The sequence below is a fragment of the Chryseobacterium mucoviscidosis genome (genome assembly GCF_002177115.1).
Classification (GTDB): domain Bacteria; phylum Bacteroidota; class Bacteroidia; order Flavobacteriales; family Weeksellaceae; genus Chryseobacterium; species Chryseobacterium mucoviscidosis.
This window is the reverse complement of the sequence record NZ_MVAG01000057.1, coordinates 1-115,343: the sequence shown is the minus strand read 5'-3', so window position 1 is coordinate 115,343 and position 115,343 is coordinate 1. Positions and strand designations below refer to the sequence as shown.

General features: G+C 36.7%; 97 protein-coding genes and 1 pseudogene. 30 read left to right on the top strand and 68 right to left on the bottom strand.

Annotated elements, in window-relative coordinates; genetic code table 11:
* Positions 1-4: 4 nt before the first annotated feature.
* The 10 genes from B0E34_RS01660 to B0E34_RS01615 form a co-directional block, all read right to left on the bottom strand.
* The gene (locus B0E34_RS01660) at positions 5-1,138 is read right to left on the bottom strand and encodes a glycoside hydrolase family 26 protein (protein ID WP_087706198.1); all 1,134 of its coding nucleotides are present in this window, start codon (positions 1,136-1,138) and stop codon (positions 5-7) included.
* Positions 1,139-1,408: 270 nt separating this feature from the next.
* Complete coding sequence (locus tag B0E34_RS01655; RefSeq protein WP_087706196.1) at positions 1,409-1,750, bottom strand: phosphomannose isomerase type II C-terminal cupin domain; 342 nt, start codon at positions 1,748-1,750, stop codon at positions 1,409-1,411.
* A gap of 26 nt (positions 1,751-1,776) precedes the next feature.
* Entirely contained in the window at positions 1,777-2,796 is a 1,020-nt protein-coding gene (locus tag B0E34_RS01650; protein ID WP_087706194.1) for a hypothetical protein, read from the bottom strand.
* Between the two features lie 17 nt (positions 2,797-2,813).
* Complete coding sequence (locus B0E34_RS01645; protein ID WP_087706193.1) at positions 2,814-4,019, bottom strand: glycoside hydrolase family 26 protein; 1,206 nt, start codon at positions 4,017-4,019, stop codon at positions 2,814-2,816.
* Positions 4,020-4,365: 346 nt separating this feature from the next.
* Positions 4,366-5,406 (bottom strand): T9SS type A sorting domain-containing protein, encoded by a 1,041-nt coding sequence (locus tag B0E34_RS01640; protein WP_087706191.1) that lies wholly within the window; start codon positions 5,404-5,406, stop codon positions 4,366-4,368.
* 20 nt (positions 5,407-5,426) lie between these two features.
* Positions 5,427-6,608: an AGE family epimerase/isomerase gene (locus B0E34_RS01635; protein ID WP_087706189.1), complete on the bottom strand. Its 1,182-nt coding sequence runs from the start codon at positions 6,606-6,608 to the stop codon at positions 5,427-5,429.
* 59 nt (positions 6,609-6,667) lie between these two features.
* A complete protein-coding gene (locus B0E34_RS01630; RefSeq protein ID WP_087706187.1) occupies positions 6,668-7,849 on the bottom strand; it encodes a glycoside hydrolase family 130 protein in 1,182 nt (393 codons plus the stop codon).
* A gap of 83 nt (positions 7,850-7,932) precedes the next feature.
* Positions 7,933-9,327, bottom strand: a complete 1,395-nt coding sequence (locus B0E34_RS01625) for an MFS transporter (protein ID WP_087706185.1) — start codon at positions 9,325-9,327, stop codon at positions 7,933-7,935.
* Between the two features lie 65 nt (positions 9,328-9,392).
* Positions 9,393-10,523, bottom strand: a complete 1,131-nt coding sequence (locus B0E34_RS01620; RefSeq protein ID WP_087706183.1) for a glycoside hydrolase family 26 protein — start codon at positions 10,521-10,523, stop codon at positions 9,393-9,395.
* 45 nt (positions 10,524-10,568) lie between these two features.
* Entirely contained in the window at positions 10,569-11,855 is a 1,287-nt protein-coding gene (locus tag B0E34_RS01615; RefSeq protein ID WP_087706181.1) for a glycoside hydrolase 5 family protein, read from the bottom strand.
* Positions 11,856-12,010: 155 nt separating this feature from the next.
* Between B0E34_RS01615 and B0E34_RS01610 the strand changes: the two genes are divergently transcribed.
* From B0E34_RS01610 to B0E34_RS01595, 4 genes are all read left to right on the top strand, one after another.
* Positions 12,011-12,889 (top strand): helix-turn-helix domain-containing protein, encoded by an 879-nt coding sequence (locus B0E34_RS01610; RefSeq protein ID WP_087706179.1) that lies wholly within the window; start codon positions 12,011-12,013, stop codon positions 12,887-12,889.
* Positions 12,890-13,261: 372 nt separating this feature from the next.
* A complete protein-coding gene (locus B0E34_RS01605) occupies positions 13,262-16,210 on the top strand; it encodes a SusC/RagA family TonB-linked outer membrane protein (protein WP_087706178.1) in 2,949 nt (982 codons plus the stop codon).
* A 10-nt stretch (positions 16,211-16,220) separates the two neighbouring features.
* Positions 16,221-17,822, top strand: coding sequence for a RagB/SusD family nutrient uptake outer membrane protein (locus B0E34_RS01600; RefSeq protein ID WP_087706176.1), 1,602 nt, complete (start codon positions 16,221-16,223; stop codon positions 17,820-17,822).
* A 12-nt stretch (positions 17,823-17,834) separates the two neighbouring features.
* On the top strand, positions 17,835-18,896 hold the full coding sequence (locus B0E34_RS01595) for an IPT/TIG domain-containing protein (protein ID WP_087706175.1): 1,062 nt from the start codon (positions 17,835-17,837) through the stop codon (positions 18,894-18,896).
* A gap of 101 nt (positions 18,897-18,997) precedes the next feature.
* On the opposite strand, the gene B0E34_RS01590 is transcribed toward B0E34_RS01595, so the two are convergent.
* The 4 genes from B0E34_RS01590 to B0E34_RS21205 form a co-directional block, all read right to left on the bottom strand.
* Positions 18,998-19,276 (bottom strand): 7(1) septoil knot domain-containing protein, encoded by a 279-nt coding sequence (locus B0E34_RS01590; protein ID WP_087706173.1) that lies wholly within the window; start codon positions 19,274-19,276, stop codon positions 18,998-19,000.
* 43 nt (positions 19,277-19,319) lie between these two features.
* Positions 19,320-19,937, bottom strand: a complete 618-nt coding sequence (locus B0E34_RS01585) for a flavin reductase family protein (protein ID WP_087706171.1) — start codon at positions 19,935-19,937, stop codon at positions 19,320-19,322.
* Positions 19,938-20,107: 170 nt separating this feature from the next.
* Positions 20,108-20,872: a TspO-related membrane protein gene (locus tag B0E34_RS01580; protein ID WP_087706169.1), complete on the bottom strand. Its 765-nt coding sequence runs from the start codon at positions 20,870-20,872 to the stop codon at positions 20,108-20,110.
* 230 nt (positions 20,873-21,102) lie between these two features.
* Positions 21,103-21,252, bottom strand: a complete 150-nt coding sequence (locus B0E34_RS21205; protein ID WP_165762933.1) for a hypothetical protein — start codon at positions 21,250-21,252, stop codon at positions 21,103-21,105.
* A gap of 138 nt (positions 21,253-21,390) precedes the next feature.
* Between B0E34_RS21205 and B0E34_RS01575 the strand changes: the two genes are divergently transcribed.
* Together B0E34_RS01575 and uraH are read left to right on the top strand one after the other, a co-directional pair.
* Positions 21,391-21,960, top strand: a complete 570-nt coding sequence (locus B0E34_RS01575) for a Crp/Fnr family transcriptional regulator (RefSeq protein ID WP_087706167.1) — start codon at positions 21,391-21,393, stop codon at positions 21,958-21,960.
* Positions 21,961-22,041: 81 nt separating this feature from the next.
* Positions 22,042-22,449, top strand: a complete 408-nt coding sequence (uraH, locus tag B0E34_RS01570) for a hydroxyisourate hydrolase (protein ID WP_087706165.1) — start codon at positions 22,042-22,044, stop codon at positions 22,447-22,449.
* 103 nt (positions 22,450-22,552) lie between these two features.
* Here the strand turns inward: uraH and B0E34_RS01565 are convergent, their stop codons facing one another.
* The 12 genes from B0E34_RS01565 to B0E34_RS01510 all read right to left on the bottom strand — a co-directional run bounded on the left by B0E34_RS01565 (position 22,553) and on the right by B0E34_RS01510 (position 42,759).
* Positions 22,553-24,562, bottom strand: a complete 2,010-nt coding sequence (locus B0E34_RS01565; RefSeq protein ID WP_087706163.1) for a hypothetical protein — start codon at positions 24,560-24,562, stop codon at positions 22,553-22,555.
* Position 24,563: 1 nt separating this feature from the next.
* Positions 24,564-27,308 carry a DUF6603 domain-containing protein gene (locus tag B0E34_RS01560; RefSeq protein ID WP_087706161.1) on the bottom strand — a complete coding sequence of 915 codons (2,745 nt, stop codon included), beginning with the start codon at positions 27,306-27,308 and terminating at the stop codon, positions 24,564-24,566.
* Between the two features lie 65 nt (positions 27,309-27,373).
* Positions 27,374-28,069 carry a phage tail protein gene (locus B0E34_RS01555; protein ID WP_087706160.1) on the bottom strand — a complete coding sequence of 232 codons (696 nt, stop codon included), beginning with the start codon at positions 28,067-28,069 and terminating at the stop codon, positions 27,374-27,376.
* A gap of 12 nt (positions 28,070-28,081) precedes the next feature.
* Positions 28,082-29,620: a hypothetical protein gene (locus B0E34_RS01550; RefSeq protein ID WP_087706158.1), complete on the bottom strand. Its 1,539-nt coding sequence runs from the start codon at positions 29,618-29,620 to the stop codon at positions 28,082-28,084.
* Between the two features lie 5 nt (positions 29,621-29,625).
* A complete protein-coding gene (locus B0E34_RS01545) occupies positions 29,626-33,975 on the bottom strand; it encodes a PAZ domain-containing protein (RefSeq protein WP_087706156.1) in 4,350 nt (1,449 codons plus the stop codon).
* Between the two features lie 2 nt (positions 33,976-33,977).
* On the bottom strand, positions 33,978-34,571 hold the full coding sequence (locus B0E34_RS01540; protein WP_087706154.1) for a hypothetical protein: 594 nt from the start codon (positions 34,569-34,571) through the stop codon (positions 33,978-33,980).
* Positions 34,572-34,991: 420 nt separating this feature from the next.
* On the bottom strand, positions 34,992-37,232 hold the full coding sequence (locus tag B0E34_RS01535; protein WP_087706478.1) for a xanthine dehydrogenase family protein molybdopterin-binding subunit: 2,241 nt from the start codon (positions 37,230-37,232) through the stop codon (positions 34,992-34,994).
* A 27-nt stretch (positions 37,233-37,259) separates the two neighbouring features.
* Positions 37,260-38,279, bottom strand: a complete 1,020-nt coding sequence (locus B0E34_RS01530) for an FAD binding domain-containing protein (protein WP_087706152.1) — start codon at positions 38,277-38,279, stop codon at positions 37,260-37,262.
* The gene (locus B0E34_RS01525) at positions 38,272-38,754 is read right to left on the bottom strand and encodes a (2Fe-2S)-binding protein (protein ID WP_087706150.1); all 483 of its coding nucleotides are present in this window, start codon (positions 38,752-38,754) and stop codon (positions 38,272-38,274) included. The genes B0E34_RS01530 and B0E34_RS01525 overlap by 8 nt, the downstream gene beginning before the upstream one ends.
* 180 nt (positions 38,755-38,934) lie before the next feature.
* A complete protein-coding gene (locus tag B0E34_RS01520; protein WP_087706148.1) occupies positions 38,935-41,163 on the bottom strand; it encodes a xanthine dehydrogenase family protein molybdopterin-binding subunit in 2,229 nt (742 codons plus the stop codon).
* A gap of 28 nt (positions 41,164-41,191) precedes the next feature.
* Positions 41,192-42,169, bottom strand: coding sequence for an FAD binding domain-containing protein (locus B0E34_RS01515; RefSeq protein WP_087706147.1), 978 nt, complete (start codon positions 42,167-42,169; stop codon positions 41,192-41,194).
* The gene (locus B0E34_RS01510) at positions 42,166-42,759 is read right to left on the bottom strand and encodes a (2Fe-2S)-binding protein (protein WP_050379753.1); all 594 of its coding nucleotides are present in this window, start codon (positions 42,757-42,759) and stop codon (positions 42,166-42,168) included. The genes B0E34_RS01515 and B0E34_RS01510 overlap by 4 nt, the downstream gene beginning before the upstream one ends.
* A 247-nt stretch (positions 42,760-43,006) precedes the next feature.
* On the opposite strand from B0E34_RS01510, the gene B0E34_RS01505 reads away from it, so the two are divergent.
* Genes B0E34_RS01505 through moaCB form a run of 10 tightly spaced genes read left to right on the top strand, consistent with a single transcriptional unit; the run spans position 43,007 to position 50,813 of the window.
* A complete protein-coding gene (locus B0E34_RS01505; protein WP_087706145.1) occupies positions 43,007-44,125 on the top strand; it encodes an XdhC family protein in 1,119 nt (372 codons plus the stop codon).
* Positions 44,126-44,132: 7 nt separating this feature from the next.
* Positions 44,133-45,113, top strand: a complete 981-nt coding sequence (gene moaA, locus B0E34_RS01500) for a GTP 3',8-cyclase MoaA (RefSeq protein WP_087706143.1) — start codon at positions 44,133-44,135, stop codon at positions 45,111-45,113.
* Positions 45,113-45,709: a nucleotidyltransferase family protein gene (locus B0E34_RS01495; RefSeq protein ID WP_087706141.1), complete on the top strand. Its 597-nt coding sequence runs from the start codon at positions 45,113-45,115 to the stop codon at positions 45,707-45,709. Before moaA ends, B0E34_RS01495 begins: the two co-directional genes overlap by 1 nt.
* A complete protein-coding gene (locus B0E34_RS01490) occupies positions 45,706-46,881 on the top strand; it encodes a molybdopterin molybdotransferase MoeA (protein WP_087706139.1) in 1,176 nt (391 codons plus the stop codon). Before B0E34_RS01495 ends, B0E34_RS01490 begins: the two co-directional genes overlap by 4 nt.
* Positions 46,882-46,891: 10 nt before the next feature.
* Entirely contained in the window at positions 46,892-47,626 is a 735-nt protein-coding gene (locus tag B0E34_RS01485) for a sulfite exporter TauE/SafE family protein (protein ID WP_087706137.1), read from the top strand.
* 10 nt (positions 47,627-47,636) lie between these two features.
* Complete coding sequence (locus B0E34_RS01480) at positions 47,637-48,128, top strand: molybdopterin-binding protein (protein ID WP_228422996.1); 492 nt, start codon at positions 47,637-47,639, stop codon at positions 48,126-48,128.
* The gene (locus B0E34_RS01475; RefSeq protein ID WP_087706135.1) at positions 48,125-48,355 is read left to right on the top strand and encodes a MoaD/ThiS family protein; all 231 of its coding nucleotides are present in this window, start codon (positions 48,125-48,127) and stop codon (positions 48,353-48,355) included. Before B0E34_RS01480 ends, B0E34_RS01475 begins: the two co-directional genes overlap by 4 nt.
* A 3-nt stretch (positions 48,356-48,358) precedes the next feature.
* On the top strand, positions 48,359-49,468 hold the full coding sequence (gene moeB, locus B0E34_RS01470) for a HesA/MoeB/ThiF family protein (RefSeq protein WP_228422995.1): 1,110 nt from the start codon (positions 48,359-48,361) through the stop codon (positions 49,466-49,468).
* Positions 49,461-49,898, top strand: a complete 438-nt coding sequence (locus tag B0E34_RS01465) for a molybdenum cofactor biosynthesis protein MoaE (protein WP_087706132.1) — start codon at positions 49,461-49,463, stop codon at positions 49,896-49,898. The genes moeB and B0E34_RS01465 overlap by 8 nt, the downstream gene beginning before the upstream one ends.
* A 3-nt stretch (positions 49,899-49,901) precedes the next feature.
* The gene (moaCB, locus tag B0E34_RS01460) at positions 49,902-50,813 is read left to right on the top strand and encodes a bifunctional molybdenum cofactor biosynthesis protein MoaC/MoaB (RefSeq protein WP_087706130.1); all 912 of its coding nucleotides are present in this window, start codon (positions 49,902-49,904) and stop codon (positions 50,811-50,813) included.
* Positions 50,814-51,559: 746 nt separating this feature from the next.
* Here the strand turns inward: moaCB and B0E34_RS01455 are convergent.
* A complete protein-coding gene (locus B0E34_RS01455; protein ID WP_087706128.1) occupies positions 51,560-52,702 on the bottom strand; it encodes a cysteine desulfurase family protein in 1,143 nt (380 codons plus the stop codon).
* 107 nt (positions 52,703-52,809) lie between these two features.
* On the opposite strand from B0E34_RS01455, the gene B0E34_RS01450 reads away from it, so the two are divergent.
* Positions 52,810-53,439 carry an NTP transferase domain-containing protein gene (locus B0E34_RS01450; RefSeq protein ID WP_228422994.1) on the top strand — a complete coding sequence of 210 codons (630 nt, stop codon included), beginning with the start codon at positions 52,810-52,812 and terminating at the stop codon, positions 53,437-53,439.
* Between the two features lie 18 nt (positions 53,440-53,457).
* On the opposite strand, the gene B0E34_RS01445 is transcribed toward B0E34_RS01450, so the two are convergent.
* From B0E34_RS01445 to B0E34_RS01410, 8 genes are all read right to left on the bottom strand, one after another.
* On the bottom strand, positions 53,458-55,854 hold the full coding sequence (locus B0E34_RS01445) for an FdhF/YdeP family oxidoreductase (RefSeq protein WP_087706124.1): 2,397 nt from the start codon (positions 55,852-55,854) through the stop codon (positions 53,458-53,460).
* Between the two features lie 27 nt (positions 55,855-55,881).
* Positions 55,882-56,232 (bottom strand): DUF7009 family protein, encoded by a 351-nt coding sequence (locus B0E34_RS01440; RefSeq protein WP_087706122.1) that lies wholly within the window; start codon positions 56,230-56,232, stop codon positions 55,882-55,884.
* A complete protein-coding gene (gene fdhD / locus B0E34_RS01435; RefSeq protein WP_087706120.1) occupies positions 56,229-57,104 on the bottom strand; it encodes a formate dehydrogenase accessory sulfurtransferase FdhD in 876 nt (291 codons plus the stop codon). Before fdhD ends, B0E34_RS01440 begins: the two co-directional genes overlap by 4 nt.
* Before the next feature lie 319 nt (positions 57,105-57,423).
* Complete coding sequence (locus B0E34_RS01430; protein ID WP_087706118.1) at positions 57,424-57,732, bottom strand: hypothetical protein; 309 nt, start codon at positions 57,730-57,732, stop codon at positions 57,424-57,426.
* Between the two features lie 154 nt (positions 57,733-57,886).
* The gene (locus B0E34_RS01425) at positions 57,887-58,153 is read right to left on the bottom strand and encodes a hypothetical protein (RefSeq protein ID WP_087706116.1); all 267 of its coding nucleotides are present in this window, start codon (positions 58,151-58,153) and stop codon (positions 57,887-57,889) included.
* A gap of 4 nt (positions 58,154-58,157) precedes the next feature.
* A complete protein-coding gene (locus B0E34_RS01420) occupies positions 58,158-58,649 on the bottom strand; it encodes a hypothetical protein (protein WP_087706114.1) in 492 nt (163 codons plus the stop codon).
* A 63-nt stretch (positions 58,650-58,712) separates the two neighbouring features.
* Entirely contained in the window at positions 58,713-59,450 is a 738-nt protein-coding gene (locus B0E34_RS01415; protein ID WP_087706112.1) for a hypothetical protein, read from the bottom strand.
* A gap of 168 nt (positions 59,451-59,618) precedes the next feature.
* Positions 59,619-60,374 (bottom strand): LytR/AlgR family response regulator transcription factor, encoded by a 756-nt coding sequence (locus B0E34_RS01410; protein ID WP_087706110.1) that lies wholly within the window; start codon positions 60,372-60,374, stop codon positions 59,619-59,621.
* A 126-nt stretch (positions 60,375-60,500) separates the two neighbouring features.
* Here B0E34_RS01410 and B0E34_RS01405 point away from each other — a divergent pair, with 126 nt between their 5' ends.
* Positions 60,501-60,950 carry a PA2169 family four-helix-bundle protein gene (locus tag B0E34_RS01405; protein WP_087706108.1) on the top strand — a complete coding sequence of 150 codons (450 nt, stop codon included), beginning with the start codon at positions 60,501-60,503 and terminating at the stop codon, positions 60,948-60,950.
* 74 nt (positions 60,951-61,024) lie between these two features.
* Complete coding sequence (locus tag B0E34_RS01400) at positions 61,025-62,728, top strand: FAD/NAD(P)-binding protein (RefSeq protein ID WP_087706106.1); 1,704 nt, start codon at positions 61,025-61,027, stop codon at positions 62,726-62,728.
* A 114-nt stretch (positions 62,729-62,842) separates the two neighbouring features.
* On the opposite strand, the gene B0E34_RS01395 is transcribed toward B0E34_RS01400, so the two are convergent.
* The 5 genes from B0E34_RS01395 to B0E34_RS01375 all read right to left on the bottom strand — a co-directional run bounded on the left by B0E34_RS01395 (position 62,843) and on the right by B0E34_RS01375 (position 70,893).
* Positions 62,843-64,855, bottom strand: coding sequence for an ATP-binding protein (locus B0E34_RS01395; protein WP_087706104.1), 2,013 nt, complete (start codon positions 64,853-64,855; stop codon positions 62,843-62,845).
* 330 nt (positions 64,856-65,185) lie between these two features.
* Complete coding sequence (locus tag B0E34_RS01390; RefSeq protein ID WP_087706102.1) at positions 65,186-66,589, bottom strand: MFS transporter; 1,404 nt, start codon at positions 66,587-66,589, stop codon at positions 65,186-65,188.
* Entirely contained in the window at positions 66,586-67,236 is a 651-nt protein-coding gene (locus B0E34_RS01385; protein WP_087706100.1) for a uridine kinase family protein, read from the bottom strand. The genes B0E34_RS01390 and B0E34_RS01385 overlap by 4 nt, the downstream gene beginning before the upstream one ends.
* 40 nt (positions 67,237-67,276) lie before the next feature.
* Complete coding sequence (locus tag B0E34_RS01380; RefSeq protein WP_165762932.1) at positions 67,277-68,404, bottom strand: glycoside hydrolase 100 family protein; 1,128 nt, start codon at positions 68,402-68,404, stop codon at positions 67,277-67,279.
* 65 nt (positions 68,405-68,469) lie between these two features.
* Entirely contained in the window at positions 68,470-70,893 is a 2,424-nt protein-coding gene (locus tag B0E34_RS01375) for a TonB-dependent siderophore receptor (protein WP_228422993.1), read from the bottom strand.
* Between the two features lie 243 nt (positions 70,894-71,136).
* Between B0E34_RS01375 and B0E34_RS01370 the strand changes: the two genes are divergently transcribed.
* The 3 genes from B0E34_RS01370 (at position 71,137) to B0E34_RS01360 (ending at position 73,870) form a co-directional block, all read left to right on the top strand.
* Positions 71,137-72,069 carry a LacI family DNA-binding transcriptional regulator gene (locus B0E34_RS01370; RefSeq protein ID WP_087706097.1) on the top strand — a complete coding sequence of 311 codons (933 nt, stop codon included), beginning with the start codon at positions 71,137-71,139 and terminating at the stop codon, positions 72,067-72,069.
* 457 nt (positions 72,070-72,526) lie between these two features.
* The gene (locus B0E34_RS01365) at positions 72,527-73,090 is read left to right on the top strand and encodes a hypothetical protein (protein ID WP_228422992.1); all 564 of its coding nucleotides are present in this window, start codon (positions 72,527-72,529) and stop codon (positions 73,088-73,090) included.
* An 84-nt stretch (positions 73,091-73,174) separates the two neighbouring features.
* Positions 73,175-73,870, top strand: a complete 696-nt coding sequence (locus tag B0E34_RS01360; protein WP_087706472.1) for an ABC transporter ATP-binding protein — start codon at positions 73,175-73,177, stop codon at positions 73,868-73,870.
* A 168-nt stretch (positions 73,871-74,038) separates the two neighbouring features.
* On the opposite strand, the gene B0E34_RS01355 is transcribed toward B0E34_RS01360, so the two are convergent.
* On the bottom strand, positions 74,039-75,976 hold the full coding sequence (locus tag B0E34_RS01355; RefSeq protein WP_087706095.1) for an SPFH domain-containing protein: 1,938 nt from the start codon (positions 75,974-75,976) through the stop codon (positions 74,039-74,041).
* A 451-nt stretch (positions 75,977-76,427) separates the two neighbouring features.
* Between B0E34_RS01355 and B0E34_RS01350 the strand changes: the two genes are divergently transcribed.
* Complete coding sequence (locus B0E34_RS01350) at positions 76,428-76,859, top strand: hypothetical protein (RefSeq protein ID WP_087706093.1); 432 nt, start codon at positions 76,428-76,430, stop codon at positions 76,857-76,859.
* Positions 76,860-77,415: 556 nt separating this feature from the next.
* Positions 77,416-79,044, top strand: coding sequence for an adenine deaminase (ade, locus tag B0E34_RS01345; RefSeq protein WP_087706091.1), 1,629 nt, complete (start codon positions 77,416-77,418; stop codon positions 79,042-79,044).
* Positions 79,045-79,126: 82 nt separating this feature from the next.
* On the opposite strand, the gene B0E34_RS01340 is transcribed toward ade, so the two are convergent.
* The 4 genes from B0E34_RS01340 to lpdA form a co-directional block, all read right to left on the bottom strand.
* Positions 79,127-79,933, bottom strand: a complete 807-nt coding sequence (locus B0E34_RS01340) for a patatin-like phospholipase family protein (protein WP_087706090.1) — start codon at positions 79,931-79,933, stop codon at positions 79,127-79,129.
* A 205-nt stretch (positions 79,934-80,138) separates the two neighbouring features.
* Entirely contained in the window at positions 80,139-80,729 is a 591-nt protein-coding gene (locus B0E34_RS01335; RefSeq protein WP_087706088.1) for a hypothetical protein, read from the bottom strand.
* A 56-nt stretch (positions 80,730-80,785) separates the two neighbouring features.
* The gene (locus tag B0E34_RS01330) at positions 80,786-81,400 is read right to left on the bottom strand and encodes a PH domain-containing protein (RefSeq protein WP_087706086.1); all 615 of its coding nucleotides are present in this window, start codon (positions 81,398-81,400) and stop codon (positions 80,786-80,788) included.
* Positions 81,401-81,814: 414 nt separating this feature from the next.
* A complete protein-coding gene (lpdA, locus tag B0E34_RS01325; protein ID WP_087706084.1) occupies positions 81,815-83,203 on the bottom strand; it encodes a dihydrolipoyl dehydrogenase in 1,389 nt (462 codons plus the stop codon).
* 288 nt (positions 83,204-83,491) lie between these two features.
* Between lpdA and B0E34_RS01320 the strand changes: the two genes are divergently transcribed.
* On the top strand, positions 83,492-84,376 hold the full coding sequence (locus B0E34_RS01320; protein ID WP_087706083.1) for a hypothetical protein: 885 nt from the start codon (positions 83,492-83,494) through the stop codon (positions 84,374-84,376).
* Between the two features lie 192 nt (positions 84,377-84,568).
* Here the strand turns inward: B0E34_RS01320 and B0E34_RS01315 are convergent, their stop codons facing one another.
* The 18 genes and pseudogenes from B0E34_RS01315 to B0E34_RS01235 all read right to left on the bottom strand — a co-directional run bounded on the left by B0E34_RS01315 (position 84,569) and on the right by B0E34_RS01235 (position 105,965).
* Positions 84,569-84,829, bottom strand: coding sequence for a hypothetical protein (locus tag B0E34_RS01315; RefSeq protein WP_076396587.1), 261 nt, complete (start codon positions 84,827-84,829; stop codon positions 84,569-84,571).
* A 93-nt stretch (positions 84,830-84,922) separates the two neighbouring features.
* Entirely contained in the window at positions 84,923-87,544 is a 2,622-nt protein-coding gene (locus tag B0E34_RS01310) for a beta-glucosidase (protein WP_228422991.1), read from the bottom strand.
* Positions 87,545-87,838: 294 nt separating this feature from the next.
* Positions 87,839-89,281 carry an alpha-L-fucosidase gene (locus B0E34_RS01305; RefSeq protein WP_087706081.1) on the bottom strand — a complete coding sequence of 481 codons (1,443 nt, stop codon included), beginning with the start codon at positions 89,279-89,281 and terminating at the stop codon, positions 87,839-87,841.
* Positions 89,282-89,455: 174 nt separating this feature from the next.
* Complete coding sequence (locus B0E34_RS01300; RefSeq protein WP_087706079.1) at positions 89,456-90,349, bottom strand: TIGR01777 family oxidoreductase; 894 nt, start codon at positions 90,347-90,349, stop codon at positions 89,456-89,458.
* A gap of 104 nt (positions 90,350-90,453) precedes the next feature.
* Positions 90,454-90,939: an SRPBCC family protein gene (locus B0E34_RS01295; RefSeq protein WP_087706077.1), complete on the bottom strand. Its 486-nt coding sequence runs from the start codon at positions 90,937-90,939 to the stop codon at positions 90,454-90,456.
* A gap of 21 nt (positions 90,940-90,960) precedes the next feature.
* The gene (locus B0E34_RS01290) at positions 90,961-91,773 is read right to left on the bottom strand and encodes a DCC1-like thiol-disulfide oxidoreductase family protein (protein WP_087706075.1); all 813 of its coding nucleotides are present in this window, start codon (positions 91,771-91,773) and stop codon (positions 90,961-90,963) included.
* Complete coding sequence (locus B0E34_RS01285) at positions 91,770-92,186, bottom strand: hypothetical protein (protein ID WP_087706073.1); 417 nt, start codon at positions 92,184-92,186, stop codon at positions 91,770-91,772. Before B0E34_RS01285 ends, B0E34_RS01290 begins: the two co-directional genes overlap by 4 nt.
* A gap of 12 nt (positions 92,187-92,198) precedes the next feature.
* Positions 92,199-92,567: a hypothetical protein gene (locus B0E34_RS01280; RefSeq protein ID WP_087706071.1), complete on the bottom strand. Its 369-nt coding sequence runs from the start codon at positions 92,565-92,567 to the stop codon at positions 92,199-92,201.
* 78 nt (positions 92,568-92,645) lie between these two features.
* Positions 92,646-93,047: a hypothetical protein gene (locus B0E34_RS01275; protein WP_076396570.1), complete on the bottom strand. Its 402-nt coding sequence runs from the start codon at positions 93,045-93,047 to the stop codon at positions 92,646-92,648.
* Positions 93,048-93,054: 7 nt separating this feature from the next.
* Positions 93,055-93,399, bottom strand: coding sequence for a hypothetical protein (locus B0E34_RS01270; RefSeq protein WP_076396568.1), 345 nt, complete (start codon positions 93,397-93,399; stop codon positions 93,055-93,057).
* Positions 93,400-93,449: 50 nt separating this feature from the next.
* On the bottom strand, positions 93,450-93,830 hold the full coding sequence (locus tag B0E34_RS01265) for a hypothetical protein (RefSeq protein WP_087706069.1): 381 nt from the start codon (positions 93,828-93,830) through the stop codon (positions 93,450-93,452).
* A 118-nt stretch (positions 93,831-93,948) separates the two neighbouring features.
* Positions 93,949-94,452 (bottom strand): GbsR/MarR family transcriptional regulator, encoded by a 504-nt coding sequence (locus B0E34_RS01260; protein ID WP_087706067.1) that lies wholly within the window; start codon positions 94,450-94,452, stop codon positions 93,949-93,951.
* Positions 94,453-94,572: 120 nt separating this feature from the next.
* Positions 94,573-96,021, bottom strand: coding sequence for a T9SS type A sorting domain-containing protein (locus tag B0E34_RS01255; RefSeq protein ID WP_371263833.1), 1,449 nt, complete (start codon positions 96,019-96,021; stop codon positions 94,573-94,575).
* Positions 96,016-96,387, bottom strand: a pseudogene (locus tag B0E34_RS21535) (thrombospondin type 3 repeat-containing protein); the annotation flags it as partial. The gene B0E34_RS01255 and the pseudogene B0E34_RS21535, both read right to left, overlap by 6 nt.
* Positions 96,388-96,886: 499 nt before the next feature.
* On the bottom strand, positions 96,887-101,434 hold the full coding sequence (locus tag B0E34_RS01250) for a TonB-dependent receptor plug domain-containing protein (RefSeq protein ID WP_087706062.1): 4,548 nt from the start codon (positions 101,432-101,434) through the stop codon (positions 96,887-96,889).
* 3 nt (positions 101,435-101,437) lie between these two features.
* Entirely contained in the window at positions 101,438-104,209 is a 2,772-nt protein-coding gene (locus tag B0E34_RS01245; protein ID WP_087706060.1) for a TonB-dependent receptor, read from the bottom strand.
* Positions 104,210-104,309: 100 nt separating this feature from the next.
* Entirely contained in the window at positions 104,310-105,434 is a 1,125-nt protein-coding gene (locus B0E34_RS01240) for a TonB-dependent receptor plug domain-containing protein (RefSeq protein WP_087706058.1), read from the bottom strand.
* A 12-nt stretch (positions 105,435-105,446) separates the two neighbouring features.
* Complete coding sequence (locus B0E34_RS01235; RefSeq protein WP_087706057.1) at positions 105,447-105,965, bottom strand: RNA polymerase sigma factor; 519 nt, start codon at positions 105,963-105,965, stop codon at positions 105,447-105,449.
* A 516-nt stretch (positions 105,966-106,481) separates the two neighbouring features.
* On the opposite strand from B0E34_RS01235, the gene B0E34_RS01230 reads away from it, so the two are divergent.
* Both B0E34_RS01230 and B0E34_RS21200 read left to right on the top strand, forming a co-directional pair.
* Positions 106,482-107,684, top strand: coding sequence for a C1 family peptidase (locus tag B0E34_RS01230; protein WP_087706055.1), 1,203 nt, complete (start codon positions 106,482-106,484; stop codon positions 107,682-107,684).
* 278 nt (positions 107,685-107,962) lie between these two features.
* Positions 107,963-108,124: a hypothetical protein gene (locus B0E34_RS21200; protein ID WP_165762931.1), complete on the top strand. Its 162-nt coding sequence runs from the start codon at positions 107,963-107,965 to the stop codon at positions 108,122-108,124.
* Between the two features lie 211 nt (positions 108,125-108,335).
* Here the strand turns inward: B0E34_RS21200 and B0E34_RS01225 are convergent, their stop codons facing one another.
* Positions 108,336-109,397, bottom strand: a complete 1,062-nt coding sequence (locus tag B0E34_RS01225) for an NADH:flavin oxidoreductase (protein ID WP_087706053.1) — start codon at positions 109,395-109,397, stop codon at positions 108,336-108,338.
* A gap of 304 nt (positions 109,398-109,701) precedes the next feature.
* On the opposite strand from B0E34_RS01225, the gene B0E34_RS01220 reads away from it, so the two are divergent.
* Positions 109,702-110,091: a winged helix-turn-helix transcriptional regulator gene (locus B0E34_RS01220; RefSeq protein ID WP_087706051.1), complete on the top strand. Its 390-nt coding sequence runs from the start codon at positions 109,702-109,704 to the stop codon at positions 110,089-110,091.
* 9 nt (positions 110,092-110,100) lie between these two features.
* Here the strand turns inward: B0E34_RS01220 and B0E34_RS01215 are convergent, their stop codons facing one another.
* From B0E34_RS01215 to B0E34_RS01205, 3 genes are all read right to left on the bottom strand, one after another.
* A complete protein-coding gene (locus B0E34_RS01215) occupies positions 110,101-110,448 on the bottom strand; it encodes a hypothetical protein (protein ID WP_087706049.1) in 348 nt (115 codons plus the stop codon).
* Positions 110,449-110,517: 69 nt separating this feature from the next.
* Positions 110,518-111,252, bottom strand: a complete 735-nt coding sequence (locus B0E34_RS01210; protein WP_087706047.1) for a class I SAM-dependent methyltransferase — start codon at positions 111,250-111,252, stop codon at positions 110,518-110,520.
* A gap of 89 nt (positions 111,253-111,341) precedes the next feature.
* Positions 111,342-113,774 carry an alpha-ketoacid dehydrogenase subunit alpha/beta gene (locus tag B0E34_RS01205; protein WP_087706045.1) on the bottom strand — a complete coding sequence of 811 codons (2,433 nt, stop codon included), beginning with the start codon at positions 113,772-113,774 and terminating at the stop codon, positions 111,342-111,344.
* A 137-nt stretch (positions 113,775-113,911) separates the two neighbouring features.
* Here B0E34_RS01205 and B0E34_RS01200 point away from each other — a divergent pair, with 137 nt between their 5' ends.
* Positions 113,912-114,205, top strand: a complete 294-nt coding sequence (locus B0E34_RS01200) for a hypothetical protein (RefSeq protein WP_087706468.1) — start codon at positions 113,912-113,914, stop codon at positions 114,203-114,205.
* A 186-nt stretch (positions 114,206-114,391) separates the two neighbouring features.
* A complete protein-coding gene (locus B0E34_RS01195; protein WP_123956498.1) occupies positions 114,392-114,985 on the top strand; it encodes a hypothetical protein in 594 nt (197 codons plus the stop codon).
* Positions 114,986-115,034: 49 nt separating this feature from the next.
* On the opposite strand, the gene B0E34_RS01190 is transcribed toward B0E34_RS01195, so the two are convergent.
* A partial coding sequence (locus B0E34_RS01190) for a transposase (RefSeq protein ID WP_306460653.1) occupies positions 115,035-115,343 on the bottom strand: 309 nt, incomplete at its 5' end.

Below are 115,343 nucleotides of genomic sequence, written 5' to 3'. Positions count from 1 at the left end.
ATTATTATTTGTACAGGTTCATTTTTCCTGCTTCTTTTTCAAATAGTGTTTTTTTATCTTTATAGAATTTAAAAAAATCTTTTTCCGAAGGATGTCCTTTGAAAGGCAGATAATATTCCACTTCATTATTTCCCGGTTTGAAACCTGCATTTCTCCAGAACAGGACGTATGAAAATGTGTGTTTATCAAAAACAGGTTTCAGCACTTTCGTAAACCACTCAGAATCCGGAATCTGGTTATATCCTATTTCGCCGATAGCTGAAATTTTATTATGTTTTTCTGCTGCCTGATTCATTGCTGAAATAAGAACATCCAGTTTTTCTGCAAATTTTTTCCCTTCATCCACAGAACCTCTCTGATAAGCGTCAAAAGACATCATATCTACATAGCTGTCTCCCGGATAACGTTTCAGGAATTCTTCGGGGGTGGTATATTCTACGCTGGTGTTGTAAACAGAGATAAGATTATGCAGTTTTTTTTCATTTTTCAAATAATCTAAAGAAAATCTGTACAATTCTTTATATTCTTCATCTGAAGCCGATTTCACACCCCACCAGAACCATGTTCCGGTGTGTTCATGAAAGGGTCTCCACAGAATAGGAATCGGTGTTCCTTTATCGTCTTTTAAATCCGCTAAAAAATCGGCAACTTTATCAAGATAAGATAGAAAAACGGAATGTTTATCTCCGCCTTTCAGAATACTTTTTATGGAGGTATTGGAAAAATCCCATGCATTTCCGCCTGTAATGGGATTGTTGGAGTGCCAACTTATGGTAATAATTCCGCCACGGCGATAGCCTTCTTTTATGAATTCTTTCATTTTACCGAATGGTACACCATCAAGATTCTCTGCTTTTCCCAGCTCCAGATCTCCAAGTTCCCAGCCGTACACAGCGGGATGATCTTTTACCACTTCTTTAACATCACTTCTTCCCTGTTGGTATTTCCAGTAAACACCATACGCCAAATCGTCCTGATGTCCTATGAAATAGCCTTTTTTCTGTGCTTTTGCCAGATTTTGATAGAGATTCTGTGTTTCCTGTGTGGCTTTCTCGTCAGATAGTCTGAACTGGGCATTTGCAAAAGATAAAGCCGAAAGAAAAGCTAACGAGAAAAATTTTGTAGGAAAAATTTTCATAGTAAAGAAATGTAAATAAAGATTAATGATAAAAATTAATTTTTGATCATCCTGTGTTTGAAGCTGTTTTGAAATGTATAGGTAATCACAAAAGAAATATTAAGATCCTGAAACAAAAAATCTATCAGGATTAAACAGCGAAATCATCTTTTAGGCTGCTGTAATTAATTTAAGAACAGCAAAATGGTTCTTTTCTTTTGTGATTACATTTTATTGACCTTTATAAGTATTGAAGCGTGTGTTCGATAATTATTTGTGGTCGTTTTGGTCTTATGCTCTGTTGTAATCGTCTTCGATTCTTACAATATCGTCTTCCCCAAAGTAGGTTCCGTACTGAACTTCAACAAAAACAACGGGCTCGGAAGTTTTATTTTCTATTCTGTGGTGTGCTCCAAGAGGAATCTGTGCAACCTGCCCTACTGTGTAATCTCTGATGTCTTCATCAATGGTAATGGTTCCGACTCCTGAAACTATAGTCCAGACTTCAGCTCTTTTATGATGATACTGCAAAGATAATCTTCCACCGGGATTCACCTGTATTCTTTTTACTTTATGAGTTTCTGAGTCATCCAGTACCCAATATTCTCCCCAAGGTCTTACGTCATGTTCCATACTAATGTTTATTTAATTTTAAATTTTTATTTGTTGAATTTTACCTGAATATCATCTACATACATAGTTCCTGTAGCTTCCGAAAGAGCCAGCATAATTCTGTATTTTCTAGAACCTGCGGGAACAGCAAGGGTTTTTGAAAACTTTTGCCAGTCTTTGGCGTCCGAAACAAAAAATACCGGCTGATCGTCTCCTGTTTTTGCAGTTCCGTCTTTGGTGAATTCTACGATCATTATTCCTTTATTCCAGTCGTTTTTTCCGGGTTTCAGGTCTTTTGTTTTTGCAAATGCAGAAATATCCAGTGTTTTGCTTCCATCGGGGATATCTGCAATCTGATCTATTCCGAACCAGACAGGATTTGAAGAAGACAGCTTTAAGCTTTTCTGTCCTTTTACTTTTTCTTCGGAGGTGGTTTCAGCGGTTCCCCTCCAGTTTTCGAGTCCGTTTTCAAAGTCCGTATTACTGAGGGTTACAATTTCCAGCGGAGTAGAATCGGTAATTACTTTCACTTCATATTTTTTGGTTTCCTGCTCCTGAATTTTATTAAGATCTTCCTGTGTAAGCGGTGTAATTTTAATATCATCAAAATAGAAACTTCCTGTACATTCGGATAAAGCAATCATAAGTCTTCCGGAACGGTCTTTATTTAGCGGAATTACTTTTTTATATTCCTTCCATGGAGTTGTTCCTTCCAAAGCGGCAATATTTTCTCCTTTACCGTTAATTTCGGCAATTACCACTGCTTTGTTCCAGTCACTTTTTCCTTTTTCCACGCCATCTGCTTTCAGCCATGCAGAAACTTCGATCGCTGCTGTATTTTTAGGAATACTGAAGGTCTGATCGATTCCTTTCCACTGCGGAGCGGTATATTCTGTAATTCCGCCTCCTTTACTTCCTGTATGTTTGGTGTACGGATTAATTGTAATCGCACTTTCATTGTTCCAGCTTTGGGCATCCATTTCAAAACCTCCGTTGCTGATGAGGTTTTTCTGACCGCTAAGTGCTAATGAAGCTAAAATAAAAATGCTTAAAATATTTTTTTTCATTCAGATTCTTTTTTCTGTTAATTATATAAAATTCCGGCTATGGTTGTCTGAAGAGCCATCTGCGGTTTAAGGGTAAAGTTTTTAAAATCTGTGGCATAAGGTGTTGCCGGAGTGGGAACGTAATATGTATTTCCCGCATTACTCCAGAAGCAAACATATGAAATTTTCACGTTATTGGATGTAATGGCAGGATGCACCAGTGTCGTAAAGTGGGTAGACGTTCTGGCTGTATTGTTCTGGCTGGAGTATCCGGTTTCGGTTAATGCCGCAATTTTATTTTTCTGGATGGCAAGATCAGATATTACTTTTAGTTTGCTGTTGGCGGTATTTGCTCCTGCTGTTGTCTGTGCTGTAAAGTCATAATAATTATCCATTCCTAAAACATCTACATACTGGTCTCCCGGATATCTCGAAAGGTAGGCTGAAGAAGTTGTGTAGGAAGCATCCGGTGCAAAAGCATACAGTACATTATGAACATTCATGGTGTTTCTGAGATAGTTTACAGTAAACTGCCAAAGCTGTTTATATTCTTCTGCCGTGCAGTAAGCTGCTCCCCACCAGAACCAGTCTCCGTCGAATTCATGAAAAGGCCTGAAGATCACAGGAATTTCTTCGCCGCCGCTTCCTTTAAGATTTTTAAATACAGAAGCCACTTTCTGGAGTTTGGTAAGATACCAGTTGTGGTTGGCTCCACCGGGAAGAATACTTTTAAAAGCGTTCTGCTTTTGAGAAGCCGTCATTTCCGAGGTATAGAAAGTAGTTTCGTTATAAGGTTCTCTCAAATGCCAGCAAAATGTTACCGCCATCCCTTTCTGGTAGGCTTCTTTTGCTGCTGCCACAATTTTCTGCTCCTGCTGATAATACCAATTGGAAGCATTTGCCTGATAATTTTTGTCGGTAATGAACATGAGATCCAAACCGATAAGTGCAGGATCGGATCCTGTAGCTTTTTTTACGTCAGACATGGAAGTATTATCCTGATAATAGGTGTAAAACGCATCCTGATGACCTACGAGAATTTTGGTTCCGGCATTATTTTTTAAATTATAAAATACCAACTGGGTCTTTTGGGTAGCACTTGCATCTGAGGTATTATTCACGAGTTTATTTATGGATTCTGAAGGCTGAGAGGTGCTATTCTCAACGGGATCGTTTTCTGAAGACTGACAGGAAAGAATTCCTACGAAGAAAGATATCAGAAAAAATTTACTTTGAATTTTCATTTTAAAATGTTTTTGAAAGTTAATATTATTGTGATTTGAATGTTTCTTTTTATTACTTCCTGAGTTTTTTCCTTCCCGTCATTACCTGTTAAAAAGAGAATAATTTATCTGCGATGCTTTTTGAATTATTTAAATATGCAGAAAATTAATTAAGACAAAATCAGCTTAATTTTCTACGCTAAAAAGACGTTTTTAAATTGAATCTTCATTTAACTTCGGAGTTAAAAGTTTATCAATATTTTAAAAACAAATCCATTTATTTTAGGTAATAAAATTATATCAAACAGCTTCGGATATTTTAAATTACTCTCTTTATTTCAGGCATTCTTCTTCTATGGTTTATATCTTACTCTTTAATGATTTTCTGAGAATCTGTTCCGTTTAAGGTAATAATATAGGTTCCTTTGGCAAATTCTGAAAAATCAACTCCTTTATCCAGATCTTTCGTACTTCTGAAAATTTCTTTTCCTGTAAGATCATTAATTTTCACAGATTTTATTTTTTCAGGATTACTGAAATACAGGGTATTCTTTACAGGATTAGGATAGATTTTAATTGGGTTTTTAGCCGCTTCAGAATCAGAAACAGATAATGTTGTATTGGCACTTGTTACAACTACATTCGTGTTGGTTCCGTTCATATAGCTCCATGATGTAGTAGCCATTGTGGCTTCCCAACCGTAATATTCTCCGTTTGAAAGATTAGCGGTAGATGTTGTTCCCGCAGGTATCGCAAGATTTGCAACTCCTGAAACAGGCGTTGTTGTTGTAGCCGATGCAGGATTAATAATTACTGATACAACATCACTGATCCAATTTCCGGAAGAGCTGTACTTTGAAAGTCCTACCTTCACGATACGGTCTGTAGTTGCAGTATATTTGTAAGGTATGCTTTGTGTGGAACCAGCCGATACAGAAGCCGGAAGTGCTCCGTTGAAGCTTACATTATCTATAACGGTATTGGATGATATAATATTGGTTTGCGGCTGACTTCCTGCGATCCATCCTCCGGAAGAATCCTGAAGGGTAAGTGCCCAAAGATAATTGATTCCTGAAGGTAAATCTGTGCTTATTGTCTGATTTGCAGGAACTGTAACTGTAATCGTCTTTGAAACAGGAGAAGAAGTAGCAGGAAGATTATCTAAAATAGTTCCTGTCTGCCAAGTATTCCAATCCGGAGTTACTCCGTCTGACTGGGATTTTATCAGGGATACTATAATTTTACACGGTGTGGCAGACGTGTAGTTTAAGGTAAAGGAAGGAGAACTTCCTACAGTAACGTTTACCGGTAAAGCCGATGTAAGATAGAGGGATTGCGCATTGGCAAAAACTCCAAAAGCGATCATCCCTAAAATTTTAAATTTCTGAGAAATAATTTTTGTATTCATTTTATTGTTTTAAAAATATATTACTTTACTCTTTTAATGATTTCTAAACAGGCTCTTCCGTTATGATAGGGACATTTCCAGAATCCTGCTTTATCTTTTTCTATGGGAAGATACTTTTCGTTGATTCCCCAAATCCATTCTCCGTTTTTTTTATCAATGATGTATCTTTCTGTGAATTCCACATTTTTTCTAAAAGCATCAAGGTATTTTTTGTTCTGGGTTAGCTGATAAGCATTCAGAAAACCAATCCACAATTCTGCCTGTGGCCACCAGTGTTTTTCTGAAATAAGATAATCGGATTCCGGTTCATATTCATACCATAATCCTCCGTCTTCATCCAGTCCCTCGAATGTTGCATCTGCCATTTTCACTGCATGATTTTTGTACAGGACAATCAGGTTTTCGTCTTCTATAGCTTCTGCACACCATTGCAGCAACCATGCTGCTTCGATATCGTGTCCATAGGAAATCACATCTTTTTTTTCGTTCCAATTTTCATCAAAAAACAGCCTGAGATGCCATGATTCTTTATTGATGAAATATTGGTCTATCGTTTCCAGCAACTGAATAATATTCTGCTTCAAATCTTCATCTTTCCATACCAGATAAAGGTTGGCAAATGCTTCTACGATATGAAGATGCGTATTCATGGTCTTTTTTTCGTTAGCATCTTTTTCGCTGAGACGCATATCTTCAATCTCTTTCCAGTCTTGGGTGTAGGCTTCGAAGTAGCCTTTATTCACTTTATCAAAAGAATGATTCTGAATACTGTGGTAAAGGGTTATTGCCAGATCCAGCGCCTCTTTATCATTTGAAACTTTATAAAATTCACTAAGACCATAGATAACAAATGAAATGGCATAGATCTGATTTTTGGAATCTTTTACTGTTCCATCTGCATTAATGCTCCAATAGATTCCTTTTTGCTCCGGATTGTAAAATTTGGTTTTAATCTCTTCAAAAGCTCTTTTTGCCATATTGAGATCTTCGGGATTCTGAGTAACAGAAAATGCTGCAGAAAAAGTCCAGAGAATTCTTCCGTACATTACGGAACCTTTTTCCGCAGCAGCATTTTTTTGTTCATTAAAATCAATCTCACCTATAAAACCTCCGTTTTTTTCGTCAATTGTATTCTTTCTCCAATAATTCAGAATATTATGGAGCTCACTTTGCATTGTATTCAATAAAAACTCTGTCTGCATTTTGAGATTAAATCTTATTATCTTTATTGTTGAGATTTTTTTACAGTACTGATGATCTGTTATTTGGAAACCAGATTATTATCTACGATCTCAATAATTGTTTTTACCGATTCTGATGAGATAAGTCTGTCTTCTGCCGTGTTCATGCAGTAATCTGTCAACTGTTCCACTGAAGAAACCGCTACGTGCATTCTGGTGTCTGAAGATGCATAATAGATGAAAACTTTACCATCTTCATCGGCAATCCATCCGTTGGAAAACAACACGTTGGAAACATCTCCTACTCTCTCCTCATTTTCAGGAGCCATAAAATATCCGGCAGGTTTATAGATTACTTTTCCAAGATCGTTTAGATCCGTCATAAACAGATATAAAACATAACGCAATCCGGCAGCCGTGTTGCGTACTCCGTGAGCAAGATGCAGCCAGCCTTTTTCTGTTTTAATAGGAGCCGGCCCCAAACCGTTTTTCAGCTCGTAAACTGTATGATAGGTTTTTCCGTAGATGATTTCTTCATTTTCCACCACAGGATTCGTCATATCTGCAACATAGCCAAGCCCGATTCCTCCTCCTGCTCCAACATCGATAAATCCGTCTTGGGGACGTGTGTAAAGAGCATATTTTCCGTTTACAAATTCAGGGTGCAATACTACATTTCTCTGCTGTCCTGTATTGGAAATTAAATCCGGAAGCCTTTCCCAGTCTACTAAATTTTTTGTTCTTACAATACCAGCATTTGCAATTGCCATAGAAGTATCTCCTTTCGGTGCGTTGGGATCTTTTCTTTCTGTACAGAAAATTCCGTAGATATATCCGTCTTCATGCTGAATTAAACGCATATCATAAACATTGGTATCGGGATTTCCTTCAATCTGAGGAATCACAACGGGTTTTTCCCAGAAACGGAAATTATCAATACCATTCGGAGATTCTGCAATTGCAAAGAAAGATTTTCTGTCGTAGCCTTCTACTCTTACAGAAAGAATATATTTATCGTTCCACTTCATTGCACCGGCGTTAAAAGCGGCATTGATCCCGAAACGTTCCATAAAAAATGGATTTCTTTCGGCATCCATATCAAAACGCCATTCTAACGGAGTATGAGCCGCTGTAACGACAGGATTTTTATATCTTGTAAAAATTCCGTTTCCGGCATGATCTTCCGGAGAATTTTTTTGAGTAACCAGCTTTTCAAATTCTTCTGACACTTCATTAAATCTTGTATTGAATAAATCACTCATCTTGCTATATTATTTTATATTTTGTTTGTAATAGAAATTATATTTCATCTGGTTTCAGATGTTCTTATATGATTTGTATGTATTTAGTTTTCTTTTCTTCTCTGCTCCAGTTCTTCTGTAATTGATGAAAGTTTTTCTTCCGTTAAAGGATACACAAAAATGAAAAGCATAGAAATGATGGCTCCTGCCGCCGGAAGAATGCTCAGCATCAATCTGATTCCGGTCTGTGCATTTTCTGTCTGTACAACGTTTGCCTGAAACCCAAAGTAAGCCAAAAGCCATCCTGTTGCTGCTCCACCGAATGCCCACCCTAATTTCTGGGACATTGATGATGCCGAGAATACAAGTCCTGTTGCTCTTCTTCCCTGTTTCCATTCCGAGTAGTCTGCGGTATCGGCATACATCGACCATAAAAGAGGGAAAATGCATCCTGCGCAAATGCTTATGAAAAATTGCAGCAGTAAAATCATCGTGATGTTATCTTTCGTAAGGAAATAAAACAGGATACTGAGAACCGCTGCTGATAACATTGCGGCAAAGAATGTTTCTTTCTTTCCGAATTTATTGGCTAAAGGGGTCGCCAAAACCACTCCCACAATGTTGGCTGCCTGTCCTAAAACCAGATAAATGGTGAGATAGGACATCCCTGTTCCCATACCGAAAATGGAAAATGTTTCATGATCTGTTTTTTCCAGATAATATTTGAAATAGTAAATTGCTCCGCCGTCTCGAATGGTATTGAAAAGCAATGTGGCAACTCCGGCTCCCAAAAGAATCCACCATGGTTTATTTTTCCAAAGATCATTAAGATCTTCTTTTAAGGTAGACTGGTCTTTTTTTATAGGTTTAATACGTTCTTTGGTTCCTGCAAAACATCCCCAAAACAACAGCGTCGTCATTACTCCGAATACAACAATGGTATAAAACCAACCCTGCGAAGAAGTTAAGGTTCCGTCTCCAAAATATTTTACCAGAGGTTCTATCATCCAAAGCGCAATAAGACTTCCTGCAAAAGCAAAAACCATTCTGTAAGAAGCCAGTGTAGTTCTTTCTTTACCGTCTGAAGACATCACGCCAAGTAATGATGCATAAGGGACGTTGATGAGTGAATACACCATCATCATTAAGGAATATGTGATATACGCATAGATCAATTTTCCGTTGTGTGCAAAATCTGGGGTATAAAAGGTTAATACACCGATAATGGCAAAAGGAATGGCAACCCATAATAAAAAAGGACGGAATTTTCCCCATTTTGTATCGATCCTGTCTGAATAAATTCCCACAAAAGGATCGAAAAAGGAATCCCATACTTTGGTTACCAGAAACATGGTTCCTACCGCCGCTGCCGCAAGACCAAACACATCGGTATAGAAAAAAAGCAGATACATGCTGAAGATTTTCCAGAACATAGAAGATGCAGCATCTCCAAATCCGTAAGCCACTTTTTCTTTTATATTTATCTTTTCGTTATTCATTAATTTTCTTTTAATGATTAAATTTTACAATTGATTTTAAAATAATTTACGATGGGTATCGTTTATTATTTATACACATTTGTTTTCTGTATATCTTTCAGGAACAATGTGTTGCCGAGATTGTAAAAATCTCTGAAATCCTGTTCATTCGGATGTCCTTTGTAAGGTACATAATAGTGCATTTTTTTCTCTTCCGTCAATCCGTGATTTCTCCATGCCAGAACGTAAGAAATTTTGTAGTTTCCGATGGCTTCCGTTAAAGTTTTTGTCCAGAAACGGTTGTACGGAATCTGCTCATATCCTGTTTCAGCAAGAGCCGGAATTTTATGATGTTCTTTCGCAATTTCGTCCATAATCGCAAACTGCTTTTGAGAACGTTCTACAAAACCTGTATTGTGTACCGGATTATCAAGTTCATAGATATCAAAGCTAATCATATCCACATATTCATCGCCGGGATAAAATTCCAGAAATTCTTCTTTGGTATTAAAGTCTGAAGTATTGTAGATCCAGATAAGATTATTTCTTCCTTTTGTTTTGGTAAGATAATCGTAGGTCATTTTCCAAAGCTGTTTGAATTCTTCAGAGGTACAGTTATTTTTCCCCCACCAGAACCAGCTTCCTGTAAGTTCATGATAAGGTCTCCAAAGTATAGGAACCTGTTTTTTATCTTTCCCCTTTACAGAAGCCAGATAATCTGAGATAAGATCCAGCCAGTTGAGAAACATCTGATGTTTTTCGCCTCCGGGTAAAATGGCCTTTACGCCTCCTTTTGTATTATCCCAGGCTGTTTTTCCGGTTAAAGGATTATTGGCGTGCCAACTCACGGTATTTATTCCGCCCATGTTGTAGACATCCTCCATCATCTTTTTCATCTGGGCAAAACTGAAAATATCAATAGGGCCTTTTCCGCCGGATTCTATATTCATAACGTCCCATCCGAAAACTGCGGGATAATCTCCTGCTGTTTCTTTTACATCACTTCTTCCATCCTGCATTCTCCAGTTTACTCCATACCCCAAATCATCCTGATGTCCGAACATCACTCCTTTATCCATAAGCTGCCAAAGATTTTTGTACAGGTTTTGGGTTTCCGCTGTGGCATTTTTGTTTGACAGTGAAGAAGTATCCTGCGCCGCAAAAAGACCGGCACAGAATACGTTAGAAACTATAATAAAATTTTTTAAGGAATTCATTTATTTAATTGTAGAGGAAATTTATCCTGCTATTTTAATTATCTTTTAAGGATTAGTATTGTATTTTCTTATGATGTTCCATGTGGATTGATCTGAGATGAAAACTCCATTCAGTCCCTGTTCTTCCATCGGTGGATCTCCCATGTAATCGTCGCCTTTTTTCCAGAAGGTCTGCCCGGAAATTGGTTTTGCAATTCCGTTGAACGCCCAGAAAGAGCATCCGGCAAAACTTCCTTTCAGATTTCTGTTCTCATTCCACAATTTCAGAACACTTTCGTAGTATTTGTCTCTTAAGTTTGTACTGCTGCTGATATCGAAAGAATGCCCGTCTCTCGGAAATCCGAATTCTTCAAGAACCAACGGTTTGCGGAGTTCGTCTGCAATTTTGAGATGAGATTTTATATAGTCTGAGGTTTTATGGTTCACTTCTTCGAAATCTTTTTCCATGGTCTCATTTGCAAACCAGCCCCAGTTTTTCGGCCAAATATGAATGGTGAGAAAATCTATGTTTTTATCTGCATGGTTTTCTTTATACAGATCCATATCTTCCGTTCCCTGTACTCCTTCACTTCCGGTAGTTACCAGATGATTTTTATCCAGCGTTTTAATGAACGAAGCACTTTCTGTAATAAATTTTTTATACTCTCCGTTAGCTGCGGGTCTCATCGGGCGTGGTTCATTGGCAATTTCCCAAGCCATTAATGTTTTATCTTTTGTATATTTTTTTCCATTCACAGAGTTTCTTCTTGTAACAATTTTTTTGACCTGTTCAAAATACTGATTTTTACATTCTTCGCAGCTATAAAACTTTGCGGTAAAGTCTCTCTGATCATCCCAGTTCAATTTTTCTGCTGTTTTTTGCTGATCAATTTTATTGTTCCAAAGTAAATATTGCAGCCATCCACCGCTCCATTCCCAGTTATTGGAAAGAAAAAGGATTACTTTCATGTTTCTTTTTCCTGCTTCATCCATAAGAATGTCGAGTCCTTTTAATTTGTCTTCATCAAATTTTCCGGCTTCATATTGATATGCGGGTTCTACTCTATTTGCTCCGTTTAATTTTCCGGAACCTTCCACTGCGGCAAGAACACGAATATTTTCAATATTTTGAGATTTTAAAAAATCCAGTTCTTTCTTTAATCTGCCGATACCCTTTTCTTCATTTTTTTCCAGCCCAAGATAAGAAGCATACCAAAAGTTGGTTCCTACAAAATAATATTCCTTTTTTTTAAGGATGAAATGACCTTCTTTTACGGTGACGAATTTTTGGGCATTCAGTTTCCCCAACACACAAAAAAGTAAGATCAATGGTATTTTGTATTGTAATTTCATAGTAAAGAAAATGCATCAGTCTGTTAACATTTGCTTAATGCCAAATTTATTTATGTATCTTGGCGGGATGTAATATTATTTTGTCATTTTTACATATAAATTACGCAAATAAACGGTAAAAAACTGAAAATCAATACTCATACAAAAGATACAAAATGAGCAAACACTCCGAAATTCTTAGAGAAATAGCAACTATTTCACCCGATGAAACCTTTTTGGTGTTCGACCGCATAAAAAATACATTCGATTTTCCTCTCCATTATCACCCGGAAATTGAGATCAACTTTATTCTTAAGGGAAAAGGCAATAAAAGAATAGTAGGCGATCATATTGGAGAAATAGATCATATCGAACTGGTGATGATTGGTCCTTACCTTCCTCATTACTGGGATAATTACAGATGCAAATCGAAAAAAATCCATGAAATAACGGTACAGTTTAATCAGGATTTCTTTGATGAATCTTTAATGAAAAGACGAATTATGAAACCAATTGACGATCTTATTAAAAATTCTATCCGGGGAATTCTTTTTTCTACAGAAACCGCTGAAAAGTTAAAAGATAATTTTCTGAACCTATCTAAACTAAAAGGTTTTGAAGCTTTTATGGAAATGATGCACATCCTGCATGAACTTGCTATCGCGGAGAATACAACCATTCTCTCATCTTACAGTATAGAACTGGAAACCTTTACCGATGACGACAGCATGAAGCTTGTCTACGATTATGTGCATAAAAATTTCGACAAGAAAATAACCCTTGAGGAAGTTGCTGCTATTTCTAATATGAGTATTGTAACCTTCAACAGGTTTATAAAGAAGAGAACAGGAAAAACATTCATCAATTACCTGAACGAAGTAAGAGTGGGCTACGCCGCAAGATGGCTGATAGAAAAAAAACTAACGGTATCCGAAGTTGCCTTTGAGTCGGGCTTTAACAATATTGCCAACTTCAATAAAATTTTTAAATCTATAAAAAAATGTACACCTTCGGAATTTAAAAATCAGTTTAACGGTATTAAAAGAGTTCAATAATTCGATAAAATGATTGATTTGTTCTTTTTTTAAGAGGTTGGTGATGTTTTCTGTTAATATTTTATTAAATCTTAATTACGAAAAAGACCATTTTAGACATATAATTCTAATTTATTTTTCAGATAATGTAGAAAAAACACCTAAATATGACTATAAACAACCATAACATGACGTTTATTAAAAACAAAATAAAAAACTGAAAATCAATTAATTAAAATAAACAAACAGGGCATTTAGTATAACAACAGGTAAAATAATACTGAATTATGACAAAATAACATTAATCGCAATTAGCTTCAAAATTTAGCTTTGTCATCAATGTGAACAAAATGTTAATTCAAACTAAACATTAATTTCTTTTCCGTAGCAATTATGAGAAAAATAAACACCCCCTTACTAAGCCCGGTTCTACAGAATAAAGCCGCCTTATTTTTTGCATTAGCCTTTCTTCCTGTAAGTTGGGTGCATGCTCAAAAAACAAAGAGCGATACTCTAAAAGAGACAAAAATTGATGAAGTTGTAATGATAGGTTATGGCGCTCAGAAAAAAACGGATATAAACTCTGCCGTATCTTCTATTAAATCTAAGGATATTCAGGATCTGAAGCAGGTTTCCGTAGACCAGATGCTTCAGGGAAAAGTTGCGGGAGTTTCCGTAACGAACGGTAACGGACAGCCGGGAGCGGCTGCTTCTGTACGAGTGCGCGGAACCACTTCCATCAGTTCCAGTAACGAACCATTGTATATTATTGATGGTGTCCCCATTTCCGGAGATGCAACCAACAGTTCTACTACAGGAAGACCGATTGCAGGTAACGATACTTCTGCTACGGGAGGTTCGGGAAACGCCGCAGTTTCTCCGCTTACCTTTCTTAACCCTAATGATATAGAATCGATAGATGTACTTAAAGATGCTTCTGCAACGGCAATCTATGGTTCGAGAGGAGCAAACGGTGTTATCATCATTACTACGAAATCGGGCAAAAAAGGAGCGGGAAAGATAAGTTATGAAGGGTATACATCGGTTTCCAGTATTTATAAATATCTGGATGTGATGAATCTTCAGCAGTACGCAAGATATCAGAATCAATTGTCTGATCTGTTTAATCTTCAGCCAAGGCCTGAGTTTGCCCATCCTGAATTGCTGGGTAACGGGACAAACTGGCAAAAAGCAATTTACAAGACTGCTTTTTCTCAAAGCCATCAGCTTTCATTTTCCGGCGGAAAAGATAATACCACATTTTATATTTCGGCAAACTATCTTAACCAGGAAGGTAATATTATCAATACCGGACTTAAAAGATATACGTTCCGTACGAATGTAGATTCTCAGGTAAATAACTGGCTGAAAGTGGGGACGAATATTACAGGCGGGGTAAGCAATGAAAACTTTACGGTAAACCAAAGTTATAACGGGCTTATCTCCAACACGCTTTTACAGGCTCCGGATATGCCAATTTATAATTTCGACGGAAGTTACGCTTCTCCTCCTGCAGGACAAAATGTTAATTATTTCAATCCTGTTGCCGAAGCTCTTACCAATACAAATAAATTAATCCGTAAAAATTTCCTTGGAAATCTGTATGCTGAAGCTAAAATTACGAAAGGACTGAAATACAGAATGGAACTTTCTGCGAATACGGAGTTTTCTGAAAACACAGAATTTCATCCTTCTTACGACAGAGGTTCTCAATTTAATCTGATCGCAGATTTGTATGTGAGAAATCAGGATTGGTATTCTGTAAACTTTAAAAATTTATTAACGTATGATTTTTCTTTAGGAAAGAATAAATTTACAATACTTGCCGGACAGGAAGCACAGGATGTTCATTATAAAGGATTCAGCTCCATAGGACAGGGATTTAAATCGAACGATGTTTACGGATTAAATCTTGCGGACGATGTTACAACAACTTCATTCCAAGGAAGCAATTCTCTTTCTTCACTTTTCGGAAGAATTATTTATGATTTCGACGGCAGATACAGCCTTACCGCTTCCATAAGAGCAGACCGTTCTTCGAAGTTTGATCCTGAAGCGGATAACGGCAAAAAACAGTTGGGATATTTTCCGGCAGTTTCTGCTTCTTGGAGAGTAACAAAAGAAAAATTCATGGAATGGATTCCTTCAAACATCATCAGTAACATCAGATTCCGTGGTGGTTACGGAGAAACAGGAAACCAGAATATTCCGAATAACAGATATACTTCCCTGCTTACTATTTACAACCTTGTAGGTAATCTTTCTAATAAAAACCTGAAGTGGGAATCTATGCAGCAGACGAACATCGGGGTAGATCTTACTTTACTGAAGAGACTTAATATAGCCTTAGACTGGTATAATAAAAAATCGAAAGATTTCCTTTTTCAGGCGCCACTTCCCAGTTATATAACCGGAGGAGCAAATTATTACGGAGGTATTGATGCCATGTACTCGAACATCGGCTCTATGATGAACAGAGGTATTGATCTTAATATTTCTTACGAAACAAAAGGGGAAAAATTCAACTGGACATCAAATCTTGTTGTTTCCAGATACAGAAACAAATTATTGAGTCTTGCGGACGGTTTGTCGGATATTAATACTCAGGTAAACCTGAACGGTTATCTGCCAATGGTGGCAACCAATACTTTAATCGGCGAACCGGTAGGCGTTTTCTGGGGATATAAAACCAATGATCTTTATCGTACGGCAGACCAGCTTAATAATGCACCGACTCAATTCGGAACTGCACCGAAACTGGGAGACGTTCGTTACGTGGATGTAAATGGAGATGGTAAAATCAACGAGTCTGATATGACGATTATCGGAAATCCGCACCCGGATTTCACATTCGGATTTACCAATACTTTCAGATATAAAAATGTGGATCTTTCTGTTTTTGTACAGGGTTCTGTAGGTAATGACATTCTGAATCTTACGAAAAGAAACGGTACAATGAATTCCCAGTTATATCAAAATCAACTGGTGGGTGCGCTTGATTACTGGACACCAGATAATCCAAATGCAAGTTTGCCAAGACCGGTTGCAGACAATAACAGTACGAATCTTCTTATTTCTGACCGTTTTGTGGAAAAAGGAGATTACCTGAGAATACAGAATGTAACTTTAGGATACACCGTTTCCCCTACTTTTGCTTCTCAGCTTAAACTTACAAGATTCAGAATCTACGTAAGCGCACAGAACCTGTTTACGATTACAAAATACAGCGGATACGATCCTGAAATAGGATCTTTCAACCAAAATGTCTTACTGACAGGAGTTGACAACGGAAGATATCCTTCTCCCCGAACATTTAATTTTGGAGTTAATTTAGATTTTTAATTAATTATTTATGAAAGCTTTACAATATTTTAAACATACAGGTTTAGCCGTTTCATTTTTGGGGCTTGGCCTTCTGTCTTCTTGCAGCAGAGAATTTACAGACCGTCCTTCCGAGGACTCCATCAGTCTGGAGAATTATTATCAGAACAACGAACAGGTACAGGGAGCAACAGACGGAATGTACTACAAAACATGGTTTCAGTTTAATAATAAATTTTTCTACGCCATTTCGGAAGTAGGTTCGGGAAATATGTATACCAATTCCTCGGATGTGAACGCCATGCGTAATTTTTCCATCAACTCTTCCGATGCGGAAATGTTCAATGGATGGCAGTCGTTATGGGCGAATGTAGCACAGGCTAATAATCTCATCAATAATTTACAGAAAAGAGCCGGTGCGGGAGTTTCTCAGGCGGTGATTAATCAGGCTTTAGGAGAAGCTTATTTTATCCGCGCCACAGCTTACTTTTATTTAGTGAGATTATGGGGACCCGTTCCTATAATTATTGATAATGAAGCTGTTGCAGCTAATCCTAAAGTAAATACCAATTTCACAGACGATGTTTACGAGCTGATTCGCAGAGATTATTCTAAAGCGATAGAATTATTGCCTGCCAAAATAAGAGGCGGAGACTATTCTTCGAATGCGAAGGTTTCTAAAGGTTCTGCGAAAGCTTTTCTTGCAAAAGTATATTTGTACAATAAAAATTATACAATGGCAAGACAACTTGCTGAAGAGGTGATTAACAGCGGAGAATTTAAATTATTAGGAGGAACATCGCAATATTCTATTACCAGTAAATCTTTTGGGGATCTGTTCACTTATCCTAATAACAACAATGAAGAATCTATATTCGCATTGCAGTGGAAAGGCGATATTAATTATGGATCTGCCAATAACTGCAACACACAATTTGGGATCAGCAACGGAACGTATTCTACCTCCAATGCGTCTTACGGCGGTGTTTTTGCACCTTCTCAGGATATTTTAACGTTATATGATACCAATGACGTAAGAAGGGCAAATACGATTATGTTTCCCGGATATACGTACACAGATATAAAAGTTAAAAACGGACAGAATTTTCAGACTGGTTTCACTGTTCCGCCAGCAGACCAGATCGGAGGTCAGGGTGCAGGTGCAGCCATTAAAAAATATTGCATCGGAATTGTAAATGGAAATTCCACAGGTCCTGTAGACAGTTGGGCAATGATGAACAACAATACGTACATTATGAGGTTTGCCGAACTTCTGCTGATTGATGCCGAAGCGATTTTAGCAGGTGGAAATTCTACTTCAGACGGCAATGCCTTAAAGGTTTACAATGCTGTAAGAAACAGAGCAGGTCTGTCGAATGTTACTTCCTTTACTTTTGATGATTTGTTTAAAGAACGAAGAAGAGAGCTTGCTTTCGAAGGCGATTATTGGTTTGATCTCGGAAGAATCGACCGCAGTAAAGCCATCGCCATCATGTCTGCTCAGAACCGTGGAAATATGTATACTGCTGAATATTTTACCCCTTCATCCAGCAGTTTCACTCTTCCTTATCCTGCAAATGATGTTGCTAAAAATCCGAAGCTTTTGGATAGCCCGGTACATTATCAATTTTAAAATTTACAGAAAATGAAAAATAAAATATTTTATACGAAATTATTGGCATGGCTCATTCCTATCATCGGTTTGCTTTCTGTACAGTCCTGTAACAACGAAGATGATGACATGAAGGGGATAACTCCTGTTATCGAACTGGTTTCTGCATCGGTAGATGCCAACAACAAGCCTGTAGATCCTTTGGTAAGCACCCATATCGGTTATCCGTCTAATACTTATGTTATTAAAGGTTCCGGTTTTGCCAGTCTCAGACATATCTATTTTAATGATTATGAGTCTACCTTTAATCCTAATCTGGTTACAGACAATGCGATCATTATTACCATCAATATCAATACTCCTTATGTTAACGGAAGTAATAAATTAAAATTAGTAACCGCAAACGGAACTGTTGAATATGATTTTGTCATTGCTCCACCGTCTCCGATTTTTAACGGATTCCAAAGCATCAACGCTGCCGACGGAACCAATATTACTCTTAAAGGGAACTATTTCGTTAATCCGACAGTGAAAGTAGGCAATATAGATGCAGCTATTGTTTCTTACGATCTTACCCATATTGTTGCAACTCTTCCCGCAGGATCGCAGGGTAAAAAAGTGTCTGTAACTACTTTATCAGGAACTGTTACGTACAACTCTCAGATAGGTACTTCTGTTTATGATGATGCTTTCTTTGGCGGTATTTCTAATGCTACATGGGCAGGAGATACTTATGATACGGCATACAATACAGATCCCGCAAACGTTAAACAGGGAGAAAAAGCAATAAAATGGGATGTAAAAGCATGGTCTGCATTCCAGATCGATAACAGTCCATCTATACCTTCCACTGCAAAAGGAATTCGGTTTTATATAAAATCTACCTCTGCAATAAATAGTGGATTACGTCTTATTTTAAATTACGGTTGGGGAACTACTCCATCTATAAGTGTAGGAACAGAATATCAATATTTTGAAATTCCGTGGGCGTCTTTCGGGTTATCTTCAGCACCTTCTACAATGAATGTTGTATTTAATAATAACACCGGAAATACAAATACGATATACATGGATGATATCGGTTATTACTACTAAACCAAGTTGTTATTGCTCTTGAGAGCATAGGATATTTTAACAATATTTTTTTTATACAGTTTATCTTTAGACGTACATGGTAAATCATGTACGTCTTTTTTTCAGCCAAATTTATTTTTATACCGACTTTCTTTCTGCCATCCAGCCTCACCATATGTGTCTACAAAGCATATTTTAACTTGTGCCATTCCTTCAGAAACTAAAGAAATAACACAGGTAGCATCCTGTTTGTTTCGTGTGATATACCAACGAGCATCACCATGAGCCAAACCCCATGAGGGAACTCTGCAAACTAATAAATCTGCCTCTTCTTTGCTGTTTACGACTGCAACCCTTACCTGTGCTTCTCCTAATGAAGCTGTCTGATATATCCTTGCCATATTTAACCGTTTTTTTATGTTTTATGTTATGTACGAAATAACCTTACGAAGGTTTCGCGTATTTCATTCTTTTAAGTAATTGGGTTGTGTGATAGCCGTCGAGAGAGGAACCGGCAACTGTTCCAGCCTTTTCAATATCCAAGATTCCTGTTTCTTCCCAGATTTCTTCAGGGAAATATAAGTCTGTAATTTCGCCGACAATTAAGTGTGTACCGTTGCTTTTTACAGAAACAATTTCTTTCAGGATTAATCCCATTTGTATATTCGACTCTTTCACAAAAGGTGCTGAAAAATTATTTCTGTATTCAGCAGTTAGTCCGGAAGCATCAAATTCTGACTGTTCGCGCTTATATCTTGCCGATGTCTGGTGTGCTTTTTCAAAAATCTCTTTATTCACATGATTAATGGTGTAATAACCTATCTGCTGTATATTTTCCAGCGTATGTCTCTCAACGGAATCAGGGCGGGAAATAAATCCCATTAAAGGAGGATTCGCGCCAATATGCATTACAGAATTAAAGACAGCAAGATTGGTTTGCCCATCTTTATTTGCGGTTCCAATTAAATTAAGACTTTTGAAGCCACTTAAAGAATTAACGAGTGCCGTCCTTTTCCTTTCTTCTGTTTCGGCTATCTGCTGATTGGTAAAGTGAATTAACATTAAGTATTTTGATTTAAATTTTTAATTAAAATGTATTTAAAACAGAATTTAATTCTGCTGAGGCTGAGTGATTTTTAGAGAAATGATATTACGCTTACTAAACTGTATGAGGAAATCTATCAATTACATTATCAATTTTAACCCTAAATTTCACAGACAATGATTCATTGTCACAGTGCAGTTCTCTTTTTAAACATTTGAAAAAAGACATTCACAAAAATAACGATCGCTGTGATGATTGCCGCAATATAAACGGTCTGGTTGGCATGCTGATTGGCTACCGCAATTGCAATTAATGCCCAAACTGCCACCAAAGCAAAAGCTCCCATCTTCTGTTTCCAAACCATATACAAATGAATAATGGCTGCAACGGCAAACATAATCACCGTCCACACAGTTTCTGAAATTCCAAAGCCGGACCATTGGATTTTTTTAAGATATGCTGCTACATCGGCAATTAAAGCTACAGAAATCCAGCCCGAATAAATATAAAAAGGCAGACGAAGGAAAATTGCTGTTTTAAGATCTTTAGACTCTAAAATGCTACGGTTATTTCCTATAATCTTAAGCAGAGATATGAATAAAACCACCATAATTGGAATCGTAAGAAAAGTATATTCATACAGCCACGTAAATATCCAAAGGCTGTTTGCAACACAGGAAACGGTAAACCACCAACCGACATTTAAAATAGTTTTTTCTTTGGTATCGGTATTTTTCGTAAACGGACCGTAATATATAACAAACCCTAAAAGCCCAAGATAGATCAGTCCCCAAATGGAAAAGGCATATCCTGCAGGAGTAAACAGGTTCTGATATCTGGCTGAAATGGTAGCCATCGTTTCATTATTAAAAATTCCGGTGTTGGAAAGATAGTTTACCACAATGGTTGCCACCAAAGCAACTGCATTTAAAATCTGAAATAGCTTTGCCATAATTTATTTTCAGTTAAATTAATCAAATTTACATCAAGCCGAGAAATTCTGCCAACAAAAAAAGTATGAATTTTAAACTCTGTGAAGATTTGAGCTGAATCTGTTTTAGCCTAGCTGAACTTTTACGAAAGAAAAGAAAAATAACACTCCCAGTTTGAAGTTTTACTTTTAAGTCTGTTTAAACTTTTATTTAACCGCAAAAATCACAAAAGATCTACCAAATTTTTTATTTAAAGTTGATCATTATCAATGAAAAAGAACTCAATAGTTTTTAAAAATCTTTGATTTTTATTCTTTTGAGCGCTTTGATTATCTTGGAAATTCGCTTTAACATCATCTTTTGTCCCTTTTGCGGTTAATTCTGAAATTAGCTTAAACAAGTTTTTTGTTTTATTTTGGGCTTAATTTTTGACATCAGTTCGAAAAGTGTATATGCAAGCAGACTTTTTTTGGTAGATTTAATTAAAATTTAGTTTGAACGTTCTTCGATCATATTCGTATCGTAAACATCATATTTCATGTATTCAGTTCTTGAAAAATTTATACGAAGTAAAGGCGAGATCTCTTCTGAAAAAATAGAGATCATTACTTCTTGTTTTCAGCCGGCGAACACAAAACGAAACGAAATACTTCTTCAATATGATGAGGTATGCAAATGGTATTACTTCATTAATAAAGGATGCATCCGTCTGTTTACCACCACCAAAGACGGAACAGACAGTTCAAGATATTTTGCTTTTGAAGGAAATTTTGCGACTGCTCTGCCTAGTTTTATCGATCAGAAACCGGCACAGGAATATCTTCAGACCATTGAAAAATCGGAGCTGCTCCGCATTTCGAGGAAAGATTTTTATCTTCTCGTAGAAACTGTACCCGAATTTGCCAAAATCTATACCGAAATTCTGGAACTCGGATTCATCATCGCCCAAAAGAGGATTTATGGATTTCAGGGTTTTGATGCTTTGGAAAGAGTAAAATGGCTGATCGAATATCAGCCGCAGCTTTTGCTTCGGGTATCGAACAGGATGGTTGCTTCTTATCTGGGAATATCGCCTTCCACATTAAGCAGAATAAAATCGAAACTATAAAAACGTTGACATAGAGCAACGTTTTTAATTTTTGGGGTGTCTAACTTTGCAAGACATCGAAGTAATTTAAAATATAGAAAAATGAAATCATTAATTTTTAGCGTTCTTTTCGCTCTTTTGTCGATAGGAACTTCTGCACAGAAAAATAATTTTCAGCTATCCACTCACATTCTGGATGTTTCCAAAGGGATTCCTGCTCCGGGAGTTAAAATTAAGCTGGAAAAATACAATGAGCAATCGAAAACATGGTCTTTTGTGGATGAGAAAAGTACAGATACAAACGGCAGAATTCCGGATTTTCTTCCGGCAGAAAAAGAAAATCTGGGCATTTTCAAATTAACCTACTACACGAAAGATTATTTCAAAAAAGACAATACCGAAAGCTTTTATCCTTTTGTTGAGGTCGTGTTTGAAATTAAGGATAAAAATCATTATCATGTTCCCATCACGCTTTCGCCTTATGGATATTCCACATACAGAGGAAGTTAAAAATAAAACAGTATTTTGAAAACAGGCTTTAGCATTAATCTTGACTAAAGCCTGTTTACTTCTATTAATTAAAATTGACGAATGCCCATTCCTGTTTATAATCCTACACTGAACTCACGTTAAGATGCATTCGTAATTTGGGCTGCCTGTACAAATATTCATTTGCCAGTTGTACGCCGCCATCTTTCAAACCAATGAACTGATTTTCTTCTGCGTTATATTCTTTTCCGAAATGAGCGTTTTCATGCTTAAGATAGAGATCAATATCAGAAAATTTCCGGTCGGTTATATACAGACGCAAAGTATCATTAATTGTTGTAATGTAATGAAAATCGCTGCTTTCATTTAGTTCGATCACCAGATGCGGCCAGTTTTTAATGGTCTGTGAATGCAGCAGAATTCCGTAATACGATGCATGATAATCAAATACATTTTTCAGGACGTTATTCTGCATAATGTATTCTTCAAAATCTGTCAGACGCAACTGAGGACCCGCACTGAAAATTCCGAATAAAAAAGCGGTAATCCACGAATTGTCAATTTTAAAATATTTAATGCTTTCCTCCGTACTCAGATCCGGATGAGGAAGAAGGTAATAAACAGGAAAATTTCTGAACTGTATTAATCCTGTAATATAATTCAGCAGCAAATCCGGAACAGCGGGAGGCTGCGTTACTAAAGCAGGCAGATAACTGTATTGGTTTTGTTCCTTTAGCAGATGATGTATTTCCAGATCGTTCTTCCATTTTTTCAATTCCTGAAGAACCTTATTGTCATTCATAATCATTAATCTGCCGAGTTGCCATGCTGCAGAATAGGTCATGTCGTACATCTTCGTATCTTCATTCAAAAAATTAAGATAATCCTGATGATCCGGAACATCCGTCCATCCTCTTTCCTGTATCCAACCATAAAGATCGAATGAATAATTCCAGTTGGTAAAAGGTCCCTGATACCATGAAACGATTTTTCCTCCTGCTTTCAACTGGTGTTCCAGCGGTATTTTTGCAAGATCAATTAATTTTCTTACCGCTTCATGCTCCACATTCATGGTCATTTTAAAAGGCTGAAGCTGTAATTCATACAGATAACCTTTTAGGTTTTTACCGTTGTATCTTAAATATTCAAGGATGTAATTATTCTGCTCTTTTTTCCCGTTTTCAGTTTCTTCAAAATCGCGGACGGATTTTGGTTCCGGCAGTTTTTCCCATTCTTGTTTACGAGCTTTTAAATAGGCTTCATTCTCGGATATTAACCGGGCAAGTTCAGGATTGGCTGCTTTTTTCAATTCTTCCAAAGTTAAAACTTCCGAGTCGGCTAAGCCTTTCTGAAACGTATTGAAATCAGGATGTTCTTTCAGCTTATTGATATTAATCTGATAAAGATCTGCACTGATGCTTTCAAAAGACCATTCTGCTAAAACAACGCAGGATTTTGTCTTTTCATATTCATTTGCTCCGCTGAAATTATTTAACTGATATTTTTCTTTTTCCTGATTGTTTACTTCAGCAGAATAATAACAAACGAATACTTTATATTTGGTATCCGGTTCTACCCTTCTGTGAGAGATTACAATGGAAGTTTCTTCAGGAAGATTCAGCTTTTTCAGTTCTTCATGTTCCTGAACTCTTACGTGCGCGAGCTGCGAAACAAAATCCACAGACGGAAAAATTTCGCTGTTCCCTTTTAAAAGATTAAGAATTTTTAGTGGTTTAGGTTCCGCAATGTCTTCCAGTGAATCATTAAGATGGTTGGTATCGCTTTCCAGTATTTCAAAATCTCCGGAAGCCAGTTCTTCTTCTTTCAGCAAAACCAAAAAAATGTAGGGAATTCTGTTTCCTTTATATTGACAGTCAAATTCCCAAGGCAGAGTACTTCTCCTGAACTGTATATGCGGAAAAGCTCCTGCAAAATCGCCTGTATGTTCATTGGGAGGATACATTGCCAGTATTTCATTCTGAGGAATAGCGGCGTTGTAACCTTCTACATAGAAAACAATCTCCTGTTGCTGAACTGTGGTGAGATTATTCTGAAGATCAGTCTTAATCTGGTATTTTCCTGATCCTACTGTGGGGATATGCGACGGAGCAATGCCTGTTTTTTCTTCTGCCATTTTAAGCGATTTGATAGGTTCCTAAAGATTTTCCTTTGTATTTGTAAACTTCCGTGGTATTTTCCAGATCGGAATAGTCGATTTCCTCTTCATTTAAAATTCCTAAAACAGTCATCATGCTTTTATCCGGCTGCGCAGAATTTTGATTGTATTTTGCTTCCGGTGCTGTAAAATCATCCCGATAGATTTTGGCACAGGTATCGTATAAAGATGTGGTAACAGGATTAATTCCGGATTCTGTTTTAGAAAACTCCAAACGGATGCCTTTGCATATTTCTTTCAGTAATTTTGAACCGGATAATATTTCTTCCTGATCCGGAATTGTATTTGTGTGATTCCAAATGGACTTGGGAAGCGATTTCAGCACCGGAGAAACCTGAAAGGAGGAAAAGTGCGAAACTGCCCCTGTAACCGATAACCCGAGTTTGCTGTCTAACGGAGCAGAATCTTTATAAACCGGATAGATATTCTCCTTTTTTATACTTTCGGCATTCAGTTGATCTCCATTGATTTCTGTAAGCGGAATTTCGGAAAAGATTTCTAACGCAAATGTTTTCGGATTAACCACAATAGATTCTGTTCCGTCCTTTCTCTTTATTTTTTTTATGATTCCTGATGCAATATTGCAGACCAGAATTTTTGCAGGTTCCGGTAAAAAGCCGGCAATGAATTCTTCTCTGGTTAATGCAGTATTAATAGACTTCTGATGGTTGCCGAATTTAACTTCCAGTTCATAACCCGCCACTTTAAAAGTCGCCAATCCTCTGAAATCCGGCCCTTCCAGTTGTAATCTGGCACTTAGATTAAATGTCTGATTGATGCTAAAAAGCCATACATCCACCACTATTTTAGCATAGATCTGAACATATACTTCTGCTTTGTAATAAAAAGGCTTCCATGAAATAATGAAATCTGCACTGAAGAGAAGTCCTATTTCTGCATAAACCACGCGACCGTTCAGGATAAGATTCAAACCTCCTGCAAGACCTGCCATAATGCAGCTTGGCGTTAAAGCAAAATAGGCTTTCCCGTAAAAATTAACAGGCCCCAGATTAAAGCTGAATCCTAAACGCGGTGTATTATTGGGATAGTGAACGGGAACTTTAAAATTGGGATGATACCCTCCCAGAGTAAATACGAAGTCTCCTGCAGCTTCTCCTTTCAGCCACATTCCTAAAGCAAAACCGCCTGTTAATTTCAGTTGAGGCAACAATATATAGTTGTTCTCCGTTAGTTGTCCCTGTGCGAAAAAGGTTCCTTCTTCCAGATCTGCGCGCATGGAAAATGCGAATTCAAAATAATAAACTCCCTCCAGCTTCATGGTAGATAAGCCCAAAAGATGTAAAGATGTTTTATTTCCGAAAGCTACTGCAAGTATTCCTGTAGTAAAAATCATTTTGTAGGAATCAAATTTAATTCCTGCAATAATTACATAACTGTTTTCGCGAACAGGCAAATAACGGTTTAAATCTCCAAAAATCTTTTTAATGGAATCTCCCTGTTTTAAACCTCCCTGATGAACGATTTTAATGAGGGGAAAATCCGGAATCTCGGTAATCTGAGGCATTACAAAGTCTCGGTTTAATCCAAATCCCAAAGCAAATCCGTGGATGTAAAAAGCAGGATCTAAAGGTATGGGAATGCCCAAATATCCGAATGCGAATAAGGAAGAATAGTTTGGCGTTTTGATGTAAGATCCAATGGCTATTATTTCAATTTTACCCAATCTGAAGGTTAATAAACCATTGTATTCTTCCGTTCCGTTGTGTATTTCTCTTAAAAATGCTCCTGCGATAGAAAGTGAAGGGGTATCATAGATTATGGCAAGTCCCTGCAAAGTAAACTGAAGCTCCTTCCATAATTTTTCCAGACTGAAGTTCTGAAAAACCGTAAAAGGAACTTTAATTCCCAAGCCGACCAACTGCAAACCAAATGGCCCGACATTGAAATCTGCAGATACCGCAATCTGTATGAGATTTTTTTCGATGGAGGGTTTTATCTCGTTAATTTTTACCAACGGATGCTGTTTCTCTTTTTCCTGCTGAGTATTTCCTGAAGTCCCGGAATTTTGTTTTTTTGCGGGATCTGAAGCCGGGAGTGAAGGAACTTTTATGCCTTTAAGATCAAAACCGGGAAAGGTAATTTTCTGTTCTTCGTTTCCTGTTTTTAAAATCAATCCTGCATTGAATCCGGCGTTGAGAAACAACTTATAATTGTTTATCCAGATTTTCTGACTGATGAAATTTTTCTTTGAAAGGCTGATTAATTTCTCCCGATCAGGCGTTAATGAATTTTCCTTCTGCGAAAGATACACGAGTTCAAGATCTGAAATTGTATATTCTTTAAGATACTCTCCCACCAAAGGCATTTTTGAAAAACTGATGGCTTGGTTAATGCCTACTGAAAACAGTTTAAACTCTTTAGAAAATACACCTTTAAGCTTTAAGTGTGAATATTTTGCTTCCAGTTGAAAAGCGGTAAGGCTTTCTGTATCGTCTGCGATTTTATAGATCCCGAAATTAAGTTTTTCCGGTACAAAAGGAATGATAATGTCTTTTACATCGCCTTCGTCTTCCAGAAGTCCGGAAATATTTTTTGAAACATCCGGCAACTGACCAACCAAAGAAGTTACGGAAACGTCATCATCCATTTTCGTTCTGTTTCCCGTAATTTTAAAGTCAATTTTTTTTATTGAGACATCAAGTTCAAGCTGAATATCAGCTTTTGATAATGACGGTTTTTCCATGATGTAAAGCTGTTTAATGGTTTTCGCGGATCATATTATAAAGATTCAGTTTTTTCTTAAAATCATTATCTTATTTTCATGATATAAGCTAATTTTACGTGCTGTGGATTCGGGACTTCCACCGGCGTTGGAGTTTCATGACCTATCGCAAATTCTGTGGCTATATTTTCGTCTGTACACCAACTGTTTTCTCTGTAAATAGTCTGATTTCTGGAAGTAGCTTTCGTTCCTAAAAAATCAAAATTATTTCCGCCTGTTCCGGCTTCTACTTTATAATATTTTGTGGTAACGGTACTCCAGACCCGCGGAATATTTTTTTCGCTTAGTGTAATGGTATTAGACCTGTTGTAAACCTGACTGTTTTTCTGGCCGATTCCGGAGTTCCCGAGAATAAAGCTTCCTCTAAGATCCGGAGTGTTATTAAAGCCGTCGCAAAAAGCCCAGCCTTCGGGAAGCGTGGTTCCGTAAAATGCAACGATGGATCCTACCGGTAAAGAAACCAGTTCGTTATTGGTATATAAAGAGTTGTTGACATCGGTTCTGCCGGAAGTGATCTTCACCAGTTCTTTTGATCCTTTCATAATTTTAAGCTCCTCATTAAGTAATTCTATCTGGTTTTTCAGCTTAATGAGATCTGCTGTTAAAGTACTGATGACTGTATTCTGAGAATCCAAAGCATTAATGGTTGCTTTTCCGGAAGTAAGCTTTTCAATGTCTGCTTCATTCGCTTTAAAGTCTTTGATGTTTAAATTTTCTGCCATGATTTTAATGCTTTAGAGTGAGTAAAAGATTTTGCCTGTTTTGATGTGGAATTTCATCTTTCCGTTTCTGTAGCCGGGAATATTTTTGTATTCGAGATAGAAAGGATATGCACCGGACGGATTTGCAGGGGCAGATTGTTTTGCTTTTAATCGCGATATTTCCATAATAATGGATGTTCCTTTTTTCAGCAGGTATTCTTTCTGAAAACACAGGAAGTCGTTGTCTGTAGATTTGGGTTTTGCAGGTATGGTCGTGAAGGTCTGGTGTTCCAGCAATTTGGTATTGTTGGTTTGTTTTGCATCATTTTCAAGGATGGTAAAAAAGTTGCCTGTAATCCTGAAACCACTGTTTTCCGATAGCTTAAGATCCAGCTCGGTGGTGTTGCTTATTGCCAGTCTTATGGTCTGTGCTTCGTTTGCTGTGCCATTGTACAACGTATCGTTGCCCAGAATAAATACTTCAAAAGGGCTTTCGTTTTCTCCTCTTATATCCATTATTTCAAAAACTTTATCGATGATGAGAGGCTGAGATTTTGTATAGGTTTTAGAGAATTCATCTTTCGTAAGTGTTATATTATACATTTCAAGCTGTACTAAAATTCTTTCCTGATCTAAGCGGTTCACGATGGAGAGATCATTCAATACTGCGGTTAAATTTGTATTTTCAGTGTTCTGATTTTTAAAGCCAAAGGAAATGTGCAGATCGTCTGATTCTTCGGTATTGTTTGCTTGTACAGCAGAATATTGAAAAAAGCCTTTTTTCACTTTAAGTTTTGCCGCGCTGTTATCCTGTCTTTCTATCGTCATCTCTCCCGGAAGAAGTTCGAAGGATAAAGGTTTCGGATCATTTTCTATAACGAGTTTATCAAAAACGGAATTGTTGCTGAGAGTAAAGCTTACAGTATCAATTAAAGTGGATTTTGAGAGTAAGGTAAGGTGTTTTCCGATAGATGTATTGACGAGGTTTTCTATTTCATCTTTGGAAACATCATTATATACCGACAGATCTGCAATGCGAAGCTGATCTCCGTCTTTATTGCCTCCTACAATGATGTTCTGATCTTCTGCATCATCGTTAAATGAAATTACAGCTTTTTTCAGCACTAAGAAATTATCGTCCGTAAGATAGAGCTCTATATTTCCGGAAGAATTATAATAAACGGAGGCATTAAACCAGTGGTTTTCCCGGATTCTGAAGTCTTCATCGTTTATTCTGATGTTATTTTTAAAAGAAACAGCGTTTCTGTTATTAGATTTGATGACGCTCAGTATTTTATCCCCGATGGTGATGAGATTAAGAGCCTCGCTGCTGTTTTTTTTATGATAGTTAAAAAAGAAATTAATTAAAGTTCCTTCTTTACCGATGCTTTTTTTAAAGGTTAATTCTAACTGGGTTTTATCTTTAAAATTGAGATAAGAACCTTTATACTCATCAAAATCAACATTTAAAGCACTATTTTGTAACCCGGACTGAACCTGGGTTTTGTAATTATTAACAATGTCATTATTCACTAAATTATCCAGTGGAAAGTAATATAACAGTTTTGCCATGATGTTTAGAATTTAGTAGATTTTATAGACAGCCATCCTTCTTTTAAAACAAGATGGGGAATGTTTCCGGAGTTGGTATTAAAGTCCCCGATCTCCAGAATGGCTTTGGAAGTATTCTCAATCAGCTTCAGCAATAATTTTTCATCGTCATCGGGATCTTCTTTTATTTTAATCTTTTCCCATTCTTCGCGGTTTACAAAGTGGATCTGGTCTTCCGGATAAAAGGGATATTCCTGAATGATTTTTTTATTAATGAGGCTTTGCTTAAAGCGTTCTCTGATGATCGCTGAAGCGTTTTCTTTGGTGAAAATGTACAGTCTGCCCAACAATTCTCTGAGTGTGATGATTTTATTGGAGGTTTTCATTGACAGAAGTTCAGCCAGTTCTTTTTCGGAATCGTTTAATTCAGAATTGTCTTTTTCTTTCAGTGTTTTTGTTTTTTCAGTGTTTAAATAATAAATTTCTTCGCCCAACAGATTGTTTTCCTGCTTCATCACATATTTTTCCCGAATGATAAATTCTTTGAGGGCTGTATATTTTTTATTTTTAAACTGATTAAAATCTAAAGCGATCTGCATGGATTTAACGTTTTCGCTTCTGCCGATTTTACCGGTTACCCCATCGTTAATAAATTCATTTCTTATGCTGTATTTTTCTGTATTATTTCGTATCTGAAATTCATTTTTATCGATAAAATAGATGTCTTCCTCCGGAAAAAACGGCTTCAATTCATTAATTAAAATATGTTCTTCTTTTAATTCTGAAAGCAGTGTCTGTAAGTAGGTTTCGGATTCAAAATTCTGAGAAAAATCGATGGCTAAATTTTGGGTCATCCGTTTTTTTAAGGGTGGATTTGAAGGAGATAGAGGTTCTTTTTTATTCTTTTTTTCCAGTTCAATCCACGACCACTGATAGCGATTATCTTTCGCAAGGGATAGCTGAAGGTTTTCTTTGGGCGTTATAACAGGCGCTGTTAATAATGTAAGTTCAATTCTTCTCAAAGCATTTTTAATGGCATTGTACGGCAGTCTTATGCGCTTTTCTGGTAAAATTCCTGTTTTAATGTTCAGGTTTCCTTTAGGATGAATCAGAAGATATCTTTGGCAGGCATTCAGCGTATCATTAAGTGCCAGAAAGCTTTCTTTGTCCTGATTTTTATAGCTTATTGAAGAGCTGTACATGGTTTTACCTTCAATTTCGTTCCATTTTTCTCTTCCGTCGATTGGGTTTTCTTTCAGAAAATCTTTCAGAGAATAGTAAAAACGGCTTATTTTCTTTTCTGCATCATTATTAAAATAAATTTTGCTTTCCAAAGCTTTCAAACCCAGTCTTTCGTTCTGTTCTTTATTTTCCAGATGGTAGTGCCAGTAAGCCAGAACGCCGTCGTTATACTGGTTTAAATCTCCAATGGACATCGGGATTTTCACTTTATCGTATTTTCTCTGGCTGTTGTAGGTATTGATGGTGATGTTTTCTGAATAACTGATGTCATGCAATGCTTCTCCTCTGGTGAATAAATTGATGTTCACTAAAGTAATCGCAACAGGTACGGAAGAGATGGTTTCCAACAGAGACGGATTGGCATAATCTTCGGGTGAAATATGCTCCATTGTTCTCTGCAGTTCTTTTATAAACTGATCTTTTTTGTTGGTTTTGCCAATTCTTTCGATAATCCAGTGTATAATTCTTCTGAGATGAGGATTTCTAACAACTGTTGTATAGTCTGTGTTTTCCTGAGCCAAACCGGCATCAAAAGGGGAAGATTCCCACGCTCCTTCTGTGTCTACTGCCCCTAAATGTTTTCCGTGTGCATCAAAAAATTCTATCCGCTGATTAAGATACACAGGAACCATCCATCCGAGTACAGGAGATTTTTTTCCTTCTGTTGCTGTTCTTGTAAATCTTGTGCTTACGGCAGAAGGCTGAAGATATCTTGGCGGCAGTGCAACCCAGTTATCTTTATTTTCGATTTTCTGCACATGGGTGGTAATTATTTTTTCCGGCTCGATGATTTTGTTTCTTCCGAAAGAATCTACAATTCTCAGTCTGTTCATTTTAAAGGCTCCGTTTCTGAACGGATTGAATATGGATAATCTGTTTGGCGTTAAAAGATCGAGACTGTTTCCATATTCTTTGCATAAATCTTCTATGCTTTTTGCCATCTCTTTATGATCTGTAAATCCGTTGGGAATGAGGGGTAAGACGGACAAGCCATTGCTTCTCTGAAGCATTAAATTATTGAAATCTGAAAGGGTAAGTTCAAACAAGGAAGTTTCTTCCAGTTTCTGAAGAAATATTTTTATTTTTTCTATTAATTCCGCGTTGTTTTTTTCATCAATACGAAGAAGATTTTTGCCTAATTTTTCTTTTACATATTCTTTAACCTCATCGCTTACAAAAGAATGCCCGTAGTAGATATTAGGATTCGGCATATACGCAATATCATGTAAAGGATAGGCTTTTATTAAGTCTGCATTAAGCTCATCCAAAATGTAGGAATCCTGTAAAAAATTTTCTGTAAAATTAGTATCGGAAGCCAGATAATGGCCTTCTTTTTTAGGCAGAAATAAACTTTCCCATTCTACTTTATAGGTATGCCACTGATTGGTCTTGATTTCCTGAGAATTGACCACATTCAGCACATTTTGACGGTTTTCTTTCTTTTCCGGCTTGAATAAAGGTACCGACTGTATTTCTTCCGGAGCAGACGGATTGCTGAAAAGATTGAAAATGCTGTTTTTTTTCGGAGACGAAATAATAACGCTTGGCGGCAGCGGTTCGTAATAATCGGTTCTGTTTTTTTTGGACAGAATCATTCTTGTTTTATACCGCTGATGCAGGAGGTTCCGGAGTTCTTTTTCATTTATGGTTTCTCCGGTCTGTTTTGCTTTCAGTAGAAATTTAATGAGGGCATAATCGCGGTATCTTGTGTAATGTTCTGATATTTTTCCGGAAAATAAATCTTTTGCATTCAGAGCTTTGTCTTTTGTATTTCCCAGCTTTTCTTTTAAGATGCTGATCTGTGAGATTAACAGTTTAAGATCTTCTTTAAGCTTATTGATGTTTTTATCTTTGCTTAAAAATAAAGCGTTTAAATACGTAGACCAGTGCAGGTACAGACTTTCAATTTTAGCCTGTAATCTGAAGGTATCCAGCTCATAGCTGTTTTGTATTTTGTTGAGATTTTCCAGCTCATCTTCCAAGACTTCGGTATAAGAAATATTGAAGAGATCCGGTAAAGAAACGCCTTCCCAAACCGCAAGAATTTCATCGGATTTTGCAGACTCCTGAAAGGTTTTAAGCTTATCTTTTATCTTTTCATACTGTAAAGCCACATTTCCGCTGAACTCAAAATCCAAAAGACTGCTGTCTACATCATATTCCTGAACAGCATCCTCCTGATCAGAAATAACAATATTCAGAACATATTTTGTTGTTCCGGATGTTTTATTAAACTGTTGCTCGTGCTGTTTATTCCTCAGTCTGGAAATCCAGTCCAGATTCAGCTCCTTCAGTTCATCAAAATTAATGATTGAAGCAATCTGTTCTTCCTGTTTCTGAAGATCCTGCCTGGAAAGATCCGGGTTGTTGGTATTGATGATTAATGCAGAAAGTGTCTCGGGCAAAGTATTGGCAACAGCAACATCAAAGGATTCTTCATTTTCTGTGGCCTCCCCGGATTTTAACTGAAAATTACCAGCAACGATATATTCATCGGCTGAGCTTTGTCCGTAATGATCTACCCATCCGATAACCTGATATATTTCGTTTTCTGTTCCGTCTTCATCATAAAATCCAAATACACTTCTGCAATTGGGATAATGAATATCGAATGAAAAACTTCCCCATCCCAAAGCACTGAGATTTTTTAAATAATTCGTCTGGGAATTGGTCTGATAGATCCAGTCGTTCAGTTTATATTTTCTTCCCACATATGCAAACTGAAAAGTATCTGTTGCTTCTTCCGCGTAGGTACAGGTATTGTTTTTATTCAGTTTAGGATCGTTAACGTTCCATATATAATCGCTTTCCACAATCCATTCCTCCCCATCACGCTGTCTTTTTATATACCAACGATTGGGAGCTTTTGGCAGATTTCCTTTATCATTAAATTTTTTAAAGAATGAAGGAAGAATAAAATGAAGATGAACTCCCTTATCCAGATAAATGGAATTATCCCATGAAAAAGGCCTTGGAATAATCGAGTTTGTTTCGAGGGGAACATTGGGATTTTCAAAGACATGACGCTCTGTATTCATCCACGGAACATTTTCAAAACGGATATCCTGACCAATTACCTGTTCAGGCGAATTGAGATACAAAGCATTTATCCGGAAAGGAAGTATATTGGGCATAATTATTTTACAGAGTCTTCTAACTGTTTAAAGATATCATCCGTAGATCCCAAAGTCATCATTTTCTTCACCACGTTGCGGTCTGTATTCCAGATAGAAAAATTAACTGAATTGATGGACATTGTATTAAATTCTGAGAAGAACGCCTTACTGTCTATACTTATGGACAGTGCATATTCCCATTTTGCTTTTTTGTCATCCTTCAGCTTGGTTCCCCTTTCATCGCATTCTTCCATTACAGGTGGTTTGCTTGAATCTGCTTCTGTATTAATATAATATGCCTTTTTATATAAATAAGCAGTTTTCAGATAAAAATGAATCTTATTGATGTCGAATTTATTATCCGAGCTATTCTGTTTTAGCTGATCTGTAACCTGTTTTGTAGGTTCTTCAGAATCACTCCCAAATATTTTCTTAAAATCACTTTTTAAATCATTGAAAGTTACAAAATCATCCGATGAAACTTTTGTAGGAACAAGCAGATATTCTTTCGTTGTAACTTTTTTTGTATCAAAATCTTGTTCCGTACTTTGAACAACTAAGGCTAAATCTCTTTTTAAAAAAGTCAGGGATATTCCCAATTGAAATTGACTCATGATATAATTTTTTTAAAATTCCTACTCGTGTGGCTTTTCAGAATACGCCCCGTTTTGTAATGGTTTCTGGTCTCCATGATTATTGTTTTATTTTTACGCCTGATTCAGAATCGGGTTATGTAAATTTAATAAAAGAAAGCACTCGGCATCATTTTCTCTATCATAAATTTCTGATTTTTAAATCATTAATAAATCGTCAGAGTTTTTCATTCATCCTCTCCGTCATTTGTCCTGTTCAGCAACCAAAATTATAGGAAAATAATCCTATTCATTTCAGTAGAAATACTGGTTTTTTTTCTCAATTAAAGTTTTAAAATTTACCTAAAAAATAATTACTGTAAATAAAAATCACGTCACTTTTTGAAGCGACGTGATGGTATGAAATTTATAAATTTCTGAGCTCTGTTGTATTTGAAAGAATTATATCAACCTGTCAAAATGAATAGGGAGATCATAAATTCTCTTTCCGGTTGCATGGAAAATCGCGTTTGTAATGGCAGGAGGAATTCCTACTCCACCTATTTCGCCTACTCCTTTTACTCCCAAATCATTTACAAATTGATCATTTTCTTCCACAAATACCACTTCCAGATCGTGAATATCTGCATGGACAGGAATATGATATTCACCCAGATTGGCATTCATATATTTTCCCAACTCATGATCGAGTATGGTTTCTTCGTGCAAAGCTTTGCTGATTCCCCAGATCATGCCTCCCAAAACCTGACTTTCTGCTGTTTTAGGATTGATAATTTTCCCTGCTGCAACGGCTGTAACCGCTCTTTTTACTTCAATAATTCCCAACTCTTCATCCACTTCTACCTCAACGAAAACCGCACTGTGAACAGCTCTGGCTTTTTTTCCATACTTTAATGGGTTGGGCATTGCAGAATTTGTGGTTCGAATTGCTTCTCCGCCATTTTTTTTGAAAATTTCTTTGACATCTACCTGTATTTCAGGCTGATCTTTTACGGTGATAAAACCATTTTTGAATATAACATCTTTAAAATTTACATTTTTTAAAACGGAATCTTTCAAATCTTTAGCTTTTTCGAAAAGTTTTTTGTTTAAAGCCTGACAGGCATTCTGTACCGCAGGTCCCACTGTTGCCGTAGTAAACGACCCTCCCTGAATCGGAGCAAATGGCATTTTACTGTCGGCATACGAAAACGTAATATCTTCCATGGAAAGTCCCAGTTCTTCTGCCGCAATCTGCGTCATGATCGTCTTCGTTCCGGTTCCGATGTCGGTAACGGCACTTTTTATTTCAACTTTTCCATCCGGTGTCATAATCGCTTCCGCACGTCCTAAAATCCGATTGGCATCCCAAATTCCGGTAGCCATTCCGTAACCGACCAGCTTATTTCCGCGCTTCATGCTTCGGGGTTCAGGATTTCTCTTATTCCAGCCAAATTTTTCTGCTCCTTCCAGATAACATTTTCTGAGTTCTTTACTCGAATATTCCTTATCACTGCTTTTATCAATTTCCGAATAATTGATAAGCCTTAATTCCAGCGGATCTATATTTAATTGATAAGCGATTTCATCCATTGTTACTTCCACAGCGTGCATTCCGGTACTTCCGCCGGGTGCTCTCATATCAAGCGGACTGTAAACGTCTAACGGAACAATTTCATGTTCCAACAAGGTATTTTCTGCGGGGTACAGCATATTTGCCCAATTCACCACAATTTCAACATAATCTTCAAACCGCGAAGTTTCCCCGATTGCTTTGTGATAAATTGCATTGACTTTACCTTCTTTATCCGCACCGAATTTTGTATGCTGTAACGTCGGAGGTCTGTGTCCGATCATGTACATCTGCGCGCGATCCAAAGTGACACGAACATTACGTTTTAAAGCCAGCGAAGCCATTACCGCCATAAAAAGCTGCTGCTGCGGACGAAGCCCCGAACCAAAACCACCGCCTACAAACGGTGAGATGACCTGTACATTTTTCATTTTAAGCCCGAAAACATTCGCAACATACATTTGGGAATTAATCGTTCCCTGTGTTTTATCGTAAATAGTGAGTTTATCTTTTCCTTCGTAGATCACGGTGGAAGCATACATTTCCATAGGATTATGATGCTCGGTTCCGTGACTGAAATGGCTGTCGGTTTTTACAAACGAATTTTCATATTCTTTTTTGAAATCACCGGTAGGCTTTGGCGGAGGCGGTTTCAGCAGCGAAGCCAGTCCTTTTTTAGGATCTCTGGCTTTTTCAAGATTCTTCTTCAGATCCGTTTCAAAATTTTCTTCTTCTTCGTAAACCACTTTTATTTTTGCTGCCGCATAACGTGCCATTTCAAATGTTTCTGCAACCACCAGAGCAATGGGTTGTCCGTTATATCGGATTATATTATCTTTAAGAGGTTTAAAAACAGTTCCGGGAGGTGCATCCATATCGGCATACTGAAAATCAAACCAGGCAGTTGAAGGTTTATTTTCATGGGTGAACACCTCAATAACTCCTTCTAATTTTTTTATTTCTGATGTATCGATGGTCTTGATTTTACCTTTTGTAATCGAACTGTTCACAATGTACCCATACAATAAGTCCGGAGCATCATATTCTGCTGCATATTTTGCTTGACCTGTTACTTTCAGATGACCTTCAAGACGATTTATTGATTGTCCGACAGACGGTGTATTTTTCATAAAATTTTCTTTAGCATTCATAATAATTTATAAAGAAGGTTTTGCACCCGGTCTCTGAGACGTCGGATCAAGAGCCATCATACAGTTTCTGACAATTGCTTTTTTAGCGAGATTAATTTTAAAACTGTTATGTTCAAAACCTACGGCTCCTTCCAAAATAATGTCAGCCGCAGCCGCAAAGTTTTCCGAATTTGCTGCTTTATCTGTTAAAAAATCTTCAGCTTCTTTTACACGCCACGGTTTGTGCGAAACACCACCCAAAGCAATTCTTGCTTCTTTAATTATTCCGTTTTCCAGTTCAAGACCAGTAGCGACAGAAACTAATGCAAACGAATAAGAACTTCGGTCTCTTAATTTCAAGTAAGAATAATTTTTTGAAAATCCTTTTTCGGGCAGTTCAATTCCTGTGATGACCTCTCCTTTTTTCAGGTTATTATCGATCTCCGGAGTATCTCCCGGAAGTCTGTGAAAATCTGAAAATTTCAATGTCCGATCTCCATCCGTTCCCGATATATGAACAACTGCCTCCAAAGCTGCAAGAGCAACACACATATCTGAAGGAAAAACAGCAATACAGTTTTCGCTGTGTCCTAAAATTGCGTGAATTCGGTTGTACCCTTTCATCGCAGAACATCCGGAACCCGGAACTCTTTTATTGCAGGGAGTATTAATGTCGTAAAAATAATAACATCGGGTTCGCTGTAATAAATTTCCGCCATTGGTCGCCATATTTCTGATCTGTGCCGAAGCTCCCGCCAAAATAGCTTTAGAAAGAAGCGGATATTTTTCTTCAATAATTGGATGATACGCTGTATCTGCATTCGTCATTAAAGCACCGATACGAATTCCTCCGTTATCAGATTCAGTAATCTCAGCTATTCCGTCAATGGGATTAATATCTACCAAAGTATCTGCTTCAGTAACAAAATATTTCATCAGATCGATGATATTAGTACCTCCGGCAATGATTTTATTGTCTTCATTTGCATAAGTCAATGAAACCGCTTGATCAACGCTATTGGCTTTTGTATAGGAAAAGTTATTCATAAGTACCTTGTTTTACTGCCATTACAGCGTTAATAATTCCTCTGTTGGCTCCGCATCGGCAAAGATTTCCGCTCATCAGTTCCTGAATTTCTTCCCGCGTATTTGCCTTATTTTCATTCAGTAATCCTATGGCGCTGCAGATTTGTCCCGGAGTACAGTATCCGCACTGGAAAGCATCATGTTCAATAAAAGCTTTCTGAACGGGATGCAGGTTTTCACCATCGGCAATCCCTTCTATGGTTGTAATTTCAGCATCAGCTTTCATAACGCAGAGACTGAGGCAGCTCAAAACTCTTTTGCCGTTAATCAGAACCGTACATGCGCCGCACTGCCCATGATCACAGCCTTTTTTTGTTCCGGTAAAATGCAAATTTTCTCGAAGAGCATCAAGAAGTGATACCCATGGAAGTACATCCAGATGATGTTCCTTTCCATTTATTTTTAATGTAACAGATTGTTTTCCAGTGTTCGCCATAAATCGGTAGTTTGGTTATGGGTAGTGATACAAAAAAAGAACCGTTAGGTATATTAAAGACTGAAATTGATTTAAATATATTCAATCTAAATAAGGAAAACAGATCATGAAAGGATAAAAAATATTCTGTACCGTTCAGATACAGAATATTGATATGATTCTAAAATAGAAAACAGCAGTCTATTTGTGTGACAATGCCATTAAAATTTTATCGGGAGTAATCGGCAAATCTCTCATTCGTATACCGATGGCATTATAAATTGCATTGGCTATCGCAGGGGCTGTACCAATAATTCCTACTTCTCCGAGACCTTTCGCTCCGGAAGGGTTAATGTTCGGATCGGGTTTATGAATAAAGTCGACTTCAATAATCGGAGCATCCGCATTAACAGCAAAATGATATCCCGCAAGATCGTTACCGATTAACGTTCCTAATTTTGCATCGATCTGGTTTTCTTCCATCAGCGTCATTCCGATACCGCCAACTGCGGCTCCCGACATCTGATTGGCTGCTGCCTGACTGTTGATGATTTTTCCTCCGTCTGCTACGACAGCCAGTTTTTCAATTTTCACTTTTCCGGTTCGCTTATTAACACGGACTTTGCAAAAATGTGCCGCTGAAGAGCAGAACGCAAATTTCTCACGCTCACTTCCCGGTTTTGAAGCTACTTCAAGACGAATTTCAGCCAGATTATTCTTTTCAAACAGTTCTTCATAAGAGACAGAAACAGTTGAATTATTTTTTAAACTGATGCTTTTATCTGAAAGAAGAATATTTTCCAGAGCAGCTCCTTTAAAGCTTCCATTAACTGAGGATGCATACTCCGCCAGTTTTTGCTTCAACTGATTGCTTGCATCATACACCGCACCACTTACGGAAGACAGTCCCGTACTTCCACCCTGACTTGGCGCAGGAGGAAGCGCAGAATTTCCCAATTCTATATTGATTTTATTTTTTGAAATTCCGGTAATTTCGTGGGCAATGTTCTGCATTCCGGTTCCGGTTCCCGTCCCGATATCAGTCATCGCAGTCTGTACAATGAGACTTCCGTCTTTGCTCATGATAATTGCTGCTTTGGCTTCTGCTCTTCCGGCATTCCACATTCCGACTGCCATTCCGTAACCAATATACCAATCCCCTTCAATTACCGTTGCGGGCGTTGCTTTTCTTGCGTTCCATCCGATCATTTTAGCACCTTTGTTTATACATTCATCCAGAAAATGAGTAGACCACGGCAAATTTGAATCAGGATGTTTTTCCAGTGAAATATTTTTTAACCTCAACGCTACAGGATCCATTTTCAGTTGGTAGGACAGTTCATCAATGGCGGATTCCAAAGCGAATACTCCGGTACAGTCTCCCGGACCGCGCATCCACGTTGGTGTGCTTAAATTTAACGGAACATTTGCTGCTTCCGTTTTTAAATTGGGAAACTTGTAAATTAATCTTGTCACGCGGGTAATACCGTCGTTAAAATTTTCATAGACTGAAGTTTCGTTCTTTGCCTGATGCAATATTCCTGAAAGATTTCCTGACGGATCTGATGCCAATTTTATTCTTTGCCATGAAGCCGGTCTGTAACCTGTTGCCGCAAACATCTGTGGTCTGGTAAGCATCAGTTTTACAGGACGTCCAACCTGTTTAGCTCCCATTACCGAAGCTAAAACGTGTGGCCAGATTCTGAGTCCGGAGCCGAAACCGCCTCCTACAAATTCACTGAATACCTGTATATTTTTTTCAGGGATAGAAAATAACCTTGCAAATGTTCTCTGAACATTATTTACTCCCTGATTTTTATCGTAAAGCTTCAACGTATCATTGCCTGTCCAATGAGCAATCGTGGCGTGCATTTCCATGGGATTATGTACATCTGCCTTAATATTATATTGCTGATCTACCGTGAATGGTAAATTTTGCCAACTGTCAAAATTTCCTCTTTCTTTTCCTTCAGCTTTTAAAGCAACTGTTTCTTTCGCAGAATCAAAATCAACCGCAAAACTGTCTTTCTGATATTCTGTTTCTACCAATGACGCGGCAAAAGTTGCGTCTTCCAGTGTTTCTGCAATCACCATCGCAACAGGCTGTCCTTTGAAAAATATTTTATCCGTATGAAAAATCGGTAAACCGAATCTCGACTGTTTAATTTTTTCTTCAGTATCCATACCCGGAACCGAAGGTTTGTGCAGATGGGTAATGATATCAATAACGCCTTCCACTTCTTTGGCTTTATCAACCGAGATCGACTGTATTTTTCCGGAAGGAACCGTACTGTTTACCAATACGGCGTAGCAGATATTTTTAACTTCGTATTCGGCAGCGTATTTACCGCTTCCGGTAACTTTTTCCACTCCTTCAACACGTCCTTCGGGTCTTTTGGATCTGATGTTCAGTAATTCGAGTAATCCCATAATTGTTACTTTTTAATATATCCCAACCTTATTGATTCACACAATTTTGTAATGCTGTAACGATAGCTCCCTGAAGCATTGGTATTTTGTAACCATTCTCAGACAAGGGTTTCAGATCTTTGGTTGCCAGTTTCGCAGCTTCTTCAAAGATTTCTACCGTAGCTTTTTTCCCGTTCAGAAATTTTTCTGCCTCCAACCATCTCCAGGGTTTATGCGCCACACCTCCTGAAGCTAAGCGGGCATCTTTTATTCTTTTCCCATCCAAATCCAGTGCTGCTGCAACCGAAACCAATGCAAAAGCGTATGAAGTCCTGTCTCTTACTTTTACATAGGCAGAATGTTTCCCGAAAGTATTATCTGGAATTTCTATATTGGTTATTATGGCATCCTGTGGTAAATTATTATCCAGCCAGGGCGTATTTTCCGGCAGTTTATGAAAGTCTTTAAATGGTATTTTAATTTCTTTCTGATCTTTTGTCTGAGCGGTAACGGTGGCATCCAATGCAGCCAGAGCCACACAAAAATCTGAAGGATGAACCGCAACACACTGATTATTATATCCAGCAACGGCACTCATTCGGTTGGCACCATCAATTGCACTGCAACCGCTGTTGGGTTTTCTTTTATTGCATGGCGTTGTAATATCATAAAAATAAGGACATCGGGTTCGTTGCAACAGATTTCCCGCTGAACTTGCCATATTTCTGATCTGTGGTGAAGCTCCAGCTAAAATAGCTTTTGAAATGAGAGGAAATTTTTCCGTCACATCTTTACTATTTGCAACTTTGGTATTACTTGCCATTGCACCAATCTGCAATTTGTTATTCTGATGATTTACCGCATCGGATAATGCCGTGGTAACATCAATCAGCTTCTCCGGCTGGGCAATGTTTTTCTTCATGAGATCTACCAGATTCGTTCCGCCTGCAATATACTGACTGACTGCTGATTTCATGGCAGAAGCTTCAGCAGCAGATTTTACTTTTTCAAAATTAAATGGTCTCATTGGGCTGCAACTTTTTGGATGGACTGAACAATACCGTTATACGCTCCGCAACGGCAAAGATTACCGCTCATATATTCTTTAATTTCTTCTACAGAACCTGTATGACCTTCATTAACGCAGGCAACAGCAGACATAATCTGTCCCGGCGTGCAATATCCGCACTGGAAACCGTCACATTCTATAAATGCCTTCTGCATCGGATGAAGCTCATCTCCGTTTGCCAGACCTTCGATGGTTGTGATCTCTTTTCCCTGAGCCATTGCCGCCAAAGTAAGGCAACTCAGGGCTCTTTCCCCATTGATGTGGATGGTACAGGCGCCACATTGTCCGTGGTCACAGCCTTTTTTAGATCCGGTAAGATTAAGCTGTTCCCTGAAAAGGTCTAAAAGTGTGGTTCGGGTATCCACATAAAGGGTATGACTTTTTTTATTGATGGAAAGCGTAAGTCTGGATACGTTTTTCTTGGGAACAAGATACTGTTTCACATCCTGATAAAATGCTTTTACCGAAGACGGAATAGCCATAAAACCAGCCAGTAATCCTGAAACTTTGAGGAAGCTCCTCCTGCTGTATTGTCCTTTTAATTCCATAAGTTATTTTTTAATCAATATAATTGTATACGGATAGGTTTTAACAAATATCATCAATTAAAATAAGAAATTGATGATATACATTACAGTTTTATATACCAATATTACAGTTTTTGAGTGTAGCCCGGAAAAAAACAGATAATATTTATGTAAATTTGAATATATAATAACTTTTTAATGATTTTATCTCAACAAAAATCATACATAAGTTGAAAAAACAATGAGTAATCCATAAAAATGTTTTCGGATGAAAGAGATCAATGATATTGTAAAAGCATATAAAAAGGCGCATTTAAATGGGTTAAAGGCTGCTTTGGCAACGGTGGTAAAGGTAGAAGGTTCTTCATACAGACAAGCAGGGGCGAGAATGCTGGTTACAGAAGACGGACAGCTTACAGGCGCCATCAGTGGAGGATGTTTAGAGGGTGATGCTTTGAGAAAAGCGCTGCTTGCCATTCATCAGAAAAACAATAAGCTCATTACGTATGATACCAGTAATCCGGATGATCTGGAATTTGGCGTTCAGCTAGGATGTAACGGAATCGTACATATTCTTTTTGAATATATTGATGAAAATTCTCCTCAAAATCCAATCTCCCTTTTAGAGAAAACAACGGAAAAAAGAGATGAATCTGTTATTATCACCCTATTTTCGCTGGAAAAAAGAAATAAACAGACCGGAACTGTCGGATTGATAAAAAAGGAAAATACAATAATATCGGACTCAGGTTGTATTTCAGAAAGTGAACTGAATCGTTTTTCTTCAGAAGTTTTAGAAAAAAAACAAAATATACTCACTCAGATTTCGTCAAATGAAATCCTGCTGCAATATATTCCGCCACAGACCACGCTGATTATTGCAGGAGCCGGAAACGATGTTAAACCTTTGGTAGAAACGGCTTCCATTTTAGGCTGGAAAACAGTAATTGCAGACGGAAGAGCTACACACGCCCTGAAAAAGAGATTTCCTCTTGCGGATGAGGTATTGCTCGCAACACCCGAAGAAATCATGAAGACCATAGAAGTTGATGAAGCAACGGTTTTTGTGATGATGACGCACAATTATAATTATGATCTCGCTTTGCTGAAGCTCATTATCCATCAACCGATACAATATATAGGATTACTGGGTCCTAAAACAAGGTTCAACAGAATGATGGATGATCTTAAAAATTCAGGAATTACAGTCGGCGAAAAAGAATTAAATAAACTTTTTGGTCCGGTTGGAATAGATATTGGTGCAGAGACTTCGGAAGAAATTGCCATTTCCGTAATTGCAGAGATCAAAGCGGTGTTAAGCGGAAAAAAAGGTTCCTCATTAAGGGATAAACCAGAAAAAATGCATACTGATATTCTCAGTATATAAGGAAATTATGATAACAGATCAATTCGGAAGAACCCATAATTATCTTCGGATATCTTTAACGGACAATTGCAACCTGCGCTGCTTTTACTGTATGCCGGAAGAAAATTATGATTTCACACCGCATGCTAAACTGATGCAGGCGGATGAAATTGATACCATCGCAAAAATATTCGTTAAGCACGGCGTTACTAAAATCAGACTTACCGGAGGTGAGCCGTTCGTGAGAAAAGATGCTTCAAAGATTATCAGAAATCTGGGAAAACTTCCTGTACAATTGACGTGTACTACCAACGGAATTCGAATTGATGATATGCTTCCCGAAATTATTCAGTCAGATTTTCAGAGCATTAACATCACCCTTGATACTTTACAGAAGGAAAAATTCCTGAAAATTACCCGCCGCGATTATTTTGATCGCGTCCTCAGAAATATTCATCTTTTACTACAACATAACATCAAAACCAAGATTAATGTTGTTGCCATGAAAGATATTAATGATGATGAAATTTCAGATTTTATTGCTTTTACAAAAGATCATCCTGTAGAAGTGCGGTTTATCGAGTTTATGCCTTTCAGCGGAAACAGATGGAGCAGCAATCAGGTCATGACCCAAAAAGACATTCTGAACATCATCAGGGAAAAATATGATTTTAATCCGCTTACTGTCGGTTTTCATGACACGGCAAAGCCATACAGCATTGATGGGCATCAAGGAAGCTTTTCGATTATAAGCACGATGAGCGAACCGTTTTGCAGCGGCTGCAACAGAATCCGGCTTACCGCAGACGGAAAATTAAAGAACTGCCTGTTTTCAAAAAAAGAAACCGATCTTCTTACGCCTTTACGAAATGGTGAAGATATTTTACCGATTATAGAATCTGCGATCTGGTCGAAAGCAAAAACGCAGGGCGGACAACTGAATGAACAATTTGAAAAAATAAACACATCAATCATTCAGAACAGAAGCATGATCAATATTGGCGGATAATGAAAAATACAGGAATTATATTACTGGCAGCCGGAAATTCTTCCAGAATGGGATCTCCGAAACAGCTTTTGGTGTATCAGGGAAAAACATTTTTAGAAAGAATAACTGATACTGCTTTAGAAGTATTTGATCCCAATCAAATCGTTTTGGTTCTCGGAGCCCGCCATCATGAAATATCTTCTGTCATCAAAAATAAAAATATACACATCGTTATCAATGAAAACTGGGAATCAGGAATGGCTTCCTCCATACAGACAGGAATGAAAACACTGTCCGGTCTGTTTCCGGAAATGGAAAGATGTTTCATTTCGGTATGCGATCAGCCTTATCTTACCAGTAATTTATTTTCAAAAATGTTTCAGTTGCAGAAAACTTCAGGAAAGGAAATTGTTGTCACAAAATATGCTGATACATTGGGCGTTCCAGCTTTATTTTCTAAAAAATATTTTAAACCGTTAATGGAACTTACCGGTGAACAGGGCGCCAAAAAGATCATTCAGCAGAATATAAACGATGTGGAATCTTTTGAGTTTGAGAAAGGTGCTGTTGATATTGATACTCCATCAGATTATAATCATTTAAAAACCCAACCATGATAAGTGTAGAAGAAGCAAAAAAAATAATTGAACAAAATATTCCGGAAAGAAAAACTCGAATTCTTCCTTTGAAAGAAGCATTCGGACATACAACCGCAGAAGATATTTATTCAAAATATGATATCCCGAATTTTTCACAGTCCTCAATGGATGGCTACGCGATCCGTTTTGAAGATAAAGATCTAAAGCTGAAAATTTCAGACGAAATGCAGGCGGGATCTACAGAGCAGTTTCATCTCGAAAAAGGGAATGCCTGTCGTATTTTTACGGGAGCTCCCCTTCCCATCGGTGCAGATACCATCGTTATGCAGGAAAAAGCTTTGACAGAAAACGGATATCTCACGGTTCTTGATAACGACCTCGAAAAAGGGCTGCACGTACGAAATGCCGGAAGCGATGCGAAAAAAGACACTGTGGCAATGCGTTCAGGAAGTTATCTTTCGGCTGCTGCCATAGGATATCTTGCCGGAATCGGATGTACGGAAATCAACGTTTTTGCTCCTCCATCGGTTTCGTTAATTCTTACGGGTAACGAATTGTTACAACCCGGAGAAAATTTAGCTTTTGGTCAGGTTTACGAATCCAATTCCTATCAGTTGGAAAGTGTTTTAAAACAGTGTGGAATTACTACCGTTAAAAGTTTTTGGGTAAAAGATGATCCTTCTGAGGTTGAAAAAACGCTGGATCTCGCCATTTCCAAAACAGATATTGTCATTTTGGTGGGCGGCGTGAGTGTCGGCGATTACGATTTCGTAATTGATGCCACTAAACAATGCGGCGTTGAGCAGAAATTTCATAAAATCCGCCAGAAACCCGGAAAGCCTTTCTATTTCGGAACGAAGGGAGAAAAAATTGTTTTCGGGTTACCCGGAAATCCGTCATCGGCATTAACGTGTTTTTATTTATATATTGCGCCATTACTTTCAGAAATAATGAAACGTCCGGTGATTACGGAGAAAACCAATGCAACTTCCACTTCTTCGTATGGAAAGAAAACCGGTCTTACCCATTTTCTGAAAGCAACCTATGAAAACGGAAAAGTAACGCCGCTTCATGCGCAGGAATCGTATCGTCTCCAGTCTTTTGCAGAAGCCAATTGTCTGATGATTTTACCTGAAGATTCGGAAGGATGTAAAAAAGATGAAGAGGTTGAAATTATAGTGTTAAAATAAAGATCAAATAATGAATGTGGAATTTTTTTATCTGATTTTATTTGTCATCGCAGCTTTATATGCAGCAGTCGGACACGGCGGCGCAAGCGGTTATCTGGCGTTAATGGCTTTGTACGGAATAGCCCCCAAAGAAATGAAACCTACCGCTTTGGTGCTTAATCTGTTTGTCTCGCTTACTTCTTTTATACAATATTATCGGGGAGGACATTTTAAACTCAGGATCTTCATTCCGATTGCTTTAGCGTCTATTCCTCTGGCTTTCGTGGGTGGAATGATTCATATTGAAGATACTTTGTACAAAAGAATTTTAGGTATTTTACTACTATTTCCTGTTTTCCGTTTTTTCTTTTTTAAAAGTCCGGATGATAGCGAGCTGAAAGATCCTCAAATCTATTTATCCTTACTTTTCGGAGGAGTGATCGGTTTACTGTCCGGAATGATCGGCATTGGCGGCGGAATTTTGTTATCTCCGGTTCTTATTTTACTGAAATGGACTAACCAGAAACAGACCGCGGCAATCAGCGCTGCTTTTATTTTTGTTAATTCCGTGGCAAGTTTAGGAGGAATGTTCACCAAAGAGATTTCTTTTACCAGCGATATGTGGATGTACATCATCTGTGCATTTGCAGGAGGATTGCTTGGTGCATATCTTGCTTCAAAAAAACTGAACCAAAACGGTCTGAAATATGTACTTGCTGTAGTACTTTTAATGGCTTCCTATAAATTAATATCAAGCACTATTTAAAGATCATTAAATGAGAAATTTTATTTTACTTCTTACAGTTTTCTGTACTTCTGTTGCTTTTGCCCAATCTGCAAAAAACATTGAGATTATCGCTCCGGATAACCAAAAAACAATTGTAACATCCGCCGAACTTTTGAAATATCCACAACATACAATAGACAGCATACAGATTACCAACCATTTAAAGGAATACAAATCTACCCTTAAAAATATAAAAGGGGTTTTGCTGAAAGATGTTCTTTCAAAAATTTCATTTAAAGAAAAATCACCAAAAGTTTTAAGCGAATATTACATTACCTGCATTGCAGAAGACGGCTATAAAGTTGTTTTTTCGTGGAACGAAATTTTTAATACTGCTGTCGGGGATACGGTTCTGCTCATTCCTGAAACGGAAAGCAGACTTAAAGACGGTATTTCTACCCTGTCTCCCAACGATTTTGCCACTGGAAGACGATATGTAAAAATGTTGAAAACAATACAGCTAAAAAAAGTAAATGAATGAGTATTGTAAAAATAATAAGCTTTGGCAGACTGAAAGAGATTTTAGGTCCGGATTTTGAAGCAGAAGCCAAAAATACCGATGAGCTGATCAATAAGCTGAATGAAAAATTTCCCCAGTTGAAAGATTTAAAATTGAGAATTGCAGTGAATCAGAAGATTATTTCAGAGAATACAGCTTTACAAAATAACGATGTGGCAGCTTTAATGCCACCTTATTCAGGAGGATAAATTATGTTGAATTCAGAACGCTACGACAGACAGATTAAATTACAGGGCTTCGGCATCGAAGCTCAGGATAAACTTGCTTCAGCGAAAGTTCTGGTAATTGGAGCAGGAGGTTTGGGCTGTCCTGTTCTACAATATCTCACCGCAGCCGGAATCGGGAATATCGGAATTGTAGATGATGACCGTGTTTCGCTGAGCAATCTGCACCGGCAGATTCTTTATATTTCGGATGATGTTGGTAAACTGAAAACCGAAGCTGCTTTCGAAAGGCTGAATGCGATGAATCCTGAAGTACAGTTCAGGGTTGTTTCCGAGCGGATTAATCCCCAAAATGCAGTTACAATTGTTTCTGAATATGATATCATTATAGACTGTACCGACAATTTCGCAACACGCTACTTGCTTGATGATGTATGCCGGATTTTAGAAAAACCTCTTATTTTCGGGGCAATTTATCAGTACGAAGGTCAGGTTGTCGTTTTTAATGTCAGAAATAAAGAAGGTTTTACAACCCATTACCGAAATCTTTTTCCTGAACCTCCAAATCCGGGAGAAGTTCCGGACTGTAACGAGGCAGGAGTTTTGGGCGTTTTACCTGGAGTTATAGGAACTTTACAGGCTACGGAAGCTATTAAATTAATGACAGGAATCGGAGAACCGCTGATCAATAAATTAATGACAATCGATATTCTAAGTTATCAGACTGCTGTTTTTGAAATTCCTTCGTTAAATTTGACGGATAAAAATATTCCTTACAGTATTGAAGAATTTGAGAACATGAATTATCAGCTTCACTGCGGAATTGAATTTGCCGGAATTAAAAATATTTCTCCTTCAGAATTTAAAGAAGCCGTAAAACTTCCCGATACGGTTGTTATTGATGTTCGCGAACCGGAAGAACAACCAAAACTGGATGTTCCGTATATCTCGATTCCATTATCTCAGTTGAAGGAAAATGTAAGCCAAATCAATAACAGAAATGTCATTGTTATTTGTCAATCCGGTAAGAGAAGCCTGTCCGGAGCGAAAATTTTACAGGAAATTTTAGGACCAGAATACAGCATCAGTCACCTGGAAGGCGGAATCAATCATTTAAATAAAGAAACTCATGAGTAAGATTAAAAATATATTTCAAAACAGTCCTGTTTCACCTTTATTTATCGCGGAAAGCATTACCAAACATTCCACGAAAACGGAAATTGGAGCGCATCAGATTTTTCTGGGACAGATTCGCGCAGATGAAATTGACGGTAAAACGGTAAAAGCGATAGAATATACAGCTTATGAAGATTTAGCCCTCTCTCAAATGGCAGTTATCAGAGAAGAAATTTTTGCAAAATATAATTTGACCTGCATGCATATTCATCACAGTTTGGGAATCGTGAGTGCAGGAGAAATATGCCTTTTTGTGTTTACCTCATCAAAACACCGCAAAGAAGCAACTTTAGCCTGTAACGAAGTGGTGGAACGTATAAAAAACGAACTCCCGATCTGGGGCAGAGAAATTTTTGAGGATGAAACGCATCAATGGAAAACAAACCAATAAACCATGGTAGATATTACTTTTAAAACCTTTACGCTGCGAAAAGCAATTGCAGCGGCAACGATAAAAACCTCAGCAATTTCAACGGTAGAAGCTGTAAAAAACGGAACGGTTCCGAAAGGAAATGTGCTCGAATTTGCAAGAGCTTCCGCTTTACTGGCAATAAAAAAGACCAGCGATGTTATTCCGGACTGTCATCCTTTGCCTGTGGAATTTGCCGCGATTAATTATGAAGTGAGTGGTTTGGATATTAACATCACCGTTGAAGTTCATACCATTTATAAGACCGGCGTTGAAGTTGAAGCCATGCATGGAGCTTCTGTAGCTGCTCTGGTTATTTATGATATGCTGAAACCGATTGATAAAAATGTAGAGATTTCCAATATCCGGCTTTTGGAAAAGCAGGGCGGAAAAAGCAGTCAGAAAAATATTGAAACGGAAAATCTTACTGCTGCAGTAGTTGTCTGCAGTGATTCTGTTTCTCAGGGACTTAAAGATGATACTTCCGGAAAACTTTTGGTGGAATCTCTTAACAATCACGGAATCAGCAATGTTGATTATTCAGTGGTTCCTGATGATGTTTCTGCCATTCAGGAAAAGATAGAATTCTTTAAAAATAAAGGCTGTCATCTTCTTGTTTTTACAGGCGGAACAGGCCTTTCGGATCGTGATGTAACGCCGGAAGCGGTTTTACCATTCATTACCAAAGAAATTCCGGGAATTATGGAAACCGCAAGAAACTACGGACAGGATCGTGTGAAAACATCCATGCTTTCCAGAGGAATCGCCGGATTTTCTGATGATATGCTGATTTTAACGTTTCCGGGATCTTCCGGTGCGGTAAAAGAATATGTTCAGGCACTATTTCCGCAGGTTTTACATGTATTTTCCGTAAAAAAGGGAGACGGACATTCATGATTTTGAGTTTCATTTCTATGTAGCTAAAAGTAAATAGTTAAAAAACTCCATGGAGTTTTATCTGTGTAGACACCATATTCGGAAGATGTTTGGCGTTCCGTAGGAACGCTATCTTTAGGATATTTATCGTATTATAGATATCAATCCTACGGATTGATTGATGGATGTATTCTTATTTCTACACAGATTCTGCTCCTAAAGGAGCAATTATTTTACTTTAAACAATCCTATGTAATAGTTACAAATGAAATTCAATTCTAACTTAAGTTCAATATTAAAAAGATTAAAAATTAATTGATAGTCAAAATGTTGTATTTTATCAATTATATTAGGCTTCGGCTCGATGTAAAGATTCCAAATTAAAATTAACCACCCGAAATCAAGTATAAGTTTTGGCTAAAGCCAATTTTCCTTCTTGCTTATTAAAATGTGCTAAAGCCCATTCCTATTGATATTTTAGTTGTTCTTTCAAGCTCATGCAAATTAACCTGAGTTCGGGATAATTCTTCTTAACCGCAAGGTTAAACAAAGAGATTCAATTATCAGGAATTCAGCTTTTAAGATATACAAAGGCGTAAAACTTATCAAAGTAATACCATTTTGTCTTTTTTAAATAAACGAAGTGCCATTGTTTAGCTTGCAAACTTTCAATAAGTAGAAAAATCTTTTGTCTTTCTTTGCGATAAATCAATATAATGCGATAAATCGATTATTTAAATTTATTTCTTATCCCGAACTGAGGTTAATTATCTATTTCTCAGGAAAATAACTGTTTTCTCTATTTTTTCCACAGCAGTTTCAATTTCCGAAAGGGTTGTATATTTTCCTATGCTGAATCGTATTGAAGCCAGTGCATCCCGATCACACATTCCCATCGCCTGAAGCACGTGAGAAGGTTTTGTGGTAACGGCATTGCAGGCAGAACCGCTTGAAACGCAGATGTTTCCTAAGGAAAGAATGAGATCTTCGGAATAAATACCTTCAAAACAGATATTGGTGGTATTGAAAATCCTTGCGGAATGATCTCCATTGATGCCTGTCTGGGGAATTTTAAGCAGTTCATTTTCAAGACGATCTCTTAGCATTTTAACTTTTTGAGCATCCTGTTCCATCTCCATAAGTGCGATCTCAGCTGCTTTTCCCAACCCGATAATTCCCGGAACATTTAAAGTACCGCTTCTGAGGTTATTCTGTTGTCCTCCCCCCTGAATTTGCGGCTGTACTTTATTCTTAATCGCGGAAGCAATATAAAGTGCACCTATTCCTTTAGGTCCGTAAAATTTATGGGCTGAAAAAGCCATCAGATCAATATTCAATTCCTTTACGTTCACAGGTATTTTTCCAACAGCCTGTGTCGAATCACAGAAAACACAGCAGCCTTTTCGATGCGCGATTTCTGCGATTTCCTTTATGGGATGGATGACTCCTGTCTCGTTATTCACCAACATGATACAGACCATCAACGTTTTTTCGGTGATCAATGATTCCAGATCAGCAAGATTGATATTTCCCAAATGATCTACATTAAGATAATCAACTTTAAATCCATCTTTTTCGAGTTGCGCACAGGTATCTAAAACGGCTTTATGCTCTGTGGTCACTGTTATGATATGGTTTTTATCGGTATCTGTTTTAAATCCTTTTAACGCAAGATTTACAGATTCTGTAGCCCCTGATGTGAAAATAATTTCCTTAGTATCTGAGCCAATGAGTTCCGCAACTTCTTCAGATGCATTTTCAACGGCTTCTTTTACAGTAAGCCCGAAAAGATGGGAACTTCCTGAATTTGCATAAAAGTCATTGAAGTAAGGCAGCATCGAATCCACTACCCTCTTATCAACCGGAGTTGTTGCGTTATAATCAAGGTAAATAAAATCATTATCCATCATAACATTCTAATTCATTTATAAAAATAGCGAACTTTTTCAGGTTAGTTTTAAATTTAATCCAGAAGTTTGTGTATCGCCAAATATTTGTAGGGTTTAAAGCAATCTTTTTGCCGAAAAACATTCAGTATATTTGCAGTATGCTTTCCAAGAATGATTTTCCAAAATTAAACGGACTCGTCCTTGCCGGAGGAAAAAGTCTGAGGATGGGAAATCCTAAAGACAAAATCAACTGGCATGGCAAAGAACAGCGGTATCATGCGGCAGATCTTTTAGCTCCATTCTGCGATGAAGTATTTATTTCCTGCAGACAGGATCAGCTTGAAAATTTTAACAGGGATTATAAAGCGCTTCCCGATACTTTTCAAAATATGGGACCTTTCGGCGGATTGCTTTCGGCGTTTCATTTTCAGCAAGACAAAGCATGGCTGGTTATTGCCTGTGATTTACCTCTTTTAGACAAAAATTCGATAGATTTCCTCATACAATCCAGAGATCCTGAAAAAATGGCAACAGCTTATGCAAGCCCTTCTGACGGATTACCGGAACCATTAATTGCCATCTGGGAACCCAAAAGCTATCCCTTGCTTCTTCAGTTGCTTTCAACAGGAAACTCTTCATTAAGAAAGGCTTTGATTAACAGTGATGTAAAAATACTGAAAGCTGAAAATCCGGATTTTTTAATGAATGTAAATACGCCCGAAGATTTGGAAAAAGCAAAAGAAATTTTGAGAATTTAGTTTCATATCCAATTATTTTTACTCCAAACTTGTTCCGGATGCGGCAATAATATGCTCGTCGATCTTTTTAAAAATATCCGGATCGTGTTTTCGGATTTTGATTCGGACATATTTGGAAGCGGGCATATTGGCGCCATTCACTACATTATTGATAGATACCAACACATTGGTTTCCGGGAAATAAGTCATGGTGCTTTTCTGAGGAATAGGATATTTTACCACAATAAAAAGCGGTGCTATTCTCTCTTTGCCGTCATCATAATTGAAAAGATCTACATGATCTCCTTCTTTCAGACCAGCTTTTTCAATGTCTTTTTCGTTCATCATCACCACTCTCCTTTCATTGAAAATTCCACGGTAGCGGTCATCTAAACCATAAACCACTGTATTGAACTGGTCATGTGTTCTGGTGGTTCCCATCAGATATTCATCATCGGCAAGCGAATTATCGGGTACGGATGTTGTATTGAAGGCTGCTTTTCCCGGATGGAATTCACTGTTGAAAACTCCGTCTCTCGCTGAATTCGGAAGATAAAAACCGGCTTTCTGCACTACTCTTTCGTTATAATTTTCAAATCCCGGAATGCATTGCTCCACATCATCACGAATGGCATCATAACTGTTGATGAATTTATCCCAATCCACTACGGAACGTTCTCCTAAAACCGCTTTTGCCATTCTGCAGGCAACGTGGGTCTCATTGATCAGATGTTCTGAAATCGGGTCTAGAATTCCTTTGGAAGCCTGTATCACGCCCATTGAATTTTCGGTACTTATATGTTGAATTTCTCCGTTTACAATATCTTTTTCACTTCTGGAAATCACCGGTAAGATCAGCGCTTCTTTGCCATGAATCAGGTGATTTCTATTCAGTTTTACAGAAACCATTACCGACATTTCGAGATTGCGCATTGCTTCTGCTGTAAAGCTGGTATCGGGAGCTGCGGAAAGGAAATTCCCTCCCATACAGAACATGAATTTCACTTTGCCTTCATGCATTGCCTTCAGCGATTTTACCACATCATAACCTCCTTTTCGGGGTACTTTAAAACCATAATATTCCTCCAGTCTGTCCAGCTGTTGTTTGGTGGGATGATGGTTGATAAGCAATGTTCTGTTTCCCTGTACATTGCTGTGACCGCGTACAGGACAAGCTCCGCCGCCTTGAATTCCGATGCTTCCTTTCATTAGTAAAAGGTTCACGATATTGTAGATCATTTCCACGCCGTTGTGCTGCTGCGTAATTCCCATTCCCCAACAAATAATCATGCGTTTTTTTGAAGCGATCATTTGTGCTGCTTCTTTCAGACTTTCAACAGAAATTCCGCATTGTTCAGATAAAAAATTAAGGTCATATCGTTTTAATTCTTCAGCCAGTGCTTCAAAACCTGCTGTTTTTTTTGCTATAAAATCCTGATCCAATACTTTTCCGGGATTTTTTGCTTCTTCTTCCAGTACAAGGATCTGAAGGGCTTTTAAGAGCGCCATATCTCCATTGATCTTGACAGGAAGATACAGATCTGACAATTCAAAAGGCTTATTGAGTAAGGCACGAACGTTCTGAGGATCTTTAAATCCTTTCAGACCTGCTTCCGGAAGCGGATTGATGCCTATAATTTTTGCCCCGTTTTTCTTTCCTTTTGTAAGGGCAGAAAGCATTCTCGGTGAATTGGTTCCCGGATTTTGTCCGATAATTATGATGAGATCGGTATCATAAAAGTCTTCCAGTTTTACGGTTCCTTTTCCGATACCAATGCTTCTGGAAAGTGCATATCCTGAAGTTTCATGGCACATATTGGAACAATCGGGGAAGTTATTGGTTCCGAATTCACGGGCAAACAACTGATATACCCAGGTTGCTTCATTGCTGGTTCTTCCGGAGGTGTAAAATATGGCTTCGTCGGGAGAATCCAGAGCATTTAATTTTTCGGAAATTTTTGCAAAAGCATCGTTCCAGCTTATCGGCTGATAATGTGTTGCTCCTTCCGGAAGATACATCGGTTCTGCAATTCTTCCCAATTGGCTGATTTCAAAATCCGTCATTTTGGCTAAATCGTATACGGAATTTTCCCTGAAAAATCCTGCTCCGATTTTTTTTGAAGTGGCTTCTTCCGCCAAAGCTTTGGCTCCGTTTTCGCAGTATTCTCCCAATTTGGAACGTTCGTCATCCGGATCGGGCCATGCGCAACTGGGACAGTCAAATCCGTCAAACTGATTCATGCTGAAAAGTGCTCTTCCTCCACGAAGGACTGAGGCATTGAGAACCAACTGTTCCAGTGAATGAACCACTGCGGGAACTCCTGCTGCCCAATTTTTCGGGGGCTTTACCTTTAGATTTCCCAGTGTATAAGGAGATTCTGCTGAAGGAAATCTGCTGTTGTCTTCTTTTTTATTGAATTCATTTTTACTTTCCATGACTTCTACATTTAAAAAATGAAAGAATTAACATTTTATATTCGGATTAGGATAATTGTCGCTTTGATCTTCCAATGTATTATCGATGCAGACAAAATCTTTCTCTACTAAAATTTTCACCAGACCGAATTGTCCGTCAAATCCTACCCTGTCGGTGGAAATCCATTCAGCGATCATGGTTTCAGGCATTTTTAAAACCATGGTATTATCGATGAAAGCCGATGAGAGTTCTGCGTCTTCTGTTTTTTCAATAGAGTAGATAAAAGGACGGTCTATAAATTGTGTGGTGCTTGAAATTTTTCCGTTTTTTCCGAGTTCTGCTACTTCAGACTGAGTGAGACGAAATCTTACGGAGTTGTCTTTTATTCTTATTTTCATAATAGATTTTCAATTTTAAAATGGCTTGCGGAATGGTAGATATTAAACCGGTTGTTCCGCAGAAAGCCTAATAAAGTAATATCAAATTCTTTGGCAAGGTCTATTGCCAGACTTGAAGGTGCTCCTATTGCGGCAACAGTTGCAATTCCTGCCATTGCAGCTTTCTGAATAAGCTCAAAGCTGGCTCTTCCGCTAAGAAGCAAAATTTTATTGTCCAGTGGAAGAAGATTGGCAGACAGCGCATATCCTATAAGCTTATCCAGAGCGTTATGTCTTCCCACATCTTCACGTATGGCAAGAAGGTTTCCTTGTAAATCAAATAAACCTGAAGCGTGTATGCCTCCCGTTGCACTGAAATTATTCTGAAACGACTGTAATTTTTCGGATAATTGATAGATCGTATCCAGAGAGACTTCTGTGTTTTGTCTTTTTTGATCTTTAAAAATGCTCACTGTTTTTATAGATTCTATGGATCCTTTTCCACAAACTCCGCAACTGGAAGTTGTATAGAAGTTTCTTTCAGTTTTAATAAGGTCTGGAATAAAACCTTCATTTAATTCTACAATAACAATATTTTCCCTGTTTCTGGAACATTCTTCCTTTGGAGAATAAATGGCTTTAACCTGTTTATTACCGGTTATAATTCCTTCTGTAAATAAAAACCCAACCGCCAGTTCTTCATCATTTCCGGGGGTTCTCATGGTAACCGATATATTTTTAGATTCTTTTTTATCTGCTGAATAATAGGAAACTCTTATTTCTAACGGTTCTTCTACAGAGACATCATCTGTGTAATGAAAACTGATGTTGTCCTTAACTTTAACGATTTCTATCTGCTTTACCGATTTATCTGATAACAGATGGGCTTTCATAATATAATGGTAATTGGTAAATAAAGGTACAAATTTTATTCCTGAAATAAGCGGCAGACGAAAATTCAATTGCTTTTAAAGATTTTGAAAGTAATATTTTTCCCAGACTGATTCGAAATGATGTAAGCTCATTTCAGTTATTTATTATGAATTTAGATTTATTTTAAACTTAAGATAATTTACAGATTCTAATTTAAGTTTTTGAAATACAATACTTCAAACCTCAACATTATATTCTGAATTTAGCAAAATAAAAATGACAACATCTCTATGAATGCTGTCATTGTCTTTATTTTCTGAATTGTTTTCGCGTATATTTTTATTTCCAGTCTCCGTGGAAAGCCAACATCTGTTCTGTTGTAGCCTGAAAATGTCCTTCTGTGAATGAATCCTGCAAACGCATCAGACTTCCTTTCTGTGCAGCAAAGAATACGGTCTTTTTATCAGTTATGATTTTAAAGAGCGATTCATACTTTCCGTCTCTCAGATAAATATATCCGAATTCTACAGTCGTGTAATCTAATTTTTCAAAATCTTCTCCCTGCTCCAATTCGCTTACCGCGGTATTCGCAAGGGTTTCTTTTACTTCATTCATCTGTTCAGCGGAGATTTTTTCTGCCTTTTCCATATTTATTTTTTTAAGTTTGTGTTTAAACTCATTAAAAACTTAACTAAAAACCTGTTTAAACTAATTTTTCATGAAAATACTAAAATTTCTTTTTTAAACGAAAAAATAAAACCTCGCATACGCAAGGTTTATTTTATATGTAATTGTAAGAAATTTATGCATGTCCTGTTGCGAGGTACGACATCAGCCAGCCTGCACAGCCGATCGCCAATCTCAAGATTAGTTTTTTAAATATTGCTTTGGACATGGATTTTCCCTGTTCCAAATATTCGTCTGTTCTTTCATTGGCTGTTCCTACTTTTTTTGATAATTTGGTTCCCGCTACCGCACTGAGAGAAAACACGTAAAGAATTGCAGCCCACGCAGCACTTGCGAACCCTATGAACATCAAAATAGTTCCTATAATTCCTAATGTATCCATTGTACTAGTTTTTTGAAAGTTTTTTGAGATACAGTTGATAACTCATGAATGCAAAAGCTGCTGAACCTGCCAAACCTAAAAACCCGATCAAAGCCATTGTTTTAGGATTGATTCCTGAATATTTCCCAGCCTCAATATCCGGAGCAATAATCCACATCGCAAGCGATAAAACAATCACCAGTAAACTGACAGCTCTTACAGCATTTTTTTTCATAAAGGCAATAACAATCATGACAAATGCCAAAACGGTTACTGCAATACCCAGAATTCCGGCTGTATCTACCTTCCATTTCGGGGGTACTTTTTCCAGAATCTCAAGGCTTTCTTTTACCTGAGGATCATCTATTTTTGTAATATCGATTCCCTGTTTTTTCAGATCATCAATCTGTTGCTGGGCTTTATCTACAATACTGTAGTCATCGCTTCCAATTCTGCTCTCAATATTTTTGAATAGTAAGCCGGAACAAGTCCCGCCTACCAAAAATACAAGAACCATAAATATTAAAGTTAATACTCTCATAAACTGTTTAAATTAAATATGTTATTCTTTTTTTTTTAATTATTCAACTACTTCTATACTGGTAATTTTACCGTTTTGCCAATGTGTTGTCGCTGTTCCGCTGCCTCCCAAAATATTTTGAATATGGAAGACATACGTTTTTCCGTCCTCTGTAAAATAAGAAAGTTCTGCTTTGTTGCTCATGATATTACTTGCCATAATATATCCATCCTGTGTTGCAATGGAATGAACATTTTTTCCTTCTTCAACATAAGGCGCAAAACCTTCCAGAAGACCAATGGGTTTTTCTGTGGTATAAGCATCTATAATTCCGTATACTGCGTCAGGAATAGAAGATTTATCTTTAGTTACAGCCGGATTTATCACAGTATATTCTGTATCAGCAGGGGTGTTGATTACGATTTTATCAATTACTGTATTTTCATCTACAAGAAAATAGGCATCTTCAAATCCTGTATCTATATCATGACCGAAATACATAAGATCATCGGCTGCTTTAATCTCTTTATCTTTGCTGAATACTTTCAGGAAAATCATTTCATCCTTCGGATTTTTAACCTCCAGATAAATATATTTTTTTCCTTTTGGGGCAATTTTAATCATTTTCTCCTTCTCAGAGCGCAAAACTTTCATTTCTTCAAATTTCAGAATGGTAATGGGATTGTTTTCTATTTTAAATTCTTTGCCTATTTCTATTTTTACAGGTTCCTGTCCGCAGGAATTTAAAAGTAATGCAGCCGAAAGAATCGGAATCAAAAAAAATGATCTTTTTTTCATGGTTTGTTTAGTTAAATTATAAAATTATTCTTCTTTTTTTGAATATTTTATTTTTTTTAAATTCAAAATGCAATAATAAACGAAAGCAAAATAGCAATTCCGACAAATGAACATTTGTAAGGTTTACCGGTAAATTCGTAAGGTTTACGAGCAAATCTGTGCTCAGTTCTATATATGAAGATGATCCAGCAGTGCCAGAAATTCCTCTTTCTTTCTCACCGAAAGTGGTATGGCTGCGTTATTTTTCATCATTACCGTATTACCACCATCCGATTTTAAATAATGATCAAAATAAGACATATTAATAAGATGAGACTGATGGGTTCTGAAGAAATTAAAAGGTGTTAAAATATTTTCATATTCTTTTAAATTGGTAGAAACAACTAATTTCGGTGCGTTGATGAAATGAAACGTGGTATAATTTTTCTCGGACTGGCAATTGACAATATCCTGAATATTAACCGAGTAAATTTTATCTGTTGTCTTCAATCTAAGTTTCTGAATATTTTTAGGACGTTCAGGATTAGAAAACAAATAACTGAATTTAATGTCGAAAAGTTCTTTCCTTACTGATTCTTCGGCTTTTTTTACTGCTTCTATCAAATCCTCTGTCTTTAATGGCTTCAAGAGATAATCAACTGCTGAAAAACGGAATGCTTTTACGGCAGAATTCTCACAGTCTGTTATAAATATGAGTTTGAATGTATTGGGACTTAATTTTTCGAGCAGATCAAAACTGCTTCCGTCAGAAAAAAGGGTATCCAGAAAAACGATATCGGGAGAAAACTGCTCTATCACTTTTATACCGGATTCTACAGAATGCGCCTCTCCTACTAAAGTAAGATTCGGGCAGTTATTTTTTATCAGAGTACAGTGTTTTTTCCTTACTTCCGGATTATCATCAATGACGATGACTTTTAGCATGATTATTAATTTTCACAAATATAGAATATTTCCAATTTCTCACAATAAAAACTTAAATAATCCGGAAGTGCTTTAAAAGGGCATGTTTATTGTAAAGTATGAAGGACACCAAATAAAAAATTTAATATGAACAACGAAAAAAATGTAGCCGTACTTAACGATTTACTGAACATTACCAATGACAGAATTGAAGGATTTTCAAAAGTGGAAGACAAAGTATGGGACACTCATTCTGCGTTAAGAAGTGATTATGACCAGATGGTTTCTGAATCGCAAACTATGAAAAATGATCTGATAAGACACATTAATGAACACGGAGGCGAGGCAGATAATACAACAAGTACAGCAGGAGCTTTCCACAGAGCATGGATTGATGTAAAAAATGCTTTTTCAGCAGATAAAGATGAATCTACGCTTGAAAATGTTGTTTTCGGAGAAAAAGCAGCGATTGATGCCTATCAGGATGCTTTAGACAGCGGAGATCTTGCTCCGGAATGTTCAAGACTGGTTTCGGATCAGCTTCATCATCTGAAATCTTCTTATTCAAAATTTGAAAATCTTGAAGCAAGAAATTAATAAAATAAGTTATTACCATCCCACTAAAGAGAGTTTTTCAGCTCTCTTTTTGTGATTATATAAAACAGTTACCCATGAATAATATCGACAGTATTGCCCTTATCGGAGGCGGACCGGCTGCTTTGTTTGTTGTGAAACATCTTATGGCAGAAAAAATTTATCCAAAAGAACTTTACATCTTCGAAAAAAGTGAAAATCTGGGATCGGGAATGCCTTACAGCCATTATGGAGCAAATTTTGAGCATGTTGCCAATGTTTCCGCCAATGAACTTCCGGAATTGCCACAATCTTTCACAGATTTTGTAACGAAAAAGGATTTAAAAGATTATCCTGATTTTGCCAACAAAGCCGGCGAAAGCATCAACGAATATCAAGTGATTCCCAGGCTGCTTTTAGGAAATTATCTCGAAGATCAGTTTTATCACCTGCTGAAAACTGCCGGTAAACATGGTGTTATGATAAAAGTTTTTAAAAATACAAAAGTTGTAGATATTGACAGGAAGAATGATGATTTTTTTACGGTAATTACAGAATCCGGTGATGCTCACAACGTGTCTAAAGTAATTATCTGCACCGGACATCAGTGGTCTTCGGAAAATGAAATCCGCAGCAAAGGATGGTATGATTCTCCTTATCCTCCTTCTAAATTCAATATTGTATCCAATCATTCGGTTGCGATCCGCGGAACCTCACTTACCGCGGTAGATGCGGTGAAAACTCTGGCAAGGCTGAACGGAAAATACGTTGAAGAAAATGGCGGTCTGAAGTATCTCATTAATGAAGAAAACAAAAATTTTTCCATTACCTTATTTTCAAAAAGGGGATTTCTTCCTGCTTTAAGGTTTCATTCCGAAGGAAGTCCCTATTCTGAAGGTTGGATCATGTCTCATGATGAAATCCAAGAATACAAACAGGAACATAACGGCTTTGTGGATCTGGATTATGTGTTCGACCTGAATTTCAAACAACCGCTGAGAAAGAAGAATGAAAAATTTTATCAGGAAATAAAAGACCTCACGATTGAAGAATTTGTTGAAAAAATGCTTGAATTGAGAGAAAAACTGGATAGTTTCCAGCTTTTTAAAGCCGAATATGCTGAAGCAGAAAAATCAATAGAAAGACATCAGACCATTGCATGGAAAGAAACGCTGTCTGCTTTCAGCTATGCGATTAATTATCCTGCCAAACATTTTTCAGCAGAAGATATGATGAGACTCAGAAAAACCCTGCTTCCGCTTATATCCGTGATTATTGCTTCTCTTCCACAATCTTCCTACAAAGAGCTTATTGCGCTTTATGATGCAGGAGTACTGAATTTAATAAGCGTGGATGATGAAAGCCATATTGAATCTCATGAGGAAGAAGGAATCATTTATCATTATACGGATGAAGATGGAAATAAAAAATCCGATCATTACAGACTTTATATCGATGCCATTGGTCAGCAGCCGGTTCAATTTAACAGCATTCCTTTTGAAGGTCTGAAAAACGGAAGATTCATCAGTTCGGGCTATATTAAATTTAAAGATCCGGAAAAAGGTAAAAGTGAATTTGAAAGGGACAGCAGCCATATCATGAAAACAGAGCCGGACAATTATTATCTTCGGGTAGACGGATTGAATATCAATGATCATTTTCAGGCACTGGATTATTACGGAAAAGCAACAGAGGATCTTTACATTATGGCTGTTCCGTATATCGCAGGATTAAATCCCGACTATTCCGGACTGGATTTTTGTGATACCGCAGGAAAAAGAATTGTACAGTCTTTAGTATAAATAAAACCATAAATTATGCATTCGTCAAAATTCTGTAAACCGGACGAATGCATTTTTTCTGAATTCTTAAAGATGGATAAACAATTTAGAATTGTTTTTCTGTTCAGTTTATTATTATCCTGCTTTTTGATAAGGAATGGTAAACCAAAAGGTACTTCCCTCTCCCAGCTTACTTTCAACGCCTATTTTTCCCGAATGTTTTTTAACGATTTCTGAGCAGATGTATAATCCGAGACCAAGTCCGGAATAGGATTTACTCATGTATTCAACACGATAATACCTGTCAAAAAGATGAGGAATGACAGATTCTGATATTCCGCTTCCAAAATCGCGCACGGAAATTTTAATGTCTTTTTCCAAACGTTCTATCGAAATATGGATTTCTTCTGATTCTTTGGCGTATTTAACGGCGTTGTTCACAAGGTTTATCACAACCTGCTCAATTCTGTGTTCATCGGCATATATTTCCAGATTTTCATCACCCTGTACAATAAGTTTGTATTTATTTTCCAGCCTTACATGGCTGCAACTCTTGCTCAGCATTTCATAAAGATTAAAGTATCCGTATTCCAGCATCAGTTGATCCTGTCCCAGTCTGCTCATATTCAACAGGTCGTCAATCAGCATATGCATCTTGCCGATTTCTTTATCAGACTGCTCTATAAGGCGGTTATGAATTTCAGAGAAAGGACGGTCTTTTATCCTGTTCAGCAACTGTATGGAAGCCTTTACAGCAGTTAACGGAGTTTTGAGTTCATGGCTTGCAACGCTTAAAAAATCATCTTTGCGCTGTTCTGCATGTTTTTTTTCTGTGATGTCGGAAGTCATTCCTACCATTCTGTCCGCTACTCCATTTTCATTGTATCTTGGTCTTCCATGCGCCTGAATCCAGTGGATAGAGCCATCTTTCCATTTTACGGGATATTCGGCTTTATAAATTCCGTTGGTTCTGATGGCTTCCTGTACCAGACTTTTTATTTTTGGTCTGTATTCCGGAAGCATTGCTTCAAATAGATCGGTATAATTGAATTCTTCTTCCGGCATAAATCCGAAATTATATTTAAACTGATCGTTACACTGCATTTTTCCGGTAGTAAGATCTACTTCTGTAGAACCCAGCTTGCTTGCATCCAGAGCAATTTCAAGCCTTTTCTTTATTTCAATAAGCGAGTGTCTGGATTGTACCTGTTCGGTTACATCACTTGCTACCACAAGAACAGAAACGCTTTTGTTGTTTTCATCGAAAATCGGCTGATAGGCAAAATTGAGATAAAGTTCTTTAAGTACTCCGTTTTTTTCGATCAGCACCTTGCTTTCCTTGCCAAAATAGGGTTTTCCTTTTTCATGCACTTCCGTGAGAATATCAATAAAAGATTGCCCCATCAGTTCCGGAAGAGCATCCTTCAACGGCATACCGATAATAGAACGGTCTTTATTCCAGATATTCAGGACTTTATCATTCACAATATCCACTTCAAAGTTCTTTCCTTTTAAAGATGCGATCGCAACCGGTGCTTTTTCTACCAGCGTTTTAAATCTTTTTTCATTTTCCGTTAAAGTATAATTAGCTGTTAAAAGTTCTTTTCTTGCCTGTAAAAGATTGCTGTTAACACGGAAAAGTTCTTCATGCTTGGCATTGAGATCTTCGTTTGTAGCAAGATATTCTTCATTAAGCGCAGAAAGATCGTCTATAAGTTTTTGCTCGGATTTAGATTTTTCTTCTACCATTCTTAATGCTTCCTGCCGTTCTGTAACTTCAAAAGCGGTATGAAGAATATATTCGGTTTTTCCGGATGCATCTAAAATTGCTTTGTATTCGAAATCGAAATAGAAGGTTTTAAGAGTTCCGTCTATATTAAGAATCGCAGGATAATCTTTTGCAATGAAGGTTTCTCCGGATCTCCATACATTCTGCAGCATATCAAAAAAAGGCTGTCCTATTAATTCGGGAACTGCATCCAGAATATTTTTTCCAACAACACTTCTGTCTTTTCCCCAGAAATTAATCATGGCTTCATTGGCACTTAATATTTTTATATCGTCACCCTGATATACTGCCGTTGCATTGGGTGAATAGAATAACACAGACAGTAATTTTTCAGGTTCGATATTCTGAGGAGAATTCATAATTCAATTTAATTAATCAAATATAACCATTAAAGACTATTAAAAATCCTGAATGTGAAGTTTTATGAATTTAATAATCGCTTTTATCCGGATCTGCTCATAAAATCGAAGGTAAAAACAATCTGATGCTGCTTATATTTTATCTTGATGTGAGTGAATACATCAACAGGAATGGAGCATTAGCGAAAATTTATGCTGATTTTATACTAAATCATTCTGATTATCTTACATTTAGAAGAATTAAGGATTGAAAACAGATATGCTTCCATACAAAAAGCGGCTGCAAAAATTTTGCAGCCTGCTTCCTAACCAAATAATATGAAGATCTATTTACTTTTCTGAAGTATCAGGTTTTATTAGAAATACACAACTTCCGGCTACTACAAACAGCACTCCTGCGAGAATAATTGCCGAGGAAGAATTATTTCCTAAAAAGTTATTGAATACAAAACCAAAAGATAACGTCTGTATGAGCATCGGAATTACAATCATCATATTAATCACCCCCATGTAAATTCCTCTTTTGCTGTGCGGAATGGATGGTGAAACCATAGAATACGGCAGTCCCATCATCGAAGCCCACCCGATTCCCAATGTAACCATCGGAAGTAAGATAAAGTATTCATTTTTAATAAAAGGTAAGGTCATAATGCCTAAACCTGTGAGGAACAAACAAAATATATAGGTGTTTTTAGAACCGAATTTTTTAGCAAAAGGTACAAGAAGCAAAGCAGAAAGCATCGTCACGATATTATAAGAACCGTTCATTAATCCGGTCTGTCCTACCGCAACCTCAACCTGATGCAGAATTCCTTTTGCCCAGCTTAAGTCGGAGGATACAACAGAAATTCCTTTTTTAGCACTTTCTATCAATGCATTGGCTTTAGTTTCATCAGCTTCAGAGATTCCGTACAGCGAAGACTTCAGCATCGGCGTAATGAACTGCCAATAGACAAACAGTGCATACCACTGGAAAAGATATACCAAAGCAAGCTGCCAGAGAACTTTCGGCATTTCTTTTATTGCGACAATAATTTCTATAAAAGGTGTAAAAAATGTACTTTTTTCTTTTGCTATTCTTAATTCTTCAATTTCTTCTTCCGTTGGCGGGATTTCGGGTGTTTTATACACAGACCACGCCACAGATGCGATTGAACAGAACGAACCTAGAAAAAAAGAATAATAAACCCATATAGGAATTCCTCCGCTTGCAGAATTTCCGCCTAAATATTTTTGAAAAACAAATAAGGAAAGATTGGCAAGGGTAATCCCCGCTCCCACAAAAAGACTCTGCATCTGAAAGCCGAAGGTTTGCTGATCTTCCGGAAGTTTGTCTCCGATGAAAGCGCGGTAAGGTTCCATTGCGGTATTGTTTGCGGCATCCAGAATCCATAAAAGTCCCGCTGCCATCCAGATGGTAGAACTGAAAGGAAATAAAAACAAGGCAATACTGCAGAATAATGCTCCCAACAAAAAGAACGGTTTTCTGCGCCCCCATTTCGGACTCCATGTTTTATCGCTGATGGCTCCGATTAACGGCTGGATTAGCAATCCGGTAATGGGACCCGCCAGATTGAGGATCGGAAGCTGTTCTGCATGCGCTCCCAAAAACGAATAGATGGGATTAACCGCAGTCTGCTGAAGCCCGAAACTGTACTGAATGCCGAAAAATCCGACGTTCATATTCCAGATCTGCCAGAAACTCAGGCGCGGAATGATTTTTTTTACGTTCATAAATCTGTGTTTACAAGTTCATAGTTTTTTCCGAGAATAAGATCTGCATTATTTTTGAAACTGCGGATAATATGATGTTCAATTTCCAAAACTTTTTCTACAAAATCACTTTGCTCGTCACGATTGCGTTTCATACGGTTTTCGTGAGTGTCTCTGTAATTGCGGTCTATGAAAATTTTAAAATCAAATTCTTCAATTTCGAGAATGTAGGTTCCTTCCACAAGGATAACTTCGTACCCTGAAGTGCCGATTTTTTCACTGCTGATCAGATTCTCGCTGTAGTAAACCAAAGGCTTTTCAATCTCCGCAGATTCTGTTTTAAAATCTTTTATATTCTGAGATAATTTTTCAAGATCTACTTCCTGAATTCCTACATTATCCAGAGATTTTAGTCGATTCTCGTGGTTGGTTTTCGGAGGAAGTTTGAAATAATCGTCCATCTGCAAAACCAGACTTTTCACATTCTCCTGCTCCAGAATTTTCTTTAGAGCAAAAGCAGTTACCGATTTTCCGCTTCCGCTTTCTCCTGCAATCCCGATCGCAATTTTCTGCTTTCCATCCAGGGGAAAGTTTTTTTTCAATAATGCTGTTATTTCTTTGGCTGTAGCCAGATGTTTTTCTTTTAATTCTATAACGTCGCCGACCATTTTTTACTTTTTTAAGATGAAAAATTTGAAAAACTGTACTTTAATAAGTCATTAAAAGATATCCCGATGCCGAAAAGCAAAGCTGCTCTGTTCCCAATGGCAATAGCTGATCTGTGGAATAGTATTCTCTGAAATGCTCTCCTTTTTCATTCATCAGTTCTTCGTACTGCTTCAGGATTTTTTCAGGAATGTCTTTTACGCCTTTCCGTTTAAGTCCGAGACAAAGCCAGCCTAAAAATATCGGCCATGAACCTCCGTTATGGAAATGATAGGGTTCGTTTTTGAAGCTGTAGCTGTAGTTGTTTTCCAGCAGTCGCCAATCGTCATCGCCTGGGAAAATCACAGGATAAAAAGCAGGAATCATCCAATGTCTGAATTCCTCTTTTACTCCATTTAAAAATTCTGAAAAAGCGTTTAGATCCAGATCAAAATCCAGTAAGAGAGCGAGTGCATTTCCTGCAAGATCAAAACGTCCGTCATATCCGTTTGCATTCAGCGAAGCGTAGAAATAGGGTTTTGCGGTAATTTTCGCATAAGCCGTTTCGTGATATTTAGCTGAATCTGAACCATTTTCATTTTTATAAAAGTTTTCCTGAATCAGATTTTTTGTATTTTCCGCTACAGTTTTTAATGTTTTATCATCATAAACTTCAGCAGCATTTTTTAAAGCCCAATATCTCAGAACGTTATCGTACAAAGTATATCCGGAAGTTACATATTCATCTGCCCAGTTTCCGCCCAACGGACTGTACACCAAACCTCTTTGGTTGTATTCCCAGCTTTTAAGACAGGAAAGGGCTTTGTAAATTTTTTCTTTCAGACTTTTTTTAAGCTCGTCATTTTGCTTGTTTTTAAGATATTCGCAGGTTGTAACGATCCACCAAGTTGTGGCATCGGTTCTTCCTACGTGTGTTCCGTAGCTTGCTTTATCATTCACCACATTGGAAGGGATCTGTCCGTTTTCCGCCTGATGTTTAGCGAGTGTAAGAACAGATTTTTCCAGTCCGGCAAGAATTTCTTCGTCATTTACTAAAATTCCGGCATATCCCGTCATCATAGAATCTCTCGCCCATACTCTTGCGTAGTTGTCTCTTTGTTGTGCAGATGCCAGAATTCCTTCTTCTGTGATGGCTTTCCTTATAATTTCAATGGCTTCCTGTCTAAACATATTGTATTTTTTTGAAAAAAATGCGGAATGAACTTTCATTCATTCCACATTTAGAGGTAAAAGTATTAAAAGTCAAATTTTACACTTGCGCTGTAGCTGCTTCCCGGAAGCGTTCTTGCTCTTACGATTCCGTTTCCTCCTGCGATAGATCCTTCTTCAGCTTCTGTAACTGCAATGGTGTTGAAGATGTTGTTTGCATTTACGCTAACCGAAAGATTTTTCATCAGTTGGTAAGAAATATAAGGGTTTACAATCGCATAACCAGGCATAATTAATTTGTTTGAATCCTGCGTGTAAGCTTTTGTTGCTCCGATTAGATAGAAACCAACATTCAGTTTATCTACGCTGAAGTTAGGGTTTACGGAGTACATGAATTTAGGTGTTCTTCTAGGCGTGTTTCCAACGATGGTAGGATCCAGTGCGTTTTTAATTTCCGCATGGGTATAAGTAAGTCCTGCTTTTATGTCAAAACCTTTTGTAATTCTGTAATATCCGTCCAATTCTACCCCAAGAGACTCGTATTTGTTTTCTGTTTTTCTCTGTGTAGTCGCTTCGTAATTCGCTTCCTTAGTTCCTGCATAGAAAAGTGTTGTATTAAGGAAGTATCCTGCTCCTCTTAATTTGTAACCGGCTTCCACCTGATTTACTTTGTTTACTTTTACAGCATCCAATGCAGGATCGTCATTATTGGTATAGTTGTATCCGGAGAATAAAATTCTGTCTGCAGAAGCACTTCCACCCTGGCTCACTCTTGCAAATACGGCATTTTTACTGTTTAAAGCATAATTAGCACCTACTGAATATCCGAAAATTCCGTATCTGTAGTTTACAGGAACATTGATGTTGTCGTTAGAACCTACCAACTGTTCAGGAATATCGATTACTCCGTTTCCGTTCATATCGCGACTTGTATACGTAACGGTTCCTCCTGAAAAAGTTCCTGTTACTTTTCCGATATCATATCTTGCACCCGCATCAATCGTTAACTTATCAGTCGCATTAATTTCGATCTGTGCGTGAGGCGCAGTAATGTCATATTTCGTATTGTAGTTTCTTTTTAAATTCCCCCAGTCTTTCATTCCATAGTTAAGTAAACCTTGATCTGTGATGAAAGCTCCTGAAAGGTTTTTAACATCTACCAATCTTGCATTGCTGTCGCTTACTTCCTGAATATAGTTGTTCCACATCCAGTCCATATTGATGTTTTGGGTAGCTTTATACAATCCTGCGTTGAATTTCACATTGCTCCATTTTTTGCTGATGTTAAAATCGTTTACAAAATTATTGAAGTTGTTAAGCTTTACATTGAAAAGTGCGAGTTTCATATAATAAGCATTCATATCAACCGGAGTATTGGTTCCTGAATACACCGCACTTCCGAAATTGGTAAAGTTAGCTGCCGTAAAGAAATCACTTCCTTTGCTTACACTTGCAGGGAAAGGTGCAATGAACTGTCCATTGTTTGCGGAATAACGGATTTTTTCTTCAAATTTCCATCCTTCTCCAAGGTCATAATTGAATTCTGCACCAATGGTTTTTGAAATGGAATGCATTCCGTCTGAAACATCGCTGTCAAAAATATTACCGTCGTTTCCTAATGTTCTGTCGTGTTGAAGATTGATCGTCTGTAACGCACCGTTCAGGATGTTATAATTGGATAAAGAAGACCATTTCGGATCTGCATCTGTTCCTGAAACCGCAACCGGCATCGGCATATACGCAGCAGTTCTGTCATCCAGAAATTTAGCATACACTCTGAAGCTTCCTTTCTCGAACTTTTTCAGTAAAGATACTCTGAACTGTCCTCCGTTATTGGAATTGAATCCTGTTTTTCTTGGTCCGTCCCCGATTCTGTAGAAACCTCCCAAAGCTAAAAACGTATTATCTGCGATCTGCGTTCCGTAGTCGAAATCTGTTCTGTAATTTTTATAGTTTAATCCTAGCTGCTGTGTGATGCTTCCGCCTTCTTTTTCTCCGGTTTTCGTGATGAAGTTGATGATCCCCGCCGGAGAATTACTTGCAAAAACAGATGCAGAACCTCCTCTTAACGCTTCCACTCTGGAAACAAAAGAATCGAATCTTGTAAACTGATCCTGTGTTCCGAATGCGATATCTCCGAACTGCATTACCGGTAAACCGTCTTCCTGGATCAATAGATATCTGGAACCTCCTGCTGAAACAGGAACCCCTCTTACCGTAATATTGGAGTTTCCTTCCCCACCTGAAGATTCTGAACGGATTCCCGGAATGGTACGGAAAATTTCGGCAGTTGTTCTTGGAGCAGCATTTTCTATATCTTTCATTTTTAAGGTAGAAATAGAAGTACTGGTTTTAATAGAAGCTTTAGGATTGGAGTTACCTGTGATAACTACCTCATCGATTGCTTTACCTCTTGTAATTGTATCATTTTCTGTACTCTGAGAAAACATAAAGGCTGCTGTATTCATCGCGCCGAAAATGAGCAATCTGGTAAAAATTTTTGATTCCATAATTTTTGAGAGTTTTTAATTATGGTCTAAAAGTATTTTTTTTAACATATTCAAAATGTAGTTTTTGGTTTGTGTTAAATTTATATTAATTTCAAACGTTTGCGCAAACGTTTGCGGTGGATAACTTCTTAAAATTTTAACCTTTTATTAACTTTTTAAAACAAAATATTAACATTTTTTAACTTAAATTTAACCTCGAAACATCACTAAATTAACCCAAAAATTGCCTCAATTAACTTAAAAATGAAAAGAGTCACTATAAAAGACCTCGCAGAAATGCTCAATATCAGTGTATCTACAGTATCCAGAGCGCTTAAAGATCACCCCGATATCAGCAGTGCCGTAAAGCAAAGAGTAAAGGAGGCTGCAGAAACTTTTAATTATATTCCGAATGATTTTGCGATCAATTTCAGGAAAAAGTCTTCAAAAGTTATCGGGCTTATCATTCCGGAAATGTCGATGTTTTTTATTCCTTCTATTATAAGAGGAATTTCTTCGGTGCTGCATAAGGAAGGGTATCATTTTTTTGTATTGTCCTCAGAAGAATCTGTGGGAATGGAGGAAGAAAACATCATTACCTGCATCAACTCGCGTGTGGACGGAATTCTTATTTCTCTTACAAGGCAGACCAAAGATCTTTCTCACCTGAACAGAATAAAGGAGATAGAAGTTCCTGTAGTGATGTTTGATAAAACGATTTCTCAGAGTTCTTTTGAACAGATTATTTTTGATAATAAACTGAATGTGGAAACTGCCGCTGAAAAGCTTGCGAATAATAAGTGCAAAAAAATTCTTGCCATTTTTGGGGATGAAAATCTGGACATCACCCAAACTAGAAGGGATTTTTTCCTGCAAAAACTGAAAGAATATCCGCAAATGGAATGCAAGGTTATTTTTTGTGAGTCTGCAGAAAGCGTAAAGGAAAAACTGAACATTATTCTGGACTATGAACAGTTTGACGGTTATTTCGCGATGAGTGACGAAACGCTTGCCGGACTTCACAGTTCTCTTATCAAAAAGAAGGTACAGACCTCGGATGTAAAAGTAATTGCGATAACCGAAGGCACACTTCCGAAATATCTTGATGAATCTTACGAATGCATCATCAACGATGGGTTCAGTATGGGAACGATGGCGGCTTCTAAGCTGTTGCAGCTTATTAAAAATAACAGGTAATCGCGGATAACAGGATTTTCATAGATTATTTTTGCTAAATTTGTCTTAAAAATAAACGTACACGAAATGAAAAAAACAACTCTACTCTTTCCGGACTTTTCTCTCTTTAAGCCAATAATTTCAATCCCTGAATTTTAAACAGTTTTCGCTAACAAATTACTTAAAGCATCGCTTTTATAATCGGGTAAAGTGATTGATTTTTAAAATATTATGAAATACAAACTTCTATTTTAAGAATTATCAATTATTTAACAAATTTAAAATTTACTTTTATAAACAATTAAATTTCAAATCTTTAATATAATTCACACTAAAAAGAATAAATTTTATCTATTGATTCCTTTTAACAGATATTAAAAAAAATTGTTACATTTGTTTTGAGGGAGTAAAAAATACTTTTTCGCGTTTTTATTTGTTAATTTAGAATACCAGATTATATAGCATTAAAAATCAACCCATGAGAAAAATAATTCTACTATTTGTATGTATGTTCGGTATTTCAGTTTCCTCACAGATCAAGGTGTTGAAAAACGAAACTCTGATAGAAATTGGTAAAGATAATGCCGTAGGTTTATATAAAAAAGACGATAAATTTACTTTCAATTATCAGGATCTGAACACCGCCAACCTTAATACTTTCAGATCATTTTCTTTTCAGAATCTTAATAAAGACGTTTCCGGACTTTATGAAATTATTGAAAACGGATTTATCGACATTCCTGTAGGAAATATCATTTTGGAACTTCCGAATGATATTATCGAACTGCATTTTGAGAAAAACTACGGTACTCCTACTGTTCAGTTTATCCAGTATATCAACAAAAACAGAAAATTCGTAGGAAAATCGCAGCTTCTTACAAAAAAACAGATTGATAAGATTTTCGGTAAAACCAACGGAAAATCTGCATTGTATGAGAAGCCGGGACAAAAGAATAATGTTCAGCCGATGAATGCTTCCAATCCGCAACCTGCTACAGTTCAGCCTACCGCAGAAACTTCAGGCAAGAAGCCGAAAAAATAATCAAACTTTTTAAAATATTGCATCAACTCATTCATCCGGATGAGTTTTTTTATTTTATTTTTGCAAAAAGATCATTACGAAATTATGTCTCTTCAAATAAATAATTTAACCAAAAAATTTGGTGAGCAGACTGCTCTGAACAACATTAACGTTTCCATTGACAGAAATGAAATCATCGGTCTTTTGGGTCCGAACGGAGCCGGAAAATCGACTTTAATGAAATCCATTGTCGGCGCACTGAAAATTGATGAAGGTGAAATAATTTTTAACGGAAAAAACATCACGGAAAACGAAATCGAAAGCAAAAAGAAGATCGGTTTTCTTCCTGAAAACAATCCGCTGTATCTGGAAATGTATGTGAAAGAATATTTACAGTTTGTTGCCAATATTCATAAAATTCCGACATCAAGAGTAGATGAAGTGATTGAACTCGTAGGAATTACGCCTGAAAAATCTAAAAAAATCGGTCAGCTTTCCAAAGGGTATAAACAGAGAGTAGGTCTTGCACAGGCAATTATTCATCAGCCGGATCTTTTAATTCTGGATGAACCTACGAACGGACTTGATCCGAACCAAATCATCGAGATCCGAAATGTAGTAAAGGAAATCGGACAGCAAAAAACGGTTTTGCTTTCCACGCACATCATGCAGGAAGTGGAAGCGCTTTGCTCGCGCGTGATCCTTATTCATAAAGGAAATATTCTGCAGGACTGCCCGATTGATGAGTTCAAAGGCAAGTTCGAAAGTCTTGAAGAAGCATTTGCAAACTATACCGCATAAAAAGAAAAAGCTCCAAAATCTGGAGCTTTCCTCTTTTGCACCGAAGATTTTGGCAAAAGATATATAGAATGGTTAAAAGTTTTTAAAGTGGGGCAGAAAAATTTTCTGTACTTTGAATATATATATATGATGTTGTGTTTTTTTGATTCTGACATTCAGCCAAAATATTTAAGAATTGTTATCGCTTTTTTCTTCAATTACATTAGCCGTTTCTAAGTTTTTCTTCTGAATCTGCTCCAAAAGCTGTAATCCCAACAATCCGCTGATTCCTCCGTTTGCTGAATCTCCGTTTCCGCCGATCAACACTTCAGGCATAATTCTTACGTTTTGGCTGGCAATATTTTCCATGATCTTTAACTGGGTGAAATTATTTCCGCCCATTGCTTCCACAGATAATTTGTAAGATTCTGCGTTGGATTTACCGATCGCTAAGATTTTTTCCGCTTCAGCATTACCCGTTAATGAAATCTGTTCTGCACTTGCTTTTGCCAGTAATTCGATTTTTTCGGCTTCGGCTTTTGCGAGAAGTCTTGTTTTTTCTGCTTCACCGGTCGCTAAAAGTTTCAGTCTGTCCCCTTCCGCAGTTGCCTGCAATCTTACGGAATTAGCGTCTCCGGTTGCTTTTTTCACAGATGCGTCGGCAATTCTTTCTGCAATTAAAACGCCCTGATCCGCTTTTACAATTTCCTTCTGCATATCTGCAACGGCGGTTTCTTTTTCCAAAGCCTGTCTCGTTTCCTGAGCAAGCATTTCAGTTTCGTAAGTAATTTTCTGTTCTTCTGCTAACTTTCTGTCTGTTAAAGTTTTCATCAGACTTTCAGGAGGAACAATGGCTCCAATTAACGTATCCACAGCATTTACATTATATTGTTCCAAAACGCTGCTGATGTGGTCTTTTGCAGATTGCTGTCTTTCTTTTCTTGTTCCTAAAAAGGCAATTACATCGCTGTCCTGCGCAGAATTTCTGAAGTAATTCCCGATCGTAGGTTCCAGAACCTGACTTACAAGATTGATCATATTTCCGAAACGGGCAATCACTTTTGGCGCTTCATATGTCGGAATGTGTATAATCTGTGAAACATCGAGATTGAAAGGGAAACCGTCTTTACTTCGAACCGTAATGGTAGAAAGATTTTTATCGAGTTGATGGGATTCGCTTCTTTCGTAAGCCCAGTTTAAGACAAGATTGGTAGTCGGAACAAGTTCCACTTTCATAATATAAGGGTTAATCGGATATTTTCCGGGACCGATGGGTTCTGCCCAAACTCCTTTATGACCTTTTTCTACAATATTTCCGTGTTTAAAGTCTACGCCGCTTAAATCCTGTCCTTCCTCTCCTACATAACTGATAATGACTCCAACATGACCGATCGGAATTTCCGTCATTTTTACCATTTCAACTTTTGTAAACCAAGGGTTTAAGAAATATGAACCCGCCAAAATCACCTGTTCCTGAAGACCTTTGTAACCACCGCTGTTTAAAAAGGTATCAACATCCTGAAATTTATTATGACCGTTGATGATCTTTCCGGCAATCTGTCCTTCTTCCAAAGGGCTTCCTTCCATGGTTGTTATAATTCCCACTGCATTATCCGGAATCTGGGTCATGTCTGTGAGTTCAATTTCAAACAGTAAAGTATTGATTCTGTAAGATCCGGGAGCAATAATTGCGGTTTGACGGCCTTTTCTACCTCCGTTTTTTAAGAAGGCTTCTGCATCCTGAAAAGAATCGCAGTCTACTTTTCTTCCTAAAATTCTTCCGGTTTCCAGCTCAATCCCGTCTTTCGCAAGAAGTAAGCCTATTTTTCCTGTGGGAATTACGGTGAAAGGCTGAAAATCAATAGAATATTGCCAGATCCATTTTCCGAAATAAACTCCGGGAGCCAAAGTCTGTGCCTGAAAACCGGCTTCTCCGTTGGTGGCGATAATTCTTCCTTCGGGAAGTTCCTGCTTACCGACAAGTACGAATTTTTTGGTAACCAAGCCTATTCTGTCCTGTGGAACAATGACTAATCCGAAGAAAATTCTTAAAATAAATTTGTAAAAAATAACGCACAAGAGTGCAATAACGACCGGAATCATCCAGCCATGAAAACTTAATTCCATAGTTTGTTTGTTTTTTTGTGTGATTAAATTTGAAAACAGGAATTGCGCTCTATTTTTTCATAAAAAGAAAAACAGAGTACGAATTATATGATAATTCTTTCGAAAAATTTAAGAAAGTGCAGGAGGTGAAGTATTGAAAATCGTGAAGATGATTTCTGATACTTTTAAAAGGAAAAACTTAAAGTTAATTAGTTTCATTTTGATAAGAAAGGAACGAGATCCTTTTGATGATACAAATGTAAGAAAGAAAAATATTCAGTTGTTTCAAAAAATTTAAATATTTTTTTGAAAATTCATTAATTAACTGATAATCAATTTAATTATTTTTTTGATGTAATAATTTTTAATCCAGATCGGGTGATTTTTAACGATAAATCGGATCTAAAACTAATCAACCCTCTCTGAATTGGCTTCAAATTTGATTAAATTTTCATCTAATAATAGCTAAAAAATGATCAGAAAAATTTTATTAGGTGCATTTTGCATTGCTCAGTTTTCATTGGTTCAGGCTGGAGCTTTTAATGAAAATCCGGTTTCAAAAATCAGTTATCAGCAGGAAAAAGTTCCCAAGTCGTTTATTATTAAAACCAAAAAGTTTAAAATTAAAATTGATAAACAACCCAACGGAAATTATCTGTATCAATCCTGGGCAGCCAACGGAAAAGTGACTTCCAAACCGAGTATGATTATTTCGGACGGAGAATTAATTCCGGATGGAACAGGCGGAAATTATTATTACGAGTTTAATAATAACGGATATACTTACCAGATCTGGAGAAATTATTTAACGAGTTCGGCGAAAAAAGCTCCGTATACTTTAACGGTAACCGACAGAAACGGCAAAACAATTGTTAATCAGGATGGTTACGTGGTTAAAAATTAATTTCAATAATATATTTAGTTCCTGACTTCATCGTCAGGAATTTTTTTGTTTTTTTTAAACAATGGAAAATTGTTTAAATTTTTATGAACTATAAAGGGTTTTACTTTTCTGGTGAAAGATAAAACCCAATTGATAGATAGATAAATAAAGCTGTAGTTTTTATTTTGGGGGAGCTATCTATTGAAGATATTGTTGAAATAGTGAATGGATGGCTGATTTCTAGCCCCAATTGAGCGGCATGTCTGAGCTCTTTTTAGAATTTCGGCGGCAGCTTCGCTGCCGCCGAAATTCTAAAAAAGCGAGTAGCGAAAGTGGGAAAAAGCTTCAAAGAAAAAAGATTTAGATTGGAAAGGCTAAGTTTGAGGTTAAGGCTATCCTATCTGTTTTTCCCATTTCGTCATTAAAGTTACTCTAAAAAATTGAACTCCTTCGGAGTTCTGCTCCTGCATTTTCTTTTTCTGATGCACATATATGATTTCTACAGAATATTTTATGTGTAGAAAAATGGTATTATTTCTAATATTTTGGTAAATTCACTTAAAATAATCAATATCCAATGGCTTTTACCATTAAATCGAATCTCATTGACATCGTTACAAGGGAAACCTACCCTGCTGAAATCATTATTAAAGACAACAAAATCAGTTCAATACAAAGAATTTCAGAAAATCAGGATACGTATGTTCTGCCCGGATTTATTGATGCACACGTTCATATTGAAAGCAGTATGCTGGTTCCGTCTGAGTTTGCAAAGATTGCGGTAAAGCACGGAACGGTGGGAACGATTTCAGATCCTCATGAGATTGCCAATGTTCTGGGAGTTTCGGGGGTGGATTATATGATTGAAAATGCTCAGAAAGTACCTTTTCATTTTTATTTCGGGGCTCCTTCGTGCGTTCCTGCGACCCATTTTGAGACAGCAGGTGCGGTGATTGATTCGGGTGATATTGATGGGCTTTTAAGCAAGAAAGAAATTGTATATCTGGCTGAAATGATGAATTTTCCGGGGGTTATTTACAAAGATGAGGAGGTTCTGAAAAAGCTGGAATCTGCGAAAAGACATCACAAACCGATTGACGGTCATGCTCCGGGATTAATGGGGGAAGAAATGAAATCTTATTTCAGTGCGGGAATTTCTACAGATCATGAGTGTTTTGGGCATCAGGAAGCACTGGAAAAGCTTGAATTCGGGGTGAAAGTGATGATCCGTGAAGGAAGTGCAGCGAAAAATTTTGATACTTTAATTCCTTTATTAAAAGATTTTCCGGATCAGATGATGTTTTGCTGTGACGATAAGCATCCTGATAATTTGCTGGAATCTCACATCAACGATCATGTGAAACGCGCTCTGGATTTGGGTTATGATTTGTATGATGTGCTGCGTGCTTCTTCTTACAATGTGGTTAAACATTACAATTTACCGGTCGGATTATTGCAGATTGGCGACAATGCAGATTTTATAGAAATCGATAATCTCACGGATTTTACGATTTTAAAAACGTACATCAACGGAGCATTGGTTTCAGAAAACGGGGAATCGTTTATTGAATCTGTGGAAGCTGCGACAGTGAATAATTTTAGCTGCAGCTTAAAAAGCCCATCAGATTTTAAGGTAAAAAGCGAAGGGGAAAAAATTCGTGTGATTGAAACGCTGGACAGACAACTGATTACAAAAGAAATTCACGCAGAAGCTTTAAATATCAATGGTTTTGCGGAATCTGATCCTGAAAATGACATCCTGAAAATTGCGGTGGTAAACCGTTATCAGGATGCTCCTGTTGCCACAGCTTTTATTAAAAATATAGGCTTAAAAAACGGAGCGATTGCTTCGTGTGTTGCGCATGACTGTCATAATATTGTAGTGGTGGGAACGAATGACGATGACATATGCAAAGCAGTGAATCTGATCATTCAGGCAAAAGGCGGAATTTCTCTTGCCCATGATGAGGAAGAAATGGTTCTGGAACTGCCGATTGCCGGAATTATGACGGATCTTCCTGCGGAAAAAGTAGCAGAAGCTTATATTAAATTAGACCGGCGCGCAAAGGAATTGGGAAGCAGATTACGAGCGCCTTACATGAGTTTGTCTTTCATGGCTCTTCTGGTGATTCCCGAGCTGAAACTTAGCGACAAAGGGCTTTTCAACGGGAAAAGTTTTGAGTTTACGGATGTTTTTATCAAATAAATTTTACTGCAATTTATTTGATAAAAAACACACGATTTATCAATTTCCAATAACTTTTCAAGATGTAGTAAAATTAAAGATTTCAGACTATTCTTTTTTCGTTTTCCAGATCAGCGTAAAAACGGCTTTCATTAAAGCTTTCTTTGGCAGCGTTGTAGCCAATGTTAAAAATCTGTTCCAGACGGTCTTTTCTTCTTTCGAATGTTCCGTAGATTGAAAGTTCCTGCGATGAGATAAACCAGTCGCAGTGATCGAATTTAATTCTTTCGATGCGGTAAGAAAGCAGATCGTACGAGCGGGAAACAATAGCTTTAATCGATTTTAAATCATTGATTTTGACGTCTTGCGGGGGAGAAACGAAGACTCCGATCAGCTTATCGCAATCGTCTCTGATGATGTCGGCGGGAAAATTATTCAGCACGCCTCCGTCACAGTACATTTCATCATCAATAATATAAGGCGTTGTCACTCCGGGAATGGAGCACGAAGCAATAATGGCATCTACGATTTTAAAACTTTTTTCAAAGATTTTTTCGGTTCCTCCTACTAATTCTGTTGCCACAATTCTTACGTCTTTATCGAGATCGCCCAGTTTCATTTCGCCGAAAATAGGATTGAGATAATTTCTGAAAATCACCGAAGAAACCAAGCCGGGCTGGTTGAATGCAAAATGTTTCCAGTTGAAAAAGTAAACGGAATTGAAAAATTCCAGAATTTCTTCGGGAGTTTTTCCTACCGCGTGAAGACAGCCTACAATGGAACCTGCACTACAACACGAAAGAACATCGATATTGATGTTTTTTTCTGCTAAGAATTTTAAAACTCCGGCGTGTGCGATCCCTTTTGTTCCGCCACCCGATAAAACAAGCCCAACTTTCCCAAAATCCATTGAATAAAATTAAGAAAACAAGTCGAGAAAAACAGATTAATTTTTCTAAATACCGTGATTTTGGATTATTTTAACACAAATAAAATTATGCTTAAATGAATATTGATGATATGTTCTTATTTAGGTAGAAAATTATAATGATTTTTAGTATTAAGTATTTAATGTAAAGCTTTTTTAAAAGAGGTTTTCTTCAATAAAAAATAGTTTACCCCACTTTTTTATCATACAACTGAAGAATCTTCAGAAGATCGTCATCTGTTTTCCAGGAATCTATCATAGCAAGAAGATCCGGATAAGCCGCAAATCTTACTTTCAGGCTGTTTTTAAGACTGGGATTGAAAAATCCGGATTCATTGATGATTTTTCGGTTTCTGCCGTCGATTAAAAAGTCTGTTCCAACAAATTTTAAGCCGCCGTGAGGAAAAAATCTGTACCAGTTCATATTTTTGCCTTCATACAAAATTTCTACAAAACCATTGTCAAAAACCATTTTCCCGGCAGAAGCATAATATTCATGAATGGTATTATTTTCATCGGTAATCTTAATGTATTCCACATCTTTTGGTTCTACCCACGTTTCAGCCCCGGAAGAATCCCTCATTTTCATCTTAAGTAACACAGTGGCTACATAATATTTTGTATTGGAAAATTTACCTACATTTCTGATCTTCGTTTTGATGGTGTCGCTGGATGTTTTTAGAATGTACTCCACAGGAAAATACCTTTTATCGTCTTTGTTCTGAGAAAATGAAAAGCTAAAGCATACAAAAAGCAGCAAAAAAATGATTTTTTTCATGAATGGTGGTTTAAAAAAGCCCGGCAAATTTCCGGGCATATTATCTAAATTTATTTTTAATTATTAATATATTTTTCAAAAATCCTTGAGAAGTCTTTCTGATTATATTTATCAAAACTGTTGGTATTCCATGCAAAAATATATTCGTTGATTGCTCTCAGTTCCTGACTCTTGGAAACGTTTTCCTGCTTTCCGGAAGCAACTGTTGTAATGGCTTTCTGGATGCTGTCGTTAGAGAAATTCAGCAAAGAATGATTGTGGTGAACTTCCTGCTGAATCGCCAAAAGTGCTTTATACAGATCTTTCAACTGATCGATCTGACCTTTTGCAACGCTGATCATCATTGGAATATTCCCGATATTGAAAGAAATTTCTACATCAAGATCGATGGTTCCCGCCGTCTGTAAAGCAATATTAGAGAAAGGAAACTGGTAATATTCGTATCTCTTCAAGACTCTTTTTTTGTCTAACGCACTGGCTCCGTCGATGTGGATCAAAGCTCTATTGGTAAAGCAGTATTCGTCTCTTTTGGATTTAATTAAAAAGAAAATTTTCTCGTTATCTTCGGAAAGGATATAATCGTCCGAATCTACTTTGTCATAATCCTGTGAAGGGATGATTTTACCGATATCTCCCAATCCTAAAGCTTCCGCAGCTAATTTTTTAAACATAGTTTATTTGTATTTATTGACTGACTAAAATAAGAAAATAACTGAGACAAAATCAAAAAAATCATCTTAAAGAATGTTTAAATTTGATTAAATATTCAAAAAATTCATTCATTTTTTAACGCAAAGTTTTTATTTAAAGATTTAATTATTTAAATGAGCAAAGAAGAAACAACAAGCTGATTTGATGAAGCAATGTTGTCAGGCTTCGTGAAGCAAATTTTATTTGCCTTTGCTTTCTAAGAATAATGTGTAAAGTTGAATTAAAACTTTGCGTGGTAAAATAATCGAATCATAAAATTTTAAATATCAAATTTAAACAGATCCTTTTCAAAGAGAAAAACCACAGACTTCTGATCTGTGGTTTTGATATTGTTGAACTTTGGCAAAGATTTTCAACTTTGGCAAAGTGAAAAATTAAATGTGAATCACTTCTCCATAAGCAGCCGCTGCAGCTTCCATAATAGCTTCAGAAACTGTCGGGTGCGGGTGAATAGATTTGATGATTTCGTGACCTGTAGTTTCCAGTTTTCTGGCAACTACCGCTTCTGCAACCATATCTGTAACACCTTCTCCGATCATGTGGCAACCTAACCACTCTCCGTATTTAGCATCGAAAATAACTTTAACGAAACCGTCCGTATTTCCGTTTGCCGTTGCTTTTCCACTTGCCGAAAGAGGGAATTTTCCTACTTTAATTTCATATCCTTTTTCTTTAGCCTGTTTTTCTGTAAGACCTACTGAAGCTACTTCAGGGTGACAGTATGTACATCCCGGAATATTACCATAGTCGATTTTCTCAACGTGCATTCCTTTGATTTTTTCAACACAAGTAATTCCTTCCGCTGAAGCAACGTGTGCCAAAGCCTGAGTAGGAATGATGTCTCCGATTGCATAATAACCCGGAACTGAAGTTTCGTACCATTCGTTGACCAAAACCCTTCCTTTGTCTGTCTGGATTCCAACTTCTTCAAGACCGATGTTCTCGATGTTTGCGGCGATTCCTACAGCAGATAATAAAATATCAGCTTCAAGAACGATGTTTCCTTTTGCTGTTTTTACGGTAGCTTTTACGCCCTCTCCGCTTGTATCAACGCTTTCTACGGAAGCATTGGTCATAATCTCGATTCCTGATTTTTTCAGAGATTTTTCTAAGTGTTTAGAGATTTCCTCATCTTCTACAGGTACGATGTTTGGCATAAATTCTACAACGGTTACTTTTGTCCCCATTGTATTATAGAAATCGGCAAATTCTACCCCGATAGCTCCGGAACCTACAACAATCATAGATTTTGGCTGCTCAGGAAGAGACAATGCCTGTCTGTATCCGATTACTTTTTTACCGTCCTGTGGCAAGTTCGGCAATTCTCTTGAACGCGCTCCTGTTGCGATGATGATGTGCGTTCCTGTATATTCAGTTACTTTTCCTTCTTTATCGGTAACGGAAACTTTTTTACCTTTCTGTACTTTTGCAGTACCCAGAATAACATCGATTTTATTCTTTTTCATAAGGAATTCAATTCCTTTGCTCATTTTCGATGCAACGCCACGGCTTCTCTGAATTACGTTCGGAAACTCAAAGCTAGCTTCCACTTTGTTCAATCCATAATCTTCAGCATGATTAATATAATGAAAAACCTGAGCCGACTTCAATAAAGCTTTGGTAGGAATACATCCCCAGTTAAGGCAGATTCCTCCTAAATTTTCTTTTTCAATGATTGCTGTTTTGAAACCTAATTGTGCCGCTCTGATTGCTGTAACGTATCCACCAGGACCACTTCCGATGACAATAATATCGTAATTCATTAGTTTAAAATTTTTATGCGAATTTAAGGAAAAATATCGGATGTATGGCATTCTGACGAAATTGATCCCGGAAGGTTTTGTTTACTATTTGTCATCATCAGAAGCTGTAATCGCTGAAGTTTAAAATAAAAATATAAAATCAGAAAATATTTTAAAATATTCATTAAAGCCGCTATTAGATTAATATTATCAACATAATTTATTAAAACTATTAAAAATGATAGTCAAAAATAAAAATTTATATTAAAATTTTAATACATTTGAAATAATCAAATAAAATTTATATGTATGAAAAAGATTTTTTCGATTTTTGTGATGTGCGGATTTCTCGCCAACGCACAAGTGGGAATCAGTAAAAACCAACCAACCAGCACATTAGATATTAACGGATCTGTGAGTGCGAATTACAGGCAGGTAACAGCAACTACCTATTCTATCGTTACAAACGATCATTACATCACCTATAATGGTACTGCCAATTCTACTTTTACACTGCCGGCAATCGGTTCTGGAGCTTCAAGTTTTACAGGAAGAATTTATAAGATAAAAAATATATCTGCTTTCAATATTACTTTACAGGCTTCAGGGGGAAATACGCTAAGAATAGACAATACTCCGGTTTCCACATTTATCATTCCTACAGGAGCGTATGCAGAAGTGGTAAATAACAGCAACACTACCGGAGGAACATGGGATCTTTCTTTTATTACGCTTCCGAAACCTAATAATGTGGAAATCTACGGAACACAGCTTTCGATACCGCCGCACGCTTCGGGAACAGCTCCGGTTGCCGACTGGACCGGACATTCTAATACAGCATATGATACAGGAACAGGAACTGATGCATGGTGGGTCATCAGCAAAGCATCTACATCGTTCTCGGTAGGAACAGGTTTTTCCAATGCGAGCAGAATGACTTTGGTTTACGAATATCAGGGAACTCCTTTTAATATTACCAATATGAATCCTTCGCTTACCGCAGGAAACAATTCCAGTTTTCCGGATGTTTTCATTGCTTCTTTTGTAAGCCTTGCCAATAACGGAACTTCTGGTAAAACGAGACTTACGGTTTCTGTTGCGCGCGTGGATTTTATAGGAAATAATGGCTCCAATAACAGTAACTGGACTGGAACTTTTCTTTTAAATCTATTGCTCGCAAGAAAGGTTTATTAATAAGCCTGTTTATACCTTTTTTTAACCGCAAAAAGTCACCAAAGATGAACTAAACTTTTATTTAAAACTGATCATTATAAATGAAAAAGTTCACAATAGTTTTTGAAAATCTTTGATTTTTATTCCTTAGGTTAGAACATAAAAAAAACAGGCTATCTGTATTGGATAGCCTGTTTTTATTGTATTGGAAAATTACATTTTTCTTAGTAATCTCTTCTGACTCTGGTACTTTTCATTTAAAGCTCTTAACTGATCCTGCTTCATTTTTTTGGTTGCTAGCGGATGATTCATAATTGCTTTTTTCTCCGCTTTATATCTTCTGTCAAGTTCTCTCGATTTGCTGCTGATCAACTCACTTTTTGAAGGATGTGGAGGTGCAGGTGGACGTTTCTGTCCGTAAGCATTCATTGATAATCCTACTAATAAAACGGTTGATATAAATAACTTTTTCATAATATTTACTTTTTTTGAATGAATTTATCATGAAATTCATTCCTGTTCGGATTAAATATTACACATTTCATACCATAATTTTTTTACGCCGGGCTACTCAACCTCAACATTCTGTTTCAAAGGAAGATTTTTGGAAGAGTTTCCGACAAAGATTCTGTACGTTCCCTTTTCCACGATCCAATTCATTTTTTCATCTAAAAACTGTAATTCTTTAACCGGAACTTCAATTGAAATCTGTTTAGATTCTCCCGGATTTAAATATACTTTCTGAAATCCTTTCAGTTCGATAACCGGTCTGGAAACCGAAGCCAGCAGATCTTTTACGTACAACTGAACGACTTCGCTTCCTGCTTTCGAACCTGTATTTTTCACAGTCACTTTTGCCACAATTGTATCATTTTCAGAATATTTTGTTTTATTTAACTGTAAATCTGAGATTTCAAAAGTGGTATAGCTTAATCCAAAACCGAAAGGATACAAAGGTTCGCCGCTCAGATCGTAATAATCATTTCCTCTTCCTGTCGGATGATGGTTGTACGTCAAAGGCAACTGACCTTCTTCAACCGGAAAGGTTATTGGCAGTTTTCCTGAGGGATTTTCTGCTCCGAAAAGTACTTTTGCCACAGCGTTTCCACCTTCTTCTCCGGGATACCAGACCTCCAGAATGGCTCCTACCTTATCTTTCCAATCTGTTGTTTTTATGGCAGAACCACCTACTAAAACAACTGTCGTGGGTTTATTTAATTTTGATATTTCATGGATGAATTTTTCCTGATTTCCGGGAAGACTTAACGAAGAGCGATCCTGAAATTCCCCTTCATGAATTCCGGCTGTAACAATGATGTAATCTGCATTCTGAGCCTGCTTCAAAGCATCATTAAAATCTTTTCGGTAGTCATGTAAGCCATAATTCCAGATCAGTTCAATATTCGCTTCTCCCCTGTTTTCGTGAAATTCAACCGCAATATCATATTTCTGACCTTTAGTAAATTCTACCTCAACGGTTTTGGTGGAATAACTGAATTTTTCCCAATTGTCAATTAACAATGAACCGTTTAAAAACAATCGGAAACCATCGTTTCCTCTTAGTCCTAACTGATATTTTCCCGATTTTGGGGCTTCGAGTTTTCCTGTCCACCGAATGCTGTAATTGTCGGGCTGCAGTTTTTCAGGATTGGGAGAATACAAAGTCCATTTGAAATTGAGCTGTTCGTCCTGTCTTTCAAATTCAGGTTTTCCTTTTAATTCTGAATCTGAAAAGTAGCTTCCTTTCAAGCCTTTTTGATTTTCAAAAGACAAAACTTCAGCAGGAACCGTCATAAATTCTTTTATATTCCAGTCGATTCCCTTTGAATAAGTAATTTCGAAATTTTTATTTTCAGCAAAATTTTTAATACCGTCCAAAATGCTGATTTTTTTATTTCCCGGTCCCGAATAACCGCCCAATCTTGCATCAACAGCATCTGTTCCGACGACTAAAATCTTTTTATATTTTTCTGAAATCGGAAGCGTCTGATGATTATTCTGAAGCAACACAAAAGATTCTGCCGCCGCTTTTTCCGCTAATGGTTTGTGATTGGTTTTATTTAATTCTTCTATATCTTTATTAGAAACGTAAGGATTTTCAAACAGACTGAGTTCAAATTTTGCTCTTAAAACTCTGGAAACTGCATCATCAATTCTTTCCTGAGAAATTCTTCCATCCAAAAACGGAGGAATAAAAAGTTTATAATGTTGATATTCTGTCTGGAAAATCACATCAAGCCCAGCATTGATCGCCTGTGCGGAAGCATCATCGTAATCTTTTGCCGTAAAATGCAGCACATTTGCTCCACCAACCGCACTTGCATCGCTGATGATAAAACCTTTGAAATTCCAGTCTTTTTTTAATTTTTCTGTTAGCAGCCAATGATTTGCCGTTGAAGGTCTTCCGTCAAGCAAATTGTAGGAAGTCATTACCGAACGGCTTTTTCCCTGTTGAAAGGCTTTCTGAAAAGGAATTAAATGGGTTTCCTCCAGATATCTTTTGCTCCAATGAATAGGGTATGAATCTCTTCCGCCTTCTCCAACGTTGGCTAAAAAGTGTTTCGGAGTGGTGATGATTCCTTGATTTTCAAAGGAACTGACGAAATTGACACCCATCACGGAAGTCAGAAACGGATCTTCACCATAAGTTTCCTCTGTCCTTCCCCATCGAACATCGCTCGCCAAATTCATAACCGGCGTCAGAATCTGACGGATTCCTCTCAGTTTAGATTCTTTTGCAATGGCTGTGGAAACTTCTTTCATCAATTCAGGATTGAAAGTTGCCGACAAACTAATTGCTTGTGGAAAAGCTGTTGCACCTTCACGCATCAGTCCGTGCAAAGCTTCATCGAAAGGAATAATTGGGATTCCCAGTCGTGATTCTTCCACAAAATATTTTTGAATGGCATTGATTTTTTTCGCAAGTCTTTCTGCATCTTCATTGGCGTTGTATTTCAGCATTTGTCCTGCAACTCCGCCTCCCTGATTTCCTGCGCTTACCTGCAAACCGAAGATTCCGTGGGAATACTGATCTTTCGGAACGTTATCCAAATCTCCGGGAATCATGAAGCACTGCCAGAATTTTTCTTCGGGAGTCATGCGTTTCAGTAAATCCTGAACTCTGGCTTCAACAGGTTGTTTCGGGTCTTTGTATAATGGTTTTTGAGCTGTAATAAATGTTGTGCTCAATAACGAAATTATTATAATTTTAAATCGAAGTTTTAAAGACATCGCAAAATAATTTTGTTTTAAAATATTTTCTTTTTTCCTTGATGAAAAAAGAAACAAAAAAATCAAGACTTGGAACTCTTCGCTAAAAATAAAATCTGCTTTCTAAAAATTCTAAAACTCGCGCAAATTTAATGTTGGTTTTTCAGTTCAATATTTGTGTCGCGCTCAAACAGTAGAATTTTCTTAACGTTCACAGAATTTATTTTCTTAACGCTTCGATTTCCTAGGTCGTTTTGTAGTCTACAATTTTAACTACTGCGTAATCTGGATTACGGTTGAATATTTTAACTGGTTTCTTTCTTTTGGAAAATTGATTTCAATTGAATTTCCGGTTTGTTTCCACTGAATTTTATTGGATAATCCTAAAATTTTCAATGATTTTGGTTTAAAATTTTCAGGAATAACGAAATTTAGGATTGATGGAGCCTGATAATTTGTTTTTTCATCCAGATGAAAAATATTCACTATTTTTCCGTCTTTGCTTTTCGTGTAGTAAAAATTTCCGTCGTGATAAGGGGCAACACTTCTTGTTGCAAAAACAGCCGACTGGTTTTTATCCATCCAACTTGAAATTTCTTTCAGTCTTTCGTAAACAATGGGATCGTAGTCTCCATTGGGTCTGGGAGCAATATTCATGAGGTAATTTCCGCCTCTTGAGATGATTTTAATTAACGTTTCGATGATTTTCTGAGAGGATTTGTAATTGTCGTTGGGAACATAGGAAAACGAATCTCCCATCGTGATGCAGCTTTCCCAGGGAATGGAAAGTGGTTTTTCGGGAACCGCCTGTTCTGGCGTTACGTAATTTTCCCATTTTCCGGGAACGGTACGGTCTACAACAATGATTCCGGGTTGATTTTTGCGCGCCATGGTTCCGATCTTGTCCATATCGATGTCCTGTTCAACTTTAATGGTTCTTTGCCATTCAACATTGGGATCGATGGTATTAAAGGGACGAACCCAACCTCCATCTAACCAAAGAATGTCAATTTTGCCATAATTGGAGGTGATTTCGTTGAGCTGATTAAACGTAAAATTTTTAAAACGGTTCCATTTTTCAGGATATTTTTTCGGGTCGTAGTTCACATTTCGGTCTTTTGGCGGAAAATACGACCACCAGTAATCGTCAGAATGCCAATCGGGTTTTGAAAAGTAAGCTCCGATTTTAAACCCGCTATTTCGGAATGTATTGAAAATTTCTTTTGTTACGTCTGCTTTCGGAGTTTTGGAAAAAGGAGTTTTGGAAGAAGTAATTTTATAATCAGACTGTTGGGTATCAAACATCGCAAAACCGTCATGATGTTTTGTGGTGAAAACCACGTATTTCATTCCTGCTTTTTTCGCAGCTTCTGCCCATTTCTGTGGATTGAACTGAACCGGATTGAAAGTGGTCTGAAGATTTTCATAGTTTTTTATGTATTCGTAGTATGATTTTCCGTGTTCGGGTTTTCTTTGTGTCCATGATTCGTCTTCGGGACAGAGGCTCCAACTTTCGACAATTCCCCATTGGCTGTAGGTTCCCCAATGCATGAAGAGTCCGAATTTTAAATCCTGCCAGTTTTCCAGATTTTGTATAACAAGCGGATCTGTAGGTTTCTGATAGCCTTCAGAAACATTGTGAGCCTGAGAAAAAAAAGCGGATGACGTAAGAAATGATGAAAGGAGGATGGCTTTTGTTTTTTGTCTGATGAACATTGACGTTTAGTTTTTGCTAATTTAATATTTCACCGTAAATTTTTAACTACAAAAGGGACAAAAGATTAAAATACATTGGAATTTAAGATTATTATCACATTTTCTATAGAAGAACATATTAATTTTTGAAAATCAAAGATTTTCTGTTACGTGAGTTTCTAATTCCGTTTATTTTTAAACCAAATCGTTAAATGCAGATTCAACTGTTGAATAGGAAAATTTAAAGCCGCTTGTGATTAATTTTTCAGGGTAAACGTTTCGGCTTTTTAATAGTAATTCGGTTTCGGTATTTAAAAATATGGATGCAATTTCAAGTTGCCAAACCGGAGCATTGAATCCAAACGGGATCTTCATTTCTTTTCTTAATTTTTTCATGAATTCTTCGTTGGATAAAGGATTAGGTGCTGTAATATTGATTTCACCTGAAATATTTTCATGTTCAAGAATGAACGCTACTGCTCTGCAAAAATCATCAATGTGAATCCAACTCACGTTTTGGTTTCCTTTTCCCTGTTTTCCGCCTAATCCGAATCTGGTAAGCATTTTCAGTTTTGGAAAAGCGCCGCCGTTATTTCCTAAAACGATGGAAGTCCGTAACGCAACTTTTCGTAGATTTTCTGTTTCTGATTTAAAAAATTCGTTTTCCCAGCTTTTACAGATGTTCATGGAAAAATCATCACCGATGATTCCGTTTTCTTCTGTGTTTAATTGTTTTTCTGAATGAACGTAAATGGTTGCAGAACTTGCATTGAGCCAGATTTTGGGTTTATGGATGCATTCATCAATTGCCTGCTGAAGAACTTTTGTGCTTTCAATTCTTGAATTGTAAATTTCTTTTTGGTTCTTTTCCGTATATCTGCAATCAACGGATTTTCCGGCAAGATTGATCAGAACATCAGAATTTTCGAGTAATTTTTTCCATTCGCCCAAAGTTTTGGCATCCCAATACAATTCATTTTTCTGTTTTGGGTTTCGGGTTAAAATATATACTTCGTTCCCTTTTTCAGTAAAATATTTTTCAAGGTTTTTGCCGAGAAAGCCTGTTCCGGCGGCGATGATTATTTTCATTTTGGTGGATGGGATTTAGTTGATTGATGGTGGATTTAAATATTGAGATTCTTTCCTTCGTCAAGCTCAGGATGAACTTAAAGCTCAGCATGACATCGCTAATACTAAACGTTTCGACGCTCGCTTCGCTCGCGCTTCTGCTTATTTTCTGCGGTGAATTTTATCAATTTGTTTCTCTCTAAAAGAAAGTTTTTCATGTAATTTTTAAGAAACAGAGCATCGAAAATTTTTCCTATGAATCCGAAAGGGGAATGAAATTCGAAGATGTCTGTCATGATTGTGTTTTTACCTTCCTGTCTGAAAATATGCTGATGTTTCATGGATTTGAAAGCACCCTTCAACATCGTATCTGTGAAATGATAAGGTTTCTTCATGCTGATAATTTTTGTAGTCAGGATTTGATAGATTCCTAAATGTTTTGCTTTCCACGTTACTGTTTCGCCTTCTTCAATGAGTCCTGAAGTTCGTCCTGCGATTGCTTTTTCTCCTGTTTTAAAAGTTGATTTCTGATGAAGATCGATGTCTCTTGATAAATCGAAAACGATTTGGATATCGGCTTTGATGATGGTATCTAAATAGATTGTTGCCATTTTAAAAATACTTTTTAGTTTTTATAGATTCATCCATATTAAAACAGCTAAAACAGTCAATCTGAAAACGGTCCACGAAATTGTCGGAAAAAGGTTTAATTTTAAAATTCTGCTTCTTCTGAGATGTTCTGAAAACATGACAAAAACCACAATTCCGAAATAGATAACTGATGCATTTGCATTGATATTAAGAAATAAAGCAGGAATCAGAAGTAAAGTTCCGATTAAGGAAACCGTCATCATATTTCCCAAATAATTCCAGATTTTCTCTTTTAAATAAGTTTTTAAAATTAAAGTCTGCCAAACGATTTGTCCGCAACAGATTGCAAATTCTCTCCAAAAATTCTGAGTGAGGTTTAATCCCAATTTAGGTGAAAATATGCTTAAAATGTATCCTGAAAAAATGACCACAAAAGCGAAGTAAGCCAATCTGTATTTTAGATTGAAATCCGGAACACAGGCTTCTTCATGCTGATCTTTTGCGGAAGGAATAATCTGCTTCCGGTTATAAGACACAAAGGAATACAGCTTTTTGAAAAACCAGTGCAAAGGCTGAATCCTCGCAATTTTTTCAAGCTTTGGAAAAGAATTTCCGATGATTAACAAAAGACTTTCTAAACCATATATTACTGTGTTTTTTTCGTGATCGACTAAAGCAATTTCGTTTTTTGCGCGGTTGAAATCAATGAGGTCTTTATTTTCGAAACTCAGATCTGTAAAGGCTTCTCTTCCGTTTTCATGGAGCATTCCGCATTTGATGAAGCCTTTTGAATAGATGTTACACATAGGACATTCGTTGTCGTAGATGAGGGTGTGGTTTTTGAGGGTTTTCATGGTTGTTCGTTTAAACTATTTTTAGCATCAAAAAAACTGATCATTAATGACTGAATGATGAGAACTGGTGAAAGAAATATCCAGGACATTACCATTAATTCAAAAATATTTTTCAGGTTTTGTTCAGTGTCTTCAAACTTGAATAATGATGAGAAAATCAGGATTAAAAAACCGATTACAACATAGCTTGAAATAAAAACATATACTTTTCTGGAATCTGTTTTTACATATTTGTTACTGAAAGCCTTGATGATATTCAGAGAATATTGGGCAACGGCTATCAGGAAAAATTCAACTATTATTACTATTCCTAAAAATTCCTGTTGTGTAATTATTGCTGCAAGAATTGTTGCAAGAAACAGTAAGATTAGCGATTGCTGGATTCTGAGATCGTATGTAAGAATAGTTTTCATGATCCTGTTTTTTTAGTATTCATAAGTTTTATAACAATCTATAATGTAGAGGATTGCAAGTACCGGACTGTAAAACACTGATGCGATTAAAATATATCCGAAAAAATTGGTGACATCATTATTGTTATTAAAAGCCAAAATAATCAGCCATGAAATCCAAACAGGCATTATAAAAATTCCATAGACAATATATAGCCAAGATTTCTTTGTTTTCTGAAAGGCTCTGCTGATAAAACTAATCAATTGAGGTATTCCCACTATGAAATAAAAAAGAAAAACAGTAGCATTTTCAAAAACAACAATTCCTAAGAATACCAAAATAAGTCCGATTACAAGGAATGAAAGTTGAATATAAAAGTCGTTTTTAACAAAAGTTTTCATGGTGATTAATTTTACAGGTTTAAAAAGTCTCCTCTCGTTCTCTTTTTCTGGATTTTGAAGGTGAAATACATCCAGATTTTAAATAGCAGTGTTTTCATTTTTGATGATTTTATCTTTGTTCATGGCATGTTTACGACCTTTCAGGAAAAGAAGCAGGTTCAGAAGCATCATTACTCCGAGATAGATGGAAAATCCTCCGATTTTTTCGCTTAAAGCAACAACCAGTCTTTCAATGGTTTCAATTTGAAAAAATTCAATAATACAAAGTGCGAAACCGAGATTTAAAAGGTAAAAACCGATCTTGAACAGGGAATTGGTTGCCATTGCAATATCTTCTTTCTGATGAAAAATATCGATCATAAATGCTTTGGAATTTTTAAAAAGAAACTGGGAAACCAGCACAGTAAGAAGGATTACAATTGGCAGATAGATCATGTATGCCTGAAAATTGTACGTTGTGGTGAGAGCTGTTGCATTCATAGTTTTATTATTTTATGGTTAAATTTTTTCTTAAAAAGTATAGTGCGAAAATGTTCATAAAGTGCAGCACACATAAAATCAAGGTGATATAACCGATTCTGACTGCTGTCACAGATAACATTTTTTCTATAGAATCTACTTTTTCCCAGTGCGTCAGATTTAATGCGATGTACCCTAGATTGATGAGATAATAACATCCCAAAAGAATCCTGTTGATCGTTAAACATAGATCTGCATCGTGAATAAGATAGTTCAGGTAATGTTTTCCTGCGTTGTAGCATCTTCTTCCGACATCAATGGTGATGTATGAACTGACGGAAAGAAAAAGCAGATATGAAACAATATTGAACATTTTATAAATATTATATTTTCAATAAATTTTGAAATTTAATTTCAAAAAAATTATTTATCCGTTTTATTCTGTTGCATCGTTTTAACATTATAAAAGCCATAGATCAGATAGTAAATATTAAAAAGTACGCCTCCGATGCTCATGAAATAAAGAACATACTCAATTTTAGAATCGTTGAATAATAAAACCGCAACAAATAATAACTGGAAAAATATCAAGACTCCCAAAAAATAGTACCGGTGAAATTTGCTTTTGCTAAGTGAAACCCTCAATAAAAATCCTATCAGATTTGAAACGCCAACATATAAAAGAGCAATAAAAAATTCTGTTCCGGATGTTTTTTCGAAATAATCAGCGATAGCATACGAAAAGAATACAAGGCTAATGACTGTCTGAACTATTGCTTCTCCTATTAATATTTTAAGTTTCATGTTTTGAGTTTTTATTGTTATTGTATTTTCAATAATTTTTGAAAGTTAACCTGAAATAAAAAAGGACAATTTTCCTTTTTATATTCATCCTGTTCGTTTCGTTCAGAATAATAAATGATTACTTCAGTAAATTCGTAATTTTCCCAACCAGCCAATGATCGTCACTTTTTATCGCGAGATCCATAATATTGTTTATTTTCCCTGTTACAGAGCTGAAATCATCCATTAATTTAATGAACTCTTTTGCTTCGTCAGAATCTTTGTCTTCAATATTTTTCAGTTCTTCCAGAAACGAAATAACAGGCTCAATCTCTCTCTTTCTTCTTTCTTTTGTAATCTGCTTGAATAAAAACCAAACGTCTTTTTCTGCCACAAAATATTCTTTACGGTCGCCCTTTACAAATTCTTTTCTCACGATTCCCCAATCCATCAGTGCACGAAGATTCATATTGGCATTTCCTCTTGAAATTTCAAGCTGCTCCATTACCTCATCCGTAGAAAGTGCTTTACCACTTGCCAAAAGCAAAGCATGAACCTGCGCCATAGTACGGTTGATCCCCCAATTGGTCGCAAATGTACCCCAAGTCTGAATGTATTTTTCTTTAGCTTCTGAAAGTTGCATTTTGTCTTACTTTTAATTTCTGATACAAATGTAATAATAATTTTCGAACTTTCAATAATTTTTGAAAGTTTATTTAAAATAAAAACAGACATCCTTTGAGAATGCCTGTTAACACTAACTTTAATTTTTTATAATTTTAAATACGTCCCATTGTTTTCCATATAAACATCTCATTAAATAAACACCTTGAGGATAGGAAGTAATATCTATTTTATTATTTCCTTTTGGTAATTTTTCCTGTTTGATTAAAATTTTACCACTGAAATCATATAGGTATAATTCATCAATCTGTTTATTCGACTGTATGTTAATTAATCCTTTTGTAGGGTTTGGATAGATTTTAACCTTAGGGTTTTCTTCATTTTCAAGTTCTACTTCAATTTTTTTATTAATAAATTCATTATTAGAAGGCTTCTGACAAGAAGGTATTGTTGAACGTTGCAGAATAAGCCTCAACAATAAATCATTTAACTTTTCCACTTCGTAAGAATCTGTTGTTGGTTCGATGTGATGATTTCCGATTCCACTGTGGTTAGTAAGGAATGTGTAGGTTCCGTTTGTAAGCAATGCAAACGTTCTCATAATATATTCCGTTTCTTTATCTGTATCACTCGCTGCCAAAGGAATAATTGTAATTCCTTTTTTTGCTGCCAGTTTTATTTTATTATATATTTTATTAATATTTTCTTCAGAATAATGTGGAGATGCATCAAGAATCAGAAAAATAATTTTTGTAGAATTTTCTTTGCTCCAGCTAAGTTTATCAATTGAAGAATCCAATGCTTCAACAACTGCTTCAGGAGTATCTCCACCTCCATTAGCATTTTGTTTTTTAATAAAATTCACCAAATTTTCAGCTCTGTCGGAAAAATTAAATTCACGCGTTATATATTCATCACCCTGATCTCTGTAAAATACAGAACCATAACGAACATCTGTTGTATTCTGAAGTTTTTTTTCAACTTTTCTCAGCACATCCAGTAATTCTGCCTTTAAATAAGAAATCTCATCCCCCATAGATCCTGTAGCATCTACAACAAAAGCTAAATCTAAATTTCTTTTTTGAAGACATGGTGCATCTATTGTAATTATATTTTCACCCTTTTTAAATAAATTTGCTTTAGCTGACAAAGTTTTTCCTTTATCGTCTGTTATATAATATTTCTTCGATAAAGATTGATAATCTATTCTTGGAGCGATCCATAATTCTGCGTTTCCTTTATTATCCGAAACAGCTTCCCAAATAATTTCTTTCTTATCATTCAACAACCTTAATCTCTTACCAATAACTGGTTTTTTGTCTTTATTAACCAACTGAACAGAAACCCTTTTATCAGGGAAAAGTTTCCATTGATTTTTATATTCTGATAAAACAGGAACCGCCATATCCTGCCAGTAATTCCATTTTGAGAAATCATTTACTTCTCCTGCTGTAAGTTTTCCTGCATCCGGAAATTCTTCATAAATTTTTGTTTTCTTACCCTTTGTTTTGGATTTACTAATCTTTACACCTGATATCGATTTTGCTCCCGCAGCAGATAAACTTCGCGGTGAAGATTCAATCTCCATAGCCACAACCGATTTCGGTTTCGGACAGCCGTTATATTCCGGTAATCCGGGAACGGTAGGACAGGCATCGTCTTTATCCAGAATTCCGTCGCCATCTGTATCCGGCCACGGACAGCCGTTGTTTTCTGCGGGTCCGGCAACCGTCGGACAGGCATCATCTTTGTCTATTATTCCATCTCCGTCGGTATCCGGAAAAGGACAGCCGTTATTTTCCACAGGTCCTGAAAGTTCTTTGCATTGATCATCTTTATCGGGAACGCCGTCGCCGTCCATATCTGGGAACGGACAGCCTTTATTTTCTATCGGTCCTGCGATTTCAGGACATTTATCTTTCCAGTTTTTAACGCCGTCCTGATCTTTGTCTTTTTCGATGCTTAATTTTTGGGTCTCTTTTTGCTGATCTGTCGCTGTTTTGGTTTTACAGCCCATTACCAACATCAAAGCCAATATGGTAGTTCCTAGTTTTTTCATATGTATTATTTTTCTGAAAATATAATCATTTTCCGTTTCTCTGTTTTAAGTATGCAGATTTTCGGAAAAGTTGCAGTGGAGTTGATATTTTTTTGTTAAAACTTCACCCTCTTCATTTTTATAATTTAAACTTGTTTAAACTAATTTCAGAATTAACCGCAAAAGGGACAAAAGAAAATGTTAAAGCGAATTTCCAGAATAATCAAAGCACTCAAAAGAATAAAAATCAAAGATTTTTAAAACTATGGTGAGCTTTTTCATTTATAATAATCTACTTTAAATAAAAAATTTAGCAGATCTTTTGTGACTTTTGCGGTTAAATAAAAAGTTTAAGCAGACTTTTTAATTAAATATAAATCAAACAGTTAAAAATTCAACAATTTTAAAACAAACTTTAAGGCTGAATTCTGACTTTTATCCCTTCATTCCAAAATTTTGCTTCCGGCATATAATAAAGGTATGCGTTGCTTGCTTTTCCTGTATATTCTCCCGCAAATTCCACTTTAAGATCCAGATTAATGGTTTTTATTTCGTTGGCATCAAAATGTTCCCAATACAGAACCAGATAATTATCAAAAATTTCGTAATAAGAAACCTGTTTTTTATCCAGAAGATCTTTCAGCAAGGCATTCTGTAAAGTTAATCCTGCCGGAATTCCTATTTTTGCCGTCACCATTGGAAGCTGATTGTTTATTTTATTCTGAATGGTAATTATCATTCGGTCTGTCTCTCCTGTTTTTGCCGTTTCAGATTTTAATTTTGTATTCAGAATTAAAGGAATTTCTGCACTTTTCGGAGCTTTTAACGTGTAATATTCGTAATCCAGTTTGTAAGGAAGTCCTCTTTTTGTAGGATAATTGATGCTGATTGTATTTTCTCCGTTTTTAAAAGCAGAACCCACCGAATTATTCGTTCTGATCTCTGCTCCGTTTATTTTTATAAAAGGTTTTTCAGTACCGTATAATTTTTCATTTTTTGAAAAAAATACAGATAATGCTTCCAAAGCCAAAGTTGTTGCCTGAGTAGAACCGAAACCGTAATACCCATTGAAATTGATTAAATGATCTGCAACTTCTGCAATTTTTAACTGGCTCAACTGCTCATCTTTCTGCAAAGCCATCAGATAAAGTGATAGTGTTTCTGCATTCGCAGAAAATCCTCCGGAACCTGTAAAAGTGGTTCTTGTTTTTAAACTTTTCCCTTCAAACTGACTGTTTAAAATTGCTATCAACTCTTTATACTGCTGATTTTTGCCTAAATTATAAGAAATATTTGCCATTAAAGCCAACTGATAAGCATCTTTTGACGCCAAAGCACGTTTCAGATTGATTTCGTAGGCATCGTCCAGATTTCTGATTCCCGTTTTAGACAAAGCATATAAAACATACATATTTCTCGACCATGCAAAATCTGAATATGGAATGCTTTTTTCATAGTTTCTTCTTACTTCAAACATTCCGTTCTGATTTTTTTTGGATAAAATAAAAGAGGTAAGATCCTGAATGATTTTAGGTTCGATATTCACATATTTTTTCAGATCTTTAAATTCAAGCAATGCAAAAGCAGAAAGTGCAACATCCGATTCCGAAGATCCGAAGTAAGTGAATCCGCCGTCACGGTTTTTATAGCTCAGCATTTTCTGATAGCCTTTTTTCATATTTCTGATGACCAGACTTTCGGTTTCCGGTGTAATTCTTTTAATCTGTTTTAAATAATCCAGAATGAAAATATTTGGATAAACGGTTGAAGAAAGCTGTTCAAAACATCCGTAAGGTTCTCTTTTCAGGCGTTCCATATTTTCAAACATCTGTAATGCATTGTTTTCATACACATAATAAGACGAGAAGAAACTGCCTTCAATATAATCCGGAATATCAATTTTAAGGTCTTCTGTTTTGTTATTGATAACTGAATAACGATGCGGAAATCCTTTTTCGTCCACTTTAAAGGGAAGAATCATGGTTTCTCTGAAATCTTCTGATCTTAAGGTAAACTGAATATTCGATTCCACCACTTCATTGGTCTGGATTTTCACAAATAATCTGCCTGACTCCAAAGGTTTCAAGGTAATCGTGCTATCTGATTGTACCACGTTCACACGATTCGGAACAATAACATCCATCGTTACCTTTCGGGTTTCCGGAGAATTATTCTTAACCACCACTGGAATCATCATCTGATCTGTTCTTGTAAGATATTGCGGAAGTTTCGCATCTATGGAAATCATACTTTGAGCCGCATAGGTTGTTTCATCACGCCCGATTAAACCTGAAGAGGAAATTCCTTCTGTCATGATTCTGAAAGTAGAACTGGCATCGGAATTATAAAATTCAACCTGTGCTTTTCCGTTTTTTCCTGTCTCTACTACAGGATTCCAATACAGAGCTTCACGATAATCGTGTCTGTAAGAAGTATTTGTCGTTTTATAGACAGGATAGGAAAAATTTCTTGTGTATTCGTACGAAACCAGACTGTCATTGGGAATATTCACCAATGCATAATATGATTTCGGCGTTACATCAAATTTTATCTGAGACCGGAAATTTTTCGAAGAATTAATAACAATTACTCCGTTTGCGCCCCGATTTCCATAGATAGCCGTTGCAGCGGCATCTTTTAAAATTGTTACACTGTTGATGTCATTCGGATTGATGACTGTTTTAAAATTCTCTACAGGAACACCATCCACAACATACAGCGGATTTTTATTGGCAACAGAAGCATTTCCCCTGATCTGCACATTGAGATAACCTCCCGGCTGATTGGTGGGAGTAATAACAAGTCCTGAAACTTTTCCGCCCAAAGAAGACATAACGTTTGGATTCTGAATTTCCTCAGTTCTGATCGTTGTTACGGAACTGGTAAGCAATTCTTTTTTCTTCATTCCCATTGCTCCCGTCACTACCACCTCTTCTATTTTCTGAGATTTTATGGTATCACTTCTCATGCTTCCTCTTGAAACCGATCGGGAACGTTTGTTTTCGGAGGAAGTGTTTTTCGTAATTTCCTTTTCAGCATCTTCACGCAGTTTTATTTTACCTTCTTCTTTTACGGTTTCTTTTACAATTTCTTCTACATTAATATTATTCAGAGATTTTGCAGCCAAAGGATTTATTGCCAGTCTGTAAGATAAAATCCGGATTTTCACCTGCTGTTTTGGCTCTACAGATTTCGCAATCAGCTTATTGGAATAATTTCTGTTAAGATCATAGAAATAAAACAATCCGTTTTCTGAGGTCGTCTGTTTCAGGATTTTACCGTCCTCAAGGAAATACACATCGGCTTTTACAGGATTTCCTTTTTCATCTTCTACAATTCCGTAGATGGGATTTTTCTTTTCGGGAAGATATTTGTATTTTCTGTTTTTGATAACTTCGGGAGTCATTTCAAAATATCGGTAACCATTGGTAAGCATCACCAAATCGAGGCTTTTGGTTCTTTTTTCTTCTTTTTTATCGAAATAAAACTGAGGTCTTTCAATTTTTCCTTTCAGCTCAGAATCCATCAGCAGCCACGAAATAATATGATTCTGCTTATCGTCTGCATACGTCCAGAGTTTATCATCCACAACACTCAGAGCCAGATTTGCGGGAATTGGTTTGTTATTTTCGTCTGTGGTTTCGATATTCACAATCACTTTTTCTCTCGGAAGATAATTTTGCTTTACCGGTTTTATCTTCACATTCATCTGTTTGTTTTCATTCGTAAAAACAATGCGTTCTGCCAAAGGAATATCACGTTCAAACACCGTAAATCGGCAAATACCGATCGGAAATTCATTTTCCAAAAGTTCTAATTCATTTAATCCTTTTTTTAATGAAATGGTTTTGCTGTACATTTCTTTCTCACGGAAATTTCCTTTGAGAATAACATCTTTTTCATCTGCTGATCGGATTTTAAAAACAATCTTCAGATTTTCTTTATTGATATTGAAAACAATTCCTTCATCTTTTGCCATCGGAAGCGGATAAACGGCTGAAATATTCTCAGGTTTCAATACTTTTGCATAATAATTTTCACCTTTTTGAGGGGTAAAAAGAAAACTTCCCATCCCGAAATTATACGCTGTAGTTTCAGTAATTTTCTGATGATTTTGATTAAAAATTTCCAAAGTTGCATCGACCGGTTTCTCAAATTCATCCAGAATTTTATAGGCAATATTCTGTTCAATTCCATTAATGAAAGTTCCGCCTTCCGGCATGAATTTTATATCAAGATGATTCAGTACAATCGGAATATTTCTTGAAATGGATTCTGTAAAACCGTCGAAATTGATTTTAATGGTTAACAGCGCATCGGAAGATTTTAAAACAGCAGGAAGTCTGAATTTCAGTTGATTTTTCCCTTCTTTGTCTGTTATCAGCTTTCCCTCTGAAATCTTTTCACCGTTATGCATTACCGTGTAATCTCCTTCGTAAAAAGGAATCGGAAGATTGCTGAGACTTCTCATTGAAAAATCGGCAAGAACCTCATCTCCTGCTCCATATCCTTTTTTGGGAAACTCCAGTTTCATCAGAATTCTTGGCGAGACAATTTTCTGGAGGGTAATTTCCTTCTCAAAAGCATTTTTTCCGTCTTCATTCTGCATCCAGTTGGTGAAAGCGCGCAATTTGTATATTCCGCCCTTCATGTCGCTGTTAAAATAAAAATAGCCTTCCGAATAGCCGTTTGTAATTTCGTATTTTGCTTTTTTTACGACCGTTCCGCTTGGATCTGTCAATTCAAAATTGACGGCTTTGCTCTGATCGGCGGGAAGATTATTTTCTGCCTTTACCGTGTAAATTTTAAAGTACATTTCCTCACCGGGTTTATAAAAAACATGGTTGGTCTGGATGTACGTTTTTTCTTTTTCGAAATTTTTAAACGCTTCCTGAGCTTTTGACAGAGAAGCAAAAACCAGAAAAAATAATCCTAAAATAGATGTTATAACCTTGAAATTCATACCTTAAAATTGAAATGAAACCATACAGCCAAAAGTTTTAAACGACGGAAGATTGAAAAAATCCAGTCCTCTTCCGTTATCCGAATCATAGAAATTCTGATTGGAATCTACGCCACGATTCGCTTGCCAAAGAAGGATATTATTCACATAGAATGTAATTCCCAAACCTTTTTTAAACTGTCCGACATCGAATTTTGCCGTTAGAGAAACCGCATTAATTCTCACATAATCCGCTTTCTGAACATAGTCTTCCGCAACGCCCAAATATCCGTATCTCGTCCATCGGTTTTTCGAAACGTCCTGATTGGGATCGTAAAAATCAACAGGAATCTGATTGGGATTTCCACCGGAATTTACTCCCTGAAAAACATAATTTTTAATATTTCTGTCATCTCCGGAAGTCTGGGAACGTCCGTAATAATCGAGAACAGCCTGAGTTCCGTTCCAGACCTGTCCGCCTTTTTTCCATTCCCAGTTGATGTCTAAAGTGAGCATTTTATACGTGAAATTATGATTGAATTTAACGACAAAATCCGGTGTTGGATCTGCAATTATTTTAGATCCGTTCGCTTTTTTAGGATAACCCAGTTCATCAATAATCAACGCTCCGTTGTTATTTCTTTCGAAATAGCTTCCGACAACGGCTCCCAGAACTTCACCTTCCGACAATGTTTTATAAATGTCTTTAAAACCTGAAACCGCTGTATTATGATATCTCGGATTTACCCGATCCACAATATCTCTGTACTTAAAAAATGAAGCTTTCTGACTCATCCTGAAATCTGAACCCAGATAAACATTATCAAAAAAGAAATTCACTTCCAATCCGCGGTACGTATGATCTGCAAGGTTTTTCAGTTTTAAATTGCCATTTTCAAAAACCGGAAAAATATCATTGTTGATTTTCCGTTGAAAATATTCTGCTTCAATACCTAAATTGTATCTTAAAGTCAGCCTGAAACCCGTTTTCCATTCTTTGGAATCAATATTCGACAGATTTTTAAAGGTTTCTACTTCCTGAATCGGAAAATACTGATTTGAATTCTGCGCATTCAGCAAAGTGGTTGCGTAAGAAGCATAGGATTTTGTGATTTCCGGCTCCGAGCTTAGCTGAGTGTAGGCTCCTAAAATTTTAAAATTGATGTTTCTCCAGTTGAATATTTCTTTAAAAGTAAAATATGCACCCACTTTAGGAAGAAAATAATTATTTTTAAGTGAAGTATTTGAAATGTAGAAAGAATTTCCTGCATTCAATCCCATTTCGAAATCACGATAGCCATCATAATTTAGCCTGTATTCGAAGATATAATCCTGCGAAGTTCTCTGGTAAATATAATTTTTACTGTTTAAAGTATTATCAATCTCCAATCTGTTATTATTGACAATAAAATTGAGATTAAAGCGATGGTTCCAACGATATTCATTTACCGAATAATCTCCTGAAATACTGGAATTATACAATTTATTGTTTTGCGTTCGCTCATTCTGCACACCATTGGGAAAACCGTAAGCTGAAGGTTTATAACGGTCCAGATTCAGGAAGAAATCATTTTCGTAAGATTGTGTGATATTTAGTTTAAAACGATTCCAGTCCCGCGAAATTCCGAAATTGAACTGTCTCCTTCTATCTCTGGAATTGTATTGATTATCCTGATAAAATAAAAACTCCGGATTGTCCGCAAACTTGCTGTAGCTTCTCTGCGAACCATCGGTAAGAAAAATCTTCTGAGCATTGGAAAAAGAAACCGGCGTAAGTAAAGAATTTTGATAAACCCTGTTGAACAAGCCAATTCTGTTGGAGTTCGTTGCTTTGTTTTCATCGTAAACAAAAGCTGCATCCACCGCAAATTTTAAAATTTTCGAGCTTAGCTTTGTTTTAAAAGAATTAAGAATACTGTACTGATCCATGAAATACATCTGATCTTTCTGCTGTCCGAGATCCAGTGAAATCCGAAACTTTTCATCGTAGTAGTATTCATTATTTTTGAAAAACAGATTCAGCCTCAATTGATTATTGTACCCAACTGTCGTTTTAAAAATGTCGTTATTATAAGCTTTCGCGGAAGAATTTCCGTTTATGAGAGGAATGAGTTTTCCGTTCAGATCATATTCATAAGGCTGGTTATCAAACTGTAAATTCGAAATATCAGGTCCGAAACTGAACATTTCATTGGTTTCGGGACCTTTCCAAGTCAGTTCTCCGTTTTCAGACCTTCCCTGAACATATTGATTCTGGGTTTTAGGAACCGAATTTCTGCTTTTCACTTCCGCTGAAGTGGTAAAGCTTCCGTTTAAAAACAAAAATTTCCGGGTTCGTCCTTTTAAACTGACAAGATTCTTATCGATTTCTTTTATGTTTCTGATGGAATAATAATCAAACAAATTAACTTTCAGGTTTTGTCCTGAGTTTTCTATACTAAATTCATTTTTCTGTTCATTTGAAACCAAACTGTCGTACGTATTATTCTGAATATTTTGAACATTTCTTTTCTCTATCTGGCTTTCCAAAATAGTTTTCAGCTCACGGGTTCCGTATACAACCGCTTTGTTTTTACCGTTGTTCCAAACCAAAGTATCGTAATCTTTTGCTGCGATGATGGCAAAGCCTTTTTCATCGGTAAGTTCATAAACTCCGCTGTTTTTGTTCAGAACCTTTAAAAAATTCTGTGGCTTTTCTTTTTCGTTTAAAAATATTCCGGAATAATACCGTTGAGAATTCTGCGCGAAGAGGCAGTTAACCGCAAACAGCGGAAGCAGATAATACAACTTCTTCATGGTCTTTTTGTTGATTAAAAGGCGAAAAAAGAAACCTACGAAGAAATTTCTTTTTTCAGATTTATATTGAATGAATATTAGTTTTGGAGGTTTAGAGAAGCTACTTTTTCAGCAGTTTTTCTTTTTTCAGAAGTCTTTTCAGCATTCTTTTTTCTTTTCTGGAAATGTCTTTAGTTTCCACCAGAACAGCTCCATTCACGGCTTGGTTTCCGAAAAGTGCGGTTGCTGTGTCTGCTTTAAAAACACGGATGGATTCTATTTTTTTAGGATCAATTCTCTTAAAAAGTTCGGAATCTGTTGCCTTTCCGTTGATGACAAACAGCGGACTGTTATTTGCCTTGGATGAACCTTCACAACTGATCGAAATATCGACTTTTCCGGAACCCTGTCTTCCCGAAATTGAATTGATATTGACGCCTGAAGCTGCTCCACGAATTGAATTTATCGCTTCTTTGTTCCCTATTCTGTTTGCCAAACCCTGATAATTTCCTGCAATTGGCTGTTTTGCTTTAAGATATCCTTTATTGTATGCCAGAATTTCGGGTTCCTGAGAAGATTCTTTAAGATCATACGGATTGGTAGAATAAACTGCTTCTGCCGTATCTGCAACTGCATTAAGATCGGTAAGTCTCTTTTTCTCTGATGAAGATGCAGCAAGAGAATTCACCATCGAAGCTTTTTCTTTTTTAATCCCCATCGCGATTACCTCTTCAATATTTTGATTTTTAGGAGCGTCTTCAATTATTTTATTTTCTCTTTCAAGAACTACCGGTTCTTCAGAACGTGCAGGAGAAGCTAACGGAGTAGATGAAACAACAGGAAACGGAGCCTGGATTGCAACTGGCGGAGCTTCAGCAGCTATCGTTACAGGAGGTAAAGTTTCTTTTTGGATATTCACTTTTATAATACTGTCAGCTTTCTGAACGTGTTCCGAAATAGCAGCAGAAGGTTTATTTTCGGAAATTATATTTTTTGCAATAACTTGTTGGGTTACTTCCGCGTTTTCTTTTTTACCGGAAAAGTAAAAGATTGCAGATCCGATTAATAAACTTGCGGCAATACCGTAAGGAAACCATATCGGAACTATTTTACTCTTCTTTTCTTCTTTTTTGTCTAATTTTTCTTCCACTTTCGCCCAAACTTTATCAAACCCAGGAAAAGTCGCAGGTTCTTCCAGTGTTTTAGAAGCCTCGTTGAATGTTTTATCTATTGAATTGTTTTCCATTGTTGTAAAAGTTTAAATGTTTTGATGAATCAAAAGTTCCTGAAGTCTTTTTCTGGCAAAATTGAGCTGGGATTTTGAGGTTCCTTCACTGATAGAAAGCATGGCTGCAATTTCTTTATGAGGGTATCCTTCAATGGCAAAGAGGTTGAAAATGGCTCTGCAACCTTCCGGAAGAAAGTTTAAAAGACTTAAAATATCTTTTTCAAACGATATATTTTCCAGTGCAGAATCTGTAGAAACGGCATGATCTTCTTCTAAAGAAATATGCAGTTCTTTCGTGGATCTTATTTTTTGCAGGCACTCATTTACTGCAATCTTTTTCGCCCACGCTTCAAAAATTTCGGGATTATGAAGCTGGTTCATTTTGGTGAAAATCTTATAAAAAGTGTCTGCCAAAACTTCTTCGATATCTTCATCGTTTTTCAGATACCGTTTGCAGACAGTATACAGTTTTCCCGCCATCTGTTCGTAGACTTTCCGCTGCGCATTGCGGTCGTTCCGTTGACATTCTAATAGTAACTCTCGTTCCATAATCAGGCTTTATATCTACATAGATGCATAAAATTTCAAAAAGGTTGGAAACATGGTCAACTTTTTTGAAAAAATAATGAATTTTAGTGAAGGCGGCAAATGAATTTAAGAACGAAAACATCTGTAAATGAATTCTATACTTCATATTTTTGAAATATTTTCTTTTTTGATTTTTCTAAAAATTGTTTTCACCAAGTTTATGATGCCGCAATTATCTGAATGTAGTGGAAAAACTGTGGTCAGATGTTTTCAGGATGACAAATTTTAATGGTGTTTACAAATGTTGAAATGAAGGACTTCTGCCTTAGCCGCGATTGAGCGGTCTGTCTGAGCTCTTTTTGAGGTTTCGGCGGCGGCAAAGCCGCCGCCGAAACCTCAAAAAAGCGAGTAGCGAAAGCGCGAAGCAGCTCCTGATAAAAAACTTTTTTATCGGAAAACCGAAGATTCGATTTAACCTTTCTCTTTGTAACAAATCTTTAATATGAACGACTATTCGTATAAATAATCTTTTTAGTAATGAAAAATTCAAAATTTGTGTCATTACTTTTTGTTTTGTCTGCAGGAAGTATGATGTTTGCACAGGATGACTTAATCAACAAGTTAAAAAACAACCAGTCCCAGAATGCTAATTTCCAGTTTACCACGCTGAAAGATGTGGGTGCAACTTCGGTAAAAAATCAGGGTTCTTCGGGAACCTGCTGGAGCTATTCGGGAAACTCTTTCCTTGAGTCTGAAATGCAGAGAATGGGCAAAAAACCTGTTGATCTGGCGGAGATATACACTGCAAGAAATTCTTACCACGATAAAGCCAAATTATACGTTCTGAATAACGGCGCCATCAGTTGGGGAGACGGCGGAGAACTGCACGACGTGATTAATATGTATAAAAAATACGGAGCGGTTCCACAGGATGTTTACACAGGGCTGAAACAGGGACAGAGTTTAAATAATTTCTCTGAAATGCAGGGAAAATTGAAGCCTGTTCTGGACAGTTTGGTTCAGGCTGGTTCCAAAGGAAAACTGACGGACAACTGGATGTCTTCCGTTGATGCTATTTTGGATGAATATCTGGGAAAAGTTCCCGCCAACTTTACATATGAAGGAAAATCTTACACACCGCAAACTTTTGCGAAAGAGGTTGTAGGAATCAATCCGGAAGATTATGTAGAACTTTCTTCTTATAAGGATTATCCGTATTACCAGAAATTTGTAGTTCCGATTCCGGATAACTGGAGCCATGATACTGACTGGAATGTACCGATGAAAGATTTAACGGCAATTATCGACAATGCTGTAAACAAAGGATATTCTGTAGGTTGGGCAACGGATGTTTCTGAGCCTTATTTCTCTTATAAAAACGGGGTTGCTTATGTTCCGGACATGGATCTGGATCAGATCACAAAAGAAAATAAAGGAACTTTATTCACAGAACCGAAAAAAGACAAGACGATTACTGAAGATATGCGTCAGAAGGCTTTGAATAATCTTTCTACAACGGATGACCACGGAATGCACATCGTAGGACTGGCAAAAGATCAGTCGGGGAAAGAATATTATATGGTGAAAAATTCATGGGGTGTTACCAATGATTTTGAAGGGTATATTTATGTAACAAGACCTTATGTAGAATACAAATCGACAGCAATTCTGGTTCATAAGGATGCGCTCCCAAAATCAATTAAAAAGCAATTGAAACCAACAAAAAATATTGGTCTCTAAATGTGATCACTTTTGTCATCAATGATGACAATTTTAGATATTTAAATCTGTTAAAAAACCGTTCTCATTTTTGGGAACGGTTTTATTTTGTTTATTGTTTTTTAAGTAGTTAAAGCTTTGCTGTTTAAATATCACGTTGATTTTCTTTAGTCAGATTTAATTTTTTAAATGTAAAATCTAAATAATGAATTGAAAGCAGTTTCATTTTTAAGAGCTGTAATATTTTTTCATTCAATGGAGAAATATTATATTTGATAATTAAATTAAATTTATTCAATATGAAAAACTTAAGAAAATTACCAAAATCTGATTTAAAAAGAATTAATGCAGGAAATGCTCCGGAATGTCCAGTAAATACTGTTGAGTGTTACTATCCGCCAAAAAATGGAATTCCGGGATACTGGAAATGTGTTTCCGTTACTTTCGGATGTCCTAATTAAATGTAAATTCAGGTGTTTGAAATTAACGTTATTTTAAATCTTTAGAATATTTAAAAGAAAAAACCGCTTCAGAATCTCTCCTGAAGCGGTTTCGTTTAAAATAATTGATAGGTAAAATTATGTAGAAAGTGAATAGTTAATTCGCTTTGCTGGTTAATGAATGGTTTAATAAAAACTGGCAGCAAAGCAATTCACCATTGACTTTTGACTTTTAATAAAGTGTTGCCATGCTTTCGGCTTTGAAATCCTGAAGTTCGTCCATTTTTCCTTCTTTTACTTTCTTTACCCATTCAGGATCCTGTAAAAGTGCACGACCAACCGCAACCAGATCGAAATCTCCTCTTTCCAGTCTTTTCGTAAGCTCCGTTAAATCTGCTTTTTCAGTTCCCTGCCCTCCGAAAGCCGCCATAAAATCTCCTTCAAGACCTACAGAACCTACAGTAATGGTTGGCTGTCCGGTAATTTTCTTTGCCCATCCTGCGAAATTAAGATCAGAACCTTCGAATTCTGCTTCCCAGAAACGTCTTTGAGAGCAGTGGAAAATATCAACTCCCGCTTCTTTCAATGGCAATAACCACTCTTCCATTTCTTCCGGTGTATTCGCAAGTTTTGCAGAATAATCCTGCTGTTTCCATTGAGAAAGACGAATAATAATCGTGAAATCTTCACCAACCGCCGCTCTGATCGCTTTAACCACATCAACCGCAAATCTGCTTCTCTCTTTCAGGGTTTTACCTCCGTACTCATCAGTTCTTGTATTGGTTACATCCCAGAAAAACTGGTCGATAAGATAACCGTGAGCTCCGTGAATTTCCACTACATCGAATCCCAGATCTTTCGCAGATTTTGCAGAAGCCGCAAACTGAGCAATGGTATCCTGAATATCTTCCAACGTCATTGTAGAAGCTTTTTCCATCTCAACCGAAGGATAATCTTCTGACATTCTTGTGTCTCCGACGTGCCAGATTTGTGGTCCCATTTTTCCTCCGTTTTCATGAACTGCATCGATTACATTTTTCCATCCGTTCAATGCTTCTGTTCCGTAAAAATCCGGGATATTCTGTAAGTTTTTTGAAGCAGGTCTGTTAATTACCGTTCCTTCCGAAAGAATTAATCCCACTTCGGAAGCCGCTCTTCTTGCATAATAATCTGTGATTTGCTGGGTAGGAACTCCGTTATCGGATTGTGCTCTCGTCATGGGAGCCATTACGATTCTATTTTTAAGTTCTAAATTCTTGTATTTAAAAGGTTGAAATAATGATTCTGTGCTCATTTTAAACTTACTATTTTATAATTGTTACACAAAGTAACTAATAATAGTTCATATTTGTATCTTAAAAAGAAAAAAAGTGGTAACTTTGTGGTAACTGATGATGGTAACGTGGAGGTAACAGTAAGGTTGAGGTTGAGGTAGAGGCTAAGATTGAGAGGATCCTATAATTTTAGTGTGGTGATATTGTAGAAGATTTCTGTTCTCCTATAAGTGAAACGGCTTTGTGAAACTTGAAACAGTTAGTATAAAAAAATCTTTGTGAACTTCGTGTTCAACAAAAAACAGAAATTAGAAATAGACCTTTATGAAAAAGAACGAATTAATGCAATACAGTTGTCCTTTGGGAAAAGCAATGTCTGCTTTGGGAAGCAAATGGAAACCCATTATTGTATTGGTGATTAAAGACCGAAAATTGCGTTTCGGAGAATTGGCAGCAAGAATCAATGTGATCTCCAGAAAAGTTCTGACCGATCAGCTTAGAGAAATGGAATCCGACGGATTGGTAATTCGTGAGGAGTTTAAGGAAATTCCTCCAAGAGTTGAATATTCATTGACGGAGAAAGGCTTAGCGTTATTGCCGATTTTATATCAGTTGGAAGAATGGGAAACGAAATATCATGTGTATGATCCTGAGAAAGAGAGGGACTGTAAAATGATTTTGGAAGGGAAGAAAGTTCAGAAGACGGTTGTTTGATGGCCTTTTTTATTTCTTTAGCTTAAATTTATTACGTTTTACTTTCAAACTTTCAGGATAACTTCCATTAATATAACTCACAAAATCATTATCAATTACTGCATTTGAACCAGCTTTTGGAACTGAATCATTATATTTAAAGTAAAGCGTGTCATTTCTAAACTCATAATTTCCTGTGTAGACATCTTTATCTCTCATCATCCCTTGAGAAATAAATTCAAAACTTTCATCATCATACATTTTCAGATAAACCCAACCTAAGGGAGCTTCCCTGTCTGCTAAAAGCAATTCTTTCCTTTCATTTTTACAACTCGTAACTATTAATAAAAGATATATAAATGAAAATTTTAATTTCATAACTTTTAGTTTAATGGTTAAACAAATATAAATTAAATACCGCCTCCAAAAGAAAGCGGTTTCAAAATTTCACTTTTTCACAATCAACATATTGGCAAAAGGTGTAATTTTCTTATTTTCAATAATCTCCAAGCCCGCTTCAGAAATAGCTCTCTTCCATTGATTTTGACTTAAAAAATGAAAAGCTCCGATGTTAAAGAAAATAAAATTTGTCAAATCTCTGAATTGTTCTGAAACAATGATTACGCCATCATCTTTTAAAGTTCTCTTCGCTTCTTTGAAAAATAAAACTCTTTGGTCATGATCTAAAATTTCGTGAAGTGCAGTTATAGCAAGAATTACATCCTGAGATTGATTTTCAAAAGGAAGATGATCCGGTTTGATTTTTATTCCCTTCGGATTGGGTGGAAATACTTTCTTTGAAGTTTCTATTCCTTTTTCCTGTTCGTGACGATTTCCAAAAATATCACAAACCGATAAATTCAAATCCGGATATTTTTCCTCCAATCGTTTTGACAAAGGATCAAAGCTTGCGTGAACTAAAATTGCATTTTTTGTTTTATTCCAATCTACAATTCCTTTTAACTTCTTTAATTCGTACAAATCTGAATGATCATATAAAATGTAAGAAGCGAGAAGTGATGCAAAAATATTTATTATGATAAGTGCGCTTAAAATTCTTAATATTAAAATAATCGGAGTTGAATTAATCCAAAATGATAATGCACAAAGAAGAATCGAAACAATAAACCCAAGTACTATTTTTTGATAATTAAAGAGGACAACAAGTTTTGTAATTTTCATGAATAGGCTTTAAAATCTAATTTACAAATTCCTAACAAAAAAACCGCTCTCAAAAAGAAAGCGGTTTCAAGATTTATTTAAAATCCCAATTAAAATATCTCAGGATATTTCTGAGGATTTGTTTCGTTAAACATTGCATAGATTTTTTCAACCATATCATCCGCAGAAGGCTTGCTGAAATAATCTCCGTCACTTGCATACGCAGGTCTGTGATCGTTTGCGGAGATCGTTAACGGATCAGAATCTAAGAATCTGAACGCCTTTTGTTTTTCTAAAATCTGCTGAAGAATAAACGCTGAAGTTCCGCCTTCCACATCTTCGTCAATCACAACCAATCGGTTTGTTTTCTTTACAGATTCTGCGATTTCGTGTGTTAAATCGAAAGGAATTAATGACTGAACATCAATAACTTCCGCAGAAATTCCTAATTTTTCAAGCTCTTCCGCTGCTTCCATAACAATTCTCCACGTAGAACCGTAAGTAACCAACGTAACGTCTTTTCCTTCTTTTGTCACCTCGATTTTTCCGACAGGAACAGTAAATTCACCTAAATTATCCGGTTGTTTTTCTTTTAATCTGTAACCGTTTAGACATTCAACAATTACAGCCGGATCATCGCTCTGAAGCATGGTGTTGTAAAATCCGGCAGCTTTCGTTAAGTTTCTTGGAACCAATACCAAAATACCTTTTGAAAGGTTCAAAATTCCCGCCATCGGAGAACCTGAATGCCAAACTCCTTCCAGTCTGTGACCTCTTGTTCTGATGATAACCGGCGATTTCTGACCACCTTTTGTTCTGTACTGAACGGTTGCCAAATCGTCGCTCATTCCCTGTAAACAGTACAAAATATAATCAAGGTACTGGATTTCGGCAATTGGTCTTAAACCTCTCATTGCCATTCCGATTCCCTGTCCCAAAATGGTTGCTTCACGGATTCCAGTATCGGCAACACGAACGTCACCATACTTTTCCTGCATTCCTTCAAGACCTTGGTTTACGTCACCGATATTTCCGGCATCTTCACCAAAGACTAAAGTTTCAGGATATTTTTCGAATATTTTATCGAAATTGTTTCTTACCACTACTCTTCCGTCCACATCTTCAGAAGCATCGGAATAAATGGGCTTTATTTCTTTTACGTTTTCAGCTTTCCACTGAGACTGAGAATATAAGTGAGAAGAATAATTGTCTTTTTCAACTTCAAAAATCTCGTTGTATTTCTGCATCAGTTGGTTTCTTTCCGCAGAATTTGTTCCTCTCGTTGCCAGTAAAGATTTTCTCACCAAATGGAAAACATCTTTCTTCGCTTTTGAAACGAGTTTATTGAATTGGCTGATGTAATTTTCAATTTCAGCATTTTGTCCTTTAAGATTTTCAACCAAAGGTAAAACGGAAGCGATTAAGTCTGTAATTGTTTTCTGGTAATTTTCCCAAGCCTGTTTCTGTCCTGTTTTTACCGTTTTTTTCGCTTCATTATCAATAGCATCCAGCTCTTCTTCTGTTGCCAGAACTTCTTCTTTTCCTTCAATTTCGATGGAATAGTTTAAAATCCATTCTCTGAATTTCACCAATCCGTCAAACTGAGATTCCCAAGACAGACGTTCTTCATTTTTATACCTTTCGTGAGATCCTGAAGTGGAGTGACCTTGTGGCTGTGTAACTTCAATCACATGAACCACTACCGGAACACTTTCTACTCTCGCAAACTGTTCTGCTCTAGCATAAGCATCCAAAAGCGCAGGATAATCCCAAGCTTTCACCTGAATGATTTCGCACCCCTGATTTTCTCCTTCTTTTCTCTGGAAACCGCTCAGCATTTCAGCGATATCGGCTTTTGCTCTCTGATTTTTCGTAGGAACAGAAATTCCGTACCCGTCGTCCCAGATCGAAACTACCATTGGAACCTGAAGCGCACAAGCCGCATTCAGTGTTTCCCAGAAATGACCTTCTGCTGTAGAAGCATCCCCGATTGTTCCGAAAGCAATCTCATTTCCTTCTCTGGAAAACTTTTCAGAGCCTTCGAATTTTACGGTTTTATAAATTTTAGAAGCCTGAGCCAATCCTAATAATCTCGGCATCTGTCCCGCAGTAGGAGAAATATCGGAAGAGATATTTTTCTGAGCCGTTAGATCTTTCCAGCTTCCATCTTCATTTAAACTTCTTGTCGCAAAGTGACCGTTCATCTGTCTTCCGGCTGAAGCAGGTTCTCTTTCCACGCTTGTATCTGCATACAATTGTGCAAAAAAACTTTCAACAGTCAACGCATTTACAGCCAATGCAAAGGTCTGATCTCTGTAATATCCCGAACGGAAGTCTCCATCTCTGAAAACTTTCGCCATTGCAAGCTGAGGAAGCTCTTTTCCGTCCCCAAAAATACCAAACTTAGCTTTTCCCGTAAGAACTTCTCTTCTTCCCAAATAGGACATTTCACGAGAAATCCTTCCTAATTTATAATCTTCAAGTATCTGATTTTTAAAATCTTGAAAGGAAATTTGCTGTGTTTCAATATAGGTTGTCTGCATAGCCAAATATTAAATATTTTTATTTTGAAGTATTTTGCTAATATACACTTTTTAAATTAATTTTAATTTTTAATAATCTTTTTTAAAAATTTGATAATAAAATAAATTGTGTTTATATTGGAATAAATTTGTAAATGATGGAAAAAAAATCGTCTCATATTCTTAATGCATCGAGTAATCTTTTGGGATTTTCTCTGGTCATTATCACTTCATTAAAGATATCAAAAATAAGCCACAGTACGCATTTGGACGAGTTTGCCGGAGTTGCCTGTCTTTTTTTTGCTTTCAGTTGTTTCTTTTCTTTTCTCGCAATAAGATCAATGCACGAAAAGCGTTCCCACAGATTTGAAACTATTGCGGATTATTTATTTTTAATCGCTTTATTTTGCATTGTTCTGGCTGTTATAATTGTAACGGTAAAAATAATTTAACTTTAATTTTAAAAATCTATATTTAATTATATTTATCAAAATAGTAGTAATAAAAATTTATTTATCTTAAAAAAGCAATTTAAATATATTTATAATCAATAAATATCATTTTATAATAAAAATACATTAAATTACGCGGTATGATTTTTGGATAAGTTGGAAAAAAATTCACAAATTTCAAAAATCATGAGAAACAAATTATTTCAGGTAACTAAAATATTACCCTTTATTTTGATACCATTGTCTTCTTACGCACAGGTAGGAGTTAACACTGCTAATCCTCAAACGACCTTTCATGTAGACGGAAACAAAGATAATGCGGCTTCCGGAACTCCAACTACCACACAACAAGCTAATGATTTTGCAATAACAAATTCCGGAAATGTAGGAATAAGCACGATAAATCCCAGTGAAAAACTGGATGTAGCAACAGGAAACGTAAGAGTTCGTGCCATCAATTCCAATACAGGAGTTCCCGGAACAGATAAATATGTAGTTGCAGATGGGAACGGTGTTTTAAAGACAATAAATTTTACCACTACAGATCTTTTTCATGCGCGTTTATCTGCCGATCAGAACGCAAACAGCGGCGTGATTGCTACTTTACTTTTTGCAGCTCCTTTGGTAACTTCAACGTATTATTCTTACAATTCAACTACCGGAACGCTTACCTTCAATCAGGCAGGAAATTATATTGTAACGTTTCAGGCAAGTTTTGGAAATGTTACTGCCGGAACACAGCTTGTTTTGGGAGTAAGACCTGTTCCCGATAATAATTAACGTGAACTCGACGCTAAAATATTGAATTATATTTAGTTGTCCTTGCCATCTATGCATTTATCCAGTTCGGGAAATTTACCGATGGTTTTTCCGGGTAAAAACAATAGGCGCATATGGCAGAGATCATATGGGTTAAAGCATTATCGGGATTTCGGTGTCTGGAATGCTCCAGATCAAAGACGGAAGTAAAAATATCGTTCACACTCTCTATTAAAGGACGTTTGAGAAGCATATAACGCTCATTGAGCAGCATCAGCTTTGCTTTGGCTTTACTTTTTGACTTGGTAATAATTTTCAGTCCCTGCTGAAAGAAATCTTTCCATAAAGCAGTATTGTAACCTTTATCCCCAAAACAAAG

Excerpts from the sequence above, each read along its gene's own strand:
- B0E34_RS01660 (WP_087706198.1), bottom strand. The coding sequence starts at position 1,138 with ATGAAAATTTTTCCTACAAAATTTTTCTCGTTAGCTTTTCTTTCGGCT.
- B0E34_RS01655 (WP_087706196.1), bottom strand. The coding sequence starts at position 1,750 with ATGGAACATGACGTAAGACCTTGGGGAGAATATTGGGTACTGGATGAC.
- B0E34_RS01650 (WP_087706194.1), bottom strand. The coding sequence starts at position 2,796 with ATGAAAAAAAATATTTTAAGCATTTTTATTTTAGCTTCATTAGCACTT.
- B0E34_RS01645 (WP_087706193.1), bottom strand. The coding sequence starts at position 4,019 with ATGAAAATTCAAAGTAAATTTTTTCTGATATCTTTCTTCGTAGGAATT.
- B0E34_RS01640 (WP_087706191.1), bottom strand. The coding sequence starts at position 5,406 with ATGAATACAAAAATTATTTCTCAGAAATTTAAAATTTTAGGGATGATC.
- B0E34_RS01635 (WP_087706189.1), bottom strand. The coding sequence starts at position 6,608 with ATGCAGACAGAGTTTTTATTGAATACAATGCAAAGTGAGCTCCATAAT.
- B0E34_RS01630 (WP_087706187.1), bottom strand. The coding sequence starts at position 7,849 with ATGAGTGATTTATTCAATACAAGATTTAATGAAGTGTCAGAAGAATTT.
- B0E34_RS01625 (WP_087706185.1), bottom strand. The coding sequence starts at position 9,327 with ATGAATAACGAAAAGATAAATATAAAAGAAAAAGTGGCTTACGGATTT.
- B0E34_RS01620 (WP_087706183.1), bottom strand. The coding sequence starts at position 10,523 with ATGAATTCCTTAAAAAATTTTATTATAGTTTCTAACGTATTCTGTGCC.
- B0E34_RS01615 (WP_087706181.1), bottom strand. The coding sequence starts at position 11,855 with ATGAAATTACAATACAAAATACCATTGATCTTACTTTTTTGTGTGTTG.
- B0E34_RS01610 (WP_087706179.1), top strand. The coding sequence starts at position 12,011 with ATGAGCAAACACTCCGAAATTCTTAGAGAAATAGCAACTATTTCACCC.
- B0E34_RS01605 (WP_087706178.1), top strand. The coding sequence starts at position 13,262 with ATGAGAAAAATAAACACCCCCTTACTAAGCCCGGTTCTACAGAATAAA.
- B0E34_RS01600 (WP_087706176.1), top strand. The coding sequence starts at position 16,221 with ATGAAAGCTTTACAATATTTTAAACATACAGGTTTAGCCGTTTCATTT.
- B0E34_RS01595 (WP_087706175.1), top strand. The coding sequence starts at position 17,835 with ATGAAAAATAAAATATTTTATACGAAATTATTGGCATGGCTCATTCCT.
- B0E34_RS01590 (WP_087706173.1), bottom strand. The coding sequence starts at position 19,276 with ATGGCAAGGATATATCAGACAGCTTCATTAGGAGAAGCACAGGTAAGG.
- B0E34_RS01585 (WP_087706171.1), bottom strand. The coding sequence starts at position 19,937 with ATGTTAATTCACTTTACCAATCAGCAGATAGCCGAAACAGAAGAAAGG.
- B0E34_RS01580 (WP_087706169.1), bottom strand. The coding sequence starts at position 20,872 with ATGGCAAAGCTATTTCAGATTTTAAATGCAGTTGCTTTGGTGGCAACC.
- B0E34_RS01575 (WP_087706167.1), top strand. The coding sequence starts at position 21,391 with ATGTATTCAGTTCTTGAAAAATTTATACGAAGTAAAGGCGAGATCTCT.
- uraH (WP_087706165.1), top strand. The coding sequence starts at position 22,042 with ATGAAATCATTAATTTTTAGCGTTCTTTTCGCTCTTTTGTCGATAGGA.
- B0E34_RS01565 (WP_087706163.1), bottom strand. The coding sequence starts at position 24,562 with ATGGCAGAAGAAAAAACAGGCATTGCTCCGTCGCATATCCCCACAGTA.
- B0E34_RS01560 (WP_087706161.1), bottom strand. The coding sequence starts at position 27,308 with ATGGAAAAACCGTCATTATCAAAAGCTGATATTCAGCTTGAACTTGAT.
- B0E34_RS01555 (WP_087706160.1), bottom strand. The coding sequence starts at position 28,069 with ATGGCAGAAAATTTAAACATCAAAGACTTTAAAGCGAATGAAGCAGAC.
- B0E34_RS01550 (WP_087706158.1), bottom strand. The coding sequence starts at position 29,620 with ATGGCAAAACTGTTATATTACTTTCCACTGGATAATTTAGTGAATAAT.
- B0E34_RS01545 (WP_087706156.1), bottom strand. The coding sequence starts at position 33,975 with ATGCCCAATATACTTCCTTTCCGGATAAATGCTTTGTATCTCAATTCG.
- B0E34_RS01540 (WP_087706154.1), bottom strand. The coding sequence starts at position 34,571 with ATGAGTCAATTTCAATTGGGAATATCCCTGACTTTTTTAAAAAGAGAT.
- B0E34_RS01535 (WP_087706478.1), bottom strand. The coding sequence starts at position 37,232 with ATGAAAAATACACCGTCTGTCGGACAATCAATAAATCGTCTTGAAGGT.
- B0E34_RS01530 (WP_087706152.1), bottom strand. The coding sequence starts at position 38,279 with ATGAATAACTTTTCCTATACAAAAGCCAATAGCGTTGATCAAGCGGTT.
- B0E34_RS01525 (WP_087706150.1), bottom strand. The coding sequence starts at position 38,754 with ATGGCGAACACTGGAAAACAATCTGTTACATTAAAAATAAATGGAAAG.
- B0E34_RS01520 (WP_087706148.1), bottom strand. The coding sequence starts at position 41,163 with ATGGGATTACTCGAATTACTGAACATCAGATCCAAAAGACCCGAAGGA.
- B0E34_RS01515 (WP_087706147.1), bottom strand. The coding sequence starts at position 42,169 with ATGAGACCATTTAATTTTGAAAAAGTAAAATCTGCTGCTGAAGCTTCT.
- B0E34_RS01510 (WP_050379753.1), bottom strand. The coding sequence starts at position 42,759 with ATGGAATTAAAAGGACAATACAGCAGGAGGAGCTTCCTCAAAGTTTCA.
- B0E34_RS01505 (WP_087706145.1), top strand. The coding sequence starts at position 43,007 with ATGAAAGAGATCAATGATATTGTAAAAGCATATAAAAAGGCGCATTTA.
- moaA (WP_087706143.1), top strand. The coding sequence starts at position 44,133 with ATGATAACAGATCAATTCGGAAGAACCCATAATTATCTTCGGATATCT.
- B0E34_RS01495 (WP_087706141.1), top strand. The coding sequence starts at position 45,113 with ATGAAAAATACAGGAATTATATTACTGGCAGCCGGAAATTCTTCCAGA.
- B0E34_RS01490 (WP_087706139.1), top strand. The coding sequence starts at position 45,706 with ATGATAAGTGTAGAAGAAGCAAAAAAAATAATTGAACAAAATATTCCG.
- B0E34_RS01485 (WP_087706137.1), top strand. The coding sequence starts at position 46,892 with ATGAATGTGGAATTTTTTTATCTGATTTTATTTGTCATCGCAGCTTTA.
- B0E34_RS01480 (WP_228422996.1), top strand. The coding sequence starts at position 47,637 with ATGAGAAATTTTATTTTACTTCTTACAGTTTTCTGTACTTCTGTTGCT.
- B0E34_RS01475 (WP_087706135.1), top strand. The coding sequence starts at position 48,125 with ATGAGTATTGTAAAAATAATAAGCTTTGGCAGACTGAAAGAGATTTTA.
- moeB (WP_228422995.1), top strand. The coding sequence starts at position 48,359 with ATGTTGAATTCAGAACGCTACGACAGACAGATTAAATTACAGGGCTTC.
- B0E34_RS01465 (WP_087706132.1), top strand. The coding sequence starts at position 49,461 with ATGAGTAAGATTAAAAATATATTTCAAAACAGTCCTGTTTCACCTTTA.
- moaCB (WP_087706130.1), top strand. The coding sequence starts at position 49,902 with ATGGTAGATATTACTTTTAAAACCTTTACGCTGCGAAAAGCAATTGCA.
- B0E34_RS01455 (WP_087706128.1), bottom strand. The coding sequence starts at position 52,702 with ATGATGGATAATGATTTTATTTACCTTGATTATAACGCAACAACTCCG.
- B0E34_RS01445 (WP_087706124.1), bottom strand. The coding sequence starts at position 55,854 with ATGGAAAGTAAAAATGAATTCAATAAAAAAGAAGACAACAGCAGATTT.
- B0E34_RS01440 (WP_087706122.1), bottom strand. The coding sequence starts at position 56,232 with ATGAAAATAAGAATAAAAGACAACTCCGTAAGATTTCGTCTCACTCAG.
- fdhD (WP_087706120.1), bottom strand. The coding sequence starts at position 57,104 with ATGAAAGCCCATCTGTTATCAGATAAATCGGTAAAGCAGATAGAAATC.
- B0E34_RS01430 (WP_087706118.1), bottom strand. The coding sequence starts at position 57,732 with ATGGAAAAGGCAGAAAAAATCTCCGCTGAACAGATGAATGAAGTAAAA.
- B0E34_RS01425 (WP_087706116.1), bottom strand. The coding sequence starts at position 58,153 with ATGGATACATTAGGAATTATAGGAACTATTTTGATGTTCATAGGGTTC.
- B0E34_RS01420 (WP_087706114.1), bottom strand. The coding sequence starts at position 58,649 with ATGGTTCTTGTATTTTTGGTAGGCGGGACTTGTTCCGGCTTACTATTC.
- B0E34_RS01415 (WP_087706112.1), bottom strand. The coding sequence starts at position 59,450 with ATGAAAAAAAGATCATTTTTTTTGATTCCGATTCTTTCGGCTGCATTA.
- B0E34_RS01410 (WP_087706110.1), bottom strand. The coding sequence starts at position 60,374 with ATGCTAAAAGTCATCGTCATTGATGATAATCCGGAAGTAAGGAAAAAA.
- B0E34_RS01405 (WP_087706108.1), top strand. The coding sequence starts at position 60,501 with ATGAACAACGAAAAAAATGTAGCCGTACTTAACGATTTACTGAACATT.
- B0E34_RS01400 (WP_087706106.1), top strand. The coding sequence starts at position 61,025 with ATGAATAATATCGACAGTATTGCCCTTATCGGAGGCGGACCGGCTGCT.
- B0E34_RS01395 (WP_087706104.1), bottom strand. The coding sequence starts at position 64,855 with ATGAATTCTCCTCAGAATATCGAACCTGAAAAATTACTGTCTGTGTTA.
- B0E34_RS01390 (WP_087706102.1), bottom strand. The coding sequence starts at position 66,589 with ATGAACGTAAAAAAAATCATTCCGCGCCTGAGTTTCTGGCAGATCTGG.
- B0E34_RS01385 (WP_087706100.1), bottom strand. The coding sequence starts at position 67,236 with ATGGTCGGCGACGTTATAGAATTAAAAGAAAAACATCTGGCTACAGCC.
- B0E34_RS01380 (WP_165762932.1), bottom strand. The coding sequence starts at position 68,404 with ATGTTTAGACAGGAAGCCATTGAAATTATAAGGAAAGCCATCACAGAA.
- B0E34_RS01375 (WP_228422993.1), bottom strand. The coding sequence starts at position 70,893 with ATGGAATCAAAAATTTTTACCAGATTGCTCATTTTCGGCGCGATGAAT.
- B0E34_RS01370 (WP_087706097.1), top strand. The coding sequence starts at position 71,137 with ATGAAAAGAGTCACTATAAAAGACCTCGCAGAAATGCTCAATATCAGT.
- B0E34_RS01365 (WP_228422992.1), top strand. The coding sequence starts at position 72,527 with ATGAGAAAAATAATTCTACTATTTGTATGTATGTTCGGTATTTCAGTT.
- B0E34_RS01360 (WP_087706472.1), top strand. The coding sequence starts at position 73,175 with ATGTCTCTTCAAATAAATAATTTAACCAAAAAATTTGGTGAGCAGACT.
- B0E34_RS01355 (WP_087706095.1), bottom strand. The coding sequence starts at position 75,976 with ATGGAATTAAGTTTTCATGGCTGGATGATTCCGGTCGTTATTGCACTC.
- B0E34_RS01350 (WP_087706093.1), top strand. The coding sequence starts at position 76,428 with ATGATCAGAAAAATTTTATTAGGTGCATTTTGCATTGCTCAGTTTTCA.
- ade (WP_087706091.1), top strand. The coding sequence starts at position 77,416 with ATGGCTTTTACCATTAAATCGAATCTCATTGACATCGTTACAAGGGAA.
- B0E34_RS01340 (WP_087706090.1), bottom strand. The coding sequence starts at position 79,933 with ATGGATTTTGGGAAAGTTGGGCTTGTTTTATCGGGTGGCGGAACAAAA.
- B0E34_RS01335 (WP_087706088.1), bottom strand. The coding sequence starts at position 80,729 with ATGAAAAAAATCATTTTTTTGCTGCTTTTTGTATGCTTTAGCTTTTCA.
- B0E34_RS01330 (WP_087706086.1), bottom strand. The coding sequence starts at position 81,400 with ATGTTTAAAAAATTAGCTGCGGAAGCTTTAGGATTGGGAGATATCGGT.
- lpdA (WP_087706084.1), bottom strand. The coding sequence starts at position 83,203 with ATGAATTACGATATTATTGTCATCGGAAGTGGTCCTGGTGGATACGTT.
- B0E34_RS01320 (WP_087706083.1), top strand. The coding sequence starts at position 83,492 with ATGAAAAAGATTTTTTCGATTTTTGTGATGTGCGGATTTCTCGCCAAC.
- B0E34_RS01315 (WP_076396587.1), bottom strand. The coding sequence starts at position 84,829 with ATGAAAAAGTTATTTATATCAACCGTTTTATTAGTAGGATTATCAATG.
- B0E34_RS01305 (WP_087706081.1), bottom strand. The coding sequence starts at position 89,281 with ATGTTCATCAGACAAAAAACAAAAGCCATCCTCCTTTCATCATTTCTT.
- B0E34_RS01300 (WP_087706079.1), bottom strand. The coding sequence starts at position 90,349 with ATGAAAATAATCATCGCCGCCGGAACAGGCTTTCTCGGCAAAAACCTT.
- B0E34_RS01295 (WP_087706077.1), bottom strand. The coding sequence starts at position 90,939 with ATGGCAACAATCTATTTAGATACCATCATCAAAGCCGATATCCAAATC.
- B0E34_RS01290 (WP_087706075.1), bottom strand. The coding sequence starts at position 91,773 with ATGAAAACCCTCAAAAACCACACCCTCATCTACGACAACGAATGTCCT.
- B0E34_RS01285 (WP_087706073.1), bottom strand. The coding sequence starts at position 92,186 with ATGAAAACTATTCTTACATACGATCTCAGAATCCAGCAATCGCTAATC.
- B0E34_RS01280 (WP_087706071.1), bottom strand. The coding sequence starts at position 92,567 with ATGAAAACTTTTGTTAAAAACGACTTTTATATTCAACTTTCATTCCTT.
- B0E34_RS01275 (WP_076396570.1), bottom strand. The coding sequence starts at position 93,047 with ATGAATGCAACAGCTCTCACCACAACGTACAATTTTCAGGCATACATG.
- B0E34_RS01270 (WP_076396568.1), bottom strand. The coding sequence starts at position 93,399 with ATGTTCAATATTGTTTCATATCTGCTTTTTCTTTCCGTCAGTTCATAC.
- B0E34_RS01265 (WP_087706069.1), bottom strand. The coding sequence starts at position 93,830 with ATGAAACTTAAAATATTAATAGGAGAAGCAATAGTTCAGACAGTCATT.
- B0E34_RS01260 (WP_087706067.1), bottom strand. The coding sequence starts at position 94,452 with ATGCAACTTTCAGAAGCTAAAGAAAAATACATTCAGACTTGGGGTACA.
- B0E34_RS01255 (WP_371263833.1), bottom strand. The coding sequence starts at position 96,021 with ATGGAGATTGAATCTTCACCGCGAAGTTTATCTGCTGCGGGAGCAAAA.
- B0E34_RS01250 (WP_087706062.1), bottom strand. The coding sequence starts at position 101,434 with ATGAATTTCAAGGTTATAACATCTATTTTAGGATTATTTTTTCTGGTT.
- B0E34_RS01245 (WP_087706060.1), bottom strand. The coding sequence starts at position 104,209 with ATGAAGAAGTTGTATTATCTGCTTCCGCTGTTTGCGGTTAACTGCCTC.
- B0E34_RS01240 (WP_087706058.1), bottom strand. The coding sequence starts at position 105,434 with ATGGAAAACAATTCAATAGATAAAACATTCAACGAGGCTTCTAAAACA.
- B0E34_RS01235 (WP_087706057.1), bottom strand. The coding sequence starts at position 105,965 with ATGGAACGAGAGTTACTATTAGAATGTCAACGGAACGACCGCAATGCG.
- B0E34_RS01230 (WP_087706055.1), top strand. The coding sequence starts at position 106,482 with ATGAAAAATTCAAAATTTGTGTCATTACTTTTTGTTTTGTCTGCAGGA.
- B0E34_RS21200 (WP_165762931.1), top strand. The coding sequence starts at position 107,963 with ATGAAAAACTTAAGAAAATTACCAAAATCTGATTTAAAAAGAATTAAT.
- B0E34_RS01225 (WP_087706053.1), bottom strand. The coding sequence starts at position 109,397 with ATGAGCACAGAATCATTATTTCAACCTTTTAAATACAAGAATTTAGAA.
- B0E34_RS01220 (WP_087706051.1), top strand. The coding sequence starts at position 109,702 with ATGAAAAAGAACGAATTAATGCAATACAGTTGTCCTTTGGGAAAAGCA.
- B0E34_RS01215 (WP_087706049.1), bottom strand. The coding sequence starts at position 110,448 with ATGAAATTAAAATTTTCATTTATATATCTTTTATTAATAGTTACGAGT.
- B0E34_RS01210 (WP_087706047.1), bottom strand. The coding sequence starts at position 111,252 with ATGAAAATTACAAAACTTGTTGTCCTCTTTAATTATCAAAAAATAGTA.
- B0E34_RS01205 (WP_087706045.1), bottom strand. The coding sequence starts at position 113,774 with ATGCAGACAACCTATATTGAAACACAGCAAATTTCCTTTCAAGATTTT.
- B0E34_RS01200 (WP_087706468.1), top strand. The coding sequence starts at position 113,912 with ATGGAAAAAAAATCGTCTCATATTCTTAATGCATCGAGTAATCTTTTG.
- B0E34_RS01195 (WP_123956498.1), top strand. The coding sequence starts at position 114,392 with ATGAGAAACAAATTATTTCAGGTAACTAAAATATTACCCTTTATTTTG.